Origin of the sequence: Streptomyces sp. NBC_00009, from assembly GCF_045040855.1 — a bacterium.
Classification (GTDB): Bacteria; Actinomycetota; Actinomycetes; order Streptomycetales; family Streptomycetaceae; genus Streptomyces; species Streptomyces aureus.
Genome location: NZ_CP108312.1, coordinates 6,618,821 through 6,731,793, shown reverse-complemented (window position 1 = coordinate 6,731,793; position 112,973 = coordinate 6,618,821). Strand labels below are relative to the sequence as shown.

103 protein-coding genes and 7 tRNA genes (2 of these 110 running past the window's edge) are annotated in these 112,973 nt (G+C 71.5%); 30 read left to right on the top strand and 80 right to left on the bottom strand.

The annotated features are described in order from the left end of the window. The 3 genes in view from alaS to OHA58_RS30455 are tightly spaced (at most 7 nt apart) and all read right to left on the bottom strand, a layout consistent with a single transcriptional unit that may run on beyond the window. Positions 1-1,373, bottom strand: the 5' portion of a protein-coding gene (gene alaS / locus OHA58_RS30465; protein ID WP_405482742.1) for an alanine--tRNA ligase. It extends 1,297 nt beyond the left edge of the window; the window shows 1,373 of its 2,670 coding nt (coding positions 1-1,373); its start codon is at positions 1,371-1,373; the stop codon falls past the left edge of the window. Then, positions 1,373-1,732, bottom strand: a complete 360-nt coding sequence (locus tag OHA58_RS30460; protein WP_405482740.1) for a DUF6167 family protein — start codon at positions 1,730-1,732, stop codon at positions 1,373-1,375. Before OHA58_RS30460 ends, alaS begins: the two co-directional genes overlap by 1 nt. A 7-nt stretch (positions 1,733-1,739) precedes the next feature. Further along, entirely contained in the window at positions 1,740-2,201 is a 462-nt protein-coding gene (locus OHA58_RS30455) for a DUF948 domain-containing protein (protein ID WP_405482738.1), read from the bottom strand. A 159-nt stretch (positions 2,202-2,360) separates the two neighbouring features. On the opposite strand from OHA58_RS30455, the gene OHA58_RS30450 reads away from it, so the two are divergent. Next, positions 2,361-4,565 (top strand): ATP-binding protein, encoded by a 2,205-nt coding sequence (locus tag OHA58_RS30450; protein WP_405482737.1) that lies wholly within the window; start codon positions 2,361-2,363, stop codon positions 4,563-4,565. 30 nt (positions 4,566-4,595) lie between these two features. Here the strand turns inward: OHA58_RS30450 and rpsD are convergent, their stop codons facing one another. The 5 genes from rpsD to OHA58_RS30425 form a co-directional block, all read right to left on the bottom strand. Further along, the gene (rpsD, locus tag OHA58_RS30445; RefSeq protein WP_100597404.1) at positions 4,596-5,210 is read right to left on the bottom strand and encodes a 30S ribosomal protein S4; all 615 of its coding nucleotides are present in this window, start codon (positions 5,208-5,210) and stop codon (positions 4,596-4,598) included. A 365-nt stretch (positions 5,211-5,575) separates the two neighbouring features. Next, a complete protein-coding gene (locus OHA58_RS30440) occupies positions 5,576-6,961 on the bottom strand; it encodes a replication-associated recombination protein A (RefSeq protein ID WP_405482736.1) in 1,386 nt (461 codons plus the stop codon). 81 nt (positions 6,962-7,042) lie between these two features. Then, positions 7,043-7,687 (bottom strand): vitamin K epoxide reductase family protein, encoded by a 645-nt coding sequence (locus tag OHA58_RS30435; protein ID WP_405482734.1) that lies wholly within the window; start codon positions 7,685-7,687, stop codon positions 7,043-7,045. A gap of 174 nt (positions 7,688-7,861) precedes the next feature. Then, on the bottom strand, positions 7,862-9,124 hold the full coding sequence (gene hisS, locus OHA58_RS30430) for a histidine--tRNA ligase (protein ID WP_405482733.1): 1,263 nt from the start codon (positions 9,122-9,124) through the stop codon (positions 7,862-7,864). Between the two features lie 12 nt (positions 9,125-9,136). Next, positions 9,137-9,847, bottom strand: coding sequence for an MBL fold metallo-hydrolase (locus tag OHA58_RS30425; protein WP_405482731.1), 711 nt, complete (start codon positions 9,845-9,847; stop codon positions 9,137-9,139). Between the two features lie 216 nt (positions 9,848-10,063). On the opposite strand from OHA58_RS30425, the gene OHA58_RS30420 reads away from it, so the two are divergent. Further along, positions 10,064-10,876: a peptidylprolyl isomerase gene (locus OHA58_RS30420; RefSeq protein WP_405482730.1), complete on the top strand. Its 813-nt coding sequence runs from the start codon at positions 10,064-10,066 to the stop codon at positions 10,874-10,876. A gap of 133 nt (positions 10,877-11,009) precedes the next feature. Next, on the top strand, positions 11,010-12,242 hold the full coding sequence (locus OHA58_RS30415) for a DUF349 domain-containing protein (RefSeq protein WP_405482729.1): 1,233 nt from the start codon (positions 11,010-11,012) through the stop codon (positions 12,240-12,242). A gap of 63 nt (positions 12,243-12,305) precedes the next feature. Here the strand turns inward: OHA58_RS30415 and OHA58_RS30410 are convergent, their stop codons facing one another. The 15 genes from OHA58_RS30410 to pgsA form a co-directional block, all read right to left on the bottom strand. Further along, positions 12,306-14,903: a RelA/SpoT family protein gene (locus OHA58_RS30410; protein WP_405482728.1), complete on the bottom strand. Its 2,598-nt coding sequence runs from the start codon at positions 14,901-14,903 to the stop codon at positions 12,306-12,308. 169 nt (positions 14,904-15,072) lie between these two features. Next, complete coding sequence (locus OHA58_RS30405; RefSeq protein WP_405482727.1) at positions 15,073-15,621, bottom strand: adenine phosphoribosyltransferase; 549 nt, start codon at positions 15,619-15,621, stop codon at positions 15,073-15,075. Continuing rightward, complete coding sequence (gene secF, locus OHA58_RS30400) at positions 15,618-16,745, bottom strand: protein translocase subunit SecF (protein ID WP_405482725.1); 1,128 nt, start codon at positions 16,743-16,745, stop codon at positions 15,618-15,620. The genes OHA58_RS30405 and secF overlap by 4 nt, the downstream gene beginning before the upstream one ends. Position 16,746: 1 nt before the next feature. Continuing rightward, positions 16,747-18,528: a protein translocase subunit SecD gene (gene secD, locus OHA58_RS30395; protein ID WP_405482724.1), complete on the bottom strand. Its 1,782-nt coding sequence runs from the start codon at positions 18,526-18,528 to the stop codon at positions 16,747-16,749. Positions 18,529-18,667: 139 nt separating this feature from the next. Next, complete coding sequence (gene yajC, locus OHA58_RS30390) at positions 18,668-19,168, bottom strand: preprotein translocase subunit YajC (protein ID WP_405482723.1); 501 nt, start codon at positions 19,166-19,168, stop codon at positions 18,668-18,670. Between the two features lie 165 nt (positions 19,169-19,333). After that, positions 19,334-20,407 carry a Holliday junction branch migration DNA helicase RuvB gene (ruvB, locus tag OHA58_RS30385; RefSeq protein WP_393872889.1) on the bottom strand — a complete coding sequence of 358 codons (1,074 nt, stop codon included), beginning with the start codon at positions 20,405-20,407 and terminating at the stop codon, positions 19,334-19,336. 59 nt (positions 20,408-20,466) lie between these two features. After that, positions 20,467-21,075: a Holliday junction branch migration protein RuvA gene (gene ruvA, locus OHA58_RS30380; RefSeq protein WP_405482721.1), complete on the bottom strand. Its 609-nt coding sequence runs from the start codon at positions 21,073-21,075 to the stop codon at positions 20,467-20,469. Further along, on the bottom strand, positions 21,072-21,620 hold the full coding sequence (ruvC, locus tag OHA58_RS30375; RefSeq protein ID WP_405482719.1) for a crossover junction endodeoxyribonuclease RuvC: 549 nt from the start codon (positions 21,618-21,620) through the stop codon (positions 21,072-21,074). The genes ruvA and ruvC overlap by 4 nt, the downstream gene beginning before the upstream one ends. Positions 21,621-21,723: 103 nt before the next feature. Further along, complete coding sequence (locus OHA58_RS30370; protein WP_266566512.1) at positions 21,724-22,476, bottom strand: YebC/PmpR family DNA-binding transcriptional regulator; 753 nt, start codon at positions 22,474-22,476, stop codon at positions 21,724-21,726. A gap of 75 nt (positions 22,477-22,551) precedes the next feature. Next, positions 22,552-23,157, bottom strand: coding sequence for a pyridoxal 5'-phosphate synthase glutaminase subunit PdxT (pdxT, locus tag OHA58_RS30365; protein WP_326713978.1), 606 nt, complete (start codon positions 23,155-23,157; stop codon positions 22,552-22,554). Continuing rightward, on the bottom strand, positions 23,157-24,005 hold the full coding sequence (gene pdxS / locus OHA58_RS30360) for a pyridoxal 5'-phosphate synthase lyase subunit PdxS (RefSeq protein WP_234374648.1): 849 nt from the start codon (positions 24,003-24,005) through the stop codon (positions 23,157-23,159). The genes pdxT and pdxS overlap by 1 nt, the downstream gene beginning before the upstream one ends. A gap of 255 nt (positions 24,006-24,260) precedes the next feature. Continuing rightward, entirely contained in the window at positions 24,261-24,806 is a 546-nt protein-coding gene (locus OHA58_RS30355; protein ID WP_266566506.1) for a hypothetical protein, read from the bottom strand. A 99-nt stretch (positions 24,807-24,905) separates the two neighbouring features. Then, positions 24,906-26,114 (bottom strand): glycosyltransferase family 4 protein, encoded by a 1,209-nt coding sequence (locus OHA58_RS30350; protein ID WP_405482718.1) that lies wholly within the window; start codon positions 26,112-26,114, stop codon positions 24,906-24,908. Next, the gene (locus tag OHA58_RS30345; protein WP_405482716.1) at positions 26,111-27,016 is read right to left on the bottom strand and encodes a phosphatidylinositol mannoside acyltransferase; all 906 of its coding nucleotides are present in this window, start codon (positions 27,014-27,016) and stop codon (positions 26,111-26,113) included. Before OHA58_RS30345 ends, OHA58_RS30350 begins: the two co-directional genes overlap by 4 nt. Continuing rightward, complete coding sequence (gene pgsA / locus OHA58_RS30340; protein ID WP_405482714.1) at positions 27,013-27,687, bottom strand: phosphatidylinositol phosphate synthase; 675 nt, start codon at positions 27,685-27,687, stop codon at positions 27,013-27,015. The genes OHA58_RS30345 and pgsA overlap by 4 nt, the downstream gene beginning before the upstream one ends. Positions 27,688-27,956: 269 nt before the next feature. Here pgsA and OHA58_RS30335 point away from each other — a divergent pair, with 269 nt between their 5' ends. Together OHA58_RS30335 and OHA58_RS30330 are read left to right on the top strand one after the other, a co-directional pair. Next, a complete protein-coding gene (locus tag OHA58_RS30335; protein WP_405482712.1) occupies positions 27,957-30,164 on the top strand; it encodes an elongation factor G-like protein EF-G2 in 2,208 nt (735 codons plus the stop codon). A gap of 191 nt (positions 30,165-30,355) precedes the next feature. After that, positions 30,356-32,023, top strand: a complete 1,668-nt coding sequence (locus OHA58_RS30330; RefSeq protein WP_405482711.1) for a hypothetical protein — start codon at positions 30,356-30,358, stop codon at positions 32,021-32,023. Positions 32,024-32,065: 42 nt separating this feature from the next. On the opposite strand, the gene OHA58_RS30325 is transcribed toward OHA58_RS30330, so the two are convergent. Next, on the bottom strand, positions 32,066-32,632 hold the full coding sequence (locus OHA58_RS30325) for an HIT domain-containing protein (RefSeq protein WP_116503347.1): 567 nt from the start codon (positions 32,630-32,632) through the stop codon (positions 32,066-32,068). A gap of 66 nt (positions 32,633-32,698) precedes the next feature. Between OHA58_RS30325 and OHA58_RS30320 the strand changes: the two genes are divergently transcribed. After that, positions 32,699-33,367 carry a potassium channel family protein gene (locus tag OHA58_RS30320; RefSeq protein ID WP_405482710.1) on the top strand — a complete coding sequence of 223 codons (669 nt, stop codon included), beginning with the start codon at positions 32,699-32,701 and terminating at the stop codon, positions 33,365-33,367. 31 nt (positions 33,368-33,398) lie between these two features. Here OHA58_RS30320 and thrS read toward each other — a convergent pair whose 3' ends face one another. The 3 genes from thrS to OHA58_RS30305 form a co-directional block, all read right to left on the bottom strand. Continuing rightward, positions 33,399-35,375, bottom strand: a complete 1,977-nt coding sequence (thrS, locus tag OHA58_RS30315; protein WP_405482708.1) for a threonine--tRNA ligase — start codon at positions 35,373-35,375, stop codon at positions 33,399-33,401. 163 nt (positions 35,376-35,538) lie between these two features. Next, positions 35,539-36,756 carry a hypothetical protein gene (locus OHA58_RS30310; protein ID WP_405482707.1) on the bottom strand — a complete coding sequence of 406 codons (1,218 nt, stop codon included), beginning with the start codon at positions 36,754-36,756 and terminating at the stop codon, positions 35,539-35,541. Positions 36,757-36,816: 60 nt separating this feature from the next. After that, positions 36,817-37,383 (bottom strand): DUF4365 domain-containing protein, encoded by a 567-nt coding sequence (locus OHA58_RS30305; RefSeq protein WP_376257391.1) that lies wholly within the window; start codon positions 37,381-37,383, stop codon positions 36,817-36,819. A gap of 169 nt (positions 37,384-37,552) precedes the next feature. On the opposite strand from OHA58_RS30305, the gene OHA58_RS30300 reads away from it, so the two are divergent. After that, entirely contained in the window at positions 37,553-38,278 is a 726-nt protein-coding gene (locus OHA58_RS30300) for a 3'-5' exonuclease (RefSeq protein WP_116503337.1), read from the top strand. Positions 38,279-38,353: 75 nt separating this feature from the next. On the opposite strand, the gene OHA58_RS30295 is transcribed toward OHA58_RS30300, so the two are convergent. From OHA58_RS30295 to OHA58_RS30280, 4 genes are all read right to left on the bottom strand, one after another. Then, positions 38,354-38,425 (bottom strand) — tRNA-Val (locus OHA58_RS30295). 53 nt (positions 38,426-38,478) lie between these two features. Continuing rightward, positions 38,479-38,925: an SRPBCC family protein gene (locus tag OHA58_RS30290; protein ID WP_405482706.1), complete on the bottom strand. Its 447-nt coding sequence runs from the start codon at positions 38,923-38,925 to the stop codon at positions 38,479-38,481. Positions 38,926-39,252: 327 nt separating this feature from the next. Next, positions 39,253-39,324, bottom strand: a tRNA-Val gene (locus OHA58_RS30285). 85 nt (positions 39,325-39,409) lie between these two features. Beyond that, positions 39,410-39,856, bottom strand: a complete 447-nt coding sequence (locus OHA58_RS30280; RefSeq protein WP_405482705.1) for a TIGR02611 family protein — start codon at positions 39,854-39,856, stop codon at positions 39,410-39,412. 190 nt (positions 39,857-40,046) lie between these two features. Between OHA58_RS30280 and OHA58_RS30275 the strand changes: the two genes are divergently transcribed. Both OHA58_RS30275 and OHA58_RS30270 read left to right on the top strand, forming a co-directional pair. Next, entirely contained in the window at positions 40,047-40,460 is a 414-nt protein-coding gene (locus OHA58_RS30275) for an SsgA family sporulation/cell division regulator (RefSeq protein ID WP_003959770.1), read from the top strand. A gap of 254 nt (positions 40,461-40,714) precedes the next feature. Then, positions 40,715-41,275 (top strand): CGNR zinc finger domain-containing protein, encoded by a 561-nt coding sequence (locus tag OHA58_RS30270; RefSeq protein WP_405482703.1) that lies wholly within the window; start codon positions 40,715-40,717, stop codon positions 41,273-41,275. A 13-nt stretch (positions 41,276-41,288) separates the two neighbouring features. Here OHA58_RS30270 and OHA58_RS30265 read toward each other — a convergent pair whose 3' ends face one another. Continuing rightward, positions 41,289-41,468: a hypothetical protein gene (locus OHA58_RS30265; protein WP_405482702.1), complete on the bottom strand. Its 180-nt coding sequence runs from the start codon at positions 41,466-41,468 to the stop codon at positions 41,289-41,291. 168 nt (positions 41,469-41,636) lie between these two features. Further along, a complete protein-coding gene (locus OHA58_RS30260) occupies positions 41,637-42,074 on the bottom strand; it encodes a hypothetical protein (RefSeq protein WP_405482700.1) in 438 nt (145 codons plus the stop codon). A gap of 229 nt (positions 42,075-42,303) precedes the next feature. Between OHA58_RS30260 and OHA58_RS30255 the strand changes: the two genes are divergently transcribed. Further along, positions 42,304-42,825, top strand: a complete 522-nt coding sequence (locus OHA58_RS30255; RefSeq protein ID WP_405482699.1) for a DsbA family protein — start codon at positions 42,304-42,306, stop codon at positions 42,823-42,825. A gap of 19 nt (positions 42,826-42,844) precedes the next feature. Here OHA58_RS30255 and OHA58_RS30250 read toward each other — a convergent pair whose 3' ends face one another. The 3 genes from OHA58_RS30250 to OHA58_RS30240 are packed head-to-tail and all read right to left on the bottom strand — an operon-like array spanning position 42,845 to position 45,601. After that, positions 42,845-43,669 (bottom strand): GNAT family N-acetyltransferase, encoded by an 825-nt coding sequence (locus OHA58_RS30250; RefSeq protein WP_405482697.1) that lies wholly within the window; start codon positions 43,667-43,669, stop codon positions 42,845-42,847. A gap of 58 nt (positions 43,670-43,727) precedes the next feature. Next, positions 43,728-44,549: an aminotransferase class IV gene (locus OHA58_RS30245; RefSeq protein ID WP_405482695.1), complete on the bottom strand. Its 822-nt coding sequence runs from the start codon at positions 44,547-44,549 to the stop codon at positions 43,728-43,730. Then, positions 44,546-45,601 (bottom strand): chorismate-binding protein, encoded by a 1,056-nt coding sequence (locus OHA58_RS30240; RefSeq protein WP_405482693.1) that lies wholly within the window; start codon positions 45,599-45,601, stop codon positions 44,546-44,548. The genes OHA58_RS30245 and OHA58_RS30240 overlap by 4 nt, the downstream gene beginning before the upstream one ends. A 145-nt stretch (positions 45,602-45,746) precedes the next feature. On the opposite strand from OHA58_RS30240, the gene OHA58_RS30235 reads away from it, so the two are divergent. The 5 genes from OHA58_RS30235 to OHA58_RS30215 all read left to right on the top strand — a co-directional run bounded on the left by OHA58_RS30235 (position 45,747) and on the right by OHA58_RS30215 (position 46,232). After that, a tRNA-Gly gene (locus OHA58_RS30235) sits at positions 45,747-45,819 on the top strand. Positions 45,820-45,856: 37 nt separating this feature from the next. Continuing rightward, positions 45,857-45,930 (top strand) — tRNA-Cys (locus OHA58_RS30230). Position 45,931: 1 nt separating this feature from the next. Beyond that, positions 45,932-46,003 (top strand) — tRNA-Val (locus OHA58_RS30225). A 43-nt stretch (positions 46,004-46,046) separates the two neighbouring features. Then, positions 46,047-46,118 (top strand) — tRNA-Val (locus tag OHA58_RS30220). A 42-nt stretch (positions 46,119-46,160) separates the two neighbouring features. After that, positions 46,161-46,232: transfer RNA gene (locus OHA58_RS30215), tRNA-Val, on the top strand. Between the two features lie 54 nt (positions 46,233-46,286). Here the strand turns inward: OHA58_RS30215 and OHA58_RS30210 are convergent. The 4 genes from OHA58_RS30210 to OHA58_RS30195 form a co-directional block, all read right to left on the bottom strand. Next, positions 46,287-46,571, bottom strand: coding sequence for a zf-TFIIB domain-containing protein (locus tag OHA58_RS30210; protein WP_116503309.1), 285 nt, complete (start codon positions 46,569-46,571; stop codon positions 46,287-46,289). 69 nt (positions 46,572-46,640) lie between these two features. Beyond that, positions 46,641-47,588: a phosphotransferase family protein gene (locus OHA58_RS30205; protein WP_405482692.1), complete on the bottom strand. Its 948-nt coding sequence runs from the start codon at positions 47,586-47,588 to the stop codon at positions 46,641-46,643. 199 nt (positions 47,589-47,787) lie between these two features. Next, entirely contained in the window at positions 47,788-47,994 is a 207-nt protein-coding gene (locus OHA58_RS30200; protein WP_116503303.1) for a hypothetical protein, read from the bottom strand. 209 nt (positions 47,995-48,203) lie between these two features. Further along, positions 48,204-48,479 (bottom strand): hypothetical protein, encoded by a 276-nt coding sequence (locus OHA58_RS30195; protein WP_266566457.1) that lies wholly within the window; start codon positions 48,477-48,479, stop codon positions 48,204-48,206. A 196-nt stretch (positions 48,480-48,675) separates the two neighbouring features. On the opposite strand from OHA58_RS30195, the gene OHA58_RS30190 reads away from it, so the two are divergent. Then, complete coding sequence (locus OHA58_RS30190; RefSeq protein ID WP_405482691.1) at positions 48,676-49,941, top strand: serine/threonine-protein kinase; 1,266 nt, start codon at positions 48,676-48,678, stop codon at positions 49,939-49,941. 7 nt (positions 49,942-49,948) lie between these two features. Here the strand turns inward: OHA58_RS30190 and OHA58_RS30185 are convergent, their stop codons facing one another. From OHA58_RS30185 to OHA58_RS30145, 9 genes are all read right to left on the bottom strand, one after another. Continuing rightward, the gene (locus OHA58_RS30185) at positions 49,949-50,776 is read right to left on the bottom strand and encodes an RNA methyltransferase (protein ID WP_266566453.1); all 828 of its coding nucleotides are present in this window, start codon (positions 50,774-50,776) and stop codon (positions 49,949-49,951) included. 88 nt (positions 50,777-50,864) lie between these two features. Continuing rightward, on the bottom strand, positions 50,865-52,100 hold the full coding sequence (gene cobA / locus OHA58_RS30180; RefSeq protein WP_405482689.1) for a uroporphyrinogen-III C-methyltransferase: 1,236 nt from the start codon (positions 52,098-52,100) through the stop codon (positions 50,865-50,867). A 167-nt stretch (positions 52,101-52,267) separates the two neighbouring features. After that, positions 52,268-55,789, bottom strand: coding sequence for a nicotinate-nucleotide--dimethylbenzimidazole phosphoribosyltransferase (gene cobT / locus OHA58_RS30175; protein WP_405482687.1), 3,522 nt, complete (start codon positions 55,787-55,789; stop codon positions 52,268-52,270). Positions 55,790-56,144: 355 nt separating this feature from the next. After that, positions 56,145-57,356 (bottom strand): precorrin-6y C5,15-methyltransferase (decarboxylating) subunit CbiE, encoded by a 1,212-nt coding sequence (cbiE, locus tag OHA58_RS30170; RefSeq protein WP_405482686.1) that lies wholly within the window; start codon positions 57,354-57,356, stop codon positions 56,145-56,147. Between the two features lie 81 nt (positions 57,357-57,437). Beyond that, positions 57,438-58,085, bottom strand: coding sequence for a GNAT family N-acetyltransferase (locus OHA58_RS30165; protein ID WP_116503288.1), 648 nt, complete (start codon positions 58,083-58,085; stop codon positions 57,438-57,440). 130 nt (positions 58,086-58,215) lie between these two features. Then, positions 58,216-59,049, bottom strand: coding sequence for a MetQ/NlpA family ABC transporter substrate-binding protein (locus tag OHA58_RS30160; protein WP_405482684.1), 834 nt, complete (start codon positions 59,047-59,049; stop codon positions 58,216-58,218). 8 nt (positions 59,050-59,057) lie between these two features. Beyond that, entirely contained in the window at positions 59,058-59,888 is an 831-nt protein-coding gene (locus OHA58_RS30155; RefSeq protein WP_405482682.1) for a MetQ/NlpA family ABC transporter substrate-binding protein, read from the bottom strand. 74 nt (positions 59,889-59,962) lie between these two features. Next, positions 59,963-60,715: a methionine ABC transporter permease gene (locus OHA58_RS30150; protein ID WP_405482681.1), complete on the bottom strand. Its 753-nt coding sequence runs from the start codon at positions 60,713-60,715 to the stop codon at positions 59,963-59,965. Then, positions 60,712-61,749, bottom strand: a complete 1,038-nt coding sequence (locus OHA58_RS30145; protein WP_405482680.1) for a methionine ABC transporter ATP-binding protein — start codon at positions 61,747-61,749, stop codon at positions 60,712-60,714. The genes OHA58_RS30150 and OHA58_RS30145 overlap by 4 nt, the downstream gene beginning before the upstream one ends. Positions 61,750-62,301: 552 nt before the next feature. Between OHA58_RS30145 and OHA58_RS30140 the strand changes: the two genes are divergently transcribed. Both OHA58_RS30140 and OHA58_RS30135 read left to right on the top strand, forming a co-directional pair. Continuing rightward, positions 62,302-62,661, top strand: a complete 360-nt coding sequence (locus tag OHA58_RS30140) for a hypothetical protein (protein WP_266668480.1) — start codon at positions 62,302-62,304, stop codon at positions 62,659-62,661. A gap of 1 nt (position 62,662) precedes the next feature. Further along, positions 62,663-63,094, top strand: coding sequence for a hypothetical protein (locus OHA58_RS30135; protein WP_355694006.1), 432 nt, complete (start codon positions 62,663-62,665; stop codon positions 63,092-63,094). A 34-nt stretch (positions 63,095-63,128) separates the two neighbouring features. On the opposite strand, the gene OHA58_RS30130 is transcribed toward OHA58_RS30135, so the two are convergent. The 3 genes from OHA58_RS30130 to OHA58_RS30120 form a co-directional block, all read right to left on the bottom strand. Beyond that, positions 63,129-63,626, bottom strand: coding sequence for a GNAT family N-acetyltransferase (locus OHA58_RS30130; protein ID WP_326713947.1), 498 nt, complete (start codon positions 63,624-63,626; stop codon positions 63,129-63,131). Positions 63,627-63,663: 37 nt separating this feature from the next. Continuing rightward, a complete protein-coding gene (locus OHA58_RS30125; RefSeq protein WP_405482678.1) occupies positions 63,664-64,182 on the bottom strand; it encodes an RNA polymerase sigma factor in 519 nt (172 codons plus the stop codon). Positions 64,183-64,284: 102 nt separating this feature from the next. Further along, on the bottom strand, positions 64,285-65,466 hold the full coding sequence (locus OHA58_RS30120) for a glycerophosphodiester phosphodiesterase (RefSeq protein ID WP_405482677.1): 1,182 nt from the start codon (positions 65,464-65,466) through the stop codon (positions 64,285-64,287). Between the two features lie 184 nt (positions 65,467-65,650). Here OHA58_RS30120 and OHA58_RS30115 point away from each other — a divergent pair, with 184 nt between their 5' ends. After that, positions 65,651-66,424, top strand: a complete 774-nt coding sequence (locus OHA58_RS30115; protein WP_405485249.1) for a lysophospholipid acyltransferase family protein — start codon at positions 65,651-65,653, stop codon at positions 66,422-66,424. A gap of 133 nt (positions 66,425-66,557) precedes the next feature. Here OHA58_RS30115 and OHA58_RS30110 read toward each other — a convergent pair whose 3' ends face one another. The 9 genes from OHA58_RS30110 to argH all read right to left on the bottom strand — a co-directional run bounded on the left by OHA58_RS30110 (position 66,558) and on the right by argH (position 83,632). Further along, a complete protein-coding gene (locus OHA58_RS30110; RefSeq protein ID WP_405482676.1) occupies positions 66,558-68,108 on the bottom strand; it encodes an MFS transporter in 1,551 nt (516 codons plus the stop codon). Then, a complete protein-coding gene (locus OHA58_RS30105; protein WP_240653941.1) occupies positions 68,105-68,656 on the bottom strand; it encodes a TetR/AcrR family transcriptional regulator in 552 nt (183 codons plus the stop codon). Before OHA58_RS30105 ends, OHA58_RS30110 begins: the two co-directional genes overlap by 4 nt. A gap of 187 nt (positions 68,657-68,843) precedes the next feature. Next, positions 68,844-70,706 carry a hypothetical protein gene (locus OHA58_RS30100; protein ID WP_405482674.1) on the bottom strand — a complete coding sequence of 621 codons (1,863 nt, stop codon included), beginning with the start codon at positions 70,704-70,706 and terminating at the stop codon, positions 68,844-68,846. Between the two features lie 77 nt (positions 70,707-70,783). Further along, entirely contained in the window at positions 70,784-74,452 is a 3,669-nt protein-coding gene (locus tag OHA58_RS30095) for a vWA domain-containing protein (protein WP_405482673.1), read from the bottom strand. A 6-nt stretch (positions 74,453-74,458) separates the two neighbouring features. Next, the gene (locus OHA58_RS30090) at positions 74,459-75,643 is read right to left on the bottom strand and encodes an AAA family ATPase (RefSeq protein ID WP_405482672.1); all 1,185 of its coding nucleotides are present in this window, start codon (positions 75,641-75,643) and stop codon (positions 74,459-74,461) included. Beyond that, positions 75,640-75,852, bottom strand: a complete 213-nt coding sequence (locus OHA58_RS30085; RefSeq protein WP_405482670.1) for a hypothetical protein — start codon at positions 75,850-75,852, stop codon at positions 75,640-75,642. Before OHA58_RS30085 ends, OHA58_RS30090 begins: the two co-directional genes overlap by 4 nt. Positions 75,853-75,995: 143 nt before the next feature. Then, positions 75,996-81,161 carry a hypothetical protein gene (locus tag OHA58_RS30080; RefSeq protein WP_405482669.1) on the bottom strand — a complete coding sequence of 1,722 codons (5,166 nt, stop codon included), beginning with the start codon at positions 81,159-81,161 and terminating at the stop codon, positions 75,996-75,998. Beyond that, the gene (locus OHA58_RS30075) at positions 81,158-82,015 is read right to left on the bottom strand and encodes a DUF4132 domain-containing protein (RefSeq protein ID WP_405482668.1); all 858 of its coding nucleotides are present in this window, start codon (positions 82,013-82,015) and stop codon (positions 81,158-81,160) included. The genes OHA58_RS30080 and OHA58_RS30075 overlap by 4 nt, the downstream gene beginning before the upstream one ends. A 189-nt stretch (positions 82,016-82,204) precedes the next feature. Further along, complete coding sequence (gene argH, locus OHA58_RS30070; protein WP_405482667.1) at positions 82,205-83,632, bottom strand: argininosuccinate lyase; 1,428 nt, start codon at positions 83,630-83,632, stop codon at positions 82,205-82,207. A 255-nt stretch (positions 83,633-83,887) separates the two neighbouring features. On the opposite strand from argH, the gene OHA58_RS30065 reads away from it, so the two are divergent. Together OHA58_RS30065 and OHA58_RS30060 are read left to right on the top strand one after the other, a co-directional pair. Next, a complete protein-coding gene (locus OHA58_RS30065; protein ID WP_405482666.1) occupies positions 83,888-84,475 on the top strand; it encodes a pyridoxamine 5'-phosphate oxidase family protein in 588 nt (195 codons plus the stop codon). Positions 84,476-84,478: 3 nt separating this feature from the next. Next, positions 84,479-85,189, top strand: coding sequence for a L,D-transpeptidase (locus tag OHA58_RS30060; protein WP_405482665.1), 711 nt, complete (start codon positions 84,479-84,481; stop codon positions 85,187-85,189). A gap of 38 nt (positions 85,190-85,227) precedes the next feature. Here OHA58_RS30060 and OHA58_RS30055 read toward each other — a convergent pair whose 3' ends face one another. After that, complete coding sequence (locus tag OHA58_RS30055; protein WP_405482664.1) at positions 85,228-86,697, bottom strand: sensor histidine kinase; 1,470 nt, start codon at positions 86,695-86,697, stop codon at positions 85,228-85,230. Next, on the bottom strand, positions 86,694-87,422 hold the full coding sequence (locus tag OHA58_RS30050) for a response regulator transcription factor (protein WP_405482663.1): 729 nt from the start codon (positions 87,420-87,422) through the stop codon (positions 86,694-86,696). The genes OHA58_RS30055 and OHA58_RS30050 overlap by 4 nt, the downstream gene beginning before the upstream one ends. A 141-nt stretch (positions 87,423-87,563) precedes the next feature. Here OHA58_RS30050 and OHA58_RS30045 point away from each other — a divergent pair, with 141 nt between their 5' ends. From OHA58_RS30045 to OHA58_RS30030, 4 genes are all read left to right on the top strand, one after another. Beyond that, positions 87,564-88,931 carry a ferric reductase-like transmembrane domain-containing protein gene (locus tag OHA58_RS30045; RefSeq protein ID WP_405482662.1) on the top strand — a complete coding sequence of 456 codons (1,368 nt, stop codon included), beginning with the start codon at positions 87,564-87,566 and terminating at the stop codon, positions 88,929-88,931. A gap of 8 nt (positions 88,932-88,939) precedes the next feature. After that, the gene (locus OHA58_RS30040) at positions 88,940-89,395 is read left to right on the top strand and encodes an FMN-binding protein (RefSeq protein ID WP_405482660.1); all 456 of its coding nucleotides are present in this window, start codon (positions 88,940-88,942) and stop codon (positions 89,393-89,395) included. Continuing rightward, positions 89,388-90,131, top strand: coding sequence for an FAD:protein FMN transferase (locus tag OHA58_RS30035; protein ID WP_405482659.1), 744 nt, complete (start codon positions 89,388-89,390; stop codon positions 90,129-90,131). The genes OHA58_RS30040 and OHA58_RS30035 overlap by 8 nt, the downstream gene beginning before the upstream one ends. Before the next feature lie 84 nt (positions 90,132-90,215). Then, positions 90,216-91,187 (top strand): bile acid:sodium symporter family protein, encoded by a 972-nt coding sequence (locus OHA58_RS30030; RefSeq protein WP_266668499.1) that lies wholly within the window; start codon positions 90,216-90,218, stop codon positions 91,185-91,187. Between the two features lie 74 nt (positions 91,188-91,261). Here OHA58_RS30030 and OHA58_RS30025 read toward each other — a convergent pair whose 3' ends face one another. From OHA58_RS30025 to OHA58_RS29995, 7 genes are all read right to left on the bottom strand, one after another. Beyond that, positions 91,262-91,801: an arginine repressor gene (locus tag OHA58_RS30025; RefSeq protein ID WP_100597053.1), complete on the bottom strand. Its 540-nt coding sequence runs from the start codon at positions 91,799-91,801 to the stop codon at positions 91,262-91,264. A gap of 17 nt (positions 91,802-91,818) precedes the next feature. Further along, on the bottom strand, positions 91,819-93,021 hold the full coding sequence (locus tag OHA58_RS30020) for an acetylornithine transaminase (RefSeq protein WP_405482658.1): 1,203 nt from the start codon (positions 93,019-93,021) through the stop codon (positions 91,819-91,821). After that, complete coding sequence (gene argB / locus OHA58_RS30015) at positions 93,018-93,953, bottom strand: acetylglutamate kinase (RefSeq protein WP_405482657.1); 936 nt, start codon at positions 93,951-93,953, stop codon at positions 93,018-93,020. The genes OHA58_RS30020 and argB overlap by 4 nt, the downstream gene beginning before the upstream one ends. Then, positions 93,950-95,101, bottom strand: a complete 1,152-nt coding sequence (argJ, locus tag OHA58_RS30010) for a bifunctional glutamate N-acetyltransferase/amino-acid acetyltransferase ArgJ (RefSeq protein ID WP_405482655.1) — start codon at positions 95,099-95,101, stop codon at positions 93,950-93,952. Before argJ ends, argB begins: the two co-directional genes overlap by 4 nt. Then, positions 95,098-96,126, bottom strand: a complete 1,029-nt coding sequence (gene argC / locus OHA58_RS30005) for an N-acetyl-gamma-glutamyl-phosphate reductase (RefSeq protein ID WP_405482654.1) — start codon at positions 96,124-96,126, stop codon at positions 95,098-95,100. The genes argJ and argC overlap by 4 nt, the downstream gene beginning before the upstream one ends. Before the next feature lie 82 nt (positions 96,127-96,208). Then, complete coding sequence (locus OHA58_RS30000) at positions 96,209-96,697, bottom strand: hypothetical protein (RefSeq protein WP_405482653.1); 489 nt, start codon at positions 96,695-96,697, stop codon at positions 96,209-96,211. A 38-nt stretch (positions 96,698-96,735) separates the two neighbouring features. Further along, positions 96,736-97,983 (bottom strand): DUF6745 domain-containing protein, encoded by a 1,248-nt coding sequence (locus OHA58_RS29995; RefSeq protein WP_405482652.1) that lies wholly within the window; start codon positions 97,981-97,983, stop codon positions 96,736-96,738. A 170-nt stretch (positions 97,984-98,153) separates the two neighbouring features. On the opposite strand from OHA58_RS29995, the gene OHA58_RS29990 reads away from it, so the two are divergent. Next, positions 98,154-98,600 carry a DUF6314 family protein gene (locus OHA58_RS29990; protein ID WP_405482651.1) on the top strand — a complete coding sequence of 149 codons (447 nt, stop codon included), beginning with the start codon at positions 98,154-98,156 and terminating at the stop codon, positions 98,598-98,600. Position 98,601: 1 nt separating this feature from the next. On the opposite strand, the gene OHA58_RS29985 is transcribed toward OHA58_RS29990, so the two are convergent. The 3 genes from OHA58_RS29985 to OHA58_RS29975 all read right to left on the bottom strand — a co-directional run bounded on the left by OHA58_RS29985 (position 98,602) and on the right by OHA58_RS29975 (position 101,213). Next, positions 98,602-99,177 (bottom strand): histidine phosphatase family protein, encoded by a 576-nt coding sequence (locus OHA58_RS29985; RefSeq protein WP_405482650.1) that lies wholly within the window; start codon positions 99,175-99,177, stop codon positions 98,602-98,604. Between the two features lie 79 nt (positions 99,178-99,256). Then, the gene (locus OHA58_RS29980) at positions 99,257-99,706 is read right to left on the bottom strand and encodes a GNAT family N-acetyltransferase (RefSeq protein WP_405482648.1); all 450 of its coding nucleotides are present in this window, start codon (positions 99,704-99,706) and stop codon (positions 99,257-99,259) included. 70 nt (positions 99,707-99,776) lie between these two features. Then, the gene (locus tag OHA58_RS29975) at positions 99,777-101,213 is read right to left on the bottom strand and encodes a PLP-dependent aminotransferase family protein (protein WP_405482647.1); all 1,437 of its coding nucleotides are present in this window, start codon (positions 101,211-101,213) and stop codon (positions 99,777-99,779) included. On the opposite strand from OHA58_RS29975, the gene OHA58_RS29970 reads away from it, so the two are divergent. Together OHA58_RS29970 and OHA58_RS29965 are read left to right on the top strand one after the other, a co-directional pair. Further along, positions 101,212-102,189: a DMT family transporter gene (locus OHA58_RS29970; protein WP_405482645.1), complete on the top strand. Its 978-nt coding sequence runs from the start codon at positions 101,212-101,214 to the stop codon at positions 102,187-102,189. The two genes, OHA58_RS29975 and OHA58_RS29970, sit on opposite strands and share 2 nt — an antisense overlap. A 71-nt stretch (positions 102,190-102,260) precedes the next feature. Continuing rightward, complete coding sequence (locus OHA58_RS29965; RefSeq protein WP_356272414.1) at positions 102,261-102,455, top strand: DUF1918 domain-containing protein; 195 nt, start codon at positions 102,261-102,263, stop codon at positions 102,453-102,455. 46 nt (positions 102,456-102,501) lie between these two features. Here OHA58_RS29965 and OHA58_RS29960 read toward each other — a convergent pair whose 3' ends face one another. Continuing rightward, positions 102,502-103,710: a glycoside hydrolase family 10 protein gene (locus OHA58_RS29960; protein WP_405482644.1), complete on the bottom strand. Its 1,209-nt coding sequence runs from the start codon at positions 103,708-103,710 to the stop codon at positions 102,502-102,504. A 175-nt stretch (positions 103,711-103,885) separates the two neighbouring features. Between OHA58_RS29960 and OHA58_RS29955 the strand changes: the two genes are divergently transcribed. After that, positions 103,886-104,746, top strand: a complete 861-nt coding sequence (locus OHA58_RS29955; RefSeq protein WP_266668523.1) for a 3-hydroxybutyryl-CoA dehydrogenase — start codon at positions 103,886-103,888, stop codon at positions 104,744-104,746. Between the two features lie 208 nt (positions 104,747-104,954). Further along, positions 104,955-105,212 (top strand): hypothetical protein, encoded by a 258-nt coding sequence (locus OHA58_RS29950; protein ID WP_266566376.1) that lies wholly within the window; start codon positions 104,955-104,957, stop codon positions 105,210-105,212. A 15-nt stretch (positions 105,213-105,227) separates the two neighbouring features. Here OHA58_RS29950 and OHA58_RS29945 read toward each other — a convergent pair whose 3' ends face one another. The 6 genes from OHA58_RS29945 to OHA58_RS29920 all read right to left on the bottom strand — a co-directional run. Next, complete coding sequence (locus OHA58_RS29945) at positions 105,228-105,773, bottom strand: NUDIX domain-containing protein (RefSeq protein WP_116503218.1); 546 nt, start codon at positions 105,771-105,773, stop codon at positions 105,228-105,230. Between the two features lie 74 nt (positions 105,774-105,847). Continuing rightward, entirely contained in the window at positions 105,848-107,188 is a 1,341-nt protein-coding gene (locus OHA58_RS29940; RefSeq protein WP_266566372.1) for a transcriptional regulator, read from the bottom strand. A 286-nt stretch (positions 107,189-107,474) separates the two neighbouring features. Continuing rightward, the gene (locus OHA58_RS29935) at positions 107,475-108,608 is read right to left on the bottom strand and encodes a PP2C family protein-serine/threonine phosphatase (RefSeq protein ID WP_405482642.1); all 1,134 of its coding nucleotides are present in this window, start codon (positions 108,606-108,608) and stop codon (positions 107,475-107,477) included. A gap of 170 nt (positions 108,609-108,778) precedes the next feature. Further along, entirely contained in the window at positions 108,779-111,289 is a 2,511-nt protein-coding gene (gene pheT, locus OHA58_RS29930) for a phenylalanine--tRNA ligase subunit beta (RefSeq protein WP_405482640.1), read from the bottom strand. Continuing rightward, positions 111,289-112,425 (bottom strand): phenylalanine--tRNA ligase subunit alpha, encoded by a 1,137-nt coding sequence (gene pheS, locus OHA58_RS29925; protein WP_405482638.1) that lies wholly within the window; start codon positions 112,423-112,425, stop codon positions 111,289-111,291. Before pheS ends, pheT begins: the two co-directional genes overlap by 1 nt. A 141-nt stretch (positions 112,426-112,566) precedes the next feature. Further along, on the bottom strand, positions 112,567-112,973 hold the 3' portion of the coding sequence (locus OHA58_RS29920) for an ATP-binding protein (RefSeq protein ID WP_405482637.1). It continues 748 nt past the right edge of the window; 407 of the gene's 1,155 nt are visible here — the last part of the coding sequence; the start codon falls outside the window, past its right edge; it ends in the stop codon at positions 112,567-112,569.

Here is a 112,973-nt window from a genome sequence, read left to right as displayed (position 1 = left end):
TCCGCGATCTCGCGATAGGCGCCGACGTTGGCGTGGCCGGTCTTCTTGGCCTGGGCGTCGGCCTTGGCGCGCTCCCGCTGCTCCTTCATCAGGCGCCGGAAGCCGTCCTCGTCCACGGACAGGCCCTGCTCGGCGGCCATCTCCAGGGTGAGGTCGATCGGGAAGCCCCAGGTGTCGTGGAGCAGGAACGCCTTGTCGCCGGCGAGGACCGTGCCGCCCGCGGCCTTGGTGTCGATGACGGCGGTGTCGAGGATGTTCGTGCCGCCCTTGAGGGCCTTGAGGAAGGCGGCCTCTTCGGCGAGGGCGACGGTCTCGATGCGCTTGCGGTCGGTGATGAGCTCCGGGTACTGCTGGCCCATCGTGTCGATCACGACGTCGGCGAGGTCCTTGACGACCGGACCGGTGGCGCCCATGAGGCGCATGTTGCGGATGGCGCGGCGCATGATGCGGCGCAGGACGTAGCCACGGCCCTCGTTGCCGGGGGTGACGCCGTCACCGATGAGCATCACGGAGGTGCGCATGTGGTCGGCGACCACACGCATCGAGACGTCGGTGTCGTGCTTGTCGCCGTACTGGACACCGGTGAGTTCGGTGGCCTTGTCCATGACGACGCGCAGGGTGTCCGTCTCGTACATGTTCTGTACGCCTTGCAGGATCATGGCGAGACGCTCGAGGCCGAGACCCGTGTCGATGTTCTGCGACGGCAGGTCGCCGAGGATCTCGAAGTCCTCCTTGCCGATGCCGACGCCGCGCTCGTACTGCATGAAGACCAGGTTCCAGATCTCCACGTACCGCTCGTCGTTGACGGCCGGGCCGCCCTCGACGCCGAACTCGGGGCCGCGGTCGTAGTTGATCTCGGAACACGGGCCGCAGGGGCCGGGGACGCCCATGGACCAGAAGTTGTCCTTCTTGCCCAGGCGCTGGATGCGCTCCTTGGGCACGCCGACGACCTCGTGCCAGATGCGCTCGGCCTCGTCGTCGTCGAGGTAGACGGTGATCCAGAGCTTCTCCGGGTCGAGGCCGTAACCACCGTCCGCCACGGAGCTGGTGAGCAGCTCCCAGGCGTACTTGATGGCGCCTTCCTTGAAGTAGTCGCCGAAGGAGAAGTTGCCGCACATCTGGAAGAACGTGCCGTGGCGGGTCGTCTTGCCGACCTCTTCGATGTCCGGCGTGCGCACGCACTTCTGCACCGATGTGGCGCGCGGGGCGGGCGGCTTGACCTCGCCGAGGAAGTACGGCTTGAACGGGACCATGCCCGCGGGGACGAGCAGCAGAGTCGGGTCGTCCGCGATGAGCGACGCCGAGGGCACGACCTTGTGGCCACGCTCCTCGAAGAAGCTCAGCCAGCGGCGGCGGATTTCAGCCGACTCCATCAGTGGTCCTCATTCCGGTTGTACGAGTACGTCGTGTTCTCGAGGTACTTGGGGTTGTTCTTCACGTGGTTGTTCTTCACGTGGTTCTCGATGACGGAGAAGCGGCGCTGCGCGGGGAGTTCGGCGTCCACCGGGGCGTTGAGGCCCAGTGCGTCGTCGAGTTCGGCCTCGCGCTCGGCCATGCCGTCGCGGACGTCGAGGGCGAAGTCCTTGAGACGGTGACCCGCCTCGATCGCCTTGTTCGCGGCCTGCGCGGCGAGGCTCTCCGGCGTCAGCTTCTTCAGCTTGCGGTTGACCTTGGTGGTGGCCCATACGCCGGCGGCTGCGCCCGCGGTGAACCAGAACGTACGGCGGAACATCGCTGCGTCAGTCCCTCTTATTCCGGGAGTCCCGCTTGCTGCGCCGCGCCGACGGGACGGTGCGGCCCACGATCACGGTACGGCGGGACGGCTTGGCGGGCGCGTCGGCTGCGGAGGCACCCGTGGACTTGCGACCGATCGCCCGGCGCACGCCGTAGCCGAAGGCGGCCACCTTGACGAGCGGGCCACCGAAGGTGGAGGCGACGGTGGAGGACAGCGCCGACGCGTTCGACGTGACTTCCTGGACGTCCGACGCGATGGCGTCGACCCGGTCGATCTGCGTCTGTGCGGACCGCACGGCCGCGGAGGCGTCGGCAAGCAGCGGGACCGCCTGCTCGGTCACATCCGCCACGAGCTTGGTGGTCGCCCTGAGCGTCTGGGCCAGCCTCGCCAGAGCCACCGCGAGGAAGGAGACCAGGATCGCCCAGAAGACGGCCACCAGGATCCCGGCCACCTCTCCACCGGACACTTAGCACCGCTTCCATGAACATCGAGAACACCGAAAGAAATAGTCCCCCGAGCCTATCGCGCCGGGGTCCGCGCTCCGTACCGGATTACCGCTCACCGCGGGCGGAATTGCCCGTACCGATTGTACGGACTGCTTACGCATGAGTACGCTCCGTACCTCATGCGACGCGAACTGCGCCCTGAAGACAGGCCCGAGGGTTCCACCCCGCCCGGCAACCTCCCTCTTGAGCTCAACCGCTTCGTCGGTCGGGCCGCCGAACTCACCGAGCTCACGCGGGCTCTTGAGGCGGCTCGCCTGGTCACCGTGACCGGTGCCGGCGGCGTCGGCAAGTCCCGCTTCTCCGCGAGAGCGGCGGCGCTGGCCGCGGAGCGCCTGGGCTGCGACGACGTCCGGCGGGTGGACCTGGCCACGGTGCGCGAGCCGAACGTGGTCGAGTACGCGCTCGCCGCGGCCCTCGAACTGACCGACCACACGAGCCGCCCGCAGCGCGATGTCCTCCTCGACCATCTCGGGCAGCGCCAACTCCTGCTCGTCATCGACGGGTTCGAGCATCTCGTCGACGCCTGCGCCTCACTCGTACAGGAACTCCTCGGCGCTGCGCCGGATCTGCGGATCCTCGCGGTGGGGCGCAGGCCGCTGTCGGTCGAAGGGGAACGCATCTTCCCGCTGGGGCCGCTCGGCACGGCGGACGCGGCCGACCTCTTCGCGGACCGGGCTGCCGCGCTGGTGCCCGGCTTCACCCTGGACGACGGGAACCGGACGGAAGTCGTCGAGGTCTGCCGGCGGCTCGACTGTCTGCCGCTCGCGGTGGAACTGGCGGCCGGACGGCTGCGGGCGCTGTCGCCCGCGGACCTCCTCGGCCGGCTCGACGACCGGTTCAGGCTGCTGACGGGCGGCACGCGCGGGGCGCTGCCGCGGCATCAGACGCTGCGGACGGCGATCGGCTGGAGCCACGAGCTGTGCACGGCGCGGGAGCGGCTGCTGTGGGCGCGGCTCTCCGTGTTCTCCGGGCAGTTCGACCTGGCCGCGGCGGAATACCTCTGCAGCGGTGAGGGGCTGCACGCCGATGCGGTCCTCGATGTGCTCTCGGAGCTGATCGCGCAGTCCGTGGTGATCCGCGAGGAGGCGGACTCCGTGGTGCGCTACCGGATGCTCGACACGGTCAGGGCGTACGGCGCGGACTGGCTGGAGGCGTCGGGCGACACCACGCGGATGCGGCGCAGGCACCGCGACTGGTACATGGGTCTCGCCACGTGGTGCGAGCTGGACTGGTTCTCACCGCGGCAGGCGCAGGTGGCGGCGCAGATCGGGGCGGAGCTGCCGAATCTGCGGGCCGCGCTGGAGTTCTGTCTGACGGAGCCGGGCGAGACGCATCTGGGGCAGTACCTCGCGGGCACGCTGTGGTTCTACTGGGCGGGCTGCGGCCATCTGTCGGAGGGGCGGCACTGGCTGGAGCGCAGCGTGGAGCTCGACGCGGAGACCGAGGACGGCGACTACGCCCGGTCCCGTCTGAAGGCCCTGTGGGTGCTCGGCTATGTGGCGATCCTCCAGGGAGACACGGTGCCCGCGCTGGCCGCGCTCCAGGAGTGCCACGACGAGGCGGAACGTATCGGCGACGCCACGGCGGTCGCGTACGCGGTGCATCGCAGGGGCTGTCTGGCGCTGGTCACGGACGACATGCCGCGCGCCGAGGAACTGCTGCGGACGGCGCTCGCCGGGTACCGGGAGATCGGTGAGCTGAACAGCAGCGTGCTGATGGGCCAGGTCGAGCTGGCGATGGCCGTGGCGTTCCAGGGGGATCTGGCCGCGGCGGTCGAGCTGTGCGAGGACGTGCGGCTGGTCTGCGAGGACCACGGCGAGCGGTGGACGCTGGCCTACGCGCTCTATGTCCTGGCGTACGCGGAGTGGACCAAGGGCGATCTGGTGCGGGCGCGGCAGCTGCTGCGCGAGTGCCTCGTCATCGCGGACACGTTCCACGATCTGCTGGGCACGGTCCTGACGATCGAGCTGCTGGCGCTCGTCACCGTGACGGAGGGGGACGCGGGTGAGGCGGCGCTGCTCCAGGGCGCTGCGGGCCGGATCTGGCCGTCCGTGGGGCTGCCGCTGTTCGGCTCGGCGTACTACAACGCGCCGCACGAGCGGTGTGCGTCGGACGCCCGGGCCATCCTCGGCGACGCGCGGTTCGAGTCGTTCGTGGCGGCCGGGGCACGCCTGGAGCCCGGGGAGGCTGTCCAGCGGGCGCTCGGACGGGACACCGCATCGCGGCCGACGGTGATGCCGGGGCCGCGTACCGCGCATCCGGCCCCGGAAACGCGCGAACCCGCCGCCTCCCCGACCGTGCAGGGCGGGGAGACGACGGGCTGAAACGCAGGAAGTGCTACGTCCGCCGGATGATCAGCGGGCGTAGTACTCGACGACGAGCTGCTCGTCGCAGATCACGGGGATTTCCTTGCGGTTCGGGTCACGGTCCAGACGGAAGGCCAGGGCCTTCAGGTTGACCTGGAGGTAACGCGGGATCTCGCCGTCGGGGGCGAAGCCACCCTCACGCGCGACCTGGAACAGCGGCTTCTCGCGGCTGCGCTCGCGGACCATCACGACGTCGTCGGGACGGACACGGTACGACGGCTTGTCGACCTTGCCACCGTTGACCTCGATGTGGCCGTGAACGACCATCTGGCGGGCCTGGTAGATCGTGCGGGCGATGCCCGAACGCAGAACCAGGGCGTCGAGACGACGCTCCAGCTCGATGACCAGGGCCTCACCGGTCTTGAGCTGCGTCTTGGCGGCACGCTCGTAGGCGCGGACGAGCTGGCGCTCGGACACGTCGTACTGTGCGCGCAGACGCTGCTTCTCGAGCAGACGGACCTTGTAGTCCGAGTTCTGCTTGCGGCCGCGGCCGTGCTCGCCCGGCGGGTAGGGGCGGGCCTCGAAGTACTTGACGGCCTTCGGGGTCAGCGCGATACCGAGGGCACGCGACTTCTTGACCTTGGGGCGGGACTGGTTCGTCATGAACCAAACACCTCATTGTTCTGTGTGGATACGGCTTCACCAGGGTTAAGGGAGGTCGCATCCGCAGCCGGGGAAACCCGCCTTGTCCTTGCGGACGGGGCAGGCAGCCGCTCCCTGGTCTGGGCACATACGTGCAGCACGCGAGTGGCCCACCGACCGCTTCCCGGAGGTCCGGGATGGTGGTGGGCTGCCCGCGACACCTATCGACGGTGCGCGACGCTCCTGGATCCCCATGCCTTGCGGCGTCGGGGTTCCGGCTGCATGTCCCGCTCTGGTGGTGCCGGCCGGGGCCGGACGCGAGACGCAGCGCTTCGGGAAGTTTACAGGGTGGCGAGGAGTGCTGCGGACCGGGGTCACGCGGGGCGTCAGCTGCCCGTCGCGCCCGGCTGCTCGCCGGTGAGGCGCTCGCGGACGCGCTCGGCCACGTCCGCGTACCGGGCCTCCGCCCCGTACCGGGTGGGCTGGTAGTAGCGCTTGCCCTTGACCGCGTCTGGCGCGTACTGCTGGGCGGCGATTCCTCCGGGGACGTCGTGCGGATACACGTATCCCTGCGCGTGGCCGAGCTTGGCCGCGCCCTTGTAGTGGCCGTCACGCAGATGGGGCGGGACGGGGCCCGCGAGGCCCTTGCGGACGTCCTCCATGGCGGCGCCGATCGCCGTCGTCGCGGAGTTCGACTTTGGGGCGAGGGCGAGGGCGATCGTGGCGTGGCTGAGGGTGAGCGCCGCCTCCGGGAAGCCGATCATCGCGACGGCCTGGGCGGCCGCGACAGCTGTGGGCAGCGCCGTCGGGTCGGCGAGGCCGATGTCCTCGCTCGCGGAGATCATCAGGCGGCGGGCGATGAAGCGGGGGTCCTCGCCGGCCTCGATCATGCGGGCCAGATAGTGCAGGGCCGCGTCCACGTCCGAGCCGCGGATGGACTTGATCAGGGCGCTCGCGACGTCGTAGTGCTGGTCGCCGTCCCGGTCGTACTTGACCGCGGCGCGGTCGACGGACTCCTCCAGGGTCTGGAGGGTGATCTCTTTCTCCTGCTTGGCGAGGGCCGAGCCCGCGCCCGCCTCCAGCGCCGTGAGGGCCCGGCGCGCGTCGCCACCCGCGATGCGCAGGAGGTGGCCCTCGGCCTCCTCGAGGAGCGTGACCGCGCCGCCGAGACCACGCTCCTCGGTGAGGGCCCGCCGGAGCAGGGAGCGCAGGTCATCGTCCGTGAGGGATTCGAGGGTGAGGAGCAGGGAGCGGGACAGGAGCGGGGAGATGATCGAGAAGTACGGGTTCTCGGTGGTCGCCGCGATGAGCGTGACCCAGCGGTTCTCGACGGCCGGCAGCAGAGAGTCCTGCTGGGCCTTGCTGAAGCGGTGGATCTCGTCGAGGAAGAGGACGGTCTCCTTGCCGTGGCCGCCGAGTGCCCGGCGGGCGCCGTCGATGACGGCCCGCACTTCCTTGACGCCCGCGGTGATCGCGGAGAGCTCCACGAAGCGCTTGTTCGTGGCCTTGGAGACGACGTACGCGAGGGTCGTCTTGCCGATGCCGGGCGGGCCCCAGAGGATCACCGACGAGGGCCCGGCGGGGCTGTACCCGCCGTTGGCTCGATCGCCCTCCCCCACGAGGCGGCGCAGGGGTGAGCCGGGCTTCAGCAGATGCTGCTGGCCGACGACTTCGTCGAGGGTGCGCGGGCGCATCCGGACGGCCAGGGGACTGCTGGACGGGTCCTTTTCCTGGCGGTCTTCGGCTGCGGCGGTGAACAGGTCGGGCTCCACGTCGAAAACCCTATGTCACCCCACTGACAATCCCGCCCGGCCCCGTGAAGCAGGGGCCCCGGCCGCGGTCCGGACCGCGGCTCAGCTGGTCCAGAAGTCCCACCAGCGCGTAAGGATCAGCATCCCGATGATCCCGACGTGCAGCACGGGCAGGACCCACGTGAACTCACCGAAGAACGACCGCAGCCAGGAGGGCGCGGGCAGGAACCCGTTGCGCACGTTGAACGACGTCACGTACCAGAACATGACGATCGTGGCGACCCACGCCAGACAGCACCACAGGCACAGCGAGTTGATCCGGTACAGCGACTGGAACTGCAGCCACGTGCAGAATCCGACCCCGAACAGCGTGCCCGCGTTGAACGTCAGCCAGTACCAGCGCGGGAACCTCGCCCGCCCCAGCAGACTCATCCCCACACAGATCACGACGGCGTAGGCCGCGAGACCCAGCATCGGGTTCGGGAACCCGAACGCCGACGCCTGGTCGCTCTTCATGATGTTCCCGCAGGACACCACCGGGTTGAGACTGCATCCCGGCGTGAAGTTCGGGTCCTCCAGCAGCTTGAACTTGTCGATCGTGATGACCCACGCCGCGAGCAGCCCCGCCGCACCGGTGATCACCAGAAGCAGGGCGAAACCCAGGGAACCCCCGGCACTGCGGGGAGCGTCCGCTCCGTCGTCGCCGGTGGAAGAGGCGCTGTCGCTTGCCGTCGTCGTCTCGCTCATCACGCCGTTCCGTCGCTCGTGGTGGTGGCCTGCTGGCAGCCTCATTCTGCCGCACACCCCTGTGTGTCCACCGTTCGATGGGCATAAGCATGTAGGGGCATCAGCAGACAACAGCGAAGAGCGGGTCACGGGGCTGTGCCCGTGACCCGCTCTTTCGTCGCCTGACGTGCCCGGCTACGCCAGCTTGGCCTTCAGGACAGCCACGATCTCGTCGACCGCCACCGCGTCCTGCTCGCCCGACTCCATGTCCTTGAGCTGGACGACGCCGTCGGCGAGGTCGCGTTCGCCGGCGACGATCGTGAAGCGGGCGCCGCTGCGGTTCGCGTTCTTCATCGCGCCCTTGAGGCCCTTGCCGCCGTACGAGAAGTCGGCGGAGACGCCGGCCCGGCGCAGCTCCGTCACCTTGGAGAAGAGGACGCGGCGCGCCTCGTCACCGAGCGGGACCGCGAACACGCTGGTGGTGGAGGGGAGTTCGAGCTCCACGCCCTCCGCCTCGAGCGCCAGGACCGTACGGTCGACGCCGAGCGCCCAGCCGACGGACGGGAGCGACGGGCCGCCGATCATCTCGGAGAGGCCGTCGTAGCGGCCGCCGCCGCCCACCGCGGACTGCGAGCCGAGACCGTCGTGGACGAACTCGAAGGTGGTGCGCGTGTAGTAGTCGAGGCCGCGGACCAGCTTCTCGTCGTCCTCGTAGGCGACGCCCTCGGCGGTCAGGAGCTCACGGACCTGCTCGTGGTACGCCTTGCAGCCGTCGCACAGGTAGTCGCGCAGCGAGGGTGCGCCGACGAGCTGCTTCTGGACCTCGGGACGCTTGTCGTCGAGGATGCGCAGCGGGTTGATCTCGGCGCGGCGCAGGGTGTCCTCGTCGAGGTCGAGACCGCGCAGGAAGTCCTGGAGCGCGGCGCGGTAGACCGGCCGGCACTCCTTGTCGCCGAGCGAGTTCAGCAGGATGCGGAAGTCGCGCAGCCCGAGCGAGCGGTATGCCTGGTCGGCCAGGATGATCAGCTCGGCGTCGAGCGCCGGGTCCTCTGCGCCGATCGCCTCGGCGCCGACCTGCGAGAAGTGCCTGTAACGGCCCTTCTGGGGGCGCTCGTAGCGGTAGTACGAGCCGGAGTACCAGAGCTTCACCGGGAGGTTGCCGGCCTTGTGGAGGTTGGCCTCCAGGGCGGCACGCAGCACGGACGCGGTGCCCTCGGGGCGCAGGGCGAGCTTGTCGCCGCCCTTCGTCTCGAAGGCGTACATCTCCTTGGTGACGATGTCGGTGGACTCACCGACACCGCGCGCGAACAGCTCGACGTTCTCGAAGCCGGGCGTCTCGACGTAGCCGTAGCCGGAGTTCCTCAGCGGGGTGGAGATGGCGTCGCGCACCGCGAGGTACTTCGCGGAGTCGGGGGGAAGCAGGTCGTACGTGCCCTTGGGGGCCTGAAAGGTGCTCACGGAAGTCTCTCGTCACATTCCTCGTCGGGGAGCCTCGAAGGAGGTTCCCTGGCCGGCGGCCACCTGCCGCAGATACGGGTTGGTGGCGCGCTCCTGGCCGATGGTCGTCTGGGAGCCGTGCCCGGAGAGCACCACGGTCGAGTCGTCGAGCGGCAGGCACACGCGTGCCAGCGATTCGAGCATGTCGTCCATGGAGCCACCGGGCATGTCGGTGCGTCCGATGGAGCCGGCGAAGAGCAGATCCCCGGAGAAGAACACGGACGGGATGTCCGCGCTCTCGGGCATCTTGAAGGCCACCGACCCCTTGGTATGACCTGGCGCGTGCGCCACGGTCAGGTCGAGACCCGCCAGCTTCAGTTCGGTGCCGTCGCTCAGCTCCCGCACGTCGTCGGGCTCCCCCACGGTCAGCTCGCCCATCAGCGGCATACCGATGGAGCGGCCGACCCCCTTCTCCGGATCGCTCATCATGTAGCGGTCGGAGGGGTGGATCCACGCCGGGACGTCATGGGCCCCGCACACGGGGACGACGGAGGCGACGTGGTCGATGTGGCCATGCGTGAGGATGACCGCGACCGGCTTGAGCCGATGCTTCTTGAGCGCGTCCTCGACTCCCTGGGCGGCCTGGTGGCCGGGGTCGATGATCACGCACTCCTCACCCGCGGCGGGGGCAACCAGGTAACAGTTGGTGCCCCAGGCCCCGGCGGGGAACCCGGCAATCAGCACGATCGTCCTTCGTATGTCGTCCGGCGGAAGTGTGTCCGCAGAAGAATGCGGCAGATCAGAGCCTACCGGCGCTGCCGATTCCACAGCTAACCCATATACGGTACGGGGCACACAGCAGGCGGTCTTAACAGGTCCAGTTCAGACCAGGTTCGTCCCGTTCGAATCACTTCGCATCGGTTCGGAATCAGGTCTCGCGACGTACGAGGAGTAGACCCGGTGGTCAGCAACGATCAGCGGCGGCGGCAGCTCGCCCGGGAGAAGTTCTTGCGGCAGCAGCAGCGGCGGGAGTCCGCGCGGCGCAGGGCGCGCACACGCAACACGGTGATCGCGTCGGCGTTGGCCGTGGTCGTGGTGGCGGGCGCCGGCGCGTTCGCCGCCGGGGCCTTCGACGGCAAGGACACGAAGGACACGGCGGCTTCCAAGCCGAGCGCGAGCCCCTCCAAGGCCGCCGACCCGTGCAAGAAGCCCGCCGCGGGCAAGGTGAAGGCGCTCAGCTGGAAGAAGGAGCCGGCGCTTACCGTCGACAAGGCGGCGGACTACACGATGAACCTCGCGACGACGTGCGGCGACATCGGCATCGACCTCAAGACGAAGGAGGCCCCGCACACGGTCAACTCCTTCGACTTCCTCGCCGGCAAGGGCTTCTTCGACCACACCAAGTGCCACCGGCTCACCACCAACGGCATCTACGTCCTGCAGTGCGGCGACCCGAAGGGCACCGGCGCGGGCGGCCCGGGTTACACGATCCCGGACGAGAACCTGAAGGACAAAAGCCTGAAGGGGAACGTGTACCCCGCGGGCACGATCGCGATGGCGAACACGGGCCAGAAGCACACCGGCGGCAGCCAGTTCTTCCTCGTGTACCAGGACAGTCAGTTGCCGCCGAGCTACACACCGTTCGGGACCATTTCCGATTCCGGCATGAAGGTGCTCAAGAAGATCGCCGCCGCTGGTGAGAGCACCGGGCAGGGCGACGGCGCCCCGAACGCCACCGTCGTGATCGACAAGGCGACCGTGAAGAAATCCTGACCGCCGGCGGTGAATTTCGGTCGCGCGGGATGCGGACAGCCGCCCCGCCGGTCGCCTATGTTGGCCGTGACGAAACTGTGGACGATGCCCGGGGCCCCAAGGCGCCCCGCAGGCATCATGTGGAGGAGGCGCTGTGAGCAGCGACCCGTGGGGCCGCGTCGACGAGACGGGGACCGTGTACGTGCGTTCGGCCGACGGCAGCGAGCGTGAAGTCGGTTCGTGGCAGGCAGGTTCTCCTGACGAGGCCCTCGCCTACTTCAAGCGCAAGTACGACGGCCTGGTCGTCGAGATCGGGCTCCTCGAGCGCCGGGTGCAGACGACCGACCTGTCGGCGAAGGACGCCACGACCGCCATCGAGCACCTGCGCGAGCAGGTGACGGACGCGCACGCCGTCGGCGATCTGGAGGCTCTGGGCAAGCGCCTGGACAAGCTCGTCGAGACCGTCGACGCGCGCCGCGAGGAGCGCAAGGTCCAGAAGGCGAAGCAGTCCGACGAGGCGCGGCACGCCAAGGAGGCCCTGGTCACCGAGGCCGAGGAGCTCGCCCAGAGCGAGCAGTGGCGCGCGGCCGGTGAGCGGCTGCGGGCGCTGGTGGACACCTGGAAGGGTCTGCCGCGTCTGGACCGCAAGTCGGACGACGATCTCTGGCACCGCTTCTCGCACGCGCGCTCGGCGTTCTCCAAGCGCCGCAAGGCACACTTCGCCTCGCTGGACGCGCAGCGCGAGGACGCCCGCCAGGCCAAGGAGAAGCTGGTCGCCGAGGCCGAGTCGCTGTCGGGCTCGACCGACTGGGGCACCACGGCCGCCCGGTACCGCGAGCTGATGACGGACTGGAAGGCCGCGGGCCGCGCCCAGCGCGAGCACGAGGACGACCTGTGGAACCGCTTCCGCGGCGCCCAGGACGTGTTCTTCGCGGCGCGCAGCTCGGTCTTCGCCGAGCGGGACGCCGAGCAGGGCGAGAACCTCAAGCTCAAGGAGGAGCTCGCCGACGAGGCCGAGAAGCTCCTGCCGATCGGGGACCTGAAGACGGCCCGCGCCGCCTTCCGCTCGATCAACGAGCGCTGGGAGGCCATCGGCCACGTGCCGCGCGACGCGCGTCCGAAGGTCGAGGGCCGGATGCACGCCGTGGAGCGGGCCCTTCAGGAGTCCGAGGAGACCGAGTGGCGCCGTACGAACCCGGAGGCACGCGCGCGTGCCGAGGGGCTCACCGGTCAGCTCCAGGCCGCGGTCGACAAGCTGCGGGGCCAGATCGACGCGGCCCGCGCGCAGGGCAACAACGCGAGGGCCGACAAGCTCGAGCGTGAGCTCGACGGCCGTCAGGCGCTGCTCGACCAGGCGCTCAAGGGCCTGCACGAGTTCGGCGGCTGAGCAGTCATCACATGAGAGGGGCCCCCGGCGCTGAGCGCCGGGGGCCCCTCTCATGTCGGTCGACTACGGCCTGCGCGCCGACGTCACGCGGTAGACGTCGTAGACGCCCTCCACTCCCCTGACCGCCTTCAGGACGTGACCCAGGTGCTTGGGGTCACCCATCTCGAAGGTGAAGCGGGAGGTGGCCACCCGGTCGCGGGACGTCTGCACGGCCGCGGACAGGATGTTGACGTGCTGGTCGGACAGGACCCTCGTGACGTCCGAGAGCAGCCGCGAGCGGTCGAGGGCCTCGACCTGTATGGCGACGAGGAAGACCGAGGACTGCGTGGGCGCCCACTCGACCTCGAGGATCCGCTCGGGCTCGCGGGACAGCGACTCGACGTTCACACAGTCGCTGCGGTGCACCGATACGCCGCTGCCGCGCGTGACGAAGCCGATGATGGGGTCACCGGGGACGGGCGTACAGCAGCGGGCCAGCTTGACCCACACGTCCTCGACGCCCTTGACGACCACGCCGGGATCGGCGTTCGCACGGCGCTTGCGGCCGCGCGACGGGGGTGCGCTCTCGGCGATGTCCTCGTTGGCGGCCTCCTCGCCGCCGAGGGCCTGCACGAGCTTCTGGACGACGCTCTGCGCGGTGACATGACCTTCGCCGATCGCCGCGTACAGGGACGAGATGTCGGGGTAGCGCATCTCGTGCGCGAGCGTGACGAGGGAGTCGCCCGTCAGGATGCGCTGGATCGGCAGGTTCTGCTTGCGCATGGCGCGCGCGATGGCGTCCTTGCCCTGCTCGATCGCCTCGTCGCGGCGCTCCTTGGAGAACCAGGCGCGGATCTTGTTGCGCGCGCGGGGCGACTTGACGAAGCCCAGCCAGTCCCGCGAGGGCCCGGCGCCGGCCGCCTTGGAGGTGAAGACCTCCACCAAGTCGCCGTTGTCCAGGGTCGATTCGAGCGGGACGAGCCGCCCGTTGACCCGCGCTCCTATGGTGCGGTGGCCGACCTCGGTGTGGACCGCGTAGGAGAAGTCGACGGGGGTCGCTCCGGCCGGGAGCGCTATGACGTCGCCCTTCGGCGTGAAGACGAAGACCTCGTTGCGCGAGAGGTCGAAGCGCAGGGACTCCAGGAACTCGCCCGGGTCCTCCGTCTCCTTCTGCCAGTCGAGCAACTGGCGCAGCCACGCCATGTCGTTGAGGTGGTCGTCCTTGCCGGTGGCCCTCGGCTGGTCCGAGCGCACCTTCGAGGTACCGGCGACGGCCTCCTGCTTGTACTTCCAGTGCGCGGCGATGCCGTACTCGGCGCGGCGGTGCATGTCGAACGTACGGATCTGCAGCTCGACGGGCTTGCCGTTGGGGCCGATCACCGTCGTGTGCAGCGACTGGTACATGTTGAACTTGGGCATCGCGATGTAGTCCTTGAACCGGCCGGGGACCGGGTTCCATCGCGCGTGCACCGTGCCGAGGGCGGCGTAGCAGTCCCTCACCGTGTCGACCAGGACACGGATGCCCACCAGGTCGTAGATCTCCGCGAAGTCACGGCCGCGGACGATCATCTTCTGGTAGACGCTGTAGTAGTGCTTCGGGCGGCCGGTGACGGTCGCCTTGATGCGGGCGGCGCGCAGGTCGCTCTGCACCTCGTCGGTCACTATGGCGAGGTACTCGTCGCGCTTGGGCGCGCGCTCGGCCACCAGACGCACGATCTCGTCGTACATCTTGGGATAGAGGATCGCGAAGGCGAGGTCCTCCAGCTCCCACTTGATGGTGTTCATGCCCAGGCGGTGCGCCAGCGGAGCGTAGATCTCCAGCGTCTCGCGGGCCTTCTTCTCCTGCTTCTCGCGCTTGAGGTAACGCATCGTGCGCATGTTGTGCAGGCGGTCGGCGAGCTTGATGACCAGGACGCGCGGGTCCTTGGCCATCGCGACGACCATCTTGCGCACGGTCTCGGCCTGTGCGGCCTCGCCGAACTTGACCTTGTCGAGCTTGGTGACGCCGTCGACGAGGAGGGCGACCTGGTCACCGAAGTCGCGGCGCAGGGTGTCCAGGCCGTATTCGGTGTCCTCGACGGTGTCGTGCAGCAGGCCCGCCATGAGCGTCGCGGGGTCCATGCCGAGCTCGGCGAGGATCGTCGTCACGGCCAGCGGGTGCGTGATGTACGGGTCGCCGCTCTTGCGCTTCTGGCCGCGGTGCCAGCGCTCGGCGACCTGGTAGGCGCGCTCCACCTGGCGGAGCGTGGACGTCTCGATCTTCGGGTCGTTGCTGCGCACTATGCGCAGCAACGGCTCGAGAACGGGGTTGTACGGGTTCGAGCGCTGCACGCCGAGACGGGCGAGGCGGGCGCGGACGCGGTTCGAGGAGCCGGAGCGGGAGGGCTGGCCTGCCGCGGGGCGCACCACGGGCGGCGTGGGCGGTGCGGCCGGAGCCGGGGTGGCGGCAGCGGGGCCGGGGGCCGGGCTCTTGCCGGCGGGGGGCTTGGGGCGCGGCTGCTGCTCGGCCGTCTTGCCTTCCGGGGTGCCGGTGGAGCTCGGCCCGGTCTGGCCGGTCTTCCCGGGCTTCGCGGGCACAGCTACGGGAGCCGCGGCCTGGTCGGCCTTCTGGTCGGGCTTGGCGGCTGTGGGTACCCCCACGCGCTCGGCGCTGGGGGAGAGTGGCTTGGCCTCGTCTGGCAACGGCGCTCCTCGTGCGCGACGGGTCCCCCGTTCAGGTCCCGGAGAGCCCATGATATCGACACTGGGCCGCCCGCTCGCCTTCGGCCGGTGGGACGGCTTTCAACAGGGCAAACGCAAAAGGCGGGCGCCGGATTCCTCCGGGCCCGCCCTTACGCCTGTGACCAGGTGTTCAGACCATGAGCAGTGCGTCCAACGGGGCGCCGTCAAGGGCTGGAAGCAGCCGTTCGCGGCCGCCCAGGAAACCCAGCTCCATCAGGACGGCGATGCCGGCGACCTCGGCGCCCGCGCGCCGGATGAGCCGCACCGACGCCTCGGCCGTGCCGCCGGTGGCGAGGACGTCGTCGATCACCATGACGCGGTCGCCCGCGACCAGGTCCTCGGCGTGCACCTCGATCTCGGCCGAGCCGTACTCCAGGTCGTACGGCTGGGTGAGCGTCGCCCCGGGGAGCTTGCCGGCCTTGCGTACGGGGATGAAGCCGAGCCCGGCGCGTACGGCGACGGGGGCACCCAGGATGAACCCGCGCGCCTCCAGGCCGACGACCTTGGTGGCGCCGTTCGCGACGCAGAACTCCGCGAAGGCGTCGGTGAGCGCCGTGAACGCCGACGGGTCCGCCAGGAGCGGGGTGATGTCCTTGAACATCACGCCCGGCTCCGGGTAGTCCGGCACATCGCGGATACGGCTGAGGAGCAGCGCCGAGAGTTCTGCGAGCTCGGTCATCGGCGCTTCCCCGAGGGCCGGCCCCGGCCGCGGTTGCGCGACGCGGGCTGGTGGCGGGGGCCGACGACCGCGGCGGCCTCGTCGTCCGACGGATCGTCGTCGAAGTCGTCGCCCTCGCCCTGCGGCGCCGGGGCCTCGTCGGACTCGCCCTTCGCGGCGGCCGACGCGCGCTTGGCGAGCACGCGCTTCTTCAGGGCCTTGATCTGCGGGTCGCGTTCCTTGAGGTCGGCGACGAGCGGAGTGGCGATGAAGATCGACGAGTACGCACCGGCCGCGAGACCGACGAACAGCGACAGCGAGATGTCGTTGAGCATGCCGGCGCCGAGGAAACCGCCACCGATGAACAGCAGGCCCGCCACCGGCAGCAGCGCGACGACCGTGGTGTTGATCGAACGCACCAGCGTGCCGTTGATGGAGCGGTTGGCGATCTCGCTGTACGTGTAGCGGGTCTGCTTGGTGATGTCCTTCGTGCCCTCCTTCAAGGAGTCGAAGACGACCACCGTGTCGTAGAGCGAGTAACCGAGGATGGTCAGCAGACCGATCACCGTGCCAGTGGTGACCTCGAAGCCGACCAGGGCGTAGATCCCGACCGTGATCGTGATGTCGTGGATCAGTGCGACCAGGGCCGCGATGGCCATGCGCCACTCGAAGGCGATGGCCAGATAGATCACCACGAGGATCATGAACACGATCAGGCCGGTCCATGCCTTGTTGGCGATCGTCTCGCCCCAGCTGGGTCCGACGAGGTCGGCGTTGATCTTCGCCTCGGGGACGTTCAGGTCCTTGGCGAGTTCGGTCTTGATCTGGTCGGACTTCGCGGTGTCCACGCCGGAGATCTGGATACGCAGACCGCCCGTGCCGAGCTCCTGCACGATCGCGTCGTGCCCGGAGGCCGCTTCGGCGGACCGCTCCGCCGTGCCGGCCGAGACGCTGGTCTTCGGGGTGGTGAAGACCGCGCCGCCCTCGAACTCGATGCCCATGTTCAGACCACGCACCGCCAGGCCGACGATGGCCGTGATGGTGATCAGGATCGAGACGCCGTACCAGATCTTGCGCTTGCCGATGAAGTCGTAGCCGACTTCACCGCGGATGAGCCGGGCGCCGAGATGGCCGAGCTTCGACATCTCACGCCTCCTTCGGGTCGACAGGGCCAGCGGCGGGGCCGGTGGCACGGCGGGTGCGGCGCAGTGGCGGCTTGGCGCCGAGGCGCTTCGGGTCGAGCCCGGACCACGGGTGTCCGCTCGCGAAGAACTTCTTGCGGGCCAGGATCGTCATCAGCGGCTTGGTGAACAGGAAGACGACGACCACGTCGAGGACGGTGGTCAGGCCGAGCGTGAACGCGAAGCCCTGGACCTTGCCGACGGTGACGACGAACAGCACCGCGGCGGCGAGGAACGACACGAAGTCGGAGACCAGGATCGTGCGCCGGGCCCGCGGCCAGGCGCGCTCGACGGAGGGCCGCAGCGAGCGACCCTCACGGATCTCGTCCCTGATGCGTTCGAAGAACACGATGAACGAGTCGGCCGTGATACCGATCGCCACGATCGCGCCGCAGACCGCCGGCAGGTTCAGCGCGAAGCCGATGGCCGGGCCGAGGAGCGTCATGATCACGTAGGTGAGGACCGCGGACACGAGGAGCGAGGCGAGCGCGATCAGCGACAGGCCGCGGTAGTAGACCACCAGGTAGATCACGACCAGCAGGAGGCCGATGGCGCCGGCGATCAGGCCGGCGTGCAGCTGCTCACCGCCGAGGGCCGCGGTGACCGTCGTGACGCTCTGCTCCTGGAAGGAGAGCGGGAGCGCACCATAAGACAGCACGTTGGCGAGGTCCTGGGCGGACTGCTGGTCGAAGCTGCCGGAGATCTCCGCGCTGCCGCTCAGGGTCGAGCTGACGCTGGGGGCCGAGACCACGTCGCCGTCGAGCACGATGGCGAACTGGTTCATCGGCGGCTGCTGCTGCGAGAGCTTGCTGGTGATCTTCGCGAACTTCTTCGAGCCGCCGCCCGTGAAGTCCATGTTGACGACCCAGGCACCGGTCTGCTGGTTGATCGTGGCCTGCGCCTTGTCGACGTCCTTACCGTTCACCTCGGCGGGGCCGAGGATGTACTTCTCCCACTGGCCGGACGAGTTCTTGCCGCACGCCACGGCGGTGTCCTCGGGCCTGACGCCCGAGGTGACCTGGCTGCGGGCGGCCTTGTCGGTGCAGTCGAGGTCCGTGAACTTCTTCTGCAGCGCGGCGGTGGCCGGGTCCGGGGTGGGGCTCGCCGAGGGGGTGGGCTTGCCGCTCGCGGAGGAGCCGGCGCTCGGCGTCGGGGAGGAGTCGGCCTTCAGGGCGTCGGTGACAGCACGGCCCTGCGAGGTCGCGGAGGCGGTCGGCGTGGGGGTCGGCGTGCTGGACGCCTTGCCCTTGCTGCCGTCCGTGGCCTTGTCGGTCGCCTTGTCGGTGGCCTTGTTCTTGCCCGAGCCCGAAGGGCTGGCGGAGGGCTCGGGGGTGGGCGCACCGGCGGCCACGGTGATCACGGGGCGGAAGTAGAGCTGGGCGGTCGTGCCGACCTGCTCGCGCGCCTGCGCCTCGTTCGTCCCCTTGGGGATGTTGACGATGATGTTGTCGGAGCCCTGGGTCTGGACCTCGGACTCCGTGACACCCAGACCGTTGACGCGGCGCTCGATGATGCTCACGGCCGTGTTCATGTTGGTCTGGTTGACCGCGTTCTTCTGACCCGGCTCACTCTTCGCCTTGAGCGTGATGCTCGTACCACCGGCGAGGTCGATGCCCAGGCGCGGCGTGGTGTGGCCGGACAGGAACATCCCGCCGGTCAGCGCCACCATCGCGATCAGGATGAAGGCCAGTGTGCGGCCCGGCCTGCTCTGGGCGCCGTGACTTCGGCCCTTCTTGGGTGCTGCCACCTTCTCGTTCTCCCTCTCCATCCGTCCAGCAGCGGGGTACGTGCCCGGACGGCCATGAAATGGTGTCGAGAATCCGTGCGGAAATCACACGTCCGGGACCGCGGAGCGCGAGCGGGCGCGCGCGGTCCTGGGGGCGTGACTACTTCGCGTCGGACTCGCCGTCGGTCTTCTTCAGCTCGGCGCCGTCGGCCTCGGGGGCTGCGTCAGTGGCAGCAGCCTCGTCCTTCTTGCCGAGGTCGATGCGCGAGTCGTCGGAAGCGTCGGCGGGCTCGTCGGTCTCGGTGAGGGAGGAAGCGTCGTCCGGCACGATCGCACCATCGGCGCCGAGGGCGTCGTGGTCATCGTTGTCATCACTCTCGGTGCCGTGGACGATGCGGTTGTACTCGTCGTCGGCGAGGACGGCGCCGATCGAGTTCTTCGCGTAGACGGCGTGGACGCCGGGGGCCACCTCCAGAAGGACCATCTCGTCGTGGACCTCCTTGACGGTGGCGTACATGCCCCCGATCGTGCGGACGCCGGAACCGGGCTGCATCTGGTCCCGCATCTGGCCTGCCGCCTGCTGCTTCTTCTTGGCGGAGCGGGTCATCAGGAACATGGCCCCGATGAGCACGATGAACGGGAGGAGGGTCACGATATTCACGGGACGGAATTTCCTTCGCACGACCGCGCACGTAAGCGGCCTGTTGGATGGGGGTGGGCACGCCGTCCACAAGGGCGGCATCGGCGGAGTCTAAGCGAGTCCACGCTCAAGGAACAACGCTCAACATGCCACCGGGGTTCCTGACCTCGCGACTACGCTGCGCGATCACGCCCCGAACAGGTCCTGTTGTCCGCTTGTGCCCCTTGTCTGCTGGGGAGGCGTGAGGCCGAGGTGCGCCCAGGCCGCGGGGGTGGCGACCCGCCCGCGCGGGGTACGGGCCAGCAGGCCTTCGCGTACGAGGAAGGGTTCGGCGACCTCCTCGACCGTCTCGCGCTCCTCCCCCACGGCGACCGCGAGGGTGGAGAGGCCGACGGGGCCGCCGCCGAAGAGCTTGATCAGCGCTTCGAGGACGGCGCGGTCGAGCCGGTCGAGGCCGCGGCCGTCCACCTCGTAGACGCCGAGGGCCACCCCGGCGATGTCACGCGTGATGTGCCCGTCGGCCTTGACCTGCGCGTAGTCACGGACCCGGCGCAGCAGTCGGTTGGCGATACGGGGGGTGCCTCGGGAGCGGCCGGCGATCTCGGCGGCGCCCTGGGCGTCGATCTCCACGTCGAGGAGGTTCGCGGAGCGGTGGATGACGCGCTCCAGCTCGGCCGGCTCGTAGAACTCCATGTGCGCCGTGAAGCCGAAGCGGTCGCGCAGCGGCGGGGGCAGCAGGCCCGCGCGGGTGGTGGCGCCGACGAGGGTGAACGGGGGCAGCTCCAGCGGAATGGCCGTGGCGCCGGGGCCCTTGCCGACGATGACGTCGACCCGGTAGTCCTCCATCGCCATGTAGAGCATTTCTTCGGCGGGGCGGGACATGCGGTGGATCTCGTCCAGGAAGAGGACCTCGCCCTCCTGGAGGGAGGAGAGGATCGCGGCCAGGTCGCCGGCGTGCTGGATGGCCGGGCCGCTGGTGATCCGGATGGGGGCACCCATCTCGGCCGCGATGATCATGGAGAGCGTGGTCTTGCCGAGGCCGGGCGCTCCGGAGAGCAGAACGTGGTCGGCGGTGGCACCACGCGCGCGTGCCGCCCTGAGGACCAGGTCGAGCTGCTCACGGACCTTCTCCTGGCCGATGAACTCGCCCAGGTCCTTGGGGCGCAGGGCGGCCTCGACCGCCTGGTCCTCGCGGTCGGCGACAGAGCCCACGAGCCGCTCGGTGTCGGGCGTCGCGTCGGTCGTGTCGTCCCAGTTCATGAGGTGTGCCTCGCGGTGGTGGTGGTTCGGGCGGGATCAGGAGGGCGGCCGTGGCCCGGTCAGCGGGTGCGGTTCAGCGTCTGGAGCGCGGCCTTGAGGAGCTTGCCGACCTGCGGCGTGCCGCCCTCCTCCTCGGCCTGCGGGGCGACCGCCTCGATGGCCTCGTCGGCCTCGCGGGTGGCGTAGCCGAGCCCGATGAGCGCGGCGTGCAGCTGGTCGCGCCAGCCGGAGGTCACGGGGGCGCCCACGCCCGTACCGGTGCCGAGGGGCGCGCCGAGCCGGTCCTTGAGTTCGAGGAGCAGCTTCTGGGCGCCCTTCTTGCCGATGCCGGGCACAGCGGTGAGTGACTTCTCGTCGCCGGAGGCCACGGCGCGGCGCAGGGCGTCGGGGCTGTGCACGGCGAGCATGGCCTGTGCGAGCCGGGGTCCGACACCACTGGCGGTCTGGAGCAGCACGAAGGTCTGCCGCTCGTCGTCGTCGGCGAAGCCGTAGAGCGTGAGCGAGTCCTCGCGTACGACGAGGGAGGTGGCGAGCTTGGTCTGCTGGCCGATGCGGAGCCCGGAGAGCGTGTTCGGGGTGCACTGGACGGCCATGCCGATGCCGCCGACCTCGACCACCGCGGTGTCAGGGGCGAGGGCGGCCACCGGGCCGCTGACGAAGGCGATCATGCGATACGGCCTTTCGGTGCTGTGGCAGGTTTCGATGCGTGCAGGGCGACGGCCTGCTGGAGTCTGTTCTGCGCGGGGGCGCGCCAGATGTGACAGATGGCGAGGGCCAGGGCGTCGGCCGCGTCGGCAGGCTTGGGGGGTGCGGCCAGTCTCAGCAGCCGTGTCACCATGGCGCCCACCTGCGCCTTGTCGGCCCGTCCGCTGCCCGTCACGGCGGCCTTGACCTCGCTGGGCGTATGGAGGGCCACGGGGATGCCGCGGCGGCTGGCGCAGAGCATGGCTACCGCGCTCGCCTGGGCCGTCCCCATGACCGTCCGCACGTTGTGCTGGCTGAACACCCGCTCCACGGCGACGAATTCGGGCCGGTACTCGTCGAGCCACTGCTCGATGCCCTGCTCGATGGCGACGAGGCGGTGGCCCAACTCCGCGTCGGCCGGGGTCCGTACGACGCCGACACCACACATCGTCAGAGGCCGCCCCGCGACCCCCTCGACCACGCCGACACCGCACCGGGTCAACCCCGGGTCCACGCCGAGTACGCGCACCCCGCCCCTCCTTCGATAGCCAGTTTGTGCAGGCTATCGGGTACCGCTGACAATGCGACGGGCCGACGGGTGTGTTCCCGTCGGCCCGTGCGCTGCCTGCGTGTCAGGCGTCGACCTTCTCCATGACCTCGTCGCTCACGTCGAAGTTGGCGAAGACGTTCTGCACGTCGTCGCTGTCCTCGAGCGCGTCGATGAGCTTGAAGATCTTGCGGGCGCCCTCCTCGTCCAGCTCGACCTGCATGGTCGGGACGAAGTTGGCGTCGGCCGAGTCGTAGTCGATGCCGGCCTCCTGGAGCGCGGTGCGCACCGCGACCAGGTCGGTGGCCTCGCTGAGCACCTCGAAGGACTCACCGAGGTCGTTGACCTCTTCGGCACCCGCGTCGAGCACGGCACCGAGGACGTCGTCCTCGGACAGCTCACCCTTGGGGACGATCACGACACCCTTGCGGTTGAACAGGTACGAGACGGAGCCGGGGTCGGCCATGTTGCCGCCGTTGCGGGTCATGGCGACACGCACGTCGGACGCGGCACGGTTGCGGTTGTCGGTGAGGCACTCGATGAGCACCGCGACGCCGTTGGGACCGTAGCCCTCGTACATGATCGTCTCGTAGTCGGCGCCACCGGCCTCGAGGCCGGCGCCGCGCTTGACCGCGGAGTCGATGTTCTTGTTAGGGACCGAGCTCTTCTTGGCCTTCTGGATGGCGTCGAAGAGCGTCGGGTTGCCGGACACGTCGGAGCCACCCGTGCGGGCAGCGACCTCGATGTTCTTGATCATCTTCGCGAAGAGCTTGCCGCGCTTGGCGTCGATCACGGCCTTCTTGTGCTTCGTCGTAGCCCATTTAGAGTGGCCGGACATCTGCCTGTCTCCTTCGCGTAACCAACCCAGTACGAACTCCCCCTGGCCTCAAGGGTCGGGGGACCCCCCGAGATCCTACAAGGACCCGGCCACCAGCTTCGCCCGCACCATGTCGACGAACAGTGCGTGCATCCTGTGGTCGCCGGTCAGCTCGGGGTGGAAGGACGTGGCGAGGGCGTTTTCCTGCCGTACAGCGACTATGTGCCCGTCGTACTCCGCGAGTACCTCGGCACGGGCGCCCACCGACTCGACCCAGGGGGCGCGGATGAAGACGCCCTCCACGGGGTCGCCCTCCACGCCGCGCACGTCGACCGCCGCCTCGAAGGACTCGTTCTGGCGTCCGAAGGCGTTGCGGCGCACGATCATGTCGATCCCGCCGACCGTCTCCTGGCCCGAACGCGGGTCGAGGATCTTGTCGGCGAGAAGGATCATGCCCGCGCAGGTGCCGTACACCGGCATGCCTTCACGCACGCGCGCGCGAAGGGGCTCCATGAGCCCGAACAGGACGGCCAGCTTGGAGATGGTGGTCGACTCCCCGCCGGGCAGGACGATGCCGTCCACCTCGGCGAGTTCCTCGGGCCGCCGCACGGGCCTGGCCACGGCGTCCGCCGTGGCCAGGGCGACGAGGTGCTCCCGTACGTCGCCCTGGAGCGCGAGGACGCCCACTACGGGAGAGGTCATTACCAGCCCCGGTTCGCGTAGCGCTCGGTCTCGGGGAGGGTGTCGCAGTTGATGCCGACCATGGCCTCGCCCAGGTTGCGGGAGGCGTCCGCGATGATCTTGGGGTCGTCGTAGAAGGTGGTGGCCTTCACGATGGCGGCGGCGCGCTTGGCGGGGTCGCCGGACTTGAAGATGCCGGAGCCGACGAAGACACCCTCGGCGCCGAGCTGACGCATCAGGGCGGCGTCAGCGGGCGTGGCGACACCACCGGCGGAGAACAGCACCACCGGCAGCTTGCCGAGCTCGGAGACCTCCTTGACGAGCTCGTAGGGGGCGCGCAGCTCCTTGGCGGCGGCGTACAGCTCGTTGTTGTCGAAGCCGCGCAGCTTGGCGATCTCGTTCTTGATCTGGCGCAGGTGGCGGACGGCCTCGACGACGTTGCCCGTGCCGGCCTCGCCCTTCGAGCGGATCATGGCCGCGCCCTCGGCGATGCGGCGCAGGGCCTCGCCCAGGTTGGTGGCACCGCACACGAAGGGGGTCGTGAACGCGAACTTGTCGCTGTGGTTGACCTCGTCGGCCGGGGTCAGCACCTCGGACTCGTCGATGTAGTCGACGCCGAGCGACTGCAGGACCTGGGCCTCGACGAAGTGACCGATGCGGGACTTGGCCATGACCGGGATGGAGACGGCCTCGATGATCTCTTCGATCATGTTCGGGTCGGACATCCGGGCCACACCGCCGTCCTTGCGGATGTCGGCCGGCACCCGCTCGAGCGCCATGACGGCCACCGCGCCGGCGTCCTCGGCGATCTTCGCCTGCTCGGCGTTGACGACGTCCATGATCACGCCGCCCTTGAGCTGCTCGGCCATGCCGCGCTTCACGCGCGCGGTGCCGGTGGTTTCGACGGACTGGTGGGTGCTGGACACGGGTGACCTCGCTCGGTGGAAAAAGGGGGATTGCTACTCCACAGAGGAAACGCCCCGCGATCAGTCCACATCAAGGGCCAATGTCCGACCGGTGGCTCATTCTTCGCGAACGCGCCTGGTCACCACCGTGTTACGCAGTGGGCCGGTCGGCCCCTTATCTCCGGTTTGCCCTTATGCGGTAGGCCGGTCGGCGAGTACTTATGTGGTGGGCCGGTCGGCGAGCGCGACGGGCGGCTCGTCGTCCATCTCGAAGGCCAGGGGGAACGGCGCGTGGCCCGCGAGCCGGAACCAGCGCACCGTGCGGTGCCTGCGCAGGGCTCGTGCGGCCCGTACGGCGTCGTTGTGGAAGCGCCGGGCCATCGGCACCCTGCGGACGGCCTGAGCGAGCTCCTCGGCCGCGTCGGGGCCGCCCGGGGCGGCGCGCACCGCCTCCATCTGCCCGGCCTCGCCGAACACGGCCCGCAGCGCCTGGCTCAGCTCGCTCTCGGCGACCTCACGGTGGTCCTCCTCGGCCTGCCGTGCCGCGTGCGCGGCCTCGTACAGGACGATCGAGGCGGCGGGGTCGAGCACTCCGGAGGTGGCCAGCTCCTGTGCCACCGAGGCGCGGCGCAGCAGTTGGGCGTCGAGGGCGGCACGGGCCGCGTCGATCCGGGCGTGCAGCCGGTCGAGACGGCCCGCTGTCCAGCTCAGGTAGAGGCCGACCGCGATGAGGAAGACCGCGATCCAGATCAAAGTGGAGGTCACGGGCGCAAAGGCTACAGCCGTGCACCGCACCGGCGATCAGCCGCGTGCGGGACGGGAGGGACGTACCGGTTTGTGCGCGTGGCGCGCCGATACGTCCCGTCAGTCGCGGGCGAGCCCGAACCGTGCCCGCAGTCCGCTGCGTTCGTCGGTGGCCACGGCCGCTGCGCCGGTGGTCACCGTCTCGTACACGGACAGGATGTCCGCCCCCACGGTCGACCAGTCGAAGCGCCGCACGTGCTTGCTGCCGCGCTCCCGCAGCTCCTCGCGCCGGCCGGCGTCTCCCAGGAGCCGGACGGCCGAGTCCGCCAGAGCGTTCGCGTCCTCGTTGGCGAACAGCTCCCCCGCGCCGCCCTGGTCGAGGACCTGGGCGAACGCGTCGAGATCCGAGGCCAGGACGGGCGCGCCCGCCGACATGGCCTCGACCAGGATGATGCCGAAGCTCTCGCCGCCGGTGTTGGGGGCCACGTACACGTCGACGCTGCGCAGCAGCCGGGCCTTGTCCTCGTCGCTGACCATGCCGAGGAACACGACCTGTTCGCGCATCTTGGCGGGCAGGCTCTCGACGGCCTCCTCCTCGTCACCGCGTCCGGCCACGAGCAGCCGGGTCCCGGGCCGCTCGGCCAGGATCCTCGGCAGGGCCTTCATCAGTACGGGAAGACCCTTGCGGGGCTCGTCGATGCGCCCGATGAAGCCGAGGGTGCCGCCCTCCCGTCTCCCACCACCGCCCTCAACCGAGCTACGCGCCCCTTCTGACTGCCACTCGGCCTTGGGCTCGGCGCGGGCGAAGAAGTCCACGTCGACGCCGTTCGGGATGACGACCGCGTCCCCGCCGAGGTGCTCCACGAGCGTGCGGCGCGCGTACTCGCTCACCGCGATCCGCGCGCTGATCTTCTCCAGGGCGGGCTGGAGGATCGGATACGCGGCGATCATGGCGCGGGACCGCGGGTTCGACGTGTGGAACGTGGCGACGATCGGGCCCTGCGCGGCCCAGCAGGAGAGCAGCCCCAGCGAAGGCGAGGCCGGCTCATGGATGTGGATCACGTCGAACGTGCCGTCGTGCAGCCAGCGCCGCACGCGCGCGGCGCTCAGGAAGCCGAAGTTGAGCCGGGCGACCGAGCCGTTGTAGGGCACGGGGACGGCACGGCCCGCCGAGACGACGTAGGGCGGCAGCGGGGTCTCGTCGTCGGCCGGGGCGAGGACGGACACCTCGTGCCCCAGAGCGATGAGGTGCTCCGCGAGGTCGCGGATGTGGAACTGGACGCCGCCCGGCACGTCCCAGGAGTACGGGCAGACGATGCCGATCTTCACGGTCGGCGCTCCTCGAGGTCAGCGAGCCACAAGCGCTGCAGCATGTGCCAGTCCTCCGGGTGGTCGGCGATCCCTGTGGCGAAGGCGTCGGCCAGCGCCTGCGTCATGACAGACGTCTTTTCGGCGCGGGTACCTGTCTCGGGCACCTCGATGGGGGCGTGGACGCGTCCGCGCATGACGGGCGACTCGTCGTACCAGAGGGTGACCGGGAGGAGCAGGGCGCCGGTCTGCTGGGCGAGTATCGCCGGACCCGCGGGCATGCGCGCGGTGTCGCCGAAGAACTTCACCTCGACGCCGGACTCGGACAGATCGCGGTCGGCGACCAGGCAGACCAGGCCGCCGGCGCGCAGCCGGCGTGCGAGCGTGCCGAAGGCGGATCCGCCTTCGTGCGGCAGGACCTCCATGCCGAGGCTCTCGCGGTAGGCCACGAAGCGGTCGTAGAGGGTCTCGGGCTTGAGGCGCTCGGCGACCGTCGTGAACGGGGTCTCCAGCTCGGTGGTGACCCAGGCGCCCGCGAGGTCCCAGTTGCCCAGGTGGGGCAGGGCGAGGATGACGCCCTTGTCGGAGGCGAGGCCGTCGGTGAGGTGGTGGGCGTCGCCGATGTCGAAGCCGTTCCTGACCCGGTCCGCGCTCCAGGACGGCAGCCGGAACGACTCCATCCAGTACCGCAGGTACGAGCGCATGCCCGCCTTGGAGAGCTGCTTAAGGCGCTCCGGGGAGGCGTCGGGCACCACGCGCGCGAGGTTGGACTCCAGGCGCAGGACACTCTTGCCGCGCCGCCTCCACGTGAGGTCGGCGATGGTCCGGCCCAGGCGGACCGCGACGGGCTCGGGGAGCTTCTTGACCGTGCTCCAGCCCGCTCCGTAGAGGGCGTCGACGAGTCGTTCGCGCGTGTTGCTCACGATGCGGTCCCACTCTCCTGGGAGGCCTCGGCGGCGGCCTCCGCGTCGGCCTCGGCCGACTCCCTGCGGACGGTCACCATCCGCTGGATCAGCGTCACGAGGCTGCCCGCGGCGACGGCCCACAGGGCGATCGGCAGCAGGACCTGGATGCCGGGCACACCGAACTTGTGCAGCCCCGCGAGGCCGGCGGCGACGAGGGTGACCACGAGCCGCTCGGCGCGCTCGACCAGGCCGTTGACCGCGACGGGCAGGCCGATGGCCTCACCGCGGGCCTTGGTGTACGACACGACCTGGCCGCTGGCGAGGCAGAAGATGGAGACGGCGCACAGCATGTTGTCGTCGCCGGATCCCGCGTACCAGAGGGCGAGGCCGCCGAAGATCGCGCCGTCCGCGACGCGGTCGAGCGTGGAGTCGAGGAACGCGCCCCAGCGGCTGGTGCGGCCGAGCTGGCGCGCCATGTTGCCGTCCACGAGGTCCGAGAACACGAACAGCGTGATGACGATCGTGCCCCAGAAGAACTCCCCGCGGGGGAAGAAGACCAGCGCGCCCGCCACGACCCCGGCCGTACCGAGGAGCGTGACCGCGTCGGGGCTGACCCCGCGACGGATGAGAAACGCGGCGAACGGTGTGAGGACACGCGTGAAGAATGCACGCGCGTACTTGTTCAGCATGGCCTTCCCGAGGGTCGGATGGCCGCGCGGCCCTTCTGGCCACCGGCTGGCCCATCGTAGTCACGCGCGCGCGTGGACGACCTACGGGCACCCGCGCGCCCCGGGGGATCACGTACGACGTATGGACGCACCGTGACGCGAGTGGAAAGCTCGAAGACACCGCGGGCGTCGTCGGAGCCGCCATCGCGGGTCCCACGTGTCCGCGCCCAATGGGACCCCCTCTTCAGCAGGGGTGCCACCTCACCGTGCAAGTAACCGGGAGGCAAGGCATGGGCGACAAGGCGAACACGCACACCGGAGCCGCCGGCAGGGCTACGGCGGCCGACCACCCCGCGTCCGTGAGGAATGTGGTGCTGGTCGGCCACAGCGGATCGGGCAAGACGACGTTGGTGGAGGCTCTCGCGCTGACCGCGGGGGCGGTGAACAGGGCGGGCCGGGTGGAGGACGGGACCGCCGTTTCCGACTACGACGAGATCGAGCACCGGCAGCAGCGGTCGGTGCAGCTCTCCCTCGTGCCCCTCGAATGGGACGGGTACAAGATCAACCTTCTGGACACCCCCGGATACGCGGATTTCGTCGGGGAGCTGAGGGCCGGTCTGCGGGCAGCGGACGCGGCCCTCTTCGTCGTCTCGGCGTCCGACGGGCCCGAGACCATGGCGGGCGCGACGCGCATGGTGTGGGAGGAGTGCGCGGCGGTCGGCATGCCGCGCGCCATCGTGGTCACGCATCTGGAGGCGGCGCGTTCCGACTTCGAACAGATGACGCAGACCTGTGAGACGTTCTTCGGCGGTGACGACCCGGACGCGGTCATCCCGCTCTACCTGCCCCTGCACGGCGAGCCCGGGCCCGACGGGCACGCGCCGGTCACCGGCCTCGTCGGCCTCCTGTCGCAGCGCGTGTTCGACTATGCGTCGGGCGAGCGCAAGGAGTCCGAGCCGGACCCCGATCAGCTGCCGCTCATCGAGGAGGCACGCAACCGTCTGATCGAGGGGATCATCGCCGAGAGCGAGGACGAGACCCTCATGGACCGCTATGTGAGCGGCGAGGAGATCGACTACAAGACGCTGGTCGGGGACCTGGAGCGGGCCGTCGCGCGCGGTGTCTTCCACCCGGTGCTCGCCGCGGCCCCCGCGGCTCCGGGCGCCCGCCAGGGCATCGGCACGGTCGAGCTGCTCGAACTCATCACGGGTGGCTTCCCCACCCCCCTGGAGCGCGCGGCCCCCGTGGTCACCACCCCGTCGGGCGACGCGCGCACGGTGAACGTCTGCGATCCGGACGGCCCCCTGGTCGCCGAGGTCGTGAAGACGGCGTCCGATCCGTACGTGGGCCGGATCTCGCTGGTACGGGTCTTCTCCGGAACCCTGCGACCCGACGACACGGTGCATGTGTCGGGGCACGGCCTCGCCGACCGCGGCCACGAGGACCACGACGTCGACGAACGCATCGGCGCCCTCTCGTCGCCCTTCGGGAAACAGCAGCGCGTGCTCTCCCACTGCATCGCCGGTGACATGGCGTGCGTGGCCAAGCTCGGCAGGGCGGAGACCGGCGACACCCTCTCCGCCAAGGACGACCCGCTCCTCATGGAGCCGTGGGACATGCCGGACCCACTGCTTCCGCTGGCGATCCAGGCACACAGCAAGCCGGACGAGGACAAGCTCTCGCAGGGCCTGTCCCGGCTGGTCGCCGAGGACCCGACGATGCGGCTCGAACAGAACCAGGCCACGCACCAGGTCGTCCTGTGGTGCCTCGGTGAGGCGCATGCGGACGTCGCCCTGGAGCGGCTGCGCAACCGGTACGGCGTCCAGGTGGACGTCGTCCCGCACAAGGTCTCGCTCAGGGAGACGTTCGCCGACAGGTCGGCGGGCCGCGGGCGCCATGTGAAGCAGTCCGGCGGGCACGGACAGTTCGCGATCTGCGAGATCGAGGTGGAGCCGCTGCCGAACGGCTCCGGCATCGAGTTCGTGGACAAGGTCGTCGGCGGCGCGGTGCCGCGGCAGTTCATCCCGTCCGTGGAGAAGGGCCTACGGGCACAGGCCGCGAAGGGCGTGGCCGCGGGCTATCCCCTCATCGACGTGCGGATCACGCTGCTCGACGGCAAGTCGCACTCGGTGGACTCCTCCGACGCGGCGTTCCAGACGGCCGGCGCGCTGGCGCTGCGGGAGGCGGCGGCGGAGGCGAAGATCCATCTCCTGGAGCCGGTGGCCGAAGTGCAGGTGCTCGTCGCGGACGACTACGTGGGAGCGGTGATGAGCGACCTGTCGGGGCGGCGCGGCCGCGTGGTCGGCACGGAACAGGCGCCGGGATCTCGCACGCTCGTACGGGCCGAGATCCCGGAGATCGAGATCGGCCGGTACGCGGTGGACCTGCGGTCGCTGTCGCACGGCACGGGGCGGTTCAGCCGAGCGTACGCGCGGCACGAGCCGATGCCTTCGCAGTTGGGCGACAGAATGCGCGAACAGGCGCAGGACGTCTCGTAGTTGACCGTCCCTCGGCCACCCGACAGCCGTGGCCGCCCCCCCGGTCCCCTTCCGGGCGGGCGGCTTCGGCCGTCCCCTGACGGATGTCGGTGCGCCCGGATACGCTGATGACCTGATCAAGCCGATGACCTGATCAACAGGTGTGCGGGGCAAGGAAGTCGGGAAAGCCGCAGGAGCGAAGGCGCGCGGCGATGGGGGCGGCAGTGGCGGACGACGTATTCGACTTCAGGCCCGGAGCGCAGGTGCCGTTGCACGGCTCCGCGGGCCAGACCGCGGCCACGTACGCCCTCGCTTCGGCGGCGTACCGGGACGCGAAGGTGGACGATCTGCTCGCCGCCAACAGCGAGTGGCACAAGTCCGATGTGAAGAAGGGCCTTTGGTCGCTGGCGGCGCCGAATCTGGGCGAGGCGTTCTCGCGGGCCGTCCAGGGCCGGCTGCTCGGCGGTGCCCGCAAGCCGCTCATCCAGTCCTTCGGCACCGAGCCACAGGTCGTCGTCGAGCACTGTCTCGCGGCGAACCGGATCCGTAAGCAGCGCGACAGCTGGCTGACGGCCGTGATGGCGCTGTGCGGCCTGCTCTTCCTGCCCGGCCTGATCGTGTGGCTGCTCGTCTTCCAGATCCGCCGCATGATCGCCGGCCACGAGAACAAGCGCATGGCCGCGCTGTTCACGGCGCTGATGGTGGCGGTCGCGGCCGTCGCCGTGATCTTCATGGTCCGGCTGCCGTTCACGGGCTTCTGGGCCTGGTATCTGCGGGCGGCGATCGTGGCGCCCGTGGTCGGCTGGCTGTGGGCCCGGCAGATCTGCGAGCGCACGGCACAGGACATGCGGGAGCGCTGGGACAGCCTGCTCGCGGGCGGCGGCATCGGCGCCAAGATCCCGGAGGCGGTGCCCGGCAGCCCGGGCGAGACGGCCGCCGAGCGGCTGCGCCAGAGCCTCGCCAAGCTGACCGCGGAGCAGCAGTCGAACGCCGTGTTCTACGCGGGCCCCAAGGGCATCCTCGGCATGGGCACCCGCTGGGGCAGCTGGCAGCTCGCCGAGGAGCTGATTCCCCGCGACGAGGGCGCGGAGATCCACCCGTTCCGCAGTTGGGACGTCATACGGGCGGTCCACGACAAGCTGCGGCTCCTGGAGCGCGGCCCGCTGCACACGGGCGGGTTCCCGACGCCGTCGATCAAGCACTGGATCGTCTCGCCGATCGGGGAGAACGCGAAGAAGGTGGCCCGCACCAGCGGCACCGACGTCGAGGCCTTCCAGATCAAGAACCACGAGATACAGCGGATCTGCAACGAGCAGCAGTTCGGTAGCGGCGACCGCCACTACCTGGGCGTGCAGTTCACGCTCTGGGACGGCCAGTTGGTGATCACGATGTTGATCACGGTGACGGTGCTGCACGAGACGCTGCGCATCGAGATCACGGGCCATGCGCTCGGCCCGGTGCACTCCCTGTTCACGACGAAGCCCGAGCCGAAGGTGAAGGAAGTCGCCAAGGCCGTCAAGTTCTGGGAGACGGTGGAGAAGAAGCTCCCTCTCATCGAGCCCGACGAGGTGGTCCGCCTCGCGGTGCGCGCGCCCTTCACCTGGTATCCGCCGCTCCTGGACTTCATAGGCGGCAAGCTGATCCTGCCCGAGCCCTTCGGGCTGCGGCACGCGTGGGCGGACAAGCCGTGGCGCCACCGCTTCATGGCGGACGACGCGCTGCGCACGGCCACCCCGGTCCTGCGCGTGGTGCATGCGGCGGCGATCAAGGTGCTTGAGGAGAACGGCGTGGACACGGAGAAGTTCGGAACACGGTCGTCGTTCCTCAGCAACCTGGTCCAGGCCCCGACGCCGGCGAACGCCGACGTGTACGACGCGTAGCGGGGCGCGGCCGGGCGGACGGGCCCGGCCGGCCAGGCTCAGCTAGTCGGCGTCCGGCCAGGCCTTGGCCAGCGCGGTCCTGGTGTCGCCGAGCAGCTGCGGCAGCACCTTGGTGTGACCCACGACGGGCATGAAGTTGGTGTCGCCGCCCCAGCGCGGAACGATGTGCTGGTGCAGGTGCGCGGCGATGCCGGCCCCCGCCACCGCGCCCTGGTTCATGCCGATGTTGAAGCCGTGCGCCCCGGACGCGGTGCGCAGCGCGGCCATCGCGCGCTTGGTGAAGAGGGCCAGCTCGGCGGTCTCGCCGTCGTCCAGATCCGTGTAGTCGGCGACGTGCCGGTACGGCAGCACCATCAAGTGGCCGCCGTTGTACGGATAGAGGTTGAGGATCGCGTAGACGCTCGCGCCGCGCGCCACGATCAGCGCTTCCTCGTCGGTCATGCCGGGTGCGGCGCAGAACGGACAGCCGTCGTCGGCTCCCGGTCCGGTCGGCTTGTTCTCCCCCTGGATGTAGGCCATCCGGTGCGGCGTCCAAAGGCGCCCGAACCCGTCCGGCTCACCCACCGGCCCCGTGTGCTGCTCCGGCTCACTCGTCATGAGATGCAGCATATGGCTTCGCCCGTTCGGAGCGTGTCGGCGGGGCAGGTCCCGGTCCCCGCCCGCGATCCTTGACCGATGGACGAGAGACGGCGCACGCCGTGGGAGCACCGGATGGAGACCCCGCTGTCGCTGGCGGCCCTGCTGTTTCTCGCGTCGTACGCGGTCAGAGTCCTGGGGCACGGGCTTCCGGAGGCGGTGCGCGACGCGTGTCTCGCAGTGACCTCCGCCGCCTGGGCCGTCTTCGCGCTGGACTTCGCCGTCCGATGGCGCCACAGCGGCAAGGGGCTCTCGTTCGTGCGCCACCACTGGCTGGACGCGGTGGTCGTGGTGCTGCCGCTGCTGCGCCCACTGCAGGTCGTGCGGACCTACGACGCCGTGCGGCGGCGGCACGAAGAACCGCGGCTCAGCCTGCACGCGCGCGTGGCGACCTACGCCGGGATGTCCGCCTCGCTGCTCGGATTCGCGGCGTCGCTGGCCATGTACCAGGTCGAACGCGGGCAGCCGCACGCCACGATCCGTACCTTCGGGGACTCCGTGTGGTGGGCCTGCTCGACGCTGTCCACCGTCGGATACGGGGACGTGGTCCCGGTGACCCCGCTCGGGCGTCTGGTGGCGGCGGCGCTGATGACGTGCGGTCTGGCGCTGCTCGGAGCGATCACGGGCTCGTTCTCGTCCTGGATGTTCCAGGTGTTCAGGCGCGACGGCGACGAGAGGCCCCCGGGAAACTTCCCGGGGGCCCCTTGATGTCGTACGTCGCTGCCGTCAGCGGCGGGCGTCAGACCTGCACGCGCTCCTCGACGACCTTGACGATCTTCTCGATCGCCTCGTCGACGGGGATGCCGTTCTCCTGCGAGCCGTCGCGGTAGCGGAAGGAGACGGCGCCGGCCGCCATGTCCTCGTCGCCCGCGATGATCATGAACGGAACCTTCTGCTTCTGCGCGTTCCTGATCTTCTTCTGCATACGGTCCGACGAAGAGTCCACGTCGACGCGCAGCCCCTTCTTCTTCGCCTTGGCCGCGAACTCCTCGAGGTACGGGATGTGCGCGTCGCCGATCGGGATGCCGACCGCCTGCACCGGCGCGAGCCAGGCCGGGAAGGCACCCGCGTAGTGCTCGAGGAGCACCGCGAAGAACCGCTCGATGGAGCCGAACAGCGCACGGTGGATCATGACCGGGCGCTGCTTGGTGCCGTCGGGGCCGGTGTACTCCAGGTTGAAGCGCTCCGGCAGGTTGAAGTCGAGCTGCACGGTCGACATCTGCCAGGTGCGGCCGATGGCGTCCTTCGCCTGGACGGAGATCTTCGGGCCGTAGAACGCGGCGCCGCCCGGGTCCGGGACCAGCGGGAGGCCCTGCTTCTCGGCGACCTGGCGCAGCGTCTCGGTGGCCTCTTCCCAGATCTCGTCGGAGCCGACGAACTTCTCGGGGTCCTTGGTGGACAGCTCCAGGTAGAAGTCGGTCAGGCCGTAGTCGCGCAGCAGCCCGAGGACGAAGGTGAGCGTCTTGTCGAGCTCCTCCGCCATCTGCTCCTTGGTGCAGTAGATGTGCGCGTCGTCCTGCGTGAAGCCGCGGGCGCGGGTGAGGCCGTGCACGACGCCCGACTTCTCGTACCGGTACACGGTGCCGAACTCGAAGAGGCGCAGCGGCAGTTCACGGTAGGAACGCCCGCGCGCATCGAAGATCAGGTTGTGCATCGGGCAGTTCATGGGCTTGAGGTAGTAGTCCACGCCCTCGTCGAGCTGCATGGGCGGGTACATGCCGTCGGCGTACCAGTCCAGGTGGCCCGAGGTCTCGAAGAGCTTCCCCTTCGTCGCGTGCGGGGTGTAGACGAACTCGTAGCCCTCCTCCTCGTGCCGGCGGCGCGAGTAGTCCTCCATGACCCGGCGGACGATGCCGCCCTTGGGGTGGAAGACGGCCAGACCGGAACCGATCTGGTCGGGGATGGAGAACAGGTCCAGCTCGTTGCCCAGCTTGCGGTGGTCGCGCTTCTCGGCCTCGGCGAGGAACTCCAGGTGCGCCTTCAGCTCGTCCTTCGACGGCCAGGCGGTGCCGTAGATGCGCTGGAGCATCGGGTTCTTCTCGCTGCCGCGCCAGTACGCGGCCGCGTTCCGCATCAGCTTGAACGCGGGGATGTTGCGGGTGGTGGGCAGGTGGGGACCGCGGCAGAGGTCCTTCCAGCACAGGTCACCGGTCTTGGCGTCGAGGTTGTCGTAGATGGTCAGCTCGCCGCCGCCCACCTCGACGTTCGCGCCGTCGTCGGTGGACGCGGCGCCCTTGATGCCGATGAGCTCCAGCTTGTACGGCTCGTCGGCGAGCTCCTCGCGGGCGGCCTCGTCGGTGACGACGCGGCGCGAGAAGCGCTGCCCGCGCTTCTGGATCTCCTGCATCTTCTTCTCGATGGCCTTGAGATCCTCGGGCGTGAAGGGCTTCTCCACGTCGAAGTCGTAGTAGAAGCCGTCCTTGACCGGCGGGCCGATGCCCAGCTTGGCGTCGGGGAACAGCTCCTGCACAGCCTGCGCCATCACGTGGGCGGTGGAGTGGCGCAGGATGTTGAGGCCGTCCTCGGAGGAGATCTCGACGGGCTCGACCTCCTCGCCGTCCTGCACGGCGTACGCGAGGTCCTTCAGCTCGCCGGCCACACGGGCGGCGACGATGGTGCGCTCGCCGGCGAAGAGCTCGGCGGCCGTAGTGCCCGTCGTCACCACGCGCTCTTCCCGCTCGGAATCGCGTTGGATGATCACACGGACGTCTGACACCGGACTCTCCTGCCTGAAGGGGGCGCGCCATGATCTGTCCACGCGCGCAATACACAGGGGATCGTACCGAGCCCGGGGCCCGACTCGCGAAACGGCATCAACGCGGCCCGCGCCGCGATCCCCGTGCACACGCCGGGAACCCCCTGCTCACGAGCCCGGGAGCTCAGTCGTCCCCGCTGCACGCCTCCTCGAAGAAGTCCAGATTCTCCTGGAGCGACTTCATCAGCCGGTCCCGCTCGGCCTCCTCTACCTGTACGGGCACCACCTCGCCGGCCCCGGTCAGCCGCCGGAAGCCGCCCCGGCTCTCCAGCCGCCCGTGCACCCTGATCGGCAACCCCACGAGATGCGCGTGCCCCGCCGTCCGGTACGCCTCCTCGTCCAGCGTCATCCGAACGTGCGGCACATCGGCGCCCCCCATGACGTGCAGCCGCACCGTCCCTTCTCCGCGCGGCCCCGATCTGCGCATGCGCACGACGGTGCCGGTGATCCGGACGGCGATGGACGGCTCGGACTGCAGATAGCGGGCGCTCGCCTCCCGCAGCACCGCCAGGTCGCCGGGCGAGAACTCGACGGGCGCGTCCCCGGCCGTGCACTCGTCGGGCACCCCGGCCGCCGGTGACCACTCGACGCCGACCCGGGCTCCCTCCGTACCGCGGACGAGAGCGACGAGCGCTTCGACGAGCTCGTGGCTCACCCCCGCCTCGACCGCGCCGTCGAAGGCGTCCATGCCGCCGGTGGCCCGCCGGTAGTCGATGGCCTCGCGGGCCGCGTACAGCGCCTGGTGGAGCCGGACGGCGAGCGCGCGGCCCGCGGCGACGGGCACGAACGCGGTGAGCCTGCGGCCGCCGGGAGCGTCACCGACGAGGACGGTCTCCAGCGAAGCGGCGGCGGGCCTGCGGTGGCGGGCGCCGTAGTAACCGGCCCTGCCCCGGGCGGCGAGCGCGGCGGCCAGCAGCATCCGCCGGGCGGCGGCGCGCAGTTGCTCCTCCACCGGCCACGCGGCGCTGCCCGCGGGCCCGACCGGCACATCGCGCCACCAGCGGATCTCGTCGCTCGGCACGGCGAGCGAGACGAGGACCTCCCGCGCGGAGGGCGATCCGCTGCGCTCCAGGGCCTCGAGCGCCTCGCCGAGCAGGTCATCGCTGTCGGGAAAGGCGCGGGTCTCCGGCACGAGCAGGCTGGTGCGCCCGGAGGCGCCGGGCAGCGTCCAGCGCACATAGCGCCCGGTGGCGCCGCCGCGGCGTTCCCAGCCGTGCCGGTCGAGCAGTGCGTTCAGCACGACCGGGTCGACCTGCTCCGGCCCGGAGCCTCCGAGGTCGACGGGGTGGGATCGGACGGTGTTCAGGGCGCGAAGGCGCTCATCGGTCGGGCGGTGCTGCATCAGGGTCTCCCTCCCTGTCCGTCAGGGCCTCCCGCGTCGCCTGTCAGGGCCCCGCGTCCTTCAGGGCCTCCCGCCCGTCCCGATCCGCGTCATGATCTCGCAGAGCGCGCGGTCGTCGAAGATCCGCGAGGTCGGGATGCGCACGGTGGTGCGGCGCCTTCCCGTCACGGGGTGGCCGGCCAGGTTGATCCAGTAGCAGCAGTGCCGCAGGTCGAGCCGGTCGTGTCCGGCCCGCAGCCAGTCGTCCTGCGAGCGCGGCACGATCATCACGACCAGGATCTTGTGCACCGACACCGGTGTGCGGGCGAGCTTCTCCAGGTGTGCGTTGTCGAGCGTGAAGGAGAAGGACGGCCCCGGCGGCTTCGGCGGGAGCTGGTACGTGCACTTGAGCTGCACCTTGATGGTGACCTCGTCGTCGACCGTGTGCCCGGGGGCGCTGTGGCTGACGTGCCAGTCGATTCCGTTGTCAGGGAACGGCTGAGAGAGCGAACAGCCCGCGGCTGCCGCTACGGCGTGCAGATAGCCCACCTGGAGTGTCTCCATGCAGGCGGTGGTGGCGAGTGTGCCGCGCGGCGGTGCGATCCGCTCGGGCAGCAGCCCACCCTGTTCGGGCTGCGCGAGCGCCATGTCCAACTGGCCTTCCGAAACGGGTGAATCCCCTGGGCGGGCCGCTGAACTGCCGTGACCCGTATCTGTGTTGTCTCCGGTCGGCGTACGACGCAAACAGCCCGGGTATCACCGAAACGGGCAGCAGCGAGGGGCCATCTGCCAGGCGTGAACGAGGAGTTGCATTGACATGACGTGCTGGTACGAGGGCCCTCTGGCCGCCTTCGACACCGAGACCACCGGCGTGGACGTGGAGAGCGATCGCATCGTGTCGGCCGCGATCGTGGTGCAGGACGCCGCGGGCAGCAGGCCGCGTGTCTCACGCTGGCTCGTGAATCCGGGGGTACCGGTGCCGGCCGGGGCGACGGAGGTGCACGGCCTGACGGACGAGCACCTCCAGCGCAACGGCCGCTGGCCGGCCCCCGTCATGGAGGAGATAGCCCGGCTGCTGGGCGAGCAGGCCGCGGCGGGCCGCCCGCTCGTGGTGATGAACGCGCCGTTCGATCTGACGCTCCTGGACCGGGAGTTGCGGCGACATCGCGCCTCCGCGCTCGGCCGCTACATGGAGAGCTCGTCGCTGTGCGTCCTCGATCCGCGCGTCCTCGACAAACACCTGGACCGCTACCGCAAGGGCCGCCGCACCCTGACGGACCTGTGCGCGCACTACGAGGTGGAGCTGGAGGGCGCGCACGACGCGGCCGCGGACGCGCAGGCGTCCCTGGATGTCGTACGGGCCGTGGGGCGCCGGTTCGCGTCCCGCCTGGAGCGTCTGTCCCCCGCCGAGCTGCACACCCTTCAGGCGGTGTGGCATGCCGCGCAGGCGCGTGGGCTGCAGGCGTGGTTCGCACGCAGCGGCAATCCGGAGACGGTGGATCCGGCGTGGCCGATGCGCACGGAACTGCGGGAGGCCGCCTGAGAGTTGCCCGTACGGGCTCGGGCCCAGGGCACAGAAAAGCCGGTCCGTCTGCTGACGGACCGGCTTTCTTCCGGGTGGGCGATACTGGGTTCGAACCAGTGACCTCTTCGGTGTGAACGAAGCGCTCTCCCACTGAGCTAATCGCCCGGGAACGGGTTGAACCATACAGGCCCCGGCGGGTTTCCAACAAACCGGTTCGGTCAGCGCCGCCGCAGATGCGCGACGAGCCCGCGCCGCCCACCCCGCATCATCAGCGCGTGGTTGACGAGGAACACCGGCCTGCCGACGAGGGCGAACCGCCGCAACAGGGGTTTGCACACCTCCACCTCCTGCTCGTACAGCGCGCGCGTCCCGCCCTCATGCGCGCGCACGGTCCACCGCACCCAGCCCTCCAGGTCGCCGGACACGGTGATCTCCAGGACCCCGGCCTCGGTGTCGCGGCGCAGGGCGGTGGCCGTCACGAACAGGTCGTACGGGAGGAGCGAGCGGAAGCGGGCGGTGCCGCGGTGCTCGTCGAGGGGTGTCGCCTCGCGCACTTGGGGCCACCACAGGGGGTAGTCCTCGGCGCGCTCGAGGGCCGCGAACACATCCGCGGGCTCCTCGGGCAGGTCCCAGACACTGCGGAAGCGGTAGTGGTTCCAGTCCATGGCGCGAGCCTTCCCCGTTACGCGGTGACTCACCTGAACGTGAATTGGCGTGATGGCGACGGTCATTGATTCACCGTCAGAACTTCCGGATTCCTGGCGAAGTCCGGGAACTCTGAAACGGGGTCAGGTTCGCCCGCCCGTCGAATTGCCGAAGGGGCCCCGCGGGGTTTATATCCCAGGCATCCGTACGGATTATGGGATTCCTGTTCCGGTCGCCGGACACCAGGAGCGCGTCGCAGCCAGAAAGCGCTTGCGGATCATGACGGCCGGACGCGGAAACGCCGAGTGCCCCGGAGGCTTGAAGCCTCCGGGGCACTCGGTCCGGGGTGGGCGATACTGGGTTCGAACCAGTGACCTCTTCGGTGTGAACGAAGCGCTCTCCCACTGAGCTAATCGCCCGGGCGCAGAGAGAACATTACCGCATGTCAGCAGGTGCTCCGACCAGCCCTGACACCCCCGGCGCGACCCTCGCGGGCCACCCCGCTCACTCCTTGATCTTCCACGGCATCTCGAAGCCGAACTTCCACACGTAGATCGCCACGAGCACCGCGATGATCACCACGCCGACCGACGTCAGGATGATGTTCCGCCGGCGCACCGCGGGGTCGAGCGCGCGCTGCGTGGCCTCGGTGACCTTGCGCTTCGTCCAGCGGAGCACAAGCTGCGCCCAGACGAACTCGGTCGCCCAGATCGCCATGCCACCGAAGATCACCAGCCAGCCCGGGCCCGGCAGCGGCAGCATGATCACGCCCGCCACCACCACCGCGAGCCCGGCCACGAAGACGCCGACCTGCCAGCTCAGATGCAGGGCTCTGCGGGCCTTGATGAACTCCGGCGCCCGCGAGCCGAGCGCCGGCTCCGTCTTCGCCCCGTCTCCCGTCGTCGCGGCCACGGATTCAGACTCGGCCGCCTCGTCACTCCCCGTATTCATACAACCAAACCTACCCGACGGAATCCCGTCACCGGAATGGACGCTCCGGACCGAGAAACACTCCGCCGTCCGAGCTACCTAAAGGCACTCAAAACACTCAGAGGGGTTTACAACGGCACCGTAGGTGGCATGTCGATTTCGCCGACGTGCGAATCCCCGAGCGCACACTGAGCGAAAGGCCCTGGCGCTTATGAACACCACGGTCAGCTGCGAGCTGCACCTGCGCCTCGTTGTGTCGAGCGAGTCCTCACTGCCTGTACCCGCAGGACTGCGGTATGACACGGCCGATCCCTACGCCGTGCACGCCACCTTCCACACCGGAGCAGAAGAGACGGTCGAGTGGGTGTTCGCCCGCGATCTGCTCGCCGAGGGCCTGCACCGGCCCACCGGCACCGGCGACGTCCGAGTCTGGCCATCCCGTAGTCACGGCCAGGGTGTCGTCTGCATCGCTCTGAGCTCTCCGGAGGGCGAGGCTCTGCTCGAAGCCCCTGCGCGGGCCCTGGAGTCGTTCCTGAAGAGGACCGACGCGGCCGTGCCACCCGGCACGGAACACCGTCACTTCGATCTCGACACGGAGCTCTCACACATCCTGGCCGAAAGCTAAGGCCTGGAGCCGACGCCGGTGCACTGCCGGAGTCACGCACCGCGAGAGCCGCTCGATGCCGTCCACTCGGGGAGACGGACCGAGCCACAACAACTGCATACGGCATACACCGACGCCGCCACCGTGGGATCTCCCACGGTGGCGGCGTCGGCGCGTCCATGCGCCGGCGGCCAGGCGCCACACGGCCGGGCGGACCTATAACATCGGCCAGCATCGGCGGGCACAGGCCCGACCCCCAGGCCAGGGAGCAAATCGTGCTGATCACCCACGACACCCGGTGCGCCCTCGACACCGTGGTCGATCTGGTGAACACCGCACCGGACGACGAGCAGGCCGTCGACGGGCTGGCCGATGTGGCAGCCCTGGGCGAATTCGTACGAAGGAACGACATCAGTGACGTCGGGGTGCTCACGGAGCGTGACCTCGACGGCGTACAGCGCGTGAGGGGACGGTTCGCCGCCGTGTTCGCGGCACCCGATCCGCACGCCGCCGCCTCGCTCATCAACGAGCTGGTCGCCGCCGCGGGCACCACGCCGCGCCTGACGGACCACGACGGCTACGACTGGCACGTGCACTACTTCGCGCCCGGCGCGTCCGTGGCCGACCACCTGGCGGCCGACTGCGGGATGGCGCTCGCCTTCTTCGTGGTCGCCGGGGAGCAGGAGCGGCTGCGGCGGTGCGAGGCCCCGGACTGCCGGCGGGCCTTCGTGGACCTCTCCCGTAACCGGTCCCGCAGGTACTGCGACAGCCGCACCTGTGGAAACCGCTTGCACGTGGCGGCGTACCGGGCGCGCCGCAAGGAGGCGGCGGGCTGACCCGCCCGGGGCCTCACAGCAGGAACAGATCGTGCAGCGAAGCCAGGAGCAGCAGGCAGCCGATCACCGCCAGAAAGATCATCAAGGGCGGCTGTGACAGTGCGAAGAGGCAGCCTCGGCGTTCGTCGGCCGTGAGGGCGTCGTGTCGCTCGTCGGCCTGCGGGGCGGAACCGCCCTGTGTTGTGTCCAGCATCTCGCGGCGATGATGACGCAGCCGGTGCACCGCAGTCGATCAACACGCTCAAAAGAAGCGGGAGTTCGCCGGATCCCGTGACGTGGGTGGTACGAGGTCGACCGGGAAGAGTCCGGCGGCTTCCGTTTTCTGACCGGGGTCGACCGACCGCCCGAGAGATTCCTCGGGTCAGATCCCGTGCTTCTTCAGAATCGCCTCGATGTCACTGAAGTCCTCGGAGCCTGGCTTCGCGGCAGGGCGGGCCGCCGCGGGCCCGGCGGACTGCCCCAGCGAGGGGGCGGACGCTGCGGGTGCAACGACCTGGGTCTCGGCGGCGGCCTTCGCCGCCTTGCGCTCCTTACGGGTGCCACCGCTGCGGCGCTCCAGCGCGCGGGTCACCATGAACAGGAGCCAGGCGCCACCGAGCACGACGAAGCCGGCCCACGCCGTCGGGCTGAACGCGGTGTCCGCCAGCCAGCCGACCGCGCCGGTCATCACCAGACCGATCGGCACCAGCGAATACGCCGCTATGCGCGCGGCCGCGAGGAAACGCTTCCGGTACGCGGTGACCGCGGCGATGCCCAGCCCGGCCACGGAAACGGCGGAACAGACGGTCTCGGCAATCATCCGGTCCTCCTGGCACAGGCAGCGGGCGACGGAGCATTCCGTCCTCTCCATCGTGCACCGCCCCGGGGTCCGGAGGCCACGGTCCAGCCCGACCTCAGGGACATTTCCGGGTACGGCCTCCTCCGTAGGTGCCGGTCCGGGGCCTGTCAGGGGTCCTGCCAGGGTCTGATCAGGGGTCTGCCGCAGGTGCCGGTTGGGGTCCCCGGCGTCCGGCTGGAAGACTGGTCCCATGAACGACGCCTCTCCCGCCACCGCCCCTCAGGGCCGCCCCGTCCTCGACGTCTGGTGCGAGCTCCAGTGCCCCGACTGCCGCACCGCTCTCGACGACGTGCGCGCGCTGCGGGCCCGCTACGGCGACCGCATCGACCTGCGTCTGCGGCACTTCCCGCTGGAGAAGCACAAGCACGCCTTCGCCGGCGCGCAGGCCGCGGAGGAGGCCTTCGAGCAGGGGCAGGGCTGGCCGTACGTGGAGGCGGTGCTCGGCCGGGTCGAGGAGCTCGACCGCAAGGGCGAGCCGTTCCTCGTCGAGGTCGCGCGTGAACTCGGCCTGGACGCCGAGGAGTTCGACACCGCACTCATCGACGGCCGGCACATCCTGATCGTCGACGCGGACCAGGCCGAGGGCAAGGCGATCGGCGTCACGGGCACACCCACGTACGTCATCGACGGTGAGCGGCTCGACGGCGGCAAGAGCCAGGACGGCCTGCGCGAGCGCGTCGAGGAGATCGCCGACCGGCTGCTCGGCTCGTAGTCAGGGGCCCGCGGGCCGCTCAGAGCAGCGGCTTGTACAGGTGGAACTCGGTCGCCCGGTATCCGAGCGACTCGTACAGGCGGACGGCCGGGATGTTGCCCGCGAAGACGTTGAGCCCCAGGCGGGCGACGCCCGCGGCGTGCGACTCGGCCTCCGCGAGGAGCATCAGCGACCGCCCGTGGCCGTGCCCGCGGTGCTCGGCCGCGACCTCGACGTCGTAGACGTAGGCGCTCTCGCCGCGCAGCGCGACCCACAGCGTGCCCACGACCGCGCCGTCCGCCTCAAGGACGCTCAGGACCGCGTCCCGTGTGGCGAGCCCTTCCGCGAGCGTCGCCGCGTGATCGGCCTCGGCCTTGGCGCGTGCCTGGGCTTCCGGGACGCCCCGCTCGACCAGGGTGCGCACGTAACCGGCCTGCGTGTGCGTCTCCCACGCGGTGAACTCGGGGCCGGTCATGCGCCGTCCCGCGCTGCCCGCCGGGAGCGTGGGGGGCTCGGCGGGCAGCACCTTCTCCATGTTCCGGTTGCGCTCGACGTAGCCGAGGGCGGTGGCCAGGGCGAGGGCACGCTCGGCCGGCGCGGGGATCGAGACCTCGATCCGGCCGCAGCCCCAGCCGCGCGCCACCTCCTCGGCGGCGAGCGCGGCGACGGTGCCGCGGCCCCGCCCGCGGTCCCCCTCGTCGATCCGCAGATCACGGATCCGGGCCACCCCCTCGCCGTAGACGGGGTGGGTGCCCAGACGCAGCTCGCCGACGGGGCGGCTGTTCACGCACACCTGGTAGTGGCGTGACCGCGTCCCGTCGGCATCGCGCTGAAGCGGCTCGGTCGGCCGCAGAGTGGTGGTCATCAGGGGTGTTCTACCCGCCCTGTGACCACCGCGTCACCCGGATTAGGAGTCGTACGCTCTACGGGTCGAGGTCGTCCGCCGCGCGCTCGTCGAAGACGCGCATCGCCTTGGCGGTGACGGGACCGGGCGCGCCGGGCAGCTCGCGTCCGTCGACCCGGTGCACGCCCTGCACGTCGCGCAGTGTGGACGTCAGGAAGATCTCGTCGGCGCGCTCCAGGACGTCCAACGGCAGATCGGTCTCCTTGGCGCCGGTCCACTCGACGGCCAGCGCGCGGGTGATGCCCGCCAGGCAGCCGGAGGCGACCGGCGGGGTGTGGATCTCGCCGTCGAGGACGACGAAGACGTTCGACCCCGTGCCCTCGCAGAGCTGACCCACCGTGTTGGCGAACAGCGCCTCGGAAGCGCCCTGTTCGCGCGCGCGGGCGAGCGCGACGACGTTCTCCGCGTACGAGGTGGTCTTCAGGCCGGTGAGCGCGCCGCGTTCGTTGCGCGTCCACGGGACCGTGACCGTGGCGGTGGAGTCGGGGCGCCGGGCGGCCTCGCCGAGGGCGACCACCAGCGTCGGCCCGTGCTCACCGCGGTCGGACCCCAGCGGGGAGAGCCCTCCGGTGTACGTGATCCGCAGCCGGCCGAGGGGCATCGGGTTGGCTTCGAGTACGGCGTCGCAGGCCCGCCGCACCTCGTCGAGGTCGGGCTCGGGCAGGCCGAGGCCGCTCGCCGAGCGGGCAAGCCGGTCGAGGTGGCGGGTCAGCGCGAACGGCTTCCCGTCGACCGACTTCACGGTCTCGAAAATTCCGTCGCCCACGGTCAGGCCGTGGTCGAACACCGAGACACGGGCGGCCTCGAGGTCCTGCAGTGTGCCGTCGAGCCAGATCTTCACGTAGGGATCCCTCCACTTTCCTGGTACGTACCCGACGCTACCGCCAGCAGCCGAGAAGCCTTCAGTTCGGTCTCCCGCCACTCACCTTCGGGGTCGGATCCCCAGGTGATTCCGGCGCCGGTGCCGAACCGCAGGACGCCCTCGGCCCGGTCGGCCCAGAACGTGCGGATGCCGACGGCCAGCTCGCCGGTGCCCCGGTCGGCGTCGACCCAGCCGATGCCGCCGCAGTACGGACCGCGGGGCGCCGTCTCCAGGGCGTCGATGATGCGCAGGGCGCTGGACTTGGGCGCTCCGGTGACCGAGCCGGGCGGGAACGCGGCGTCGAGCAGGTCACGCCAGCCCGCACCGTCGCGCAGTTCACCGCGGACGGTGGAGACAAGGTGGACGAGGCCCGGGTGCTTCTCGACGACGCACAGCTCCGGGACGGTCACGGAACCGGTCGCGCAGACGCGTCCGAGATCGTTGCGGACCAAGTCCACGATCATCACGTTCTCCGCGTAGTCCTTCTCCAGGAGGTCCGCCTCGGTGCGGCCCGTGCCCTTGATCGGCCCGGACTCGACGGTCCGCCCGGTGCGGCTCAGGAAGAGCTCGGGGGACGCGGTGGCTATCTCCACCCCGTGCTCGGGAAGGCGGATGGTCCCCGCGTAGGGGGCTGGGTTGCCGCGCGCGAGGAGCGCCGTGAGGGCGTCCACGTCCGCGCGCGGGGGAAGGGGCGCGGACAGGACGCGGCAGAGGTTGGCCTGGTAGACGTCACCGGCCGCGATACGGGTGCGGATCCTGCGGACGCCCTCGGTGTACGCGGCCCGGTCGAGGGACGACGTCCAGTCACCGGCCGCGGGCCCCTGCCAGGCCCCGGGGACCGGGGCGGGCACGGGCTCCTCCCGTACGGAGTCGAAACGGGCACACACAAGACGGCCCTCGAAGTCCGCGGACACGGCCCAGAAGCCGGCGGAGTCCAGGGCCTCGGGATCGCTGGTCACGTCGCGCAACTCGGTCGCTACGAGACCGCCGAAGCGGGCCAGAGGGGGCAGGTCGTGAGGGAGGTCGCGCACGTCTTCGAGTCTATGGCGCGTGTCCCCCGCGTGACCTGGGGCCGTCGCACCGCAGCACGCTGCGCAAACGCGTTTTTGTACTGGCCCAGGAATCCGCTAGAGTTCAACACGTCGCCGGGACGCGCAAGCGAAACGGAAACGACAAGCGGACGTAGCTCAGTTGGTAGAGCGCAACCTTGCCAAGGTTGAGGTCGCCAGTTCGAACCTGGTCGTCCGCTCAGGAAGTGGGGGATCTTCCCGAACCCCCGCACTCCTGGTGGAGTGGCCGAGAGGCGAGGCAACGGCCTGCAAAGCCGTCTACACGGGTTCAAATCCCGTCTCCACCTCCAAGGACGATTAGCTCAGCGGGAGAGCGCTTCCCTGACACGGAAGAGGTCACTGGTTCAATCCCAGTATCGTCCACTGGATCATCGCGAAGGTCATCTTCCCGACGGTCCGAAACCCCGCGCGATTAGCTCAGCGGGAGAGCGCTTCCCTGACACGGAAGAGGTCACTGGTTCAATCCCAGTATCGCGCACGCAGTACCACTCACGGGTCCTGATACAGTCTGGTCCGTCCCGCGCGATTAGCTCAGCGGGAGAGCGCTTCCCTGACACGGAAGAGGTCACTGGTTCAATCCCAGTATCGCGCACACTCAAGAAGCCCCCAGCCTTTCGGCCGGGGGCTTCTTCATGTGCGGGGCGGCTCAGGAGGAGAAGAGCATCCGGCCGAAGCCGCCCTTGTGGTGGCCGTGGTGACCGTGGTGCCCGCCGTGGTGCGGGGCACCCCAGGCCGGGGCGGGGGCCGACGGGTACGCCTGCGGGGCCGGAGGCGCCGGCGGCACCTGCTGCTGCCACTGGGACTCGAGGCGCGTCAGGGACTCCAGCTCGCCGTAGTCGAGGAATATCCCCCGGCAGCCGCTGCACTGCTCGATCTGGACGCCATTGCGGTTGTACGTGTGCATCGGTGCATGACACTTGGGGCACTGCATGGTCGGCTCAACTCCTCGCCGTTCGGCACTTCTTCGCCGGAACACTTCCCGGCATCGGTCCGTTGCACCCTACTTCGCCACGCCGTGTGCCAACTCGGCCGGTACCACTGCCATTCGGTCACAGGCGTCGACCAATGCCTCCTCCGCCTCGTCGAGCGCCCGGCCGGCCGCGACGGCCTTGGCCACGGCGAGCGCCGCGGTCTGGACGGTGAGGGCGCGGGCCGGGGCGTCGAGGGCGGGCCACGGGTCGCCCTGGAGCGACGGTGCGCCGCCCGCCTCCTGGTACGCGGTGAGGAACCTCGTCCACTCCTGTGCCGGAAGCAGGCCGCACGCGAACCACGCGGCGGGGCGGGCGAGGTCCCAGGCCGGGTCTCCGGTGCCGAGGTCGTCGACGTCGATCAGGAGCCAGGGGCCGGTGCCGGCGGGGCGGCGGACGAGCTGGCCGAGGTGCAGGTCGCCGTGACACAGGGCGGACGCGTGCCCGCCGGGGGTCTCGGCCCGGGCCCAGGGCGGCAGGCCCGACCAGGCGCGCAGGATCGGGGCGGACGCCGGGTGAGGGCCGGCGGCCAGGAGCCGCGCGACGGCGAGGGCCGCCTTGGCCGGGCCGCGCATCGGCGGGAGCGGGCCCGGGAGTTCCGCCGTGGGCACCGCATGGAGGCGCGCCAGGAGCGTGGCCGCGCCCTCCCACGGCGCGCGTTCGGGGGCGTCGGGGTCCACGGGGCTGCCGTGCGGCCAGAACGTGACGAGCCGGTCGTGCAGATCCGCCGCGACCGGTGTGAGGGGCGGCAGCAGGATGCTGGGGAGTGCCGCCGCCACGGCGAGGCGGGCGTTGAGCTCGGCGGGATCCGTGCCCGGGGCGTGGGCCTTGGCGACGATGTCTCCGTGACGCACGACCGTGCCGTCCGCCCGGTCGGCGAGTACGGCTCCTGCGGCCGGGCAGGCGCAGGGCCCCTGGCTGCGGTGCGCCGCGCCGCGTGCCGTGGCGGTGAGTGCGGGCAGCAGGACGGGTGCGGTCATCGGTGGTTCCCCCCGGATGGTGTCACCGCGAGCGTACGCAGAAACCGGCAATGGGTCTTACTGGTGCGCGGGCAGAACAATGGCCGCGCAGCTCCCCAGCTGCGCGGCCATCATGTGCCGTCCGCCGCACCCCCGTCCCCACGGGGTTTCATGGCCGGATGTCCCCGCCCGGACCGCTCTTCCGGGCCTGGGGCGCCGCTCAGCGCCCCAGCATCACGCCCACGGACGACGCTTGTGTGACCACTGCTTCCCAGCCGCCGAAGACGACTACGAGCAGGGCCGCCAGGGGAAGAACCATGGCCGTCGCCACCAAGGGGTGACGGCGCTCGGAACGGCGGCCGCCGAACGCGGCGAAAGCCCTGCGTCCCTGCGTGCGGACCATCGTCCGCGGTGCCGTGTCCGCCATGGTTCCTCTCCCGGTCAAGATCTTCGGTTTGGCAGCGGCGGGTACCTGACCTCGGGGGACGAGTGCTTGCACCCGCCGCTTGACCTCAAATCTAGGCGCGTCAGGAGCCACGGTCGTCATGCCCTCGTACCGATTGCCGGGCCTCCCGGAGGATGACCGCCGCTCCCTCGCCTACTCCCCTGGGTGGAGAAGAAGACCTAGGTCTCGGGCTAGGTCTCGGGGTCTTCCCGGAGGGGACGCGCGGCGCGGGCCGCCGCCTCCGAGGGCTCCTCCCTGGGTACCGGCTGCTCGACCAGGGCGAGTACCCGGGTCGCCATGAAACGTGCCGTACGCACGACAGAACCGGAGCGGGTGACTTCGCTCACTTCCACCACGCCCCTGCGGACCGCCGTCTCGACCCGGCGGCCCGCCCGGCTCGCCACCACCTCGTACGTGCGCGTCGTGTCCCCCGCGTCCACGACTATCTCCACTCGGTCACCCTTCACAGGCCCAATCCCCCTTCTACGACGGATGGTTGGCAATCAGGGCAGGCGCGGCCCGCACCGCTCCCGCTTTCCCTGACCACCTCTCAAGTTTCCCACCGGGCACTGACAATCGATCGGATCGCGAGGGCGCGGCCTATGCGCGCACCCGGCCGTGGAAACGTAAGCTGTCGCTCGTCAAACGGACCGGGCAGCGGGGATGGACATGGCGATGATGCGCCTGAGGCGCGAGGACCCGCGTGTCGTCGGCTCGTTCAGGATTCACCGGCGGCTCGGCGCGGGCGGGATGGGCGTCGTCTATCTGGGCTCCGACCGCCGTGGCCAGCGGGTCGCGCTGAAGGTGATCCGGCCCGATCTCGCGGAGGACCAGGAGTTCAGGTCGCGCTTCGCGCGCGAGGTCTCCGCGGCCCGCAGGATCAGGGGCGGCTGCACGGCCCGCCTGGTCGCGGCCGATCTCGACACCGACAAGCCGTGGTTCGCCACCCAGTACGTCCCCGGGCCCTCGCTGCACGACAAGGTCGCCGAAGAGGGACCACTGGCCGCCTCCGACGTGGCCGCGGTCGGTGCGGCGCTGTCCGAGGGGCTCGTCGCCGTGCACGAGGCGGGCGTCGTGCACCGCGACCTCAAGCCGTCGAACATCCTGCTGTCGCCCAAGGGCCCGCGCATCATCGACTTCGGCATCGCCTGGGCGACCGGCGCCTCCACACTCACCCATGTCGGTACGGCCGTCGGCTCCCCCGGGTTCCTCGCCCCCGAGCAGGTGCGGGGCGCTGCCGTCACGCCCGCCACGGACGTCTTCGCGCTCGGCGCCACCCTCGCGTATGCGGCGATGGCCGACTCGCCCTTCGGGCACGGCAGTTCCGAAGTGATGCTGTACCGGGTCGTGCACGAGGAGGCCCAGCTGCACGGCGTACCGGACGCCCTGTCCCCGCTGATCCGGGCCTGCCTCGCCAAGGACCCCGAGGAGCGGCCCAGCACGCTCCAACTGTCGCTGCGGCTCAAGGAGATCGCGGCCCGCGAGGCGCAGGGCCTCGGCGACGCCAGGCCGCCCGCCCCGCGCGGGGACACCGACCGGCCCACGGGCCGGCTCGCCGAGCAGTACGCGGAGCAGCGCACGCAGCGCCGGGGCCCGCAGGGCACTCCCCTGCCGCGGCCGAGCAACGGTTCCTCACGGACCGGCAGCAATACGCGGCCGGGCGCACCCCGCAACACGACGCGTTCGGGTTCGCGCCCCGCGCCCCGCAGCAACGGGGGGCGGCAGGGGCCGCGGACGACGGGCACCGGGAAGCGGCGGCCCGCCAATCCGCGGCTGCTGCGCCAGAGGCTCTTCGTGTTCGTGGTGGTGACGCTGCTCGTGGCGCTCGGGATCGCGGCGGCGCAGGGCTGCCAGGGGCCGTCGCGCGGGCTCGGTGAGCCGCGCGACGGTGTGCACGCGCAGGAGACCCTGCCCCGCCCCTACCTCTGAGGTCCGGTCAGGACCGGGGGCGGCCGGTGGCCACCGCGTAGAACGCGACCGCGGCCGCCGCTCCCACGTTGAGCGAGTCGACGCCGTGGGCCATCGGGATGCGGACCCATTCGTCGGCGGCGACCAGGGCCTGGGTGGAGAGGCCGTCGCCCTCGGCGCCGAGCATCAGGGCCACGCGGTCCATCTTGTGCGGGGCCACCTCGTCGAGGCTCTTCGCCTTCTCGTCGGGGGTGAGCGCGAGCAGGCTGAAGCCCGCCTCGCGTACCGACTCCAGGGACTTGGGCCAGGATTCGAGGCGTGCGTACGGGACCGAGAAGACGGCGCCCATGGAGACCTTCACCGAGCGGCGGTAGAGCGGGTCGGCGCAGTCCGGGGAGAGCAGGACCGCGTCCATGCCGAGCGCGGCCGCGCTGCGGAAGATGGCGCCGATGTTCGTGTGGTCGTTCACCGCTTCCATGACGACGACGCGGCGCTGCGTGGCGAGTAGTTCGTCGGCGGTCGGGAGCGGCTTGCGCTGCATCGAGGCGAGGGCGCCGCGGTGCACGTGGTAGCCAGTGACGCGCTCGGCGAGGTCCGGGCTCACGGCGTAGACCGGGGCCGGGACCTCGTCGATGACGTCGCGCATGACGTCGACCCACTTGGCGGAGAGCAGCATGGAGCGCATCTCGTACCCGGCCTGCTTGGCCCGTCTGATCACCTTCTCGCCCTCGGCGATGAACAGGCCCTCGGCGGGCTCGCGCCTGCGGCGCAGCTCGACGTCGGTCAGGCCCGTGTAGTCGCGCAGGCGCGGGTCGTCGGGATCTTCGATGGTGATGAGACCTTGAGCTTCAGCCACAGGTTGATACTGCCTTGTCCTGGGTGCGGTGCCAACGGCTCGGAGCGAGTTCTGTTACCGCTGGTTACGTGTGGGGGTTCGTCACGGGTCACGCGGTGTGCTGCGGGCCCACCGTGACGACGTCGCCGATGACGATGACGGCCGGGGGCCGCACCTCGTGGGTGCGGACGGCTTCCTCGACCGTCTCCAGGGTCGCGTCCACGCGGCGCTGGGCGGCCGTGGTGCCCTCCTGGACCAGGGCGACCGGCGTCTGCGGCGACTTGCCGTGCGCGATGAGGGCCTCCGCGATCTTGCCGATCTTGTCGACACCCATCAGGACGACGAGCGTCCCGCGCAGCTTGGCGAGTGCGGGCCAGTCGACGAGCGAGCGCTCGTCGTCGGGCGCGACATGGCCGCTGACCACGGTGAACTCATGGGCGACGCCGCGGTGGGTGACCGGGATACCGGCCGCGCCGGGGACGGAGATCGAGCTGGAGATGCCGGGGACGACCGTGTACGGAATGCCCTCGGCCTCCAGCGCGATGGCCTCCTCCATGCCGCGGCCGAAGACGTACGGGTCGCCGCCCTTGAGGCGTACGACGGCCTTGCCCTGCTTGGCGTGCTCGATGAGCGCGTTGTTGATGGCCTCCTGGGCCATGTAGCGGCCGTACGGGATCTTCGCCGCGTCGATCACCTCGACGTGCGGCGGGAGTTCGTCGAGCAGGTCGCGGGGGCCGAGCCGGTCCGCGATGACGACGTCCGCCTCGGCGAGGAGACGACGGCCGCGGACGGTGATCAGGTCGGGGTCGCCGGGTCCGCCGCCGACCAGGGAGACGCCGGTGGTGCGGGCGCGGTGGTGCGGGGCGACGAGCGTGCCGTCGCGCAGGCCCTCGACGATCGCGTCGCGCACGGCTGCCGTGTGGCGCGGGTCGCGGCCGGCGGCGTCGGCGGTCAGGACGGCGACCGTGACGCCCTCGGAGCGGCCGGTGGCCGGCGTCCAGGCGGTGGCCGCGTCGGCGTCGTCGGAGCGGACGCACCAGACACGGTGGCGCTCGGCCTCGGCGGAGGCCGCCTCGTTCGCGGTGCGGTCGCCGGTGGCGATGAGGGCGTACCAGGCGTCGGCCAGGTCCCCGTCCGCGTACGGGCGCTTCGACCAGGTGAGTTCACCGCCGTCCGCCATGGCCTCCACCGAGGGCGTCGCGGTGGGCGAGACCAGGTGGATGTCGGCGCCCGCCGCGATGAGGGCCGGGAGGCGGCGCTGGGCGACCTGGCCGCCGCCGAGCACGACTACGCGGCGGCCGGTGAGACGGAGGCCTACGGGGTACGCGGGGTGTTCTGCGGCCATGGGCGTGCGGCTCCTCGTGCGGGTGGCGCGTGTGACGGGTGATGCCTGTACGAGGCTCGCTTCGGCGCTGGAGCGGGCCTTTGACGTGCGGGTTCAGCGTACGGGGCGGGCGGGACCCGTGTCCCGGCCCGCCCCTGTGGCAGTGAGGGCTGCCGCCCTCGGCCCTGCTACTTCTCCGTGACGCCCGCCGAGTCGAACGTCGCCACCTCGTGCATCGCACGGGCCGCGCTCTGGACGATCGGCAGGGCGAGGAGCGCTCCCGTGCCCTCGCCGAGGCGGAGGTCCAGGTCGATCAGCGGGCGCAGGCCCAGCTTGTTCAGGGCCGCCACATGGCCGGGCTCCGCGCTGCGGTGGCCCGCGATGCAGGCCGCGAGGACCTCGGGGGCGACGGCGCGGGCGACCAGGGCGGCCGCTCCGGCGCTGACGCCGTCCAGGATCACCGGGGTGCGCAGCGACGCGCCGCCCAGGAGGAGACCGACCATCGCCGCGTGCTCCAGGCCGCCGACCGCGGCGAGGACGCCGATCGGGTCGGCCGGGTCCGGCTGGTGGAGGTCGAGCGCGCGGCGGACGACCTCGACCTTGCGGGCGTGAGTCTCGTCGTTGATGCCCGTGCCGCGCCCGGTCACCTCGGACGGGTCGACGCCCGTGTAGACCGAGATCAGGGCGGCCGACGCCGTGGTGTTGGCGATGCCCATCTCGCCGGTGAGGAGCGCCTTGTTGCCGGCCGCGACGAGGTCGCGGGCCGTCTCGATGCCGACCTCGATGGCCGCCTTGACGTCCTCACGGCTCAGGGCGGGCCCGGTGGTCATGTCGGCGGTGCCGGCGCGGACCTTGCGGGGCAGCAGGCCCGGGGTCGCCGGGAGTTCGCTCGCCACGCCCACGTCGATGACGCAGACCTCGGCGCCGACCTGGTTCGCGAACGCGTTGCAGACCGCGCCGCCGCCCAGGAAGTTGGCGACCATCTGGGCCGTGACCTCCTGCGGCCACGGGGTGACGCCCTGGGCGTGCACGCCGTGGTCGCCCGCGAAGATCGCGACGGCCGCGGGCTCCGGGATCGGGGGCGGGCACATCCGGGACAGACCGGAGAGCTGGGCCGAGATGATCTCCAGCATGCCCAGCGCGCCGGCCGGCTTCGTCATCCGCTTCTGCCGCTCCCACGCCTCGCCGAGCGCCTTGGCGTCCAGCGGGCGGATGTTGGAGACGGTCTCGGCGAGCAGGTCGTGCGGGTCCTCGCCGGGCAGGGCGCGGCGGCCGTACGTCTCCTCGTGGACGACCCAGGACAGCGGGCGGCGCTTGGACCAGCCGGCCTGCATCAGCTCGGGCTCGTCCGGGAACTCGTCGACGTAGCCCACGCAGAGGTACGCGACGACCTCGAGGTGGTCGGGCAGGCCGAGGGTGCGGACCATCTCGCGCTCGTCGAAGAAGCTGACCCAGCCGACGCCGAGACCCTCGGCGCGGGCCGCGAGCCACAGGTTCTCGACGGCGAGCGCGGAGGAGTACGGGGCCATCTGCGGCTGTGTGTGGCGGCCGAGGGTGTGGCGGCCGCCGCGCGTCGGGTCGGCGGTGACGACGATGTTCACCGGGGTGTCGAGGATGGCCTCGATCTTCAGTTCCTTGAACTGCTTCGCGCGGCCCTTGGGCAGGGACTTGGCGTACGCGTCCTTCTGGCGCATGGCGAGTTCGTGCATCGTGCGCCGGGTCTCCGCGGAACGGATGACGACGAAGTCCCAGGGCTGCGAGTGGCCGACGGACGGCGCCGTGTGGGCGGCCTCCAGGACACGGAGCAGCACGTCGTGCGGGATCGGGTCGCTGCGGAAGCCGTTACGGATGTCGCGGCGCTCGCGCATGACGCGCAGGACGGCCTCGCGCTCGGCCTCGTCGTAGCCGGGAGCGGCCGGGCCCGCGAGGTCGTCGGCCGGGGCCGGCAGCGTCTCGGGGGTCGCGTCCGCCATGTCCTGGGCGGCCGGGTCGGACTCGCGGGGCGCGGGGACGAGGGTCTCCGGCTCAGCCTCTACGAGCACCTGCTCCGTCTCCGCGACGGGCTCGGCGGCCTCGGGAGCGGTCTCCGGCTGCGCTTCGGCCGGGACGGGGGTCTCGGCGACGGCGTCGGGGAGGACGGGAGAGGCCTCGGCGGGCGCCTCGAACGCCTCGGGCGCCTCGTTCGCCCCGGCGGTCCCGGAGAGCTCAGCCGCCTCGGGGAGCTCAGCCGCCTCGGGGAGCTCAGGGGCTTCGTGCGTCGCCTGCGGCTCGTGCGTCGCGTGCGCTTCGTTCATCGCGTGCGCCGCGTCGTCGACCGCGTGCGCTTCGTTCATCGCGTGCGCCGCGTCGTCGACCGCGTGCGCTTCGTGTGTCTCGGATACCACGTGGACTTCGTGTGCTTCTTGCGCTTGGGGGACCTGGTCCGCGTCGGGTGTTTCGGGGGCCTCGTCGATGAGGACGGGGGCCGGGGCGGCGGGCGCCACCGGTTCGGGCAACTCGGCCGCGGGCTCGGGCAGCGGCGGCACGACCATGTGCTGCGGCGGCGTCGGCGCCAGGTGCGGCGTGGTGGGGATCGTGCCCTCCACGGGCACGAACTGGCCGAGGGGCTGCGCCGCCTGGTCCGCCGGACCCTCGGCGGGGGCCTGCGGGAAGTGCTGGCCCTGAACCGCCTCGGGCGCCATGGCGTACTGGCCGGACTGCGGGTCGACGGGCAGCTCACCGGGGTGCGCGGCCAGCTGCTGATGCCCCGCGTAGGCGGCCACCGGCTCGGGCTGCACCGCGAACTGCGCGTCCTCGGGGCCCTGCGCGACCGGCGCGAACTGCACACCGTTCGGAGCGGAGGAGTAGTCGACGGCGTACTCGGCCGGCGCGACCTGCTCCTCGGCGAACAGGACACCGTCGGGAGCCGCCGCGTACACCGGCACCTCCTCGGGGACGGCGAACTCCGGGGCCACCGTGCCCTCCGGCGTCTGCTCAGCCTGCGCGGCGTGCGGGTCCTGCAGGCCCTGCGGATGCTGCGGCGCCTGGGCGAACACGGGGGCGTCGCCGACGGTCTGCTGCGTCGGAGCGGCCGGTGTGACGGGAGTGGCGTCCGGGACGACCGTTTCTGCTGCGGCCTCTGGTGCGAGCTCCTGTGCGACCTCTGCGGCGGGCGCCTCGAAGACCTGCTGCGGCGCCTGCGCGCCCCAGGGAGCGGCGCCCTGCGGCGGGATCTCACCGAGCTGCGGCACTGGGGCGCCCGTCTCGTCGCGCGGGATGTCGAGGTACTCGGGCCCCGTGGTGGGCGGGCCCGCCTGACGTACCGGCATGGGGTTCGGCGGTGTGTGCGCGGGGCCGCGGTCGGCGAGCGAACGGACGGGGCTGCCCGTACCGTCCGGCACCGGCGGGCCCATGTGCAGCGGGCGACGCGCCGGCCCGGGGTGCGGGGCGGGCGAGGGCCCCGGCACTCGGACGCCGTTCAGGTCGACCTGGCCGCTGTCCCGGCCCGCCGTCTCGTGCGGGCCCGGCTCGTGCGGGGCGGGCATCGGGGCGGCCTGCGGCTCGCCCCAGGCGCCCTGCGAACCCGGCATCAGCAGCAGATCGTCGTCTTCGGTGGGGGTTTCGGAGGGGTCGAGGAAGGTGTACGCACCCGGGGCGGGGACGCCCGGCTGTTCCACCGTGCCTGCGTTCTCCGGCAGCCCTTCGCCCGGAACCTGGCCGGTGTCGGTCATGCGTACCCCTCGCCCATCGGTTAGTGCTTCTTCGGCAGCCCCCGGCCGTCGGCCGGGGATGCGACCCCAGTGACCGGAGCGGCGCACCGACCGCCCGTCATGAAGAACGAGCGTGAGTGCCGTGCGGCACGAGCCGGCTGAGGACAACAGGTATTGTCCCGGTCGGCCGGCTGCCACCGCACCTGGATCGGGCACGGCCCGCTGTGGACTGCGCCACGTTGCGCATCCTCCGGTCCTGCCGTACCACACGCACCCCAAAAGTGGCGCGTTTTCCGGACATTGACCGACGGAAAGCCGGACGTCCAGGTGCAGTACAACGATCGGCCAGCCTACCGCGCGCCCCGGAGCGACGGGGTCACGGGTTGCGGTCGGGCAACTCCCCGGAGAGCAGGAACCCCACGGTCCGCTCCTTCTCGGTCCAGGCGCGAGTGTCCAGCTCGACGGACTGCAGGAGCGAACACTCGACCCGGTAGCCGTGCTCCGTCAGGTCCCTGCCGATGAGTTCGGCGGCATCGCGTGTCGCGGCGTGCGTCACGATGCGTTCGGGACGCCGGTCTGCGACGGCGGAGACAACGGCCACTCCCCCGCCCCCGATGCGTACGACATCGGGTTCGGGCAGGTCTTCGAGGATGTGGGGTGCCGTGCCGTGCACGATCTGCGGCTGCACTCCGAAGCGGCGGGCGGTGGCGAGGGTGCGGGCGCAGGCGTCGGGGTCGCGGTCGACGGCGATGACGGCGGCGCCGAAGCGGGCGGCCTCCGCGGTGAAGGCTCCGCTGCCGCAGCCGATGTCCCAGACGAGGTCGCCCACGCGCGGTCCGGTGCGGGCGAGTTGGGCGGCGCGCAGGGGCTCGGTCTCGCCCTCGCCGAGGCGGCCGCCGTACTCGGCGGCGGGCAGTCCCCAGCCGCGCGGGGAGGCAGAGGGGGCGCCTCCGGCGAGCCAGGCGCTGTCATCGGACGGGGCGGTCGGGCCGCCGATGACGATGACGACGTTCGGGTCGCGCCAGGTGTGGTCGGCGGCATTGTCGCTGGTCACAACGGTGACCTGCTCGCGGTCGGTGCCGAGTTCCTCGCAAATGACGAAGGTGCGGTGGACGCCTTCGAGGAGCAGTCCGAGTTCGGCGGGACCCGCTCCGGGCGAGGTGAGAACGGCGACCTTGGGGTGGGCGCGGCAGACGTTGACGGCGCGGCGCAGGGTACGGCGGTGGGCGACGACGACCTGGGAGTCGTCCCACGGCATGCCGGCGCGGGCGAAGGCCTGGGCCACGGAGGAGACGGCGGGGACCACTTCGACCTCGAGGCCGAACTCGGGCGCGCGCAGGGTGCGTACGACTCCGAAGAAGCCGGGGTCTCCGTCGGCGAGGACGACGGCGGTGCCGCGGTGGGCGGCGATGCGGCGGGCGGCGAGCGAAACGCTGCCGAGCCTGATCCGCTCGGCGCGGCCCGGGACCTCGGGAAGGGCGAGGTGGTGGCCCGCGCCCGCCACGAGGGTGGCGGCGCCGAGGGCGGAGCGTGCCGCCGCGGTCAGGGGCGAGCCGTCCCAGCCGATCACCGTGACCCGGTCGGCCATCGTCGTCAGTCTCCTGGGGGTTCTCGCGGGTCGAACGGGCTCGGTGAGCGTACCTGGTGTACCTGGGTGCGACCTTGGGGGTCAGTTCCAGTCCGAGAAGGCCGTGTATCCACCGGTCTCGGCGAACTCGTCGGAGACGCCGTCGAGGTCCTCGGGCAGCAGGCTCCACACGATGAAGTCGGTCCGCAGGTCCTCCCAGCCGCCGTCCTCGGTACGGGTACGCGCTATGCAGGCGTTGCGCAGGACGCCCTCGCTGATGCAGCCGATCTTCTGGGCGACCTGCTGGGAGGCGGTGTTGTCGGCCGCGGTGCGCAGCTCCAGGCGCTCCAGGCCCTGCTCACGGAAGAGCCAGCGGGCGGTGGCGAGCGCCGCCTCGGACGCGTAGCCCTCGCCGCGGGCCCAGGGCGCGATGATGTACGACAGCTCCGTGGAGCCCACGTGCCAGTTCGTCTTGCCGAGCTGGACGATGCCGACCAGGCGCTGGGTGAGGAACTCGGTGACGGCCAGGTCGAGGCCGCGGCCCGCGATGCGCTCGGTGGGGGCGTACTGGGTGATCCAGGTGCGGGCCTGGTCCTCACCGAAGGGCTGGGGCACCGAGGTCCAGGCGGCGACCATCTCGTCGTTCATCATCTCGGCGAGGGCGGGGGCGTCGTCCTCCTCGAGGGCGCGCAGGACCAGCCGCTCCGTGCTGATGGAGATGTCCGGGAAGCCCCGAGTACCAGTAGTCATGGCGCCGCTCCGTAACCTTCATGGCCTGGTGAAGTGCCCAGCATGCAGCATGAAGGCACGTAACTGCACCACGGGGTCCTCTCCCGTTGCGGAAGAGGACCCCGTGAAGGTGCGGTGGCTGCGGGTGGTGTCAGCCGGCGGTGACCGGAAGCACCGAGCCCTGGTACTTGTCCTCGATGAACTTCTTCACCTCGGGCGAAGTCAGCAGCGTGGCAAGCTTCTTGACCCGGGGGTCGTCCTCGTTGCCCTTCTTGACGGCGAGGACGTTGTTGTACGGGTTGCCCTTCGCGGACTCCACGAGGATGGCGTCCTTCTTCGGGCTCAAGTTCGCATCGAGCGCGAAGTTGTTGTTGATGACGGCCGCGTCGACGTCGCCCAACGAGCGGGGCAGCTGGGCCGGTTCGAGCTCCTTGAAGACGAGCTTCTTCGGGTTGGACGCGATGTCCTGCGGGCTCGCGTTCGCGCCGGCGCCCTTCTTGAGCCCGATGACGCCCTTGGAGGCCAGGAGTTCGAGCGCCCTGCCCTCGTTGGTGGTGTCGTTCGGCAGTGCCACGGTCGCCCCGTTACGGAGCTCGGTGACGTCGTCGACCTTCTTGGAGTAGACCCCCATGGGCGGCAGGTACACCTCGGCGACCGCGCTCAGGGTGGTGCCCTTGGACTTGTTGAAGTCGTCCAGGTAGGGCTTGTGCTGGTACAGGTTGGCGTCGAGGGTGCCGTCCTGGAGGGCGGTGTCCGGCAGGACGTAGTCGGTGAACTCCTTGATCTCCAGGTCGAGTCCGGCCTTCTTCGCCAGGTGCTGCTGTACGTACGCGAGGACTTCGCCGGCCGGCGTCGGGGTGGCGCCGACGACGAGCTTGCCGCTCCTGTCGCCGGAGCCGGACCCCGAGTCGCCGGACCCGCAGGCCGTCAGGCCGAGCGCGAGGGCTCCGGCGATGACGGCGGCGGGAATCGTGACGGTGCGCATCGCGGCGATCAGAAGGAGGGGAGGACGGAGCCGGCGTACTTGTCCTCGATGAACTTCTTCACCTCGGGCGACGTCAGCAGCTTCGCGAGCTTCTTCACGCGCGGGTCGTCCTCGTTGCCCTTCTTCACGGCGAGGACGTTGTTGTACGCGTTGTTCTTCGTGGACTCCAGGGCGAGGGAGTCCTTGGCGGGATTGAGGTGGGCACCGATCGCGTAGTTGCCGTTGATCACCGCGGCGTCGACGTCCTGCAGGGAGCGCGGGGTCTGGGCCGCCTCGACCTCCTTGAACTGGAGGTCCTTCGGGTTCTTCGCGATGTCCTGCGGGGTCGCGGTGGCCTCGGAGCCGCTCTTGAGCGTGATGAGCTTGTTGGCGGCGAGGAAGCGCAGGGCGCGGCTCTCGTTGTCGGCGTCGTTCGGGAGGGCGACGGTGCCGCCCTTCTTCAGGTCGCCGAGCGCCTTGGCCTTCTTGGAGTAGAGGCCGAGCGGCTCGAGGTGGACCGTGGCGACCGACTCGAGGTGCGTGGCGTTCTTCTTGTTGAAGTCTTCCAGGTACGGCTGGGTCTGGAAGTAGTTGGCGTCCACGGACCCGTCCTCGGTCGCCGTGTTCGGCGTGACGTAGTCGGTGAACTCCTTGACCTCGAGGTTGAGGCCGGCCTTCTTCGCCAGGTGGTCCTTCACGTACTCGAGGATCTCGGCGTGCGGGACGGGGGTCGCCGCGACGACGAGCGGGTCGGACGCCTTGGCCTTGGTGTCGCCCTTGTCGGAGCCGCAGGCGGTCAGGCCCAGGGTGAGGGCGCCGGTGGCGAGGACAGCAGCGGTGATCTTGGTGGTGTTACGCACGAAAAGTGCCTTTCTCCATGGGTGGTGCAACCCGCCGGGTGGGGCGGGGAGACAGTGATCAGCGGGTCAGGGGGTCAGCGGGTCTTGGCCGGGGCGGCCTCGACGGCGGCCGGGCCGCCCGGCAGGAAGCCGCCGAGGACGCGGAAGCGGAGCGGTTCGCCGCCCTTGCCGGTCCGGCGGTGCAGGACGCGGGATCCGCTGTCGCCCGCGAACTGGATGATGGCGATGGTGACGGCGAGGATCGCCACGATGATCCACATCAGCTCGGCCTCGAAGCGCTGGTAGCCGTAGCGGATCGCGAGGTCGCCGAGGCCTCCCGCGCCGACCGTGCCGGCCATCGCGGAGTAGCCGATGATCGCGATGATCGTCGTGGTGGTGGCCGAGATCAGCGACGGCAGCGACTCCGGCACGAGGACCTTGCGGACCACGGTCCAGGTGTTGCCGCCCATCGACTGCACGGCCTCGATCAGACCGCCGTCGACCTCGCGCACGGAGGTCTCGACGAGCCGCGCGAAGAACGGGATGGCGCCGATCGCGAGCGGCACGATGGCGGCCTCGCGGCCGATGGTGGTGCCGACGATCCAGCGCGTGAAGCCCATCAGCGCGACCATCAGGATGAGGAAGGGCATCGAGCGGACGATGTTCACGATCTGCCCGATGACCTTGTTCACCACGGCGTTCTGCAGCAGGCCGCCGCGGTCCGTGAGGACCAGCAGGACGCCGAGGGGCAGGCCCACGACGACCGCGATCAGCGTGGACCAGCCGACCATGTAGAGGGTGTCCCAACATGCCTGGGACAGCAGCGGCTGCATCTCCGACCAGGTCACTTGGTGACACCTTCCTTCAGCAGTACGGGCTCGTGACCCTGGATCTCGACCTGGAGGCCCTGCTCGCGCAGGAAGCCGATCGGCACGACGTTCTCGTCGAAGCGGCCGGGCAGCTCGATGCGCATGCGGCCGACCTGCTTGCCCGCGACGGTGTCCATCGCGGCGCCGAGGATCGAGATGTCGATGTTGTACGTGCGCGACAACTGCGAGATGACCGGCTGGGTCGTCGACTCCCCGTGGAAGGTGATGTCGATGACCGTGCGGTCGGCGCCGGAGGCGTCGCCGCTGACCGGGAAGAGCGCGGCGGCGAGCTCGGAGCCGGGCGTCGCGAGCAGCTCGCCGACCGTGCCGGACTCGACGATCTGTCCGCGCTCCATGAGGGCGGCGGAGTCGCAGACCGTCTTGACGACGTCCATCTCGTGCGTGATGAGCAGGACGGTCAGGCCGAGCTGCTGGTTGAGGTCGCGCAGGAGCTGGAGGATCGAGCGGGTGGTCTCGGGGTCGAGGGCGCTGGTGGCCTCGTCGGAGAGCAGCACCTTCGGGTCGCCGGCCAGGGCGCGGGCGATGCCGACGCGCTGCTTCTGGCCGCCGGAGAGCTGGGCCGGGTAGGCCTTGGCCTTGTCGGCGAGGCCGACCAGGTCGAGGAGCTCCAGCGCCTTGCGGGAGCGTTCCTTACCCGACTTGCCGAGGATTTCGAGCGGCAGCTCGATGTTGTCCTGGACCGTGCGCGAGGACAGCAGGTTGAAGTGCTGGAAGACCATGCCGATACGGCTGCGTGCCTCGCGCAGCTCCTTGCCGGCGCGGGAGCCGCGGCCGACGAGGGCGGTGAGGTCCTGTCCGGCGACCGTCACGGTGCCGGAGGTGGGACGCTCCAGGAGGTTGACGCAGCGGATGAGGGAGGACTTGCCGGCGCCGGACTGGCCGATGACGCCGTACACCTCGCCCTCGCGGACGTGCAGATCGACGCCGTCGAGGGCGGTGACCTCTCGACCGCGCGAGCGGTAGACCTTGGTGAGGCCCTGGGTGGTGATCACGTGGGATTCCGTCACTGTCGATTGCGCGGCGCGGGTGAGCGCCTGCGGCGGGCATTCATGGTCGGGATCGGCCTGGACGCAGCACGGTTCTCGCTGTGGCGGTGGAACCGGGGGGAGACTGTGCGCGGGGCGGCCCGGTCACGTACGGCATAAGCACGGACAGGGCGCGGCGTTTCGCTTCGGGGCGCGAGAAACAGGCGGTGCGGGGGCCCTCAGAAGGCGCACATTCGACACATACAACGAGCACCGGGCGTCATCGTCGCCTCGGTCGCAAGGGTGCGGCTGCTCGTCGTGGTCATGCGAAAAGTAAAGCAGAAGTGCGCCCGGACCCCCGAACCGCTGTCCGAATAGCGGACAGCCCTGGACGGTGGACGGCCCGGCCCGGACGCCGCCCGAGGGGCCCGCGCGACCAGTGCGGACAGGGGCAGGAGGTGGTTCCCGCCGTCGTCCACGCCCGACCCGGCACCCGGCGCGCTGTGGCCAACGCCACGGTGGACGGGCCGACCCGGGGCCGCGCGCAGCGGGCCTTTTCGGCCGTAATAGGGTCTCGGCATGCTTGATGCCCTGACGGTCGCGACCGCTGTCGCCGCGCTCGCGCTCGCCGCCTGGTGCGGCTTCGCCGCCTACCGCGACCAGCCGACCAAGGACTGGCACTTCATCGGCATGGCGGTGGTGTCACTGCTCGCCACGGTCCAGCTGATCGTCGGCATCGTGCAGCTGGCGCGCGGCGAGAAGCCCGACCAGGGCACGACGATCTTCGTGGCCTATCTGATCGGCGCGTTCGCGTGCATCCCGGCGGCCGGCTTCATGTCGCTCGCCGAGCGCACCCGCTGGGGTTCGGTGACGGTGGCGGCCGGCGGCATCGTGCTGGCCGTCCTGCAAGTGCGGCTCTACGACATCTGGGGAGGCTGAGGTGTCCGTGACCTCACAGAGCGAGAGCGGCAGCAAGCCGCAGAAACTGACCAGCGGCCCCGGCACGCTGCTGGTGTGGCTGTACGGCGTGATGGTGGTCGGCGCGGTCTCGCGCTCGGCCGTCCAGATCTCGACGGAGTTCGGCCACGCGCCGCTCGCCTACTCGCTGTCGGCGCTCGCGGGCATCGTGTACGGCTTCATCACGTACTCCCTCGTGCGCGGTGGGGAGAAGGCCCGCAGGGCGGCGCTGGTGTGCTGCGCCGCCGAGCTCGTGGGCGTACTGACCGTGGGGACGTGGACGCTGGCGGACCCGTCGGCGTTCCCGGACGCCACGGTCTGGTCGGACTACGGCATGGGCTATCTGTTCATTCCGGTACTGCTCCCGGTGACTGCCATGTTCTGGCTCAACAAGGCGCGCAGGGCTGCCGCCTAGGGCTTGTCGGCAGGCCCTAGGGCCTGCCGGGCCCCTAGGCGACGAAGGCGCCCGCTTCTGCGTCCTTGGCGAGCGTCACCACGGTGAGCCGCTCGTCGACGCGCTTCGTGGACACGGCCGCATAGCCGTGCTTCCGGTAGAGCCGCAGGTTGTGCTCGCTGCGATGGCCGGTGAACAGCTGGAAGCGCTTGGCGGCGCCGTCCGCGCCGAGCTTCGCCTCGACGGCGTCGAGCAGCCGCCCGCCCAGGCCGTGGCGCTGCATGCGCGGGTGCACGACGAGCTTGCCTATCCGGGCCGTGCCGTCCGCGTCCATGGCGCCCCGCACCGCGGCCACGACTTCCTCCCCGAGCCGGGCCACCAGGACCGTGCCGCCCGCGAGTTCGGCCCTGACCGAGTCGAGCGGTTCCGTCAGCGGCTCGATGGAGTAGTCGCCGTAGAGCTCGGCCTCGCTCTGGTAGCACAGGTACTGAAGTTTGAGGATCTTCTCGGCGTCCTGCTCGGTCGCCGCAGAGATGATCACGCTCATGCCCATGTGTGCATGCCTCCCGCTCACCTGCTCCGCCGGTTGTCTATCGCTCCTTTCCCCAGGGTTCAGGAGCCGCAACCTCTGCTGCCAGCATTCTGCGCAGGCATCCCAGACATCTGGAACGTTCCGGACCGAGGCTGCCCTGTGAGATACCCAACTCCCCTGCGATCTCGCGGTAGGTGAGGTCCTGCGGCGACAGGAAAGCGGCCACGACGCGGGGGCAGCGCCCGGGCAGCCGGCGCACGGCGGCGTGCAGCGCGCGGTGGCGGTCGCCGGCCAGCGCCCGCTGTTCCGGGCCGTGTTCGAAGTCGTCGGCCGGCTCGGTGACGTACGGGATCTCCCGCAGCGCGGCGTGCCGGGTGCGGCGGGCCTCGGATCTGACGGCGGCGGTGAGCCAGGCGGCGGGGTCGGCGGGCGGGCCGTCGGTGTCGATGCGCTCCAGCAGGCGCAGCCAGACGGCCTGTTCGAGGTCGCCGGGTTCGCCCGCGCCGGAGTGGGCCTCCGCCGAGACCTCGGCGGCGATGAGCGGGCGCAGGGTGTCGATGACCAGGTCGTACGTCATGCCGGGCGGGACGCGGCCGCCCGGGCGTGTGGTTGCCGGGGCGGCCGCGCGTCACCCCAACCGGGGCCGGGGTGCGCGGTGTTGACGGCGTGCTGACGGAGGTCAGGACTTCAGGAAGTCCTCACGGGCGAGGAGCGCCGTGTCGCAGTTGTCCGAGAAGATGCCGTCGATGCCGGTGGCCAGGTAGGTCTTGAAGGCGCCGAACGCGTCGCCGTAGGCGTTCGGGTCGGTGCCCTTCTTGAAGTCGGCGGGCAGGAAGGTGTTCTCGTTGCGCATCGTGTACGGGTGCAGGATCAGGCCCGCGGCGTGCGCGTCCTTGACGAGCGTGGTGGGCGCGAGGAGCTTGCCGTCCTTGTCCTTGGGGATGACGAGGTCGAGCGTGGGGCCGATGCCCTCGGCGTACGAGGCGATCTCGTCGAGGCCCTTGGGGGTGATGAGGTCGGCGACGGTGCGCGGGTCGCCGGCGTCGACGAAGTCCCAGGGGCGGGAGTTCGCGGTCGACAGGAGCACGACGAGCGGGTTGTCGACCAGCTTGTTCAGGCGCTGGATGCTGGTCGGCTCGAAGGACTGGAGGAAGACCGGCGAGTTCTTCTTGTCCACGCGGTACGTGCGCAGGAGCGTGGCGACGCGCTCCTCCAGGCCGAGGCCGAGCTTGCGGAAGTAGGTGGGGTGCTTGGTCTCGACGTGGATCCACACCTCCTTGCCGCGCTCGCGGCTCTGCCGCTCCCGCCACTTGAGGACCTCTTCGAAGGTGGGGATCTCCCAGCGGCCGTCGTAGAGGGTGTTGCGCTGGCGGTTGGCGGGGATGCGCTCCTTGGCGCGCAGGGTCTTCAGCTCGGCGAGCGTGAAGTCCTCGGTGAACCAGCCGGTCGTGGCGACCCCGTCGAGGCTCTTCGTGGTCTTGCGGCCGGCGAACTCGGGGTGCGCGGAGACGTCGGTCGTCCCGCCGATTTCCGGCTCGTGACGGCATACGAGGTGACCGTCCTTGGTGGGCACGAGGTCGCCCGCCTCGATGACGTGCGCGCCCATGTCCAGGGCCAGCTGGTACGAGCCGAAGGTGTGCTCCGGCCGGTAGCCGCTCGTACCCCGGTGCGCGATGACGGTCGGCACAGGCAGGCTCTTGTAGCCACCGCCACCGTGATGTCCGCCACCGCTCTGCTCGTCGGCGCTCGCCACGCCGGGCGCGCCCAGGACGGCTCCGCCCGCGCCGAGCACCGCCGCACCCAGTACCGAACGGCGGCCGAGCTGCGACCCCCGGGACTCCTGTGACTTCCGCATCCCCATTGAGCACTCCTCCCACTTCGCTGCCTTGCACCTGTCAAAGCGCACCGATCGTAGGTGTGCGGGAGTGGCCAGTGGGAGACCCTGGGCCGAACGGAAGGGTGATGCGGGGTGACTCCTGTGCGCCGGATGACGGCCAACGGAGCGTAAATACGGGTCAACACTGCGTATCGAGTGCGTGAACCCGATGTGCAACGGGCCGGTGGCCGCGAGTATCGTCCTCACCTGCACAGACTTCAGCTCATCCAGCCACGGCTTAGGCCGCCACCCCTTGACACCGGAGGGCCCGTTGTCCCGTTTCGCGTTCATCAAGGCAGTGCTCTCACCGATCATGCGCCTGATGTTCCGCCCCCGGGTGGAGGGCGCCGAGAACATCCCGGGTACCGGTCCGGTCATTCTCGCGGGCAACCACCTGACCTTCATCGACTCGATCGTGCTGCCGATCGTGTGTGACCGTCAGGTCCTGTTCATCGGCAAGGACGAGTACGTCACCGGCAAGGGCCTCAAGGGCCGCGTCATGGCGTGGTTCTTCACCGGCGTCGGCATGATCCCGGTCGACCGGGACGGCGCGAACGGCGGTGTCGCGGCGCTCATGACGGGCCGTCGCGTCCTGGAGGAGGGCCAGGTCTTCGGCATCTACCCCGAGGGCACCCGCTCCCCCGACGGCCGGCTCTACCGCGGCCGCACCGGCATCGCCCGGCTGACCCTGATGACGGGCGCGCCCGTCGTCCCGTTCGCGATGATCGGCACGGACAAGCTCCAGCCGGGCGGCAGCGGCCTCCCGCGGCCCGGCCGCGTCACGGTCCGCTTCGGCGAGCCGATGGAGTTCTCCCGCTACGACGGCATGGGGCGCGACCGCTACGTGCTGCGCGCGGTGACGGACTCGGTGATGGCGGAGGTCATGCGCCTGTCCGGCCAGGAGTACGTGGACATGTACGCCACCAAGGCGAAGGCCGCCTGAGCGGGTCGCACGTGACCGTGACGAAGGGCCGCACCCGGTGGGTGCGGCCCTTCGTCATGCGTATGGACGCCTGGACGCCCGGTGAAGGTGCGTCATCCGTACGGCCGTGTCGTCATCCGTACGGCCGCGTCCGTCACGGGTGTTCGACGCCGTCCTCCAGCCTCTGGCCGCGCAGCAGGAACCACGCCGCCACCGCCGTCGCGAGGAGTACCGCCGCGCCGACCCCCGCGGCCGCCCGCAGCCCGTCGACGAAGGCGTCCTGCGCCGCCGAGATCAGTTCGCTCGAGGTGTGCGCGGGCAGCGCCGAGACGGACTCGACCGCGCCGCCCAGGGATTCGTGGGCGGCCGACGCCACCTCGGGCGGGGTGCCGGCCGGGGCCGTGAAGTCCCGGTAGACGCCCGTGACGATGGAGCCGAGCAGGGCGATACCGAGGGCCGCGCCCAGTTCGTACGCCGTCTCGGAGACCGCCGAGGCCGAGCCCGCCTGCTCCTTCGGCACGCTGGAGAGGATCACGTCGGCCGTGACGGTGAACGAGAACCCTGCGCCGACGCCGACGATCAGGAGCACCGACCCGAGCAGCGGATAGCCGGTCGACTGGCTGAGCCCGGTCAGCCCGGCCAGGGCGAGGCCCACCGCGGCGAGGCCGCCCGCGACGACGGAGCGCACGGAGAACCGGCGCGCGACCGTACCGGCGACCAGTCCGGCCGCCACCGCGCCGATGGCGGCGGGCAGTTCGGCGAGACCGGCCTCGAACGGGCCGCGCCCCTGGACCAGTTGCAGGAACTGGGAGAGGAAGAACACCAGACCCGAAAGGCCGAGGATGGTGAGCAGGTCGGCGAACACCGCGGCCGAGAATCCGCGGTGGCGGAACAGCCGCATGTCGAGGAGCGGTGCGGGCAGCGTGAACTGGCGTCGGACGAACCACGTCAGAGCGGCCAGTCCGAGCACGCCGGACGCCGGCACCTGCCAGCCGAGGCCGTGCGACGCGGCCTCCTTGACCGCGTAGACGACGCCGATCATGCCGACGAGGGACAGGACGACGCTGATCAGGTCCCACGGGCCGCCCGCCGGGTTCTTCGACTCGGGCAGCAGCTTGATGCCGACGACGACGAGGACCGCCATCACGGGCAGATTGATCAGGAAGACCGAGCCCCACCAGAAGTGTTCGAGCAGGAAACCTCCGACGACGGGACCCACGGCCGCGCCCGCCGAGGCCGCCGCACCCCAGATGCCGACGGCGAGGGAACGCTCGCGCGGGTCGGTGAAGATGTTGCGGATCAGGGCGAGGGTCGAGGGCATCAGCGTGGCACCCGCGACGCCGAGCAGGGCCCGGGCCAGGATCATCATTTCGGGGCTGGTCGCGTACGCGTTGAGCACCGAGACAGCACCGAACGCGACCGCGCCGGTGAGCAGCAGCTTCTTGCGGCCGATGCGGTCGCCGAGGCTGCCCATGGAGACCAGAAGTCCCGCGATCACGAACGAGTAGACGTCGCCGATCCACAGGAGCTGCGTACCGGTCGGCTCCAGGTCCTCGCTGATGTAGGGCGTCGCAAGACCGAGCACCGTCGCGTCGACCGCGACCAGGAGCACCGCGAGCACAAGGACGGAGAGCGCGAGCCATCGTCCTCGTCCGGGCCTCGGCTCCACCTCCGCCGCGAATGTGCGCTGGTGTGTGCTGGTCATGGTTCCACTCTCCGTCTGGCGCCGCCGAGCAGAAGCTCGACGATCATGTGTTGGAAGTCCTTGGCGGCCACACGGCCGTCCTGTACGGCCCAGGCGCCCCCGCCGATCAGGCTGTAGAGCGCCTCCGTGAGCCACGCGGGTGTCAGGTCGATACGGAACTCGCCGCGCTCCTGGCCGCGCGTGAACAGCCCGGCGATACGGGCGTCGAGCCGGGCCCAGCCCTCGTTCTGCGACTCGCCCTCGAAGAGCTGGTTCTCCGTGACGAGGAAGGCGAGGAGTCCGGCGCACGGCTGGATCTCCGCCACGAGCCGGCGTACGGCGTCGTCGGCGCTGCCCTCGTCGAGCCGGGCGGCGTCGAGGGCCGCCTCGCACTCCTGGATCCCCAACTCCTCGAGGGCCCTGACGAGTGCGTCCCGGCCCGCGAAGTGCCGGTGCAGCGTGGCGCGGCTGAGACCGGCTGCCCTGGCCACCTCGTCCATCGTGGCCGTGGCCTTGCGGGTGAGCAGGGCGGCTGCGGTGCGCAGCACCTGGTCTCGGTCGACTGACATGAGACGAGGGTAGACCATGTGAGACATATTTGTCTCATGCAGAGCATGGACGTCTCATAGATGGCTGCATATATAGGGGCGAATCGGGTGAGGGTGAGCGCGCCGGTTGGGTTCGCGGGTGAGGGTGGGTGCGCCGGTTGGGTTCGCGGGTGAGGGTGAGCGCGCCGGTTGGGTTCTCGGGCGCGGGTCAGGTCTGCCAGGCCTTGCGGCACAGGGCTGTGGACGCCTCGTCGAGGTAACGGGCCGTGGCGAGCCAGGCACGGGCGAAGGCATCGGTGTCCGCCGGAACGAGGCGGCCGAACCCGTCGCGGCGCCGCTCGGCCGCGGATCTGCGCATCGCGTCGAGGAGCTCGGCGGCGGTGGACAGGCCGGCGCGGCGCAGGAGCGCGGTGTCGGGTGCGGTGGTGTGCGGTGCCGTGGTGTGCGGTCGGGCGGGTGCTGCGTGTGTCAGGGCTCGGCGGCCCGCGACGACTACCTGTTCCGTGCGGCGGCGCAGGATGTGGAGGGGCGCGGAGGGGGTGGGGCGGACGGGGCCGGGTGCGGGTACGGGTAGGGGTTCCGGCAGGGGTGACGTGGGGGGCACGTCCTGGCGTTGGAGGCGGTCCAGGCCGAGGTCGTGGCGGCCCGTGGGAAGACGGACGGCGAGGAGGGCGGCCCGGGGGTGCCCGGCGGGCACGAGGCGCGCGATCGCACGGACCCGGGTCCCGGGGGCCGTGGCGAGGAGGGCGAGGTTCTCCCGGTGGGCCAGTTCGGGGTGGTCGTCGGCGGCGGTCAGCCGCACGGTGAGCCCTTCGCACTCGGCCAGGAGGCAGTCGCCGCCCGCCTCACGGGCCACGCCGGTGAGCGTGGCGTCGAGGAACAGCAGGTCCTCTCCGGCGGCTCCCGTGGCTCCGGCGGCGAGGGCCCGCGCCGCCTGGTCGGCCACGGGGACGGACCACAGGGCCGCGAGCGGTTCCTCGGTCCAGTCGGCTCCGGCGGCGGCCGCGGCCCGCACGCTCCGGCCCGCGCCGAGCCGCCCGTCGGCGGAGACGGTCGCCCCGGAGACCACAAGCCCTGCGCGGGCCAGGTCGCGGTGCGTGAGGGCGGTGTCGCCCATCCTGACGGCTCGATCCCCGGCGGTCCTGGCCCTCGCCGGTCCTCCGGGGGCCACGTCGGGGACGGTGTAGAGGCGGCCGGCGGCATCGGCGGTCCAGGTGACCACGCCCGCGTGGCCGGTCGCGGTGAGGACGGGCTCGGTGAACAGTCCGTAGAGCCGCAGCGAGCCGCCCGGCGCATAGGCGCGGCGCGCCGTTCCCCGCAGGGCGGCGTGCGCGTCCGGGGTGCCGGGGCGGCGCAGTCCGTACGCGGTGGCGAGCAACTCCTCGAGGGCGTCGGCCAGTTCGGAGGTGCGGTGGTCGGGCTCGGCGGCGCGGGCTGCGCGCAGGCCGTTCACCGTACGGATCGCGGCGGCCGCGGGGCGGGGAAGCGCTGCGAGGCGGGCTGTGTGGGCGGCCCTGAGCAGACCGGCCTGGAGCACGGCACCGGCGCCGTCGACACCGGCGTCGAGGACGAGAACGGCGGCCTGCCACAGGGCTTCGGCGGCGGCGGCTTGGGGCGGTGTGGTGGGCGTAGAGGTGGTGAGCGGAGAGGTGGTGGGTGGAGAGGTGGTGAGCGGAGAGGTAGTGGGTGAAGAGGTAGTGGGTGGAGAGGTGGTGAGCGGAGAGGTGCGGGCTTCGGTCGGCTCGGTGGTGGGTGCGGTTGCGTCCACCTCGTCCGGTGCGGGTGGGGATGGCTGATCGGGCGCGTCGGAGGGGGCGGGCGTGGGTGTGTCGTCCGCGATCGGTGCGAGGGTCGCCGCCGCGGCCCGGTGGACGCAGGCCGGGGCGAGCAGGCAGCCGCAGCGGATCGCGTCCTCGGCCGTGACGCCGCCGCCGGGAGCGTGCAGTTCGACGAAGGTCTCGTCGTCGACCGCGATACGGCAGATGCCGCCGTCGGTTGTCACCGGTCGTGCGGCGAGCTTCTCGACGGCCGCGTCGAGGCGCTTGCGCAGGCGCGGGGAGAGTGCGGCCACGACGGCGGCGGTGACCTCGGGCGGTACCGGAGGAAGCTGTGGCGTTGGGCGAGACCGCGGCTGAGAGTGCGTCGGCGTCAACGGATCTTCTCCCCTACCCAGCGGGCGAGTTCGAGCGGGCTGAGTGCGGCGACCGGCATGCCCGCAGCGACGAGCTGTCCCGCGATGCCGGTGGAGTAGCGGGGGCGCCCGGCATCGTCGAGGCTCGCGCAGCCCAGTACATGGCAGCCCGCGCCGACGAGTTCGCGTACCTCGGCGAGCATCCCGCCGACGGGGTAACCCTCCTCGAAGTCGCTGACCACGACGACGAGGGTGCGCGAGGGCACGGTGACGAGCGTGCGCGCGTGGCGCAGCCCGGCGGCGATGTGGGTACCGCCGCCGACACGGGCCTCCAGGAGGAGGGCCAGCGGGTCGTGGACGTGTTCGGTCAGGTCGAGGACCGTCGTCGAGAACGCCAGGAAGTGCGTGGACAGCGCGGGCACGCCGGCCAGGACCGACGCGGTGAGCGCCGACCAGATGGTGGAGGCCTCCATCGAGCCGGACACGTCCGTGAGGATGATCAGCCGCCAGTCCGCCGAGCGCTGGGACCTGCCGTGGAACACGGGGCGCTCAGGGATGACGTGGATACGTCCGTCGCCGGTGCGCCGGGCCGTGGCGAGGTTGGCGCGCAGGGTGCGGGCGAGGTCGAGTCTGCCGCCGGGACGCCGGGTCGGGCGGGCGGTCGCCGCACCGGTGAGTGCGGGGCGGAGGCGGGTGGCGAGGGTGCGGGTGAGCTCGTCGACGAGGCGCCGGACGAGGGGGCGCAGGGCGGCGAGCTTGGCCTCGGGCAGGCCGCCCGCGTGCTGGAGCACGGTGCGCAGCAGTTCCACGGAGGGGCGTACGGCTTCGGGGTCGAGCGCGGACACGACGTCCGTGCGGCCGCGGGTGGCCGCGGCGGCGAGGACCTCCTCGCGGATGCCGGGGCCGAAGAGCGCTGTGAGTTCCTCGGCCCATTCGCGCACACCGGGATAGGGCGCCTCTCGCCCACCCCGGCCGCCCGCGCCGCCGGGCAGATCGCCGCGCGCGCCTTCCCCGCGGCCCTTCCCGTACAGCTCGTCCAATGCGGTCGCCAACGGGGCGAAGCCCTGCGGGAGTTGATCCCCTCGCCGGCCGAGGACGAGGCGCCACCGCTCGGCGGGGGCGATCCGGGCGTCGCCGGTCGGTGGAACGGGAACGGGAACGGGGGCGGGGGTGGGGGTGGGGGCGGACGGGGATGTGAGGTGAGGCCGGTCGGACGTGTCCGGCGCCGTGGGCAGGAGGCCGAGCGCGGCCAGCGCCTCGCGGGCGGCAAGGTCCGCGGTGGTCCACGCGGCCAATGTCCGCGCGTCCGTGTCCGGAGGGAGGTCGGCATCGAGGGTGCCGTCGATGCGTTCCTCGATGACGGTGAGCAGCCGGTCGCGGGCGGCCGGGCTGAGCGTGTCGAATCCGCCGCGCAGGGCGGGGAGCCGTTCGAGGAAGGGGCTGTCGGGCAGTTCGCCGACGCGGTCGAGCAGCGGGGCGAGCGCCTCGGGAGCCGTCTCCAGGAGGGATCCGGCGGCGGTGAGCAGGCCGGTCAGCCGGGCGGTGAGCTCCGCGCGGGTGCCGGGGTCGGTGGCCGTGTCGACCCAGGACGCCGCGCGTGCGCCGAGGGCGGTGGCAGGGGTGTGCCCGAGCAGAACGCGCACTGCGGCTGCGGCGCCGCGCATGAGCGGCGTTCCACTGTCGGCCAGCCGCGCCAGCGAGTCGGCGAGCCGCATTCCCCCGAACACGTCGGCGCGCCGCGCGAGTTCGACCAGAGCGCGGGCGTCGTCCGGGTCCTCGGAGCCGGCAAGCCCGTCGAGGCTGCGGACGGCGGCGACGGTCAGGAGGTCGGCGCAATCGGCGAGCGCTTGGAGCCAGGGGGTGGGGGCGGCGGTGGGGTCCGCGGCAGGGTCAGTGACGGGATCCGTCATGGTCAGGCCCGCGATGTGGCCCGAGGTGAGGCGGTCGGTGAGGTCGAGGCCCGTGAGGAGTTCCGGGAGGGTGCCGATGGCGGGCAGCACCGTCGTGACCTCTGCCAGGGCTTCGCCCGCGAGTGCGGGAAGTGCGCATTCGGCCGCCTCGCCGAGCGTGGTCAGCGCCTGCGCCGCGGTCGGCCCGCCCTCCGCGTGGGCGGCACGGACGCGTGCGCGGAGCACGCCCTCCGCCACCTGCGCCGGGGTGACGCCCCGGGTGGTCGCCGTGGTGAGGACCGCCGCCGTGGCGGGTGTCCAGCGCACGGTCCAACGCGTGGTGAGCGCGTCGGCCCCGCCCGCCCCGCCGACGGACGTCTCCTGCGCGTACGGGATGCCGCACAGCGCGAGGCGGCGCAGCAGCACCTCACGTTTGCGGTCCGGGTCGGAACGCAGGGGGTCGAGCCGAAGCTCCTTGTCCTGCCCGCCACTTGCCGGGCCCGGCAGTCCGAGCGCGGCCAGCTCTGCCTCGACGGCCGGTGCGAGTCCGCCGCGGGGTGCGCCGGGGGCGGGGCGGCCCGTGCGCTCGCCGACGAGGACCCGCTCCAGCGCCCGGGCGACGGCGCGTCCGCGGCCCAGCGGCTCGCCCTGGGCCAGCACGGTCTGCACGGCCTCGGCGAACTCGCTCCGGCCCGGCGCGGGCAGCCCGCGCAGGCTTGCGAGGTCGCCCGCCACGCGGCGGATCTCGCGGGCGTCCGCCGGCCCCGACGGGTGGCCCTCGGCGCGCAGTTCGCCGGTGACGCGGACGGCGCAGCGCAGGGCCGTCTCGCCGACCGCGGCCGGGTCGCCCGCCGACTCCAGGACCTGGTGCTGCCACTCGGGATCACGGATCCCGGCCGGATATCCGGAACGGGCGTCCAACAGCGCGTACGTGTAAGGGATCAGGGAGACGGCGCAAGTGGGCGCCGCCGACGATGCCACTTGCGCAGCCGGCGGTTCGGCGCCGGGCCCGGTCGCCGGCGACTCTGCGGGCGTCCCGGCCGACACCCCCGCGAGCGGCTCGCCCTGCGCCTCGTCCCGTACCGCCCCCGCGCTCAACGCCGGCGCGTGGAACGCTCCGATCACCGCCGCCACCCTGCGCCCGCCTCGTGCCGCCTCGCGCAGGCGCGCCCGCATCCACCGTTCCCTGGTGAGGTCGAGCGGGTCGACTCCCGGGCCGTCCTGTGCGTCGCGGCGCAGGGCCCAGCCGGTGAGGAGCGCTGCCCGGCGCAGGGCCTGTGGGGTGGCGCCCGGGGCGGGGGCCTCCACGAGGCGGTCCCAGAGGTCGTCACCGTCGCGGCCGGTCAGCCGCCCACGCACCGCGTCGTGCAGACTCAGCCTGCGTCCGGCGGGAGCGGATGCCTGTTCCGCGGGGCGAGTTACGCGCGGCTCCCGCCAGGCCCGTTCCGCCAGCGGCAGATCACAGGCCACCACCGGGACGCCGTTCCGTGCGGCCCAGCGCAGCGCCGCGAGCTCCGGTGAGAAGTCCGCGAACGGGTAGAACGCCGGGCCCGACTCCGCCGCCCCGTCGAGCACCGCCGCCAGCGCGACCGGCGCCACCGTCTCCTCGTGCGCCAGCCAGGGCAGCAACTCCTGCGTTTCGGCGGGTAGTTCGACCAGCAGGACGTCCGGGGCCGCCTCGTCGAGGAGTCGAGGGACGACGGCGGCCAGCGACGGCGCGTGGTGGCGTACGCCGATGAGGTAGGGCCCGCCGGGATCGGTGAGCGCGTCGATGGCCACGCCCGCGTCGGTGGTCATGGTGGGTCAGCCCTCCAGGACGGAGCGCAGGTCCCACAGCGTGCGCCAGGTCGCGGAGCCCTCCTCGGCACGGCGCCGCACCGCGCCGTCCCAGTAGCCGAGCAGCCGCGCCGCGTCCGCCGGGTCGTCCTTGCGGACCACGCCGGTGAGGTGGCCCGGCAGGAGGGCGAGGGCGTCGCGGTCGCCGGGGAAGTAGGCGGCGGCGACGCCGAGCGCCGTCGCGACGGAGACGGCCTCGGCCGTACTCATCACGGTGGACGGCCGCTCCACCTCCCAGCCCTCGGCCGAACGGCCCGAGCGCAGCTCGCGAAAGGCGGTGACCAGGACGTCGAGGACCATGTCGTCGAGCTGGTACGCGGCGCCCGCCCGTTCGACGGCCGCCTTCGACTGGCGGCGTACGAGGTCGAGTTCGGCGTCGAAGTCGCCGATGGGGCCGACCGTCTCGAAGTTGAAGCGGCGCTTGAGCGCGGCGGACATCTCGGAGACGCCCTTGTCGCGGAGGTTGGCGGTGGCGATGACGTTGAACCCGGGGGCCGCGTGGGCCTGGGCGGCGTCCGTGCCGGCCAGCTCGGGGACGGCGATGCGCCGTTCGGAGAGGAGGGAGATCAGGGCGTCCTGCACCTCGGGGAGGCAACGGGTGACCTCCTCCACGCGTGCGACGGCGCCCTGGGTCATGGCGGCGAGCACGGGTGAGGGTACGAGCGCCTTGGGGCTCGGGCCCTGGGCCAGCAGCAGGGCGTAGTTCCAGCCGTACTTGAGCTGGTCCTCGGTGGTGCCCGCGGTGCCCTGGACGGTGAGCGCGCTGGTGCCGCTGACGGCGGCGGCGAGCAGTTCCGACAGCATCGACTTGGCGGTGCCGGGCTCGCCGACCAGGAGCAGTCCGCGCTCGCCGGCGAGCGTGACGACACAGCGCTCCACGAGGGCGCGCTCGCCGACGAACTTCCGCCGGACCGCGAGCCAGCGCGGCACGCCCTCGCCGGCATCGGCGCCGTCGGGCAGGCGCAGCGGTTCGTCGGCGCCCATCACGAACGTGACGACGGCGCGCGGGGTGAGCCGCCAGCCAGGAGGCCGCGGGCCGGAGTCGTACGCGCCGAGGAACGCGAGCTCGTCGGCGTACAACTCCTCGGGCGGCACGATCTGCCGCGGTGCGGAGGGCATCGTGCCCTGGTCGGTGTCGGTCGTGGTGCTCATCGGCGACGCTCCCGCGGCTGCGTGGTCCCGCACTGCGCGGCCGGGACGGACTCGGTGGTGATGGTGGTGGTCATCGGGCGGGGCTCCCACAGCCACGTGCCCAGGCACCGCGCGCTCGGCGCGGTCGGGACGGGTTCGGTGGTGGTGGCCAGCGACGGTTGCGTGACCGGACGGCGCATGTCAGGCACCGCCGGGGTGACCCAGGCCATGGTCGTCATTGGCCGCCGAGCGACCCGACAGCGCAGGCCGCGCACCCCCGAGGTGACCCGTGCTGCCCTGGTCGTCATTGGCCGTCGAGCGACCCGACGGCGCATCCCGCGCATGGCCGAGGTGACTCGGCGGGCCCTCCTCGTCATCGGCGCCGCCCCTTCCGGGTCGCGCGGGTCGTGAGTTCTTCGAAGGCCGGGACGTCGCCGGCGCGTACCCGGTCCCACGCGCGGGTGAACAGTTCCGGGACGGGCAGCAGCGGGACCGTCGCAGTGTGGCCAGGGATGTCGTACAGGTCCCGCTTCCAGGACTCGACGGGCAGCGCGGGCGCCTTGAGTGCCAGCCAGGCGCCGGGCAGGAACAGGCCGCGTCCCGCGCGGGCGCGCTTCGCCTCCACCACCAGTGCGGTCGCGGCGAGTTCGGCGCGGGCCTTCTTCATGCGGGCGGGCTTCCAGCCCGTCCAGCGCGCGCTGTTGCGGTCGGTCGGGTCGGGCAGGGCGAGCAGTTGCAGGTAGAGGGCGGCGGCGTCCTCGCCGATGCCGTGCGCCTCGGCTACCTCGGTGACCAGGCCGGGGACACTGCGCGTGGGGTCCTGCGCGTAGCCCTCAAGTCCAGCCTCTGCTCCACCCGCACCCTGCCCGTCCACACCCGGCATGCCCGTCGTCACCGCGCGACCGAGCCCATCCCCCAGTACCGCCCTGATCGCCCGCAGCGGGGCGTCCGCGCGGTATCCGGCGAGGCCCTCGATCAGGCCGAGCGCCGGGTCGTCGGGGCCCGTGAGGCCGGCCGGGCGCAGGAGGACGGCCTCCTGCCGGTGCCAGGGGTGGACCACGAACGCCTCGCCCACGCGCGTCAGCCCGTCCGCTCCGGCCCCGCCCGTCTCGGGCATGCCGTGCGCCTTGCGCAGTTCGGGCGCGGTGGCGTCGCCCTTCTCGGTCCAGGCGAGGCCGAGCTGGAGCAGCAGCTCCGGGTCGGCGAGCCGGGTGCGCAGGGCGTCGAGGGCGGCGGGCAGGGCGGCGCGCAGCGGATGCCCGTACGGCAGGCCGTACGCGAGCGCGCCGAGCGCCGACACGGCGGGTACCAGGTCCCTGACGTGCGGTACCGCGGTGGCGTCATCGCCCGTCAACCGGCCGTCCGTGTCGAGTCGCTGGACGGTGGTGCGGCTGAGCCACGGAGTGTGCCGGGGATTGAGCACGGCCTCGGCGTTGCCGATGGTGGAGACCCCGTTCAGCGAGATCTCCATGTCCTCGGGGAGGCGTACGAGGGTGCCGAACCGCTCCGTCCATACCTCCCGGGCGGCCTCAACGGCCGGCCCGGTCTCCCAGAGGTCGGCGACGGTCTCGGGGAGCAGCGCGGTGACGACATCGACGCGGCCCTGCCACGTGAGCGCGGTCAGGCGGTCGTGGCCCGCCTCCACCTGTGTGCGAGTGAGTCCGGATCGGGCCTGGCACTCGGCGGATGCGGCGTCGTCGGCGAGGACGCCGGAGGGGCGTCCCGCGAGGAGCAGCGCTGCCTGGACAGGGCCGCAGCCGGGCGCGGCCGCCAGTGCGGTCGCGTTCTCCGCGTGCCAGGGCGTGGCGCCGCGCTCGCGTACGAGGGCGGCGAGTGACGCGATCCGGTCGCCGGTGAGTGTGCCGGGGATCCGCTGCGCCTCACGGGTGATGAAGTGGGCGACCGGCCCGAACGCGCCCGAAGGGTCGTGGTCCAGGGCCAGCCAGTCCACCTCGTCGTCGTGACTGCGCGTGCGGGCCGCCGCGAGGATCGCGACGGTGCGGTCACCCAGGCGGAGGACCTGGCCGGGGCGCGGCCGGTAGGCGCCCTTCTCGCAGAGTTCGACGCTGCGCAGCTGACGGTCCGGGTCCGCGAGGGCGCCTTCGGCGACGGCGTCCAGGAGGTGCAGGAGGGCGGACCTGTCGGTCTCGTCCATGCCGGGGACGGTGGCGCGGTATGCCAGTGCGGGCACGTGGGGCAGGACGCGCACCCAGCCGGATGAGCTGCTCGGGATGGTGAGTTCGTCCGTGGTCCAGCCGCCGGTGAGCTTCGTGAGGTCGTGTCCGGTGGGCAGCGGGGTGCCTTCGGCGACCTTGCCCGCGATGACGTGGCCGACGGACTTGATCTGCCGCAGTGTGCTCCAGGTGTCGGGGCTCCAGTAGCCGTGAACGGTGTGGCCGAGGACGCCGCGGACCGCGCTGAGCAGGGTCCGGTCGTCGCCGTCGCGGGGCGAGAAGTCGTGGAACATCTCCTGCCTGCGCGCCGCGACGGGCCGTGCTGCCACCCTCTGGGGATCGGTGAACTCGGCCACGGATTCGCGGAGTTGGACCATGGCGAGCGTGATGGCACCGACGCCCGCGTGCAGCGACGGGTGCCCGATCGCGGGCAGGGCGCGCTCGGTCGCGGCGAGCAGGTCGCGGTCGAACTGGTCGGACGCGGCCTTCTTCTGCTCGTCCGTGAGGGCGGTCCTGGTCTCGCCCGTGGTCATCCTCCGGTGCTGCGCCAGCGCGGCCGCCGCGTCGTCCGCCAGTGCGGCGGCCTGCTCGTCGGCGAACGCGCGCAGTGCCTTGGATCCGTCCTCGTCGCGGGCCCTCATGGCGTGCCAGAACGATGCCGGCGGGACGAGCGGCGTGCCGGCCGCGTACTGCGCGCCCGCCCGGGACGTCACGGTGTCGCCGAAGGACCCGTCGGCGGGCCCGGCGCCGTCCGCGTAGAGGCCCAACTGGTTTCCGTCGAGGGCGAGTACGGGCTCCGCTCCGCCGGGCAGGCGCAGCGCGCCGAGCGGTACGGGGGTGCCGCCGCTGGTGAAGCGGGCGGGCAGCGCGACCTCGCGGCCGTCGGGCGTGCCCGCCGACAGCCGCTCTTCCGTGCCGTCTCCAGGGCCATCGCTGCGGACCCATCGGCCGAGGACCGTGCCGTCGGTGCCCAGGGGGCTGTTCTCCAGGCCCGCTTGGAGGGGCAGTACCTGGCAGTCGGCATGCCGCAGCCGTCCCTCGTCGCGCACGGCGCCCGCGAAGAGCGGCGGCAGGGAGGCGCGGCCGGTGGCGCCGGTGGCGGGGTCGTACTCGATCCATGTGCTGGCCGTGCTCGTGGTGCGCAGCCGCCAGTGGTTCACGCCGTCGCCGCTGACCCGGTGTTCCTTGGGCAGGGTGGTGTCGCCCGCGTGCAGGGGGCGGGCGCCGGTGCTGCGGCCGCCGTCGGGCAGGGGCAGGGAGGCGTCCAGGGTGTGTGCGCGCCACTGGGTGGCTGACTCACCGCCGAGGTGGAAGACGTCGGCGGGACGCGAGGACCAGTAGGCGCGCTGCTTGCCCTCGTGCCACCAGGTGACGAGAAGTTCGCCGCCGACGAAGCGGAAGGCGGGCCGGCGCCAGTGGTCGGGCTTGCCGGGGATGCGCAGGTCGTGTTCGAGGAGGATGCCGTCGGGTCCCGCGACGACGGCCTTGTCCCGGTGGGCGACGATCAGCGCGGGCCAGGCCTCCTGGACGGTGAGCCCGTCACCGTGGCGCTGCTCGGGTACGGGCCCGAGCAGTTTCATGGCCTCTTCGAGCGCGGGCCAGCCCAGTTCGTCGACGATGCCCGCGCGCAGGGTGCGGCCGAGGTTGCCGCTGAGGTCGAGGGCGCGGACGCGGGCGACGGCGTCGGGCGCGACGTCCGCCGCGACCGACCGGAAGCGCCTGAGGTGCTGGAGCGCCGAGCGGGCGCCGGGCAGGCCCGCCGCCGCGGTGAACGCCTGGGCCTGTTCGGTGAGCCATTCGGCCAGGAGCGGGCGGAGCACCGGGTGCTCGGCGACAGCGAGGGTTTTGCGACTGCCCACGCTGCGGTGGGAGTTGTCGCCGATCGCCTCCTTGAGCAGCGGCCGGAACCGCGCGTCGGCGGCTACCGCGGCGAGGTCGCTGCGGCCTGTGTCGGGTCCGCCGAACCAGTCGTCGAGACCGATCCCGTGGCCGTCCGTGCGGGGCGCGGGGTCCACCACGGCGACACCCGACGCGAGGCACACATCGATGAGGTCCAGGTCGGCCCAACTGCGCCAGCCGCGCCCGCGGAACAGGTCGACCGGCCGCCCCTCGGCGCGCAGGCGGGCGGCCATGCGCTCCACAAGGCCGTACGTCATCGGGGAGCGGCGCACCCCGCGCCAGCCGCCCTTCAGATGGGTGGACCAGCGCGACAGCCAGTCCCCCGCGTCTACGGCCGCGTCCGGGGCCGGGTCGGTGAGGAGCTGTTCGGCGCCGGTCTCGGCGAGCAGCTCCAGCCAGTCACCCTCGGAGCCGTTGTCGTGTCCGAACCCCGTCGGCATGATCTCCAGCAGCCGCTTACGGACGGCGGGTTCCTGCGCCGCGAGGACCAGGAGGGTGGGCCGGTACGCCGTCCAGAACGTGCCGGGTGCGCGTACCACCGCCGGGGAGGCCAGGAGGTCCGCGAGCAGCCGGCACTCCTCCTCGTCCCGGTCCAGGCCCGCGGCCTTGATGAGCTTGCGGGCGTCCTGCGGCAGGGCGGCGTACGGCGGCATCCCGGCGCCGCAGCGCTCGACGATGAGCCTGCGGTACTGCTCCCAGGCCGCCTGCGGCGCGAGACGCTGCGTCAGGTCCCGCACATGGTCCTTGAGCGCCTTGACGGTGAGCGCCCCGGCGAAGGCGAACTCGAGGAACACCGCGCGCTGCCGCTGCTCGTCCACGACGAGGCTGTGGACGCGCTCGGCCTCGCGTGCCTTGCCGAAGAGGGCGGCCGCGTAGGTGGTGTTCTCGTGCCGGAGGAAGGCGCGGCCCGCCTCCTCGTAGTACGTGGGCAGGAAGTGCGGGACGGAGCGCCCGAGTCGCTCGCCGAGCTCCTCGAACCCCTCCTTGGCGGCGCCCGCGCGGGTCTTGGCCATGCGGGCGAGGCGCTCGACGTCCTTGACGAGGGCGAGGGCGTGGTGCCCGTTCTCCGGGTCGTTCACCAGGGCCCAGGCGGGGAAGCCGAGGGTTTCGCGGCGTACCTGGCCGAGCCCGTCACGGACGCTCTCTCGCCGCAGCCCGAGGAAGTCCAGGGCGAGGTCCTCGGCGTCGCCGAGCGTGCCCGGCACGAGGCGCACGACGGTGCGCCCTTCAAGGACGGGGTGGGTGTACGCGCGGGCCGTGAGGTCGTCGGCATCCTCGCCGCGGTGTGCGCCCGGGAGCAGGACGGCGCCCGCCTCCAGGAGCGCTCCCGTGTCCACCGTGCCGTCGCCCGTACCCATCGCGCCCCGCTCCCCTGCCGCCTCGCCCGCCGAACCCGCCGAACCCGCTGTGCTGGTCGTGTCTGCCGCGCCCGGACCCGCGCCCGCGCCGCTCACCGTCGTGCTCACGCCGCCTGCTCCCCGTCCTCGAGCTCGCGGCCCGCGTAGAGGACGGCGGCCATGCGCATGCCCTCCGACCAGGCCACCGGCCCGACTTCGGCGAGGGCCAGGGCCTGTCCGCCCTCGGTGGTCCAGGTGAGCGGTCCGGTCTCGGTCTCGGCGTAGCCCTCGTAGTCGCCGATCCAGACGCGGGCCTCGACGGTGCGTCCGGCTTCGAGCACGGGCTGGACGGCGTGGCCGCCGCGCACCCGATAGCCGAGGGAAGTGGCGCGGCCGGCGAGGAAGCGGAGTTCCTTGAAGGCGCCGCCCTCGTAGTCGTCGACCGTCTGGGCGGCCGGGTCGTGGTCGGCGCCTCTGGTCCAGATCTCGCGGAACAACTGCTGGACGCCCTGGTCGACCCCCAACTCGACGGCGAATTCGCGCAGTTCACCGAGGTCTTCCAGGAGGACCGGGTGGGGAATGCGGATCTGCCGCGGGCGGATGCGCACGGTGTCCCCGTCGAGGTCGACGAGGCCGATGCCGCGCTCGGGGTCGGCGTCGCGCAGGAACCCGGCGACCATCCCGTCGTCGCCGGTGACGACCAGGTCCTTCAAAGCGGCGCGCCAGGCCGGGTCGGGCCAGACCTCGGCGAGCACCGCGGCCGGTACGGGAAGGGAGCGGGTCATCCAGCGCTCGGCCCGCTCCCGGCAGTCGCGCTCGTGCCGCTCCAGCCACTCGGTGAGCTGCCGGAGCCCGATGACGGTCTGCTCGTCGGCGATCTTCGGCGGCACCGACTTCAGGAGCCGCCCCTTGCTGTTGCGGCAGACGACCTTGCCGTCGTCGTCCAGGGCGACTTCATAGTCGCCCGCGCGCATCCACCCCACCACTGCCTCCCCGACAGCCGATTCCCGTTCCCCAGATGTCGACCACCGGTCGTGGGTGCGCGCCGAAGGCACGCGTCACGAGCACCGGTTGTGAGCCGGTGTTGATCAACTGCCGGAAACTTTAGAGGCAGCCACTGACAACGCGGTGTGGCCCGGCCCCCTGAAGGGCCGGGCCACACAAAAGGCAGGTCAGGACTTGGCGTCGGCCCACGCGCGCTGCACGGCGAGGTCGTTCTTCACCTCGGCGAGCTGCACCGCGACGGCCGAAGGAGCGGTGCCGCCGCGCCCGTTGCGCGAGGCGAGCGCGCCCGGCACATTGAGGACGGTGCGCACCTCGGGCGTGAGGTGCTCGGAGATCTTCGCGAACTGCTCGTCCGTGAGCTGGTCGAGCTCGATGCCGTGCTGCTCGCACTCCTTGACGCACTCGCCGGCGACCTCGTGCGCGACGCGGAACGGCACGCCCTGCTTGACGAGCCATTCGGCGATGTCGGTGGCGAGCGAGAAGCCGGCCGGGGCGAGCTCCTCCATCCGCTCCCGGTTGACCGTGAGCGTGGCCATCATGCCGGTGAACGCGGGCAGCAGGACCTCGAGCTGGTCGCAGGAGTCGAAGACCGGCTCCTTGTCCTCCTGGAGGTCGCGGTTGTACGCGAGCGGGAGGGCCTTGAGCGTGGCCATGAGGCCGGTCAGGTTGCCGATCAGGCGGCCGGACTTGCCGCGGGCGAGCTCGGCGATGTCCGGGTTCTTCTTCTGCGGCATGATCGACGAGCCGGTGGAGAAGGCGTCGTGGAGGGTGACGAAGGAGAACTCCTTCGTGTTCCAGATGATGATCTCCTCGGCGATGCGCGAGAGGTTCACGCCGATCATCGCGGTGATGAAGGCGAACTCCGCGACGAAGTCCCGCGACGCGGTGCCGTCGATGGAGTTGCCGGCCGAGCCGTGCTCGAAGCCGAGGTCCTTCGCGACGGCCTCCGGGTCGAGGCCGAGCGACGAACCGGCCAGGGCGCCGGAGCCGTACGGCGAGACCGCCGTGCGCTCGTCCCACTGCCGCAGCCGCTCGGCGTCCCGGGACAGGGACTGGACGTGCGCGAGGACGTGGTGCGCGAACAGGACCGGCTGGGCGTGCTGGAGGTGCGTACGGCCGGGCATGGCGACGTCGGCGTGCGCCTCGGCGAGGCCGACGAGCGCATCCTGGAGGTCGGCGACGAGGCCGCCGATGACGCGCGCGTGGTCACGCAGGTACATCCGGAAGAGCGTGGCGACCTGGTCGTTGCGGGACCGGCCCGCGCGCAGCTTGCCGCCGAGGTCGACGCCGAGGCGCTCAAGCAGGCCGCGCTCCAGCGCCGTGTGGACGTCCTCGTCGGCGATCGTCCCGACGAACGAGCCGTCCGCCACGTCCGCTTCGAGCTGGTCGAGGCCCGCGAGCATGCGGGTCAGCTCGTCCTCGGTGAGCAGGCCCGCCTTGTGCAGCACGCGCGCGTGGGCGCGGGAGCCGGCGATGTCGTACGGCGCCAGGCGCCAGTCGAAGTGGACCGAGGCGGAGAGTTTCGCCAGGGCCTCGGCGGGGCCGTCGGCGAACCGGCCGCCCCAGAGGCGGACATCGCCGGTGTTGCTGCTCACGGTTGCTCCTAGATGTGCGGTGACGCGGGGCGGGTTTTCTCTTCCCCGTCCCGCCCCTTCCCGTAACGGGTATCAGGCGAGGTCGCGCTTCGCCGCGCTCTTCGAGGACAGGGCGAAGACGTCGATGACGTCATGCATGAGTATGCATTGGACTGCATGATTCGTCAATCGGCCCGTCAATCGAGCCCTCCATGGACCGAGACGCGCGCGAAATCCTTAGACATGCGAACGATCTCGGGTCGATAATCCAGAACCATGGGAAAGACCTACGAACGCATAGACGGCAGGCTGCGCACCTTCATCGAGGAGCAGCCGATGTTCTTCACCGCGACCGCACCCCTCTCCGAGGACGGCACGGTGAACCTCTCACCCAAAGGACTGACGGGATCCTTCGCCGTGCTCGACGAGCGGACCGTCGCCTACCTCGACTTCGCCGGCAGCACCGCCGAGACCATCGCGCACCTGCGCGAGAACGGCCGCATCACCCTCATGTGGTGCGCTTTCCAGGGCCCTCCGAACATCGTCCGGGTGCACGGCCACGGAGAACCCGTCTTCCGTGACGACCCACGGTTCAAGGACCTGCTCGAACACTTCCCCGATATCGACCCCAGCCTCCACGGCCTGCGCGCGATCGTCGTCGTGACCGCCGACCTCATCCGCGACAGCTGCGGATACGCGGTGCCCTTCATGTCATACGACGCGGACCGCGACCTGCACGGGAGGCGGTTCGCGCGCGAGGACGACGCCTCCCTGAGCGAGTACTTCAAGAAGAAGGATCACATCGAGCACAGCATCGACGGACTTCCGGGGCTGCCGCTCCCCTTGCCTCCGACTACCGTCTGACACATGCGCTCACGACCCGTCACCATCGCGTCCCTGGCCGCGACGGCCGCCCTGCTGATCCTGGGCGCGGCACCGTCCGGCGGGCCCGCGCCGCTGCCCGCGCGGATGGCCGACACGGGCGGCGGCTCCCAGCTCGTCACCGCGCAGGCCGCGCGCACGGGCTCCACCACCGGCACCGTCACCTGGTGGGACCGGCGCGACGGGCGGTGGGTCGCGGCGGGTTCGGCGGCGGCGCGGTTCGGGTCGAAGGGCCTCGCCGACGGCGGCTCGCGCCAGCAGGGCACGTACACGACACCCACGGGTCTGTACGACCTGCCCTACGCCTTCGGGATCGAGCCCGCGCCGGCCGGCACGACCACCGCCTACCGGCGCGTGCACCAGGACTCCTGGTGGTGCCAGGACAACGACTCGCGGTCCTACAACCGCTGGACCGAGCCGCGTCCGGCCGACTGCCGCGCCGCCGAATCCGAGCACCTCGTGTCGTACGCGACCCAGTACGCGCACGCCTTCGTCATCGCCTACAACTACGACCGGCCGGTGCGCGGGCGCGGAGCGGGGATCTTCCTGCATGTGAACGGACGCGGGGCGACGGCCGGGTGCGTGTCGGTCCCGGCGGACGCGATGCGGCGCATCCTGCGCTGGGCCGAGCCGGGCCGGCGGCCGCACATCGCGATCGGGACAGCGAGCGGCGCCACGGCGATCACGCACTACTGACGCCCCGCTGACGCCTGGCGCTCCGAGGGCGCCACCCATCAGGACGCGGGCGGCAGCCGGACCGTGAACACCGTCGCGCCCGGCTCGCTCCGCAAGGTGGCGATGCCGCCGTGCGCCTCCGCGACCGCCGTGACGATGGCGAGGCCGAGGCCGGTACCGCCGCCCGCCCCGGCCGTTCTTGGCCGGTCGCCGTGGGTGAAGCGTTCGAAGACTCCGTCGCGGATCTCCTCCGGGACACCGGGCCCGTCGTCCCGTACGGACAGGGACACCCCCTGCTCTTCGGCCTCGATGCGGGCGGTGACCCGGGTGCCGGGCGGGGTGTGCAGGCGCGCGTTGGCCAGGAGGTTGGCGACGGCCTGGTGGAGGCGGTGCGCGTCGCCCCTGACGGTGACCGGTTCCTCCGGGAGTTCCATGGCCCAGCGGTGGTCGGGGCCCGCCGCACGGGCGTCGGTGACCGCGTCGAGGACCAGGCGAGTGAGGTCGACCGGCTCACGTTCCAGAGGCCGGCCCGCGTCGAGGCGCGCGAGCAGGAGCAGGTCCTCCACCATGTCGCCCATCCGTCCGGACTCGGCCGCGATGCGATCCAGGGCGCGGCGGACCGGCGCGGGCACGGGTCCCGGATGCAGGAGGGCAAGTTCGGCGTGGCCGCGGATGGAGGCGACCGGGGTGCGCAGTTCATGGCTGGCATCGGCGGAGAAGCTGCGCAGGCGTTCCTCGGAGGCGTGCCGGCGGGTGAGCGCGTCCTCGACATGGCCGAGCATCCGGTTGAAGGCGGAGGCCACCTGGCCGACCTCGCTACGCGGGTCGGACTCGGGGGCGCGCGGCGGCAGCGCAACCTCACCGCTGGCGAGCGGCAGTTCGCTGACTTGAGTGGCGGTCGCGGCGACCCGGCTCAGCGGGCGCAGGGACCAGCGCACCCAGAGGGCGCCGGCGACACCGGTGGCGGCGAGCGCGATCCCGAAGACGCCCGCCGCGACGAGTTCGAGGCGGTGCACGGTGGCCTCGACGGGCTCCAGGGGCAGGCCCGTAAGGAGCACGTCGCCGTCCTTGCCGTCCCGGGCCTCGACGCGGTAGTGGTCCAGGGACGACAGCCGGATGGTGTGGCCGTGCCCGTCGACGGGCACGGCAGCGAGGGTTCTGCGGTCGGCGTCGGACAGGCGCACGCCCAGGTCGGCGGCGCCGTCGACCGCACCCGCCCTGACGACGGCGGCGCTGGTGACGGTGGTGCCGACCAGCCGGACGCCGAGGGTGCCGGTGGCCTGGCGGCGGGTGTCGGCGTGCTCGTCGCCGTCGTGGTCGTCGGGCATGCGGCCGCTGTGTTCGAGGCTGGCGGGCAGGGCGCTGCCCGCTTCGTGCAGCTGCTGGTCGAGCCGCCCGGTGAGGAAGCCCCGCAGCTCGACGACCGCGGCCACGCCGACGGCCGCGCAGCTGACGGCGAGCAGCAGAACGAGTCCGGCGGTGAGCCGGGCGCGCAGGGTGTGCGGGATCCGCAGGCGTGGCCGGTTCATCGGCCCGCCGGCTTCAGGACGTATCCGGCGCCCCGCACGGTGTGGATCATGGGTTCGCGGCCGACGTCGATCTTCTTGCGGAGGTACGAGACGTAGAGCTCGACGACGTGGGCCTGGCCGCCGAAGTCGTAGGACCAGACGCGGTCGAGGAGCTGAGTCTTGCTGAGGACGCGACGGGGGTTGCGCATCAGGCAGCGCAGCAGGGCGAACTCGGTCGGGGACAGGTCGACGGTCTCGCCGCCCCGGGTGACGTCGTGCGCGTCCTCGTCCATGACCAGGTCGCCGACCGTGAGCAGGGCGCTCTCGGCGCGCTCCCTCGTCATGCCGGCCCGGCGCAGCAGGCCGCGGAGCCGGGCGACCAGTTCCTCGAGGCTGAACGGCTTGGTCACGTAGTCGTCGCCGCCCGCGGTGATGCCGGCGACCCGGTCCTCGACGGTGTCGCGTGCTGTGAGGAAGAGCACGCAGACGTGCGGCTGCGCGGCGCGCAGTTCGCGTAGGACGGACAGGCCGTCGCGGTCCGGCAGCATGATGTCGAGGACGACGGCGTCGGGACGGAAGTCGAGTCCTTCGCGCACGGCGTCGCGGCCGGTCCCGGCAGTGCGGACGTCCCAGCCCTCGTAGCGCAGAACTCCGGTGACGACCTCGGCGATGTCGGGTTCGTCGTCGACGACGAGGACGCGCACGGGGGTGCCGTCGGGGCGGGTGAGTGCGGGGCGTTCGTTCATGACGGTTCAAGAGTCTCTCGGTTTGCTGTGAGTTCGCTCTGAGAGGGCGCGTGGGGCGCCCGTTCAGAGCCCGCTCAGAGGTTCGGGCCGCACAGTGGCGTCGTACCCCGCCCGTCCCGACCCGATGAGGAGCCCGCCCCGGTGACCACCACGCACAGCCCCCCGCCGCTCCGGCACCGCGCCCCGCGCCCGGTGCGCCGCCGCTCCCCCGCGGTGCCGCTCCTGGCCGCCGCGTGCGCGGGCGGGGCCGCAGTACTCGCCCTGTGGTGGCAGGGCACCGGCGTCGTCTCCGGCGCCGACGGCTGGCTGACGGGGGCGGGCCGGATCATGGGCCTGATGTGCGGCTACATGTGTGCGCTGCTCGTCGCCCTGATGGCGCGTGTCCCGCTTCTGGAGAAAGGGCTCGGCAGCGACCGGACCGCGCGGTGGCATGCCTCGGCAGGCCGCTGGACGGTCGGCCTGCTCCTTGCCCACATCGTCCTGATCACGCTCGGCTATGCGGCGCAGAGCCGTACCGATCCGGTGTCGGAGCTCGGCACGATCGTCCTCGACTACCCGGAGATGCTGAAGGGCACCGTGGGCGCGGCCGTGCTCGTGCTGGTGGGGTTCGTTTCGGCGCGGGCGGTGCGACGCCGGATGCGGTACGAGACCTGGTACTACCTGCACGTCCTGACGTATGCCGCGATCTTCCTCGCGTTCGGGCACCAGCTGGCGCTCGGAGCCGACTTCGCGGGCGGGGCCGCCGCCCGCATGGCCTGGTACGCCCTCTATCTCGGTGTGGCCGCGCTCGTGCTGTGGTTCCGGGTGCTGGTGCCGGTGCGGCTCAACCTCCGGCACCGGCTGCGCGTCGAGGCCGTCGTGCGGGAGGCGCCCGGGGTGTCGTCGGTGTGGGTGAGCGGGCGACAGCTGGAGAGGCTGGGCGCGGAGCCGGGGCAGTTCTTCCGGTGGCGGTTCCTGGCTCCCGGCATGTGGGGCGCCTCGCACCCGTACTCCCTGTCTGCGGTGCCGCGCGGCGGGTTCCTGCGGATCACGGTGAAGGCGCTCGGCGACCACAGCGCGTCCGTCGCGGGCCTCGCGCGGGGCACGCGGGTCTGGGCGGAGGGGCCGTACGGGGCGCTGACGGCGGGGCTGCGGCGTTCGCGCAAGGTGCTGCTGCTCGCGGGCGGCACGGGCATCACCCCGCTGCGGACGCTCTTCGAGACGCTGCCCGCGGCGCCGGGCGACCTCACGCTGCTCTACCGGGCCCGCACCGCCGACGAGCTGGCGCTGCGCGGCGAGCTGGAATCCATAGCGGCCGGCCGCGGCGCCCGCCTCGTCTACGCGCTGAACGGCGCCGACGGCACCCGCGCCCCGGTCACGGCGGACGGCCTGCGCCGGATGCTGGCGGACGTCGCCGCGCACGACGTGTACCTGTGCGGCCCGCACGGTCTCGCGCTCGCCTCGTACGACGCGCTGCGCGAGGCCGGGGTGCCCGCGTCCCGTATCCACTACGAGTCCTTCGAGCTGTGAGCCGCGCCATGAGAGCCCATCCGATCCGCCGCACCGTGCTGACCTGCGCGGCCACAGTCACCGTCACGACCCTGGCCCTCGCGCTCAAGCCGCACACGCAGCCGGCGACCGCGGCCCCGCAGGCACAGACGCCCAACTCCACCCGGTCACCGTCCACTTCAGGCGGCACCACCGGCACGCAGTCCGGGAAGCGGACCCTGACCGGCGACACGGTGCAGACCCGCTACGGGCCCGTCCAGGTCGAAATCACCGTCGACGGAACGAAGATCACCGCCGCCCGGGCCGTCAGGACCCCGACCGGGGACCGGCGCAGCCAGGACATCGCCTCGTCATCGGTGCCGACCCTCGTCCAGGAGACGCTCGACGCGCAGAGCGCCCGGATCGACACGGTCTCTGGCGCGACGTTCACCAGCGAGGGCTACATCTCGTCCCTGCAGAGCGCGTTGGACCAGGTCCATGGGTGACGGGACGGAACTGCGCCGCGTCGTGCACACCATGGGCACGGTGTTCTCCCTCACGGTGCGCGGCGCCGACGGACCGGCTCCGGAGGCACTCGACGAGGCCGAGGCGTGGCTGCGCCACGTGGACGCCGAGTTCTCGACGTACCGCGAGGACAGCGCCATCAGCAGGATCGCCCGCGGTGAACTCGCCCCGGACGACTGCGCTCCCGAGGTTCGTGAAGTGCTGCGGCTGTGCGCGCGGGCCGAGGCGGACACCGATGGCTGGTTCTCGACGGGTCACTCCGGTGGGCTCGATCCGAGCGGCCTGGTGAAGGGGTGGGCGGTGGAGCGGGCGGCCGAGGGGCTGCTCGCGGCGGGCGCGACGGACGTGTGCGTGAACGGCGGCGGTGACGTCCAACTGCACGGTGGCCCCTGGCGGGTGGGCATCGCCCACCCCCTGCGCCCCGGCCACGTCGCGGCGGTCGTCGAGTCCCGGCAGGGGCCGCTCGCGGTGGCGACATCGGGTCCCGCCGAGCGCGGCTGCCACATCGTCGACCCGCACACCGGGGAGGCTCCTGCCCACGGCCTCGCGTCCCTGACCGTCGTATACGAAGGCCTTACGGACGCAGACACCTGGGCGACCGCCGCGTATGCGATGGGGGTCCACGCGCGCGCGTGGCTGGAGGCGCAGCCCGGGGTGACGGCGTTCGCGGTGACGGCGGACGGGGACACCTGGTCGGTCGGTCCGCAGGGCCGGTGACGTCGTGGCGATCCCGTGAAGATGTAGGGACCACATATCGAGACGCGGTTGCGGCCGTGCGGGACGGCGGCGTTGCATCGCCCGGTGCAGACCGAACAGTTGATCCCCCAGCCGACGGACACCGGCAACCGCGCGGCGCGCCTGGCCGTGACCGTGTTCCCCGTACTCGTGCTCGCGGCGGGCGGTATCGGGCTCGCCCTGCCGGACGCCTTCGTGAGCTGGAAGACGAACGTCCCGTACCTGCTGGGTGTGGTGATGTTCTGCATGGGGCTCACGATGACCCCGCACGACTTCAAGGGCGTCGCGAAGCGGCCCTGGGCCGTCGGCCTCGGACTCGTCGCGCACTACGTGATCATGCCGGGGCTCGGCTGGCTGATAGCCAACGCCCTCGACCTGCCGCCCCAGCTGGCGGCGGGCGTGATCCTCGTGGGCTGCGCCCCCAGCGGCACGGCCTCCAACGTGGTGACCTATCTGGCGCGCGGCGACGTGGCCCTGTCCGTCTCCGTCGCCACCGTCTCGACCGTGCTCGCCCCGCTCGTCACGCCGCCGCTGACCCTGCTCCTCGCGGGCGAGTTCCTGCCCGTGGACGCGGGGTCGATGGTCACGGACATCCTCAAGACCGTGCTGCTGCCGGTCATCGCGGGGCTCGTCGTGCGCCTGGTCCTCGGCCGGTACGTCGACCGGGTGCTCGGCTTCCTGCCCTGGCTGTCGGCGCTGACGATCGCCGTCATCGTGGCCGTGGTGGTCGCGGGCAGCGCGACGGCGATCAAGTCGGCGGCCGGGCTCGTCCTGCTCGCCGTCGTCCTCCACAACGGCCTCGGCCTCGCACTCGGTTACGGCGCCGGAAAACTGGCCCGCCTCGGGGCGCCCGCGTCCCGCGCGATGGCGTTCGAGGTCGGCATGCAGAACTCGGGGCTCGCCGCGTCGCTCGCCACGGCCCACTTCAGCCCGCTCGCGGCGCTCCCCGCGGCGGTGTTCTCCGTCTGGCACAACGTGTCGGGCGCCCTGGTCGCGGCCTGGATGTCGTACCGGGCGCGCCGCGCCGAGCAGGCCTGAGGAACGCGAAAGCGCCCCGGACCGCCCGTGAATCCCGGGCGGTCCGGGGCGCGAGCCCGAACGATTCAGCGCACTCAGTGGTCGTTCTGGGCGAGCCGCAGCAGATGGTCGGCGAGCGCCTGCCCGCCGGCCGGGTCGCGGCTGATCAGCATCAAGGTGTCGTCACCCGCGATCGTGCCCAGGATCACCTGGAGTTCCGCCTGGTCGATCGCCGATGCGAGGAACTGGGCGGCGCCGGGCGGGGTGCGCAGGACCACGAGGTTCGCCGAGGCCTCCGCGGAGATCAGCAGTTCCCCCGCGAGCCGCCGCATCCGCTCCTCCTTGGCCGAGCCGCCGAGCGGGGCCTGCGGGGTGCGGAAGCCGCCCTCGCTGGGCACCGCGTAGATCAGCTCGCCGCCGGTGTTGCGGATCTTGACCGCGCCCAGCTCGTCCAGGTCCCGGGAGAGCGTCGCCTGCGTGACCGTGAGGCCGTCGTCGGCGAGCAGCTTCGCCAGCTGGCTCTGCGAGCGCACCGGCTGCCGGTTGAGGATGTCCACGATCCGGCGGTGGCGCGCGGTGCGGGTCTGCGGCACGGCGGGTCCCGCGGCGTGCTCGTTGTCCTGCGCCTGACTCATCGTCGTCGTCCCATTCCTCAGGATCGTCCTTCCCCGTCGGCCCCTTCGAGGGCCTTGTCCAGGACGCCGGGCAGCGCCTGGAGGAAGGTGTCCACCTCGTCGTCGTGGAGGTTGAGCGGCGGCATGAGCCGTACGACATCGGGGGCGGGCGCGTTCACCAGGAGGCCGGCGTCCTGAGCCGCCTGCTGCACCTGGGGCGCGAGCGGCTCGGTGAGCACGATACCCAGGAGGAGTCCGGCGCCCCTTACGTGGCCGACGAGCGGGTGCCCGAGTGAGGCGATTCCGTCCCTCAGCCGCGCCTCGGCGCGCTTCACGTTGTCCAGGAGGCCCTCGCCCGCGACGGTGTCGAGCACCGCGAGGCCGGCCGCGCAGGCGACGGGGTTCCCGCCGAACGTCGTGCCGTGGTGACCGGGCTTGAGCAGCTCGGCCGCCTCGCCGAACGCGACGGTCGCGCCGATGGGCAGTCCGCCGCCGAGCCCCTTGGCGAGCGTGACGACGTCGGGGTCGATGCCCTCCTCCGCCTGGTACGCGAACCAGTGGCCGGTCCTGCCGATGCCGGTCTGCACCTCGTCGAGGACGAGGAGGGTGCCGGTGGCCCGGGTGATCTCCCTGGCCGCCCTGAGGTAGCCGGCGGGCGGCACGACGACGCCGTTCTCGCCCTGGATCGGCTCGATGATCACCAGCGCGGTCTCTTCCGTGACCGCCGCCCGCAGCGCCTCGGCATCGCCGTACGGGACATGCGTGACGTCGCCGGGCAGCGGTACGAACGGCTCCTGCTTGCCGGGCTGTCCGGTCAGCGCGAGGGCTCCCATGGTCCGGCCGTGGAAGCCGCCCTGGGTCGCGACCATGTGGGACCGGCCCGTCAGGCGGCCGATCTTGAAGGCGCCCTCGTTGGCCTCCGCCCCCGAGTTGCAGAAGTACACGCGGCCGGGGCGGCCGAAGAGCTGGAGGAGCCGTTCGGCGAGCACGACGGGCGGCTCGGCGACGAAGAGATTCGAGACATGGCCGAGGGAGGCGATCTGCTCGGTGACCGCCTGGACGACCGCGGGGTGCGCGTGGCCGAGGGCGTTGACCGCGATGCCGCCGACGAAGTCGACGTAACTCTTGCCGTCGGCGTCCCACACCTTGGCGCCCGCGCCGCGGACGAGGGGCAGCCGGGGCGTGCCGTAGTTGTCCATGAGCGCGCCCTGCCAGCGCGCGGTCAGCTCCTGGTTGCTCATGACTCCCCCTGTACGTCGATGGCGCTTACGTCGGTGGCCTCGGGGGCATCAGGCACGACCATCGTGCCGATGCCCTCGTCGGTGAAGATCTCCAGCAGGATCGAGTGCGGGACCCGGCCGTCGATGACGCGGGCGGTCGTCACGCCGCCTCGCACGGCGTGCAGGCAGCCCTCCATCTTGGGCACCATGCCGCTGGCCAGCTCGGGAAGGAGCTTCTCCAGCTCCTTGGCGGTGAGCCTGCTGATGACCTCGTCGGAGTTCGGCCAGTCCTCGTAGAGGCCCTCGACGTCGGTCAGGACCATCAGGGTCTCGGCGCCCAGCGCCGCAGCGAGTGCCGCAGCCGCCGTGTCGGCATTGACGTTGTAGACATGTCCGTCGTCCTGGGAGCGGGCGATCGAGGAGACGACCGGGATGCGGCCGTCGGCGAGCAGGGCCTCGATGGCGCCGGTGTCGATCTCGGTGATCTCGCCGACCCGGCCGATGTCGATCAGTTCGCCGCCGATCTCGGGCTTGTGCTTGGTGGCGGTGATGGTGTGCGCGTCCTCGCCGGTGAGGCCGATGGCGAGCGGGCCGTGCTCGTTGAGCAGCCCGACGAGCTCGCGCTGCACCTGGCCGGCCAGGACCATCCGCACGACGTCCATCGCGTCCTCGGTGGTGACCCGCAGGCCCGCCTTGAACTCGCTGACGATGCCGTGCCGGTCGAGGGCCTTGCTGATCTGCGGTCCGCCGCCGTGCACGACGACGGGCTTGAGGCCCGCGTGGTGCAGGAAGACGACGTCCTGGGCGAAAGCGGCCTTGAGGTCCTCGTCGATCATGGCATTGCCGCCGAACTTGATGACGACTGTCTTGCCCTGGTGCCGGGTGAGCCAGGGCAGCGCCTCGATGAGGATCTGTGCCTTGGGCAGCGCCGTGTGCTTCCGTGTCGTGCTCATGAGCTGTACGCGCTGTTCTCGTGGACGTAGTCCGCGGTCAGGTCGTTCGTCCAGATCGTCGCGGTCTCGGAGCCGGCCGCCAGGTCGGCGGTGATGACGACCTCCCGGAAGCGCATGTCGACGAGCTCGCGGTCCTCGCCGACGCCGCCGTTCTTGCAGACCCAGACGCCGTTGATGGCGACGTTCAGCTGGTCGGGCTCGAAGGCGGCGGACGTCGTGCCGATCGCGGACAGCACCCGGCCCCAGTTGGGGTCCTCGCCGTGGATCGCGCACTTGAGGAGGTTGTTACGGGCGATGGAGCGGCCCACCTCGACGGCGTCGTCCTCGGTCGCGGCGTTGATGACGTCGACCCTGATGTCCTTGCTGGCGCCCTCGGCGTCGCCGATGAGCTGGCGTCCGAGGTCGTCGCAGACCGTGCGGACGGCCTCGGCGAACTCGGCGTATTCGGGGGCAACTTCGGCGGCACCGGAGGCCAGGAGCAGCACGGTGTCGTTCGTCGACATGCAGCCGTCGGAGTCGACGCGGTCGAAGGTGACCTTGGTGGCGTCCCGCAGGGCCTTGTCCAGGACGTCGGCCTCCAGGTCGGCGTCCGTCGTCAGGACGACGAGCATGGTGGCGAGGCCGGGGGCGAGCATGCCCGCGCCCTTGGCCATGCCGCCGACCGTCCAGCCGTCGCCCTCGAACACCGCGGTCTTGTGCACGGAGTCGGTGGTCTTGATGGCGACGGCGGCCTTCTCACCGCCGTGCGGGCTGAGCTGCGCGACCGCCGTGTCGACGCCGGGCAGGAGCTTGTCCATGGGGAGGAGTTCGCCGATGAGGCCGGTCGAAGCGACGGCGACCTCGCCCGCGTTCAGGCCGAGCGCCTCCGCGACCTTCTCCGCCGTGGCGTGCGTGTCCTGGAAGCCCTTGGGACCCGTACAGGCGTTGGCGCCACCGGAGTTGAGGACGACGGCGGACACGATCCCGCCCTTGAGGACCTGCTCCGACCAGAGCACCGGCGCGGCCTTCACGCGGTTGGAGGTGAAGACGCCCGCGGCGGCCAGGCGGGGCCCGCTGTTGACCACGAGGGCCAGGTCCGGGTTGCCGTTCTGCTTGATCCCGGCGGCGATACCCGCCGCCGTGAATCCCTTAGCTGCCGTGACGCTCACGGTGCCACTCCGATCGTGGAAAGTCCTGTGGTCTCGTCGAGACCGAGGGCGATGTTCATGCTCTGGAGGGCGCCGCCCGCGGTGCCCTTGGTGAGGTTGTCGATGGCGCTGATCACGATGATCCGGCCGGCCGCCGAGTCGTACGCGACCTGCACCTGCACGGCGTTCGAGCCGTACACCGAAGAGGTCGCGGGCCACTGCCCCTGCGGGAGCAGGTGCACGAACGGCTCGTCGGCGAAGGCCTTCTCGTAGACGGCCCGTACGCTCTCGGCGCTCACGCCCGGCTTCGCCTTGGCGCTGCACGTGGCGAGGATGCCGCGCGGCATCGGGGCCAGCGTCGGCGTGAAGGAGACGGAGACCGGCACACCGGCGACCGCGCCCAGGTTCTGGATCATCTCGGGGGTGTGCCGGTGGCCACCGCCCACGCCGTACGGGGACATGGAGCCCATGACCTCGGAGCCCAGCAGGTGCGCCTTGGGCGCCTTGCCCGCGCCGGACGTCCCGGACGCGGCGACGACCACGGCCTCCGGCTCGGCGAGACCGGCCTGGTACGCGGGGAACAGCGCGAGGGAGACGGCGGTCGGGTAGCAGCCGGGCACCGCGATGCGCTTGGTCCCCTCGAGCGCGGCGCGGGCGCCGGGCAGCTCGGGGAGTCCGTAGGGCCAGGTACCGGCGTGCGAGCTGCCGTAGAACTTCTCCCAGTCGCCCGCTTCCTTCAGCCGGAAGTCGGCGCCCATGTCCACGACGAGCGTGTCCGGGCCGAGCTGCTCGGCGACCGCGGCGGACTGGCCGTGCGGCAGCGCGAGGAAGACCACGTGGTGGCCGGAGAGCACCTCGGCGGTCGTCGGCTCGAGGATCCGGTCGGCCAGCGGCACCAGGTGCGGCTGGAGCGCACCGAGGGGCTGCCCCACGTTCGAGTTGCCGGTCAGGGCGCCGATCTCCACATTGGGATGAGCGAGCAGCAGACGCAGCAGCTCTCCGCCCGCGTATCCGCTTGCCCCTGCCACTGCTACGCGTACCGCCATGGAACCCTCCTCTTGGATGGCATGACTATACGCAGCAATGCACGTTTATGCAATGTGAGTGATCGTCGGAGCCACGGTGCCGTCAGTCGGCGATCAGCTGGTCCCCGCCGCGCAGGCCCTGGCGTGAGGCGGCGCGCTCGCGCTGGCGGCGTACGAGGTAGCGGCCGGGGGCGATGCCGGTGCCGCCGTGTTCGGGGTGGATGAGATAGGCGACGGCGGTGTTCTCGATCATGCCGAGCGCGAGGCCCGTGGGGTCGACGACGCGGTCCGTCCAGTGGCACACACCCTCGTCCGCGACGAGGGTGTGCGGATTGCCGCCCGCGGCGCTGCGCAGGAGCTCGATCCCGGCCGCGGGGACGCGCCGCCAGTCGGAGCGCCATGGCTCGCGGAGCTGCCGGGCGACGAAGGCGTAGGGGATGACGATCAGGTCGCCCTGGGCCTGGAGGCCGTCGACGACCGGGATGGTCACCTCGCGTTCGAGGTGGTCGAGCACGTCGAGCCCGGTGCGGGCAGTGAGGTCGGCGAGGGTGGACGGGGTGGCAAGGGTGGTCAGGGGCATGGGCATGGTCATGTTCATCACCTCGGGTGTGTGAAGGGGTGGGTCAACGCTCAGGTGCGGCGCAGGAGTTGCGCGTAGTGCTCGCCGGAGAGGCCGTACGACCAGCCGGCCGCCGCGACCGGGTCGTCGAAGTGGGCCGGCACGCTCAGCCCGTAACGGCGCCGGTGCCCGTCGGGTTCGACGGATCCGTTCACCGCGAGCAGCAGCCGCGTGGGCCTTCCCCACAGGGCGAGCGGTACGTCGTACAGCTGGAGCTCGGAGTCCGGGTTGCCGGGGTCGGGCGCCGAGCTCACCAGGCGCAGTCCGGCACGCACGATGTAGCGGGCCCAGCCGATGCGCTCGATGGCGCTGCGCCTGACCTCGACGTTCGGTTCGGCGTGGATGCGCTCGGGGGTCGGGTCGGTGAGGACCCATTCCGGTACGTGGGCGCCGTGCAGGACGTGCACGGCGGCGCCGTCGGTGTAACGGACGGCCGGGGCATCATCACGGTGCAGCCTCAACTCGCCGTGCAGGGCGCCTGGTTGGGGTTCCGTGTGGATCTCGGCCGGCCGCTCGGACATGACGCAGACGCCCTCGCCCGGCCACCACCAGCCGGTGGAGCGGGCGAGTTCGGCCCACAGGCCGAGATGCGCCACGTCGTCGTGGGCGTAGGTGGCGAGGCCGACGCGGGCGCGTACGTCGTAGTGGGCGATCCACGCGGCGTCGTGCTGGCCGTACCAGGTGAGGGCGGCCGCCTCCCCTTCGGTGCGCATCAGTTCCGCGCGGATCGGGGCGCGGACCGCGTCGTCGACGGTCGTGCGCAGTGGGTGGCGGCCGACGGCGTCGACCACGTCGCGCACCGGGAATCCCCCGGCCAGCGCCTCGGGGACGGTCATGGTCCTGGGGGCGGTGGTTCCGTACCAGGGCTGCCAGGCGATGGCCGTCCCGGTCCGTTCGTCCAGGCGTTCGCGGAGGTCGACGACCAGGTTCGCGAGCCGGGAGACCAGGGGCCAGTCGGCGGGGCGGGCGGGGGCCTCGGTGCCGCGCAGGCGCGGTGGGCGGAAGCGGTGCGGGGCGTCGAGCAGAACCGGTCGCGCCGCGGCGGGAGAGGGCACCCAGACGAAGTCGGGGGCGGGTTCGCCGAGCCGGCGGTACAGGCCGGTGACGACGGCTTCGGCGCGCGCCCGGTCGGAGGGGCGCGTGGACAGTGCGTGGCGAAGCCAGTCGGCGGCGACGATCTGCGCCAGCTCGACGCGCTCGCCGGAGGTGTGAGGAGGGGTGGACGTGATCTTCGAGGGTCCCCTGCGGGGACGCGTCACCGGGCTCACCGGAGGGTGGCGGTGTCCGCCTTTCCAGTCGTCATGCGGCAGAGCGTGACAGAGGCCGCGCGGGTGGCGCAAGGGATTTCCGGCGGCGCGACCCCGTCGCCGGGCGGGGTCCCGGCAGGCGGCAAAATGGGGAGCACGGGCAACGAGATGGGTGGGACGAGATGAGTGAGGCCTGGCCGGTTCCCGACGTGCTGGCCCATCTGGCGGGGCGCTGGCACGTCGAGCGGACGGTGAGCGACCTCGCCGGGGGCGCGGTCGGCACCTTCTCCGGGACCACCGACTTCACGTACGAGGACGGCGGCGGGCTGCTGCACCACGAGTCGGGCACCTTCGTGTGGCAGGGCACCGCCCGGCCCGCCGAGCGCACGCTGCGTTTCCTGCCGGGCGACGCTCCCGGCACGGCCGTCGTGCGGTTCTCCGACGGCCGCTTCTTCCACGACCTGGACCTGCGCACCGGCCGCCACACGGCGGACCACCCCTGCGCGGCGGACCTCTACCGCGGCGAGTTCGAGGTGACAGGACCGGACCGGTGGCGGATGGAGTGGCGGGTCAAGGGCCCGGCGAAGGACCTGGTGCTCACCACCGCGTACACGCGCGCCGCGCGCTGACTCACACCGCGGCGTCGAGCCGCACGCTCCAGCGGCCCGCGCTCCCCGTGAGGACGGCGGCCGACAGAGGGCGTACGTCGATGTTCCAGTACGTCGACGGGGGCGCCTTGAGCGCGTAGACGAGCGCCGCCCGTACGACGGCCGGCTCGGCGACCGCCACGACGGTCGCGCCGTCGTCGTTCGGCCGCGTGTCGAGCCAGCCGCCGACCCGCGATATGAACGCGAGCAGCGACTCCCCGCCGTGCGGCGCCGAGCGCGGGTCGCGCAGCCAGGCGTCGACGGCGCCCGGCTCGACGGCCGTCACCTCGGCGAGCGTGCGCCCGCGCCAGCGGCCCATGTCGCAGTCCCGGAGGGCGAGTTGGGCCAGGGGCGCGAGGCCGAGCGCCTCGGCGGTGCCGCGGCTGCGGGCCGTGGGCGCGCAGTAGCGCAGCTCCGCCGCGGCGAGCGGCACCAGCGCGGCCGAGGCCAGCTCCACCTCGTGCCAGCCGGTGTGGTCGAGGGGCCGGTCGTCGTCGAAGCGCTCGGCGAGCAGCGAGGCGCTGCGCGCGGCGGCGAGAAGCGTCACGCGAACGGGCATGCGGTGATCGTGGGGCGTGCCACGGCTGCGGTCAAGAGTCCACGGGGCGTATGCCGGCCGCATGCGCCCCGCCGCGCGCTCACCGCAGGACGAGCGCCATCCAGTTGTCCGGCTCGGCGAGGGGCGCGAAGCCGACCTTCCCGTACACCCCGTGCGCGTCGTGCGTGGCGAGCAGGATGCGGCGCAGGCCGAGCGGCTCCAGGTGGTCGCGGACGGCGGCGACGAGCGCGGTGCCCACGTTCTTGCCGCGGACGGCCCGGTCCACGTAGACGTCGCAGAGCCAGGCGAAGGTGGCGTGGTCGGTCACGACACGGGCGTACGCGACCTGCTCGCCGGAAGCGGAGTCGTACACCCCGAAGTTCAGCGATCCCGCGATCGCCCGGTCCTGGTGTTCGCGGGCGCGGCCCATGGCCCAGTAGGCGTCCGTGGAGAGCCAGCGGTGCACGCGGGCGGCGTCGACGCGGGCGGCGTCGGTCGAGATCTCGTAGCCGTCGGGGAGCGCGGGGGCTGTGGCGTGGGTGTCGGTCATGACGCGAGATTTGCAGGCGGGGCCGGTGTCCGTCGAGCCGGTTTCGGGCGCCGATCGTCGCTCCCGTCGCTCACTCGAGTACCTCGTCGCACGCGGTCCGCAGCCGGCGGATGCCCTCCGTGATCTCCGCGGGCCCGGCGACCGCCGCGAAGCTCAGCCGGATGTGCGGGGCCGGGGGCTCGGCGGAGAAGTAGGGGCGCCCGGGCGCGACGGCGACGCCCGCGCGCAGCGCCCCCGCGACGAGCGCCGCCTCGTCCGTGCCGTCGGGCAGCCGCGGCCACAGCAGAAAGCCGCCCAACGGCACGTGCCCCACGGTGAGTTCGGGGAGCGTTGTGCGCAGGGCCGCCGTCATCGTGTCGCGGCGCACCTTCAAGTGGGCGGCCACGGTCCGCAGGTGTCGCGGCCAGGCCGGTGAGCCGACCAGTTCGAGGGCGGCCTCCTGGAGCGGGCGCGGCACGAAGAAGTGGTCGACGACCTGAATCGCGCGCAGCCGTTCGAGGACGGGGCCGCGCGCGGCGAGGCAGCCGATGCGGAAGCTCGGCGAGGTCGCCTTGGTCAGGGAGCAGACATGGACGACGACACCGTCGTGGTCGTCGGTGGCCAGCGGCCTGGGCAGCGGTCCCGCGTCCTCGTGGACGAGGCGGCGCACGAAGTCGTCCTCGACGATGAACGCGCCGGCCTCGCGCGCGATCCGCAACACCTCGGGGCGCCGCTGCGCGGAAAGGACCGCGCCCGTGGGGTTCTGGAACAGCGGCTGGCACACGAACACACGCGCCCCCGTCGCCCGGAACGCCTCGGCGAGCAGCTCCGGACGCACCCCGTCCGTGTCGACCGGCACGGGCACGGGCCGCAGCCCCGCCGCGCGCGCGATCGCCAGCATGCCCGGATACGTGGGTGACTCGACGAGGACGGGGGCGCCGGGCGGGGCGAGGGCGCGCAGCGCGGTGGCCAGGGCGGACTGGCCGCCGGACGCGATCAGCACCTCGGCGGCGGTGATGGCGCCGCCGATGCCGCGGGCGAACCACTCGCGGAGCTCGGGGATGCCGTCGATCGGGGGCCGCCCCCACGCGCCGGGGCGGCGGCCCGCGCGGGCCAGAGCTGCGGCCATGGCGCGTTCCGGCTGGAGCGAGGGGTGCAGATAGCCGCCGTTGAACTCGACGACTCCCGGTGGCGGGGCGGAGAGCGTGACCAGGACTCCGGAGGCGTCCACGGCCCGCGGCACCAGCTCGGTCGCGGAGTCGGCGCTCAGCGCGAGCGCCTGCCAGGAGGTGTCACCGGCCGGCTGTGCCGCGGCGCGGGGCTCCGCGCGGAACGCCCCGGCCCCCGGACGCGTCACGACGAGCCCCTCCGCGGCGAGCTGCGCGAGCGCGCGCGACACGGTCACCGGGCTCACCCGGAACCGTTCGACGAGAGCCCGACTGGACGGCAGCTTTCCACCTGGAGAGTAGCGATCCAGCTCCCCTCGCAGCCGTTCCGCCAGCTCACCCACACTGCTACGCTCATGCATGAGGACAGAGAATAGCGCTACTACCGCCACCGGGATAGCAGTTGACGCGAGCGCGGCCCCCGCCGCGGGCACCGCAACACGTCCTGGCCCCACCCCCCTCACTCCCCTGACCGCGAAGGCGACCCGTGGCGGGACCGCCCTCGCCGCACTCGGCGTCACCGCCTTCTCGCTCACCTTCCCCGCCACCGCCTGGGGGCTCGAAGGGTTCGGGCCCTGGAGTCTCGTCACCGTGCGGAGCGTCCTCGCCGCCGTGATCGCCGGCTCCTGTCTGCTCGCGCTGCGCGTCGCCGTCCCCGAGCGCCGCAACTGGGCCGGTCTCGCCGTGGTCGGCGCGGGCGTCGTGCTCGGGTTCCCGCTGCTCACGACGCTCGCTCTGGAGACGGCCACCACCGCGCACTCCGCCGTCGTCGTCGGCCTGCTGCCCCTGACGACCGCCCTGCTCTCCGCGCTGCGCACCGGCGCGCGGCCCTCGCGCAGCTTCTGGATCGCGGCGTGCGCGGGCGCCGCCGCCGTGATCGCGTTCACCGTGCAGCAGAGCGGCGGCACGCTCACGACCGCCGATCTATATCTCTTCGGCGCGCTCCTCATCTGCGCCGCCGGCTACACGGAGGGCGGCCGCCTGGCCCGCGTGATGCCGGGCTGGCAGGTCATCGCCTGGGCACTCGTGATCTGCCTGCCGCTCGCCGTGCCGGGGGCGCTCGTCGCGCTGAGCCACGAGCCGGTGCACCTGACGGGGCACGCCGTCGCGGGGCTGCTCTGGGTGGCCGTGGGCTCGCAGTTCGTGGGCCTGGTCGTCTGGTACCGCGGCATGGCCGTCATCGGCATCCCCAAGGCGAGCCAGCTCCAGCTGGCCCAGCCGCTGCTCACCCTGGTCTGGTCGGTGTTCCTGCTCGGCGAGCACCTCTCCCCCGCCGCGCCCCTGACCGCAGCGGCCGTTCTCGTGTGCATCGCAGTAACCCAACAGTCCCGCGGCTGAGGGTCCCCAACCCCGGGACTCGGTCCTACCCTTGAGATACGGGTCGACGAGGGACGAGGAGGTCACTCACGATGCGTGCCACCAAGGGCGACCATCTGCGAGTGCACGGCAGGACCGTGGGCGAGCACGACCGGGTCGCGGAAATCGTCGAAATCATGGGCCACGACGGCGAGCCGCCGTTCAGGGTCCGCTTCCAGGACGGCCACGAGGCGGTGATGTCACCGGGTCCCGACTCCGTCGTGCAGCACGAGGAGCCGACCCCCTAGAGCCCGGCCTGATCCAAACGAAAGGCCCTAGTCACACCTGGCCCTGTCAGTAGTGGTCCTCGACCACCCGGGCCATCGCGCCGATCCGGTCGGCGCCCACCTCCTTCGCCGAGAAGAACACATGACCGTTCACCTGCGGATAGCGCTCGGCGAAGGTGAGGTGGCGGGAGAGCTCGGCCGGATCCTGCCACGGGGCGGGCTGCGCCGGATCGCCCGCCTTGTAGAGCGCCTCGCCCGCGTAGAGGCGCACTCCCGTCCCACGTGCGACGTCCGACCACCAGGGAACGAGCTTCGCGTAGTCCGCGGCGGCGAAGCCGATGTTCCAGTAGATCTGCGGGCAGATGTAGTCGATCCAGCGCTCGCGCACCCACTTGCGGGTGTCGGCGTGCAGGTCGTCGTACGTCTGCACCCCGGCCCGGGTGTCCGAGCCGAGCGGGTCCGTCGCGGCGTTGCGCCACACGCCGAAGGGGCTGATCCCGAACTGGGTGCGCGGCCTGATCCGCTTCACGCTCGCGGCCATCTCACGCACGAGCCGGTCGGTGTTGTCGCGCCGCCATGCGGCCCGGTCCGGGAAGTTCCCGCCGTGCGCCGCGTAGGCGTCGTCGTCGTCGAAGACCTGGCCCGCGACCGGATACGGGTAGAAGTAGTCGTCCCAGTGCACGGCGTCGATGTCGTAGCGGCGGACGGCGTCGAGCATCGCGTCCTGGACGAACCTGCGCACGTCGGGCAGGCCCGGGTTGTAGTAGAGCTTCCCGCCGTAGGGGACGACCCAGTCGGGGTGCCTGCGGGCCGGGTGCGTGGACACGAGGCGGGAGAGGTCCGTGTGGTTCGCGATGCGGTAGGGGTTGAACCAGGCGTGCAGTTCGAGCCCGCGCCGGTGCGCCTCCGCGACGGCCGTGCCGAGCGGGTCCCAGCCCGGATTCTTGCCCTGCACTCCGGTGAGGACTCCCGACCAGGGCTCGTACGGGGAAGGCCACAGCGCGTCGGCCGTCGGCCGTACCTGGAAGACCACGGCGTTCAGGCGCCGGCCCACCGCCGTGTCGAGGTGGGCGATGAGCTCCGCGCGCTGCTGGGCCGCGCTCAGTCCCGGCTTCGACGGCCAGTCCCGGTTGGCCACCGTCGCCAGCCACATGCCCCGCATGTCGCGGGCCACCGGAGCGTGACGGGACCCGGAGGCGGCCGCGTCCCCCGCGGCGAGCCCGGTCAGCGCGGCCGCCGCCGCGACTGTGAAGCCCCTGCGTGACAAATGCCTCATCCGCCCACCCACTGGCCAACAGGCCCGGCCGTCCCGGGCCGCACTGGGGACAGCATGCCCGACCCGGCCCGCCGTGTACGGGAGGTTCCGAGTAACGTGCAGGGCCGAGGCAGGCGCCGGAACCCGGGGGTCCTGCCGGCCGGAGAACAGCGAAAGGCACGAGGTGACCGACCCTATGGGGGACATCCAGCGCGTCGGAGTGGTGGGCTGCGGCCAGATGGGAGCCGGGATCGCAGAGGTCTGCGCCCGCGCCGGTCTGGACGTCATGGTGGCGGAGACCACCGGAGAGGCCCTGGAGATCGGCCGTACCCGGCTGCACAACTCCCTCTCCAAGGCGGCCGAGCGCGGCAAGATCAGTGCGGAGGAGCTGGCCGAGACCCTGGCCCGCCTGAGCTTCACCACCGACCTCGGGGAGTTCTCCGACCGGGACCTCGTCATCGAGGCCGTCGTCGAGAACGAGCAGGTCAAGACCGAGATCTTCCAGGTGCTCGACCAGGTCGTCACCCGGCAGGACGCCATCCTGGCGTCCAACACCTCCTCGATCCCGCTGGTCAAGCTGGCCGTGGCGACCTCGCGCCCCGACCACGTCATCGGTATCCACTTCTTCAACCCGGCGCCCGTGCAGAAGCTCGTCGAGCTGATCCCGGCCCTCACCACCTCCGAGGGCACCATCAGCCGCGCCCAGGCCCTCGTCGAGAAGATCCTCGGCAAGCACGCGATCCGCGCCCAGGACCGCTCGGGCTTCGTGGTCAACGCGCTGCTGATCCCGTATCTGCTCTCCGCGATCCGGATGTTCGAGTCGGGCATCGCCAGCCGCGAGGACATCGACAACGGCATGGAGCTCGGCTGCGCCCACCCCATGGGCCCGCTCAAGCTCTCCGACCTCATCGGCCTCGACACCGTCGCCTCGGTCGCCGACTCGATGTACGCGGAGTTCAAGGAGCCCCTGTACGCCGCTCCCCCGCTGCTCCAGCGGATGGTCGACGCGGGCCGTCTCGGCCGCAAGACGGGCTCGGGTTTCTACCAGTACTCGTGACCCCGCGCGGTTCCACGCCGCGTTGACTCTGCGTAGTCGGAAGTTCGGGCCCGGCGCTCTTCGGAGTGCCGGGCCCGAACCATTCGCACACCGTGTGCGCACCGGGCCCGCATATGCCCATCGCACACTCTCCCGCCGTACCCACCAGGCGAGTTGACTTTCCGTGCGTAAGGCAACGGATCTGCCCACTACGGAAAGGAGCCGACCCGTGACCGCCGACCCCGAGCGTCCCGTGGTCCCGGAAGAACTCGCGGAGTTACGCCGCAGCCTCGATGTGGGTCTCGCCCGCGTCGACGGCAAGCTGGCGTTGCTCACCCAGCGCGATGAACAGAGCGTCAAGGATCAGGACGATCTGAGCACCCGGGTCGCCCAGCTCGAGCACACCCGATGGCCGCTGCAGGCCGTCGCCGCGATCACCGCGGCCGGCGCCCTCGCCCTTGCCGTCTGGCAGGCGTTCGGACGCTAGCGCCTTTCGTCCGGGTCAGGCCGGGGTGTCCTGCCCCAGCCTGAGATGGTGCAGCATCAGCAGCGCGGCCGCCATGTTGGCGGCCGGGACCTCGCCGCGGGCGACCATGTCGGGGACGAGCTTGAGAGGGACCCACTCCCGGCGGTCCGACTCGAAGTCGTCCTCGGGATGGCCGATGTACGAACCCTCCTCGGCCCAGTAGACGTGGTGCCTGGCGTCCTCGAGACCGTTGGACGGCTCCACGCTCATCAGATGGCGTAAGGGTCCCGGCCGCCAGCCGGTCTCCTCCTCCAGTTCCCTGGCGGCCGCGGCGGCGATGTCCTCGCCGTCCTCGACCACCCCCGCCGGGAGCTCCCAGCCCCAGCTGTCGGTGATGAAGCGGTGCCGCCACAGGAGCAGCACCTCGTTGGCCTCATTGACCACGGTGGCCACGGCGACCGGCCGCAGCCGTATGACGAAGTGGTCGAGATGCCGGCCGTCCGGGAGCTCGACATCCGCGAGATTGACCCGGAACCAGCGGTTTTCATACACCGTTTGTTCGTTCTGTTTCGTCCACTGCACGGTTCTGCCACCTTCCGCCGAGTTAGATGGCAATATCGCAGCAGCGGAGCGTGAGAGAGCGGTACAGGTCGGGCTCAGAGCGGTACGCGCAGTGCCCCGTCGATGAGTTCGGCGGCCTCGGCTGTGCCGGCACAGCCGTTGCGCACCAGGTGTTCGCGCACCGCCCGGAGTCTGTCGCGCAGCCGCTGCGACTCCATTCCCCGTGCCCGTTCGGCCATCTCCACGGCGATCGCGACGGCCTTCTCGGCGTTGCCCTGTCTCAGCTCGATCTGGCTGAGCATGGCGAGGCGGTGCACCCGCCCCCGGTCGTGGGCGGGGTTGTGCACGGCCGCCGCCGCGTGTTCACGCGCCGAGGTGAGGTCGCCGAGGCTCAACAGGGCCTCCGCCACCTGCACGTTGACGAGTCCGGGCTGGACATAGCCCGTCTCGTCCGGTTCATGGCCGCGCCGGATGCGGTCGGCGGCCGACTCGGCACGCCGGATGCAGGACAGGGCGCTGCTGCCGTCGCCGAGGTGTGCGTACGCCTTGGCCTGCATCGCGTACAGATCCGAGGCGAGCGCGGGCGTGATGTGCCGTCCGGCTGCCCGCAGCGCGGCCTCCGCGAAGGCCACCGACTGCCGGTACTGCCGCATATGGAGCGACTGGTTGACCAGGAGGGCGATGACATAGGCGCCGAGACCGCGGTCACCGCTCGCCTTGGCGAGGCGCAGGGCCTGGTGGAAGTAGCGCTGGGCGAGGCCGTGCGCGTCGGAGTCGTAGGCGCAGATGCCCGCGATGGCGACCAAACCGCCGGTGGCGCGGTGCAGTTGGCGGCCCGTCTCGTCGGTGTAGCTGCCGCGCAGCAGGGGCGCCGCCTCCGTGTTGAGGAAGCCGACGATGCGGGTGCGCGTCGCGATGCCGCCGGCCTTGCGGTACATCTGCTCGTAGTGCGTGCGGGCCGAGCGCATCATCTCCAGGTCGGCGGCGCTGACCCGGTGGCGCCCGCCGCGCGACACATCGGTGTCCTCGGGCGGGTTCTCCCACTCCCATACGGGCATCACGGCCGGGGTCCCGGTGACGGCGGGGGCGCCCAGTATGTGGGGCCGCTGCTGTTCGTCCGAGCGCCACAGGGCGGTGGCCCGCTCGACGAATCCGGACAGGCTCTGGCCGTGCGGGGTGGCCGGTTCGCCGGGCATGCCCAGGCCGATGTCGTCGAGGGTGACGGGGCGGTGCAGGCGGGCGGCGAGGACCTCGCAGATGAGGTCGGGCACCTGGCCGCGTGGCCGCTGGCCCTTCAACCACCTTGCGACGGCGGTGTGTTCGTAGCGCAGGGCGAGTCCCCTGGCGCGGCCCGCCTGGTTCACATGTGCGGCGAGGCCCGCATGGGAGATCCCGGCCTCGTCGAGGATCGCGTCGAGCAAGGTGTTGGGCTGCATGGAGGGCCCTCCGGTGGCTCGGTGCCGTCAGCGTAGTGGAGCGGGCTTCACACGGGGTGTGAACGGAGTGCCCGAATCCGGGTGTTGCGCACTCTTTTGTGGCGTGATGCAACTCGATTGACTGAACTGCCTCGCAAGAGGCCGGCCGGGCCGCCGGCTCCCCCTCGTACAGTGCGGCGGCCCGTTTCGCGCCGTCCGACCGGCTGCCTGCCCGACACTCCGCGGCCGGCGGACGGCGCGCCCCGGGGGGCGGGAGCCCCGGGGTCAGGTCACGCGGTGGCTCCGTTCACTTGGCAGCACTGTGGACGCGGGGCTCCCCGTGCTGCAAGGGGACTCGCTTGCGGTCGTTGCGCAGGACGAGGAGCGCGGCGTCATCGTCCGGCAACCCGCCCGTGTGGCGCAGGAGTTGGGCGTACACGGCACGGATGACGGCCTGGGGGACGACCGGCTGGACGCGTACGGCCTCGGCGAGCGCGGCGGGCAGCGGGAAGAACCGGCCGCGGGCGTCCCGCGCGTCCTCGAGCCCGTCCGTGTGGAGCAGCAGCCCCTCCCCGGGAAGAAGCCGCCCGCACGCGACGACGGGCAGTTCGGCCGGCAGCGGGAACGGGCCAAGCGGCGGCAGGGGTTCACCGCCCACGACCAACTCGGCGTAGCCAGGCGCCACGGCCGCGGGACCCACATGGCTGCGCAGCAGATACGGCCACGGGTGACCGCAGTTGAGCGCGAGCACCTCCCCGTCCTGCCGGATCTCCAGGAGCAGAACGGTGACGAACTCCTCCGCGACCGGACTGACCGGCTCGGCGCCGCCGGCCGCGGGGTGCTCGTCCCGCGACCGCTCGCGCAGATGCCGGGCCATGGCCCGCTCGAGTCGCCTCAGTACGCAGGTCAGTTCGGCCTCGTCGTGCGCTGCCTCGCGGAAGCTGCCGAGGACGGCGGCGACCGTCGCGAGGGCGGCGAGGCCGTGCCCGCGGACGTCCCCCATGACGACCCGCACACCGTGGTCGGTGGCGATGACCTCGTAGAGGTCGCCGCCCACGGTGGCGCCCCGGTCGGCCGAGAGCTGTCCCGCCGCGATGGCCAGGCCGTCGATGCGGGGCGGCAGCGGGCGCAGCAGCACGTTCTGTGCGGCCCCCGCGATCCTGCGCAGCTGCCGCAGCTCGCGCTGGAGGCCGCGCCGCACATGGAGTATCAGACCCGTGCCGACGGCGAAGAACACGGCGCTCGACGCGATGCGCGCGCCGAGTCCGGTCTCCTGCGCGAGCGGGCAGGCCAGCTTGAAAGTGATCGCCACGGCGCCCCAGGCCGTGGGCAGCGCCAGATCGAGCGCGCGGCGCACGCGAAGGGTTCGGGAGCGGGTGAGCCGGGATCTGAAGGAGGTGCGGGGTGGTCGGGAGGGCGTCCTCGGATGGTTACGGATCATGCCGGCGGCCTCCCTAAGGCCCTGTTCAGCGTGGTCGGCCCTGCGGCCGCAATGATTCTGTCGACCGCCTGCCCCGATCGGACCGGATCACCGCCACTTCTCACCCGAACGTGTGAGGGGCACCTCCGGTGGTCCGGAGGTGCCCCTCACTGCGTCTCGCTCTGCCGGGATCAGGCCCCGCGCAGCACCGCCCCGGTGCGCTCGGCGGCCAGCGCCACCGCCGCGTCGCGGGCCGCGGAGGCCTCGTCGACGGTCAGCGTGCGGTCGGCGGCACGGAAGCGCAGCGCGTAGGCGAGGGACTTGCGGCCCTCACCGAGCTGCTCGCCCGTGAACACGTCGAACAGGCGGAGGGACTCGAGGAGCTCACCCGCCCCCTCGCGCAGCGCCTTCTCCACGTCGGCGGCCGGCACGGAGGCGTCGACGACGAGCGCGACGTCCTGCGTGGCCACGGGGAACGTGGAGATCCGCGGCGCCTGGAGCGCGCCGGTGCCGGCCCGCTCGATGCGGTCGAGGTCGACCTCCATGGCGCAACTGCGCTCGGGCAGGTGCAGCGCCTTGATGACGCGCGGGTGCAGCTCACCGGCGTGACCGACGAGCGTCTCCGCGCCGTCCACCACGGCGAACAGCGCGGCGCACCGGCCCGGGTGCCAGGGTGCGTGCTGGTCACCGCGCACGATCAGCTCGACACCGGCCTCGCGGGCGATGGTGCGGGCCGCCTCGACGGCGTCCGCCCAGTCGGCCGGACGGCCCTTGCCCCACCAGCCGGCCTGCTCACGGGCGCCCGTGAGGACGACCGCGGCGCGGCGCGGCTGACGCGGGAGCGCGGCGTCGAGACCGGCGATCTCCTCGTCGGTGGGACGGCGGTCGACGGGGAGGCGTACGGCCTGCGGCTCGTCACCGGTCGGCCGGAAGACCAGGCCGGTCTCGAAGAGCGCCAGGTCGTGCGAGCCACGGCCGTCGTTGCGCCGCAGCGCCTCCAGAAGGCCCGGCAGCAGCGTCGTACGGAGCGCGGGCTCCTCGTCGGAGAGGGGATTGACCAGCTTGACCGTGGTGCGGCGCGGGTCGTCCTCCTCGATGCCGAGCTTGGCGAGCGTCCCGTCGCTGATGAACGGGTAGTTCAGCGCCTCGACGTAGCCGGCGCCGGCCAGGGCGCGGCCGACGCGGCGGTGCAGGCGCTGGCGCCCGGTCAGGCCGCGGCCCGCCGGGGGCCTCGGCAGCGTCGAGGGCAGGTTCTCGTAGCCCTCGAGCCGGATGACCTCTTCGGCCAGGTCGTTCGGCTCGACCAGGTCGGGACGCCAGGACGGCACGGTGACCGTCAGGTTGTCCTGGCCGTAGACGTCGCAGCCGACCTGCTGGAGGCGGCGCACCACGGTCTCCCGGCCGTACGTGACACCCGCGACCTTGTCGGGGTGGTCCGCCGGGAGCGTGATGGTGTGCGGCCCGGAGGGCGCGATGACCTCGGTGACGCCGGGGTCGGCGGTGCCGCCCGCGAGGAGCACGAGGAGGTCGACGGTGCGCTGGGCCGCGGCGGACGCGGCCTGCGGGTCGACGCCGCGCTCGAAGCGCTTGGACGCCTCGGAGGACAGCTTGTGGCGGCGCGCGGTGCGGGCGATGGAGACCGGGTCGAAGTGCGCGGCCTCGATGACGACGTCGGTGGTCCCGGCGTCGGCGGCGTGGTCGGCGATCTCCGTGTTGGCTCCGCCCATGACGCCCGCGAGGCCGATGGGACCGCGGTCGTCGGTGATCACCAGGTCCTCGGCGTCGAGCACACGCTTGGCGCCGTCGAGGGTGGTGAACTTCTCGCCCTGCTCGGCCCTGCGCACGCCGATCGCGCCCTGGACGAGGGAGCGGTCGTAGGCGTGCAGGGGCTGGCCGAGCTCCAGCATCACGTAGTTGGTGATGTCGACGGCGAGCGAGATCGGGCGCATGCCCGCCTTCTGCAGCCGGCGCCGGAGCCAGATCGGGGAGCGGGCCTCGGGATTGAGACCGGTGACGGTGCGCGCGGTGAAACGGTCGCAGCCGGCCGGCTCGGAGATCTGGACCGGGTAGCCGTTCGCGTTGGGCCCGGGCACGTCGAGGAGCGCCGGGTCGCGCAGCGGGATGCCGTACGCGATGGCGGCCTCGCGGGCGACACCGCGCAGCGACAGGCAGTCGCCGCGGTTGGCGGTGACGGCGATGTCGAGGACCTCGTCGACGAGCTGGAGGAGCTCGATCGCGTCGGTGCCGACCTCGTGCTCGGGCGGCAGGACGATGATGCCGCCGGAGCCGTCGTCGCCCATGCCCAGCTCGTCGCCGGAGCAGATCATGCCGTGCGAGGTACGGCCGTACGTCTTGCGCGCGGCGATCGCGAAGTCGCCGGGCAGCACGGCGCCGGGCAGGACCACGACGACCTTGTCGCCGACGGCGAAGTTACGGGCGCCGCAGACGATCTCCTGCGGCTCGCCCGTGCCGTTGGCCTGGCCTACGTCGACGGTGCAGAAGCGGATGGGCTTCTTGAAGCCCTCCAGCTCCTCGATGGTCAGCACCTGACCGACGACGAGGGGGCCCTTGAGGCCGGCGCCGAGCTGCTCGACGGTCTCGACCTCGAGGCCGGTGGCGATGAGCTTTTCCTGCAGGTCACGGCCGGTCTCGGTGGCGGGGAGATCGACGTACTCCCGCAGCCAGGAAAGCGGGATACGCATCAGATCTCCATCCCGAACGGCCGGGTGAACCGGATGTCACCCTCGACCATGTCTCGCATGTCTTCGACGTTGTGGCGGAACATCAGCATCCGCTCGATGCCGAACCCGAAGGCGAATCCGCTGTACTTCTCGGGGTCGATGCCCACCGCGGTCAGCACCTTGGGGTTGACCATGCCGCAGCCGCCGAGCTCGATCCAGCCCTCGGAGGAGCAGGTGCGGCACGGCCGGTCCGGGTTGCCGACGGACTCGCCGCGGCACACGTAGCAGACCATGTCCATCTCGGCGGACGGCTCGGTGAAGGGGAAGAAGTTCGGCCGCAGGCGGGTCTTCATGCCCTCACCGAAGAGCGCCTGGACCATGTGGTCGAGGGTGCCCTTGAGGTCCGACATCGTCAGGCCCTCGTCGACGGCGAGCAGCTCGACCTGCATGAACACCGGAGTGTGCGTGGCGTCCAGCTCGTCGGAGCGGTACACGCGGCCCGGGCAGATCACGTAGACCGGCGGCTCGCGGTCGAGCATGGACCGGATCTGCACGGGGGACGTGTGGGTGCGCAGGACGACGTTCGACTCCGTCGCACCTTCCCCCTTCGGTCCCTGGGGGCCCTCGACGAAGAACGTGTCCTGCATGCCCCGCGCCGGGTGGTCGGGGCCGATGTTCAGAGCGTCGAAGTTGAACCACTCCGCCTCGACCTCGGGGCCCTCGGCGACCTCGTAGCCCATGGCCACGAAGACGTCCTCGATGCGCTCCGAGAGCGTGGTCAGGGGGTGGCGGGCGCCGGCCGGGGTCCGGTCGTAGGGCAGCGTGACGTCCACGGCCTCCTCGACCAGGACGCGCGCGTCGCGCTCGGCCTCGAGCTCCGACTGGCGGGCGGCGAACGCCTTGCTGACAACGCCGCGGGCCATGCCGACGCGCTTGCCGGCCTCGGCCTTGGCCTGCGGGGGCAGGGCGCCGATCTCGCGGTTGGCGAGCGACAGGGGCGAGGTGCCGCCGGTGTGGGCGACCTTGGCCTCCTGGAGCGCGCCGAGGGAGTCCGCGGCCGCGAAGGCGGCGAGCGCCTCGTCCCGCATGCGCTCGATCTCTTCCGGTTTCAAGGCCTCGACCTCAACAGGGTCGTACGACTTATTCGGTGCCGACATCTCTTCCCGTGCTTCCGGTTGGTTTGGCGGATGGTCCCCGTCCACGACTCGGAGACGATTCGTCTCAGGATTGGGACGCAAAGTGCCAAACACCGAGTCTAACGGGGGTGGGGTGTGCCGATGTGCCCGTGGGGGGTCCGCTCAGGCGTTCAGATACGCCGGGGCCCCCACGGGCAACGTAAATCGGAACTGGGCGCCGCCGCCGGGCCCGCGGCCGACCGTGATGGTCCCGCCATGGGCCTCGACGATGCCCTTGACGATGTACAGGCCGAGTCCGGTGCCGCCGCGCTTGCTGCCCCGCCAGAAGCGGGTGAAGACGCGGTTCATGGACTCCTCCGGGATGCCGGGCCCCTCGTCGCTCACGGTGACCGACGTGCCGGCGCACTCCCGCTCGCGGGGTGATGCCGAGGGCATGACGTCGATGGTGACCGTTCCCTCGCCGTGGCGCACGGCATTTTCCAGGAGGTTGCTGAGCACCTGGTCGATCTTGTCCGGGTCGGCCCAGAGGTCGGGCAGGGGCTGTTCCACCCGGACGAGGAAGCGGTCGG

Bases quoted from the DNA above. Each gene is read 5' to 3' on its own strand.
- OHA58_RS30020 (WP_405482658.1), bottom strand. From the start codon at position 93,021: ATGAGCAACCAGGAGCTGACCGCGCGCTGGCAGGGCGCGCTCATGGAC.
- OHA58_RS30160 (WP_405482684.1), bottom strand. From the start codon at position 59,049: ATGCGCACCGTCACGATTCCCGCCGCCGTCATCGCCGGAGCCCTCGCG.
- OHA58_RS30025 (WP_100597053.1), bottom strand. From the start codon at position 91,801: ATGAGTCAGGCGCAGGACAACGAGCACGCCGCGGGACCCGCCGTGCCG.
- OHA58_RS29990 (WP_405482651.1), top strand. From the start codon at position 98,154: ATGAGTGAGGCCTGGCCGGTTCCCGACGTGCTGGCCCATCTGGCGGGG.
- cbiE (WP_405482686.1), bottom strand. From the start codon at position 57,356: ATGGCCGACCGGGTCACGGTGATCGGCTGGGACGGCTCGCCCCTGACC.
- secF (WP_405482725.1), bottom strand. From the start codon at position 16,745: ATGTCGAAGCTCGGCCATCTCGGCGCCCGGCTCATCCGCGGTGAAGTC.
- OHA58_RS30085 (WP_405482670.1), bottom strand. From the start codon at position 75,852: ATGGCCTGGGTCACCCCGGCGGTGCCTGACATGCGCCGTCCGGTCACG.
- OHA58_RS30040 (WP_405482660.1), top strand. From the start codon at position 88,940: ATGAGAGCCCATCCGATCCGCCGCACCGTGCTGACCTGCGCGGCCACA.
- OHA58_RS30460 (WP_405482740.1), bottom strand. From the start codon at position 1,732: ATGTTCCGCCGTACGTTCTGGTTCACCGCGGGCGCAGCCGCCGGCGTA.
- OHA58_RS30370 (WP_266566512.1), bottom strand. From the start codon at position 22,476: ATGTCCGGCCACTCTAAATGGGCTACGACGAAGCACAAGAAGGCCGTG.
- OHA58_RS30310 (WP_405482707.1), bottom strand. From the start codon at position 36,756: ATGCAGCACCGCCCGACCGATGAGCGCCTTCGCGCCCTGAACACCGTC.
- OHA58_RS30320 (WP_405482710.1), top strand. From the start codon at position 32,699: ATGGACGAGAGACGGCGCACGCCGTGGGAGCACCGGATGGAGACCCCG.
- ruvA (WP_405482721.1), bottom strand. From the start codon at position 21,075: ATGATCGCCTTCGTCAGCGGCCCGGTGGCCGCCCTCGCCCCTGACACC.
- OHA58_RS30290 (WP_405482706.1), bottom strand. From the start codon at position 38,925: ATGGACTGGAACCACTACCGCTTCCGCAGTGTCTGGGACCTGCCCGAG.
- OHA58_RS30110 (WP_405482676.1), bottom strand. From the start codon at position 68,108: ATGACCAGCACACACCAGCGCACATTCGCGGCGGAGGTGGAGCCGAGG.
- pheS (WP_405482638.1), bottom strand. From the start codon at position 112,425: ATGTCGGCACCGAATAAGTCGTACGACCCTGTTGAGGTCGAGGCCTTG.
- OHA58_RS30000 (WP_405482653.1), bottom strand. From the start codon at position 96,697: ATGACCATGCCCATGCCCCTGACCACCCTTGCCACCCCGTCCACCCTC.
- pdxS (WP_234374648.1), bottom strand. From the start codon at position 24,005: ATGGCCGAGCAGCTCAAGGGCGGCGTGATCATGGACGTCGTCAACGCC.
- OHA58_RS30450 (WP_405482737.1), top strand. From the start codon at position 2,361: ATGCGACGCGAACTGCGCCCTGAAGACAGGCCCGAGGGTTCCACCCCG.
- pdxT (WP_326713978.1), bottom strand. From the start codon at position 23,157: ATGACCTCTCCCGTAGTGGGCGTCCTCGCGCTCCAGGGCGACGTACGG.
- OHA58_RS30265 (WP_405482702.1), bottom strand. From the start codon at position 41,468: ATGCTGGACACAACACAGGGCGGTTCCGCCCCGCAGGCCGACGAGCGA.
- OHA58_RS30065 (WP_405482666.1), top strand. From the start codon at position 83,888: ATGGGAAAGACCTACGAACGCATAGACGGCAGGCTGCGCACCTTCATC.
- OHA58_RS29970 (WP_405482645.1), top strand. From the start codon at position 101,212: ATGAGGACAGAGAATAGCGCTACTACCGCCACCGGGATAGCAGTTGAC.
- OHA58_RS30190 (WP_405482691.1), top strand. From the start codon at position 48,676: ATGGACATGGCGATGATGCGCCTGAGGCGCGAGGACCCGCGTGTCGTC.
- OHA58_RS29975 (WP_405482647.1), bottom strand. From the start codon at position 101,213: ATGCATGAGCGTAGCAGTGTGGGTGAGCTGGCGGAACGGCTGCGAGGG.
- OHA58_RS30140 (WP_266668480.1), top strand. From the start codon at position 62,302: ATGCTTGATGCCCTGACGGTCGCGACCGCTGTCGCCGCGCTCGCGCTC.
- OHA58_RS30300 (WP_116503337.1), top strand. From the start codon at position 37,553: ATGACGTGCTGGTACGAGGGCCCTCTGGCCGCCTTCGACACCGAGACC.
- OHA58_RS29960 (WP_405482644.1), bottom strand. From the start codon at position 103,710: ATGAGGCATTTGTCACGCAGGGGCTTCACAGTCGCGGCGGCGGCCGCG.
- OHA58_RS30280 (WP_405482705.1), bottom strand. From the start codon at position 39,856: ATGAATACGGGGAGTGACGAGGCGGCCGAGTCTGAATCCGTGGCCGCG.
- OHA58_RS30050 (WP_405482663.1), bottom strand. From the start codon at position 87,422: ATGAACGAACGCCCCGCACTCACCCGCCCCGACGGCACCCCCGTGCGC.
- OHA58_RS30125 (WP_405482678.1), bottom strand. From the start codon at position 64,182: ATGACGTACGACCTGGTCATCGACACCCTGCGCCCGCTCATCGCCGCC.
- OHA58_RS30105 (WP_240653941.1), bottom strand. From the start codon at position 68,656: ATGTCAGTCGACCGAGACCAGGTGCTGCGCACCGCAGCCGCCCTGCTC.
- OHA58_RS30120 (WP_405482677.1), bottom strand. From the start codon at position 65,466: ATGGGGATGCGGAAGTCACAGGAGTCCCGGGGGTCGCAGCTCGGCCGC.
- OHA58_RS30335 (WP_405482712.1), top strand. From the start codon at position 27,957: ATGGGCGACAAGGCGAACACGCACACCGGAGCCGCCGGCAGGGCTACG.
- OHA58_RS30095 (WP_405482673.1), bottom strand. From the start codon at position 74,452: ATGACCACCGACGCGGGCGTGGCCATCGACGCGCTCACCGATCCCGGC.
- argB (WP_405482657.1), bottom strand. From the start codon at position 93,953: ATGAGCACGACACGGAAGCACACGGCGCTGCCCAAGGCACAGATCCTC.
- argC (WP_405482654.1), bottom strand. From the start codon at position 96,126: ATGGCGGTACGCGTAGCAGTGGCAGGGGCAAGCGGATACGCGGGCGGA.
- OHA58_RS30325 (WP_116503347.1), bottom strand. From the start codon at position 32,632: ATGCTGCATCTCATGACGAGTGAGCCGGAGCAGCACACGGGGCCGGTG.
- OHA58_RS30435 (WP_405482734.1), bottom strand. From the start codon at position 7,687: ATGAGCGAGACGACGACGGCAAGCGACAGCGCCTCTTCCACCGGCGAC.
- OHA58_RS30060 (WP_405482665.1), top strand. From the start codon at position 84,479: ATGCGCTCACGACCCGTCACCATCGCGTCCCTGGCCGCGACGGCCGCC.
- pgsA (WP_405482714.1), bottom strand. From the start codon at position 27,687: ATGCTGAACAAGTACGCGCGTGCATTCTTCACGCGTGTCCTCACACCG.
- OHA58_RS29955 (WP_266668523.1), top strand. From the start codon at position 103,886: ATGGGGGACATCCAGCGCGTCGGAGTGGTGGGCTGCGGCCAGATGGGA.
- OHA58_RS30035 (WP_405482659.1), top strand. From the start codon at position 89,388: ATGGGTGACGGGACGGAACTGCGCCGCGTCGTGCACACCATGGGCACG.
- OHA58_RS30200 (WP_116503303.1), bottom strand. From the start codon at position 47,994: ATGGCGGACACGGCACCGCGGACGATGGTCCGCACGCAGGGACGCAGG.
- rpsD (WP_100597404.1), bottom strand. From the start codon at position 5,210: ATGACGAACCAGTCCCGCCCCAAGGTCAAGAAGTCGCGTGCCCTCGGT.
- OHA58_RS30255 (WP_405482699.1), top strand. From the start codon at position 42,304: ATGAACGACGCCTCTCCCGCCACCGCCCCTCAGGGCCGCCCCGTCCTC.
- OHA58_RS30260 (WP_405482700.1), bottom strand. From the start codon at position 42,074: ATGATTGCCGAGACCGTCTGTTCCGCCGTTTCCGTGGCCGGGCTGGGC.
- OHA58_RS30405 (WP_405482727.1), bottom strand. From the start codon at position 15,621: ATGACCGAGCTCGCAGAACTCTCGGCGCTGCTCCTCAGCCGTATCCGC.
- cobT (WP_405482687.1), bottom strand. From the start codon at position 55,789: ATGACCGACACCGGCCAGGTTCCGGGCGAAGGGCTGCCGGAGAACGCA.
- OHA58_RS30330 (WP_405482711.1), top strand. From the start codon at position 30,356: ATGGGGGCGGCAGTGGCGGACGACGTATTCGACTTCAGGCCCGGAGCG.
- OHA58_RS30205 (WP_405482692.1), bottom strand. From the start codon at position 47,588: ATGACCGCACCCGTCCTGCTGCCCGCACTCACCGCCACGGCACGCGGC.
- OHA58_RS30165 (WP_116503288.1), bottom strand. From the start codon at position 58,085: ATGACTACTGGTACTCGGGGCTTCCCGGACATCTCCATCAGCACGGAG.
- OHA58_RS29965 (WP_356272414.1), top strand. From the start codon at position 102,261: ATGCGTGCCACCAAGGGCGACCATCTGCGAGTGCACGGCAGGACCGTG.
- OHA58_RS30210 (WP_116503309.1), bottom strand. From the start codon at position 46,571: ATGCAGTGCCCCAAGTGTCATGCACCGATGCACACGTACAACCGCAAT.
- OHA58_RS30055 (WP_405482664.1), bottom strand. From the start codon at position 86,697: ATGAACCGGCCACGCCTGCGGATCCCGCACACCCTGCGCGCCCGGCTC.
- OHA58_RS29935 (WP_405482642.1), bottom strand. From the start codon at position 108,608: ATGATCCGTAACCATCCGAGGACGCCCTCCCGACCACCCCGCACCTCC.
- OHA58_RS30090 (WP_405482672.1), bottom strand. From the start codon at position 75,643: ATGAGCACCACGACCGACACCGACCAGGGCACGATGCCCTCCGCACCG.
- OHA58_RS30250 (WP_405482697.1), bottom strand. From the start codon at position 43,669: ATGACCACCACTCTGCGGCCGACCGAGCCGCTTCAGCGCGATGCCGAC.
- ruvB (WP_393872889.1), bottom strand. From the start codon at position 20,407: ATGAACTGGGACGACACGACCGACGCGACGCCCGACACCGAGCGGCTC.
- OHA58_RS29980 (WP_405482648.1), bottom strand. From the start codon at position 99,706: ATGACCGACACCCACGCCACAGCCCCCGCGCTCCCCGACGGCTACGAG.
- OHA58_RS29985 (WP_405482650.1), bottom strand. From the start codon at position 99,177: ATGCCCGTTCGCGTGACGCTTCTCGCCGCCGCGCGCAGCGCCTCGCTG.
- OHA58_RS29940 (WP_266566372.1), bottom strand. From the start codon at position 107,188: ATGCAGCCCAACACCTTGCTCGACGCGATCCTCGACGAGGCCGGGATC.
- OHA58_RS30305 (WP_376257391.1), bottom strand. From the start codon at position 37,383: ATGGCGCTCGCGCAGCCCGAACAGGGTGGGCTGCTGCCCGAGCGGATC.
- OHA58_RS30115 (WP_405485249.1), top strand. From the start codon at position 65,651: ATGTGCAACGGGCCGGTGGCCGCGAGTATCGTCCTCACCTGCACAGAC.
- OHA58_RS30275 (WP_003959770.1), top strand. From the start codon at position 40,047: ATGAACACCACGGTCAGCTGCGAGCTGCACCTGCGCCTCGTTGTGTCG.
- pheT (WP_405482640.1), bottom strand. From the start codon at position 111,289: ATGCGTATCCCGCTTTCCTGGCTGCGGGAGTACGTCGATCTCCCCGCC.
- cobA (WP_405482689.1), bottom strand. From the start codon at position 52,100: ATGGCCGCAGAACACCCCGCGTACCCCGTAGGCCTCCGTCTCACCGGC.
- OHA58_RS30130 (WP_326713947.1), bottom strand. From the start codon at position 63,626: ATGGGCATGAGCGTGATCATCTCTGCGGCGACCGAGCAGGACGCCGAG.